This is a genomic window from Ignavibacteria bacterium, from assembly GCA_025612375.1.
Taxonomy (GTDB): Bacteria; Bacteroidota; Ignavibacteria; order Ignavibacteriales; family SURF-24; genus JAAXKN01.
Genome location: JAAXKN010000001.1, coordinates 1 through 115,343 on the forward strand (window position 1 = coordinate 1; position 115,343 = coordinate 115,343).

Consider the following 115,343-nt stretch of genomic DNA (forward strand, 5'->3'; position numbering starts at 1 on the left):
CGGATTTAACCAGTAAATAATGTTCTGGCAGGAGGAGGGCTTTAAGCCCTCCTCCTTCCCTTATAATTACATCTCAGACTCTCCCCCGTTCCAGGATCCCAAATTCCTTAACATGTAAGCCCTTCTTTCCTTTATAAACCTCTTTAGCTCAGTGACTTCCCCGTCAAGTGATATCCCCGCTTCGCCTAGATATGGATCTTCCATGTATGCCCCTTTTGTAAGGCGCGCCTTTAGGGGTGTCTTTACTTAAAACAAATTCATATTTCCTTTGTGAACTCTTTTGCCTTTTATCTGAATGTCCTTACCAGCCTTCCGTTACTTTTTACTGCCAGCATTCCTGTACTTTCATTAAGCTTAAAGCCTCCTACCAGTTCCTTAAGATCCGTCATCAGCTTATTTAAATCTTCTGCTGTATGTGCAATTTCCCTCGTACCGGCTGCACTCTGGTGTGTTACCGATGCAATGCTTTCAATGTTTTTACTGATCTCTTCTGCCGAAGCCGACTGCTCCTCGCTTGCCGCGGCAACCTGTGCTACGGTATCCGAGACTTTCTGGTTTATTTCAAGTATCCTGTTTAGTTCCATCGAAACCGCCTCTGTAAGCGCCATCCCTTCCTCTACGGCCTTGCTAGCTGTATTCATTGAGTTATCGGCTTCTTTAGCCTCACCCTGAATTTTCTTTATCGTGTCTGCAATCTCTTTTGTAGCCTTGGTTGTGCGTTCGGCAAGTTTCCTTACCTCGTCTGCCACGACAGCAAAGCCCCGGCCCTGCTCACCTGCACGGGCAGCCTCAATTGCGGCATTTAAGGCCAGAAGATTCGTCTGGTCTGCAATTTCATCTATTACCTGCGTAATTTCACCAATCTGTTCTGTCCTTTTTGCAAGCGAGGCTATTTTCTCTCCCGTCGACCTGGTGGATTCCACAATATTTTTCATTCCATCTTTTGTGTCTTTAATTTTTTTTGCCCCTTCTTCTGCGCTCCTGCTTGCAAGCATGGAGTTCTCTGAAGCCGTTTCCGCAAACTTTGTGCTTTCAAGAATAGTTCTTGTCATCTCTTCAATCGACAGCGTGATCTCTTTTGTCTTCTGGCTTTGGTCAGAAGCCCCGGCTGCCATCTGTTCGCTGCCCGTGGAGATCTGATCGGCCGCATTTGCAGTCTTCTTTACCGAATTTATAACCGACAATATCATCTTGCTTGTATTTGCAACTGCACTGTTAAACCCGCTGTAAAGCTTCCCAATCTCATCATCACGCTCAATGGGAAGATTAACCGTCAGGTCCCCTTCTGAAAACCTGTTCATTTCATTAAGAATCAGATCCACCTTCTCAGAAAGATAATTTTTCTGCTCCTTCAGCAGCTTGCTGTGCTCTTCTGCCTGCTGCATTGCCGTTTCTGCCCTCTTCTTTTCATTCATTAAAGAGTCCGTAGCCTCCCTTATATTCCCGATCATTGTGTCAATTGCCTTTGAGAGCTGGCCGAGCTCATCGGTCGAACGGATTTTTATTTTTGAGGTCAGATCGCCATGCCCTACCTTTTCTGCCGAATTTTTCAAGATTTTAATCTGCCTTATAAGATAGGTCCCGAGCAGAATGATCGCTCCCGTTCCGATTAAGAATATTATCAGGTTTGCCAGTGCCAGTATTATTTCCCTTTTTGAAAGTTCTTCATGCATCTGCTTAAGTGAATAAGCCATTACTATGGATCCAAGATTCCTGTCATTGTATTTTATAGGAACCTTTACCATCAGATAATCATCCGTGCTTTGTACCGGGGAGCCGGACAGGATCTTGCTTTTATCGATTTTCATGTTATTTGGATTGTGTGTCACGATGCTTGTGTTTGTCTCATCCATTATATCGATGTACTCAATATTTCTATCCCCTTTCGCCCAGTTGAAAGCGGTCTGCACGTCGTTAAAATTGCTTTCACTTAAGCCTGAGCCCACGGAAAAAGCAAGCATTTGCGCAAATGTACTCACATGATTTTTTGCAAAACCGATGCTGTCGGATTTCTGCGACCTGAAGCTGTAATAAAAGTTCACACCCGATAGGCTTAAAAGCAGGATGCTGAAAACAAGCATGAATTTTGCCTGAAGCGAATTCTTAATGAAATTTATATTCATAGCGATCTGTTACCTTATTTTAATTCTAGTAATTCCTTTGCTCTTTACTCTGCGGGTTTTTATTCTATTTTAGCAACCACCCTTACCGATCCGTTCACATTTTTCAGCTCAACAAAGCCAATTGCACCGGGTGTTGAGGCAACTCTGGAAACTATTTCATCGTCAGAGTACAATGCCTGGGGCGCACTTCCAGCCCCGGTAAGCTGAACTCTCATCCATGTTTTTTTCAGTTCCGCGTTGGATTTACCTATGTAACGGTAAAACTTTTCCTTTGCACTGTCCTCTGTCTTCAGGTCAAAGACGACAATTTTCTGCCCGTTATCCCATTTTTTTTCTGAAATGGAATATATGTCAAGAAGCTTCGCTTTATTAATACTGCCGACAGGTACGGATTTATTTACAATAACAGCTACCTGCGCGCTCATATCAGCTTTAATGCACAGGAATAAAACGGAAAGGAATAATAATTTTGCTTTCATCTCTATTTGCCCAATTTTATTTCATAATTCAATTAAAAGAATACGCTCGCGCCAATTAAGTAGTACTTGACGTTTACACCGCTCGATTTTATCTGCTGGAACTGCAGTTTTAAGAGTATTTCCTCGTTCGGCTTAAAGCCTCCTCCAAAACTGTAGCCCTTAATTGCTTCGCCTCCCATTGCAGTATTATCTTTGATGTAGTCAAACTTGGTATATGCATAAAGGCTTTCGTTTATATTGTAGGCAAGATTTGCATAGTAAAACGTCTTGTCAAAGTTGGAAGCCCCGGGCCTTAATCCCGGCCGCCCTTCTGCAGGAGCCATCGGCCCCGGGAGGGCTGCAGCACTGAGCTTTGCTTTCTGTTCATCTGTCAGCTGGTGCAGCACCCTTATGAACTCTGTTTCAAGGTTAAATCCGGCAAGCGAGTACGAAAGGTCAACTCCGAGCCTTGTCCTGTTGATGTTTCCTATTCCTGAGGCCATCTGATTGTGCTTGTCTTGAGTGGCCGAAAAGCCGAGTTTCAGGTTTGCATAATCCAAACCGATCCGCCCTCCGAAGAGCTTGAAAGTTGTGGTATCTGTTCCCGATGTTCCACCGCGCGATGAATCAGTTGCCGTATATGCATCCTCGCTGTTTCCGGCATACAATGAATAATTCAGCCTAAGGTCACTTCCTGCGGGTAACTCCCCGGATACTTCAATGTTTGCCCTCTGCGGAACAAAGTTGGAGGTAGACATGATTTCTTTTAAGGCTGTCTCATAGACCAGCGGCCTGAAAATATATGGAAGAATAATAGTCCTGTTCTTTATCGTATTTAAGTTGTTAAACGAGGGTATGAACATACCGCCTCTTATATTCAAAAGGTCGCTGTAGCTGTAGCGCAGCCAGGCTTCTTCAAGGTTAAAGGCGCCCCAGTTGCGCTCTGTGGAAAATGAATTTGTCAGCTCGAAGTTGACAAAGGCGCTGAAACTGTTGCTTATATCCTTTGAAAGGAAAAGGTTCATCTGCTGCTGCCAGAAAGTATTCTGATTTTTTGTCTGCTCAACACCCGACATCTGCTTCATCCTCATCTGCTGCTGGTAAAATGAGGTCTGAAAAAAACCGTAAAGTTTTAACCCGTAAATATCCGACTGGGCATGCGCAATGTTTGCCGCCGAAAACATGATTAAAATAACCGATAACACGTGCTTTATTTTCATTGTTTCTCCTGCCGTTTTAATAAATTACTTTGAATGAAAGCTGAATAAGTCAGTATCAACTTTGCACCTTTAGACATATAGAAATTCCTTTTATTCCATCGGTTAAAAATATTTTTACATTTTTTTTATTTTTCTTATTTCTGCAGAAGTATAACACCGGAATTATTTTTTCTTATTCAGACTTTCTTTCGCTATTTTAATTCCTGAAATTGTCCGACTTTTCCAGGCATCACAGGAAATAATATGAAGCACAGGCTTACTCTTTACTACGCTTTAACTATTGCCTTTTCATGGTCAATATTTATTGCGGTTGATGGATTTCTTATCCCCGGAGAGCACGATGCCGGTATTGCAAAGCTTATTGCCTTATATGGACACGCAGCGGCAATGCTTGGACCTTTACTGGCTGGAATCGTTACGCTTAAATATGGCGGGAAAAGCCTCTTAAATATGGACTGGAAGCCAAATAAATTCTACAGATATGGCCTTTATTTCTTTTTTTCAATATGGATTTTACCTGCCGCTTTATATCTGCAGTTCGATAAGGCCATGAGGCTCAATTTATCGCTTAACGGTTATGATTTAGTTTTTATTGTTTCTTATTTATTAGTCGGATGGATTGCGGGAATTGGCGAAGAATATGGATGGACCGGCTTCATTCTGACAGAACTCTCAGGGAAAATCGGGAAGTGCAGGGCCGTTTTTGTCTCCGGTATCCTAAGAGGACTGTGGCACCTGCCGTTACTTATAATCCCAATAAGCACAAAATTCTTTGCCGGCAAAATTTCACTAGTTCAGTTTCTTCTGCTTGGCATTATGTTCATTTTTCAGCTGTCTATTTCCAACATCTTTATGAGCGCTTTGTTTGGCAGTGTCTGGTATAAAACCAGGAGCATCCCGCTGGCCGGATGGCTCCATTTTCTATACGATTTTTTCAGGGATATGTCGCTCCTTTTCTTTACCGGTTTCTTTAATACTCCTGCATTCAGGTTTGGCTGGGCAATACCTTTTTATTTTGCCGCACATATAGCTTTTACACGGATTGCAAAAGAAGAAGGGTATTCAAATTACCTGGAAGTTTTTGTAAAACATGGCATGCGTGGTAAATTAAAGAACGGGTCTTAATGTTGCCCTTTTCTTGTATGCGGTAAAACCAGGTGTAAATTCATTTTAATTCCCTCAAAGGGAAAAAATAGTTGAATTTTCCCTATATTTTATTTAACGTAATGCAACATTAGTGTTCACTGGGCACTTAAATATCTATTTTACCATTAACACAGGATATTTTAATGGACACAGCATTACTGGCACGTATACAGTTCGCCTTCACTTTGGCATTCCATTATATATTCCCTCCCATGAGCATAGGACTTGGTCTTATTCTCGTAATTATGGAAGGGATGTACATAAAGACTAAAAACAAAATCTACGAGGAGGTAACCCAGTTCTGGGTTAAGATCTTTTCCCTTATGTTTGCAATGGGTGTCGCTACCGGAATTGTAATGGAATTTGAATTCGGCACCAACTGGGCCGCTTATTCCCGCTACGTTGGCGACGTCTTCGGAAGCGCCCTGGCCTCGGAGGGTATATTTGCATTTTTCCTCGAGTCGGGCTTCCTCGCAATACTCGTCTTCGGATGGGATAAGGTCTCCCCCAGGGTACATTTCTTCTCAACTATTATGGTCTCTTTGGGCTCAATGATGAGCGCCGTCTGGATCATTGTCGCCAACTCCTGGCAGCAGACACCCGCGGGATTTCATATTGTTGGACACGGACTTTTAGCCCGGGCCGAAATTACAGATTTCTGGCAGATGGTCTTTAACCCCTCCACACTTCAGAGGCTCTCCCATACACTCTCCGGAGCCTGGCAGGCGGGAGCATTCCTGGTTATAAGCGTAAGCGCATTTTACCTGCTTAAAAATAAATATACGGAGTTTGCAAAATTTTCTCTAAAAGTTGGCCTTGCGCTTGCCGTCTTTGCTTCCCTGTTCCAGCTCTTAACCGGCCACCAGAGCGCGGCACAGGTCAGTTCAACACAGCCCGCAAAGCTCGCGGCTTTCGAGGCGCATTTCGACTCGCTTGCTCCCGCAAGCATGCACCTCTTCGGAATTGTAGATGAGAAAAACCAGCAGGTGAAATACGGAATTTCAATACCTGGACTTTTAAGCTTTCTTGTCCACGGGGACCCCTCAAAGCCGGTTACAGGACTTAATGCATTTAAGAAGTCCGACCTGCCGCCCGTACAGTTCGTATTCCAGACATATCACTTAATGGTGGCTATAGGAATGACGCTCATTTTAATCAGCCTCCTTAGCCTGTTCTTCCTCTGGAAGAAAAAACTGTACATCAGCAAATGGTGGCTTAGAATACTTGTTGCCTCTGTCCTCCTCCCCCAGGCGGCTAACCAGTTGGGGTGGTTTTCTGCCGAGGTCGGGCGCCAGCCCTGGGTGGTCTACGGACTCTTAAGAACCACTGACGGGCTTTCTAAAGCCGTTCATTCAGGACAGATACTCTTCTCGCTTATACTTTTTACTTTTGTATATGCTCTTCTTTTTATCCTGTTTATTTATCTGCTCGACCGCAAGATCAAACACGGCCCTGCGCACCCGGGCGAGATGAAATCCGAGTACGATCGCCAGCAGGAAATTTTCACATAAAAACTCACGGAATAAAACTTACAGTATAAAACTTAAGGGTGTAAAACTTACGGAGAATTAAATGGATCTTAATATAATCTGGTTTCTTTTAATCGGCGCTTTGATTTCGGGCTATGCCGTACTGGACGGCTTTGACCTCGGAATTGGAGCCCTGCACCTGTTTACTAAAACAGACGAGGAGCGAAGAGTAATGCTCAATTCAATAGGACCTGTATGGGACGGCAATGAAGTCTGGCTCGTTACGAGCGGCGGGGCCCTCTTTGCGGCTTTCCCCGAGGTTTATGCTACCGTCTTCTCCGGCTTCTATACGGCTTTTATGCTCCTTCTCTTTGCCCTCATCTTCCGCGCCGTGGCAATTGAGTTCAGGAGTAAAGAACCGATGAGGTGGTGGCGCCAGATGTGGGACGTGGCTTTCAGTGCAGCCAGCATTTTCATTGCCTTGCTTATGGGCGTGGCACTTGGCAATATAGCCATTGGTATTCCGCTGGCCCCGACCAAGGAGTTTACAGGAACATTCTTTACACTCCTTAATCCTTTTGCTGTTTTGGTAGGCATTACAACTGTCGCCCTTTTTATGATGCACGGGGCAATCTATGGCGTAATGAAAACTGAAGGAACTATGCACGCCAAATTGCGCGGCTGGGTAAATAATACAATTATATTTTTCGTCATCTGCTACGTTGCTACCACCATGGCCACGCTTATTTATCTGCCTCATATGGCCGACCATTTTAAGGCTTACCCTTACCTTTTCCTGGTCGCAATACTGAATATGCTTGCAATTGCGAATATACCGAGGGAAATATTCCACGGAAGGGATTTTAACGCCTTCCTGTCCTCTTCGGCCAGCATACTGCTCCTTTTAATTCTCTTTGCAATCGGGATATTCCCCCATATGGTAATCTCCAACCCGGATCCGCAAAACAGCCTGGACATCTATAACGGGGCTTCATCCCAGAAAACACTCATGATTATGCTGATTGTTGCAATCATAGGGCTCCCCTTCGTCTTAGGCTATACCGCAAGCATACACTGGATTTTCAGGGGTAAGGTAAAGCTGAATCAGACCAGCTACTGATATATTTCAAAGGCTCCACGTCTTAAAGCGTGGAGCCCCGGAATTAAGCCCCCCAAAAATCGCTATTTTTCTCCCCTTTTAAAAAGATTAGCTGTACAATTTAATTTTTTCTCCTTATTATTAATCCGTCTTTTACCGCTGAATTGCAAACTAGGGGAGGATTGTTTTAATTGAAAGTGCTTATCGTTGATGATTCTGATATCATCAGAAAAGTAATGAAGACATTTTTCGAAGACTTCAACATTGAAGTCGTAACCTGCAGTAACGGTCTTCTTGGAATTAAAAATACGATCGAGGAAAAACCTGATTTTGTATTTCTGGATCTTAACATGCCCGGAATGAACGGCTACGATACGCTTAAGGTGGTTAAATCGATGGAACAGACAAAACATATCCCCGTTGTCGTCATTACCTCGCTTAATAACCAGAAAGATATAGACGACTTAATGACTATGGGAGCTTCAAAGGTTCTTTTTAAGCCGCTGAAGAAAAAAGAAATTGTTCAGGCATTTGAGGATATATGGGGTGAAAAGGTCCTTTCGGAAATGAAGGTAAAAAAACTCTTCGGCGAAAAAGAAGAAAAAGAGGCCGAAGAACTTTCAAAGAGGTCTGAAATTGAAATCAGGGTTGCTATGGTCAAGCTCTTCCTCAGAACAGCGGACCTGCGGAAAAATGATATACAAAACTTTCTGGAACTCGAGAACTACCTCCAGCTCAGACACATGGTGCATGAACTGCGCGGCATAGGAGGCACAATCGGATATCCCAGACTTACACTTTTAAGCGAACACGTTGAAAATATGCTCTCCAAGCCTGAGAATTCATACGTAAAAAGCGAGCTAAAGGAATTCTGCGGAAAGATCCTTGAACTCATCGACCAGATTAAAGAGGAAAACTAGCAGCTTTGGAGATTTGTTAAATTATTTGGGAGAGTTCACCAGTGGTCCTATACCCCCATTTGTGAACTCCCCCTTTTTATGATATTCTCACTTAATCAGTAGGAGCTTTTTAACCGCCGTAAATTCACCTGCCTCAAGCCTGTAGAAGTATACACCCGTCGGCATGCCGGATGCATCAAATTCCACGTGATAATTCCCTGCCGTCTTGTCCTGGTTTTCAAGTACTTTTACCTCGGTGCCCAGAACGTCATAAATTGCCAGCTTTACCCTCGTGTCCCTGGGTAAAAAGTAGCTTATTGTAGTTGTCGGGTTAAAAGGATTAGGATAGTTCTGCGACAGGCTGAACTGCTTAACCATCGATTTTTCTGCCGTTAATGCCGCAATGGAGGATGTGTATTGAATGTCTACAACCGAGGCCTGCGGAATCGTCAGCCTGCTTTTCCCGTTATTGTAATACATTGTAATGTCAGTCATTGCTGGCGCCCAGGCGCCGTTATTCCAGACCAGGTATTCTCCGTGTGTGGCATTGCCGTTAATGTCATAGGTGTAATTAAGCGTGTTGTAATTCATCCACGCTCCTTTGTCATTTAACTCCCAGAGACTCTTTAGAAGATTCCCTTTTGTATCGTAAGTATCAGTATTTCTGGCATAAGTTACCCATGAGGTGTCCCCCCAGAGCTCCCACGTATCTGTCAGCATTTTGCCCGTTGTATCATAGGTGTATTTGTCTCTCGAGTAGTTCACCCAGGCTCCGTTCTGCCATTCCTCGGAAAGGTAAGAATCCAGGTTATTCTTGCTGTCGTAGGTATATGTATAGCGGCTGGTGTTAACCCAGGCACCATTCTGCCATTCTTCCGAAAGGTATGTCAGCATGTTGTTGTTATTGTCATACGTCATCGTAATCCTTTCGACATTTACCCACGCGCCGTTCTGATACTGTTCCGCCAGATATGTCAGCATGTTATTATTTTTGTCGTACGTCATCGTATACCTGTCGTTATTCATCCAGGCGCCGTTCTCAAACTTTTCATAAAGGTATGTCAGCATGTTGCCGCTGTTGTCATATGTCATCGTAATACGGTCTACATCCACCCAGGCGCCGTTTGTCCATTCCTGGTAGAGGTCCGAAAGCCTGTTGCCGCTGTTGTCATAAGTATAAGTAAGCTTCCAGTAATTTTCCCAGGCATTATTCTTCCAGGCCTCTGAAAGCTGTGAAAGAGGGTTATTCATATTGTCGTATGTATAGGTAAATCTGTAGTATTTCACCCATGCTCCGTTGTCAAAAATCTCCCATAGTTCTGTTAGAGGCATATTCTTGCTGTTGTACGTGTATGTGTACCTGTCATAATTAAACCAGATTCCGTTTGCCTTAATTTTTATTATCGCCACAGCTACGTTACCGCTGTCATCATAGGTATATGTGGTCCTTAGGGAGTCGTCAACTGTTATCTCTTTCGGATGGTAGGTGGTATCCAGTTTACCTGCTTTCAGATTCTTGTCCCTCAGCCTCTGCACTATCCCTTCAGTCAGGTTATAAGGTAAAATCCTGTGTGTTGTCGGCTTTAGAACGAGTTTTGCGGTTTCTGTGCGGTGGGGCTTTACAACTTTACCGGGCACCCTTTCAGTAACGGTCTGCGGAACAACAATTCCGGCTAAAAAGAAGAAAAGAATTAAAGACTGAAAAAACTTTTTCATAATTAACCTCCTGTCATATTTTATTCATAGTCCTGTCCCTGTTTCTACTTGATATAAATCATTTTTTTTGCGGCAGCATAGTTTCCTGAATGAATGGAATAAAAGTAGATGCCGCTGGATAATCTTTTTAAGCTTTCGCCGTTAAATCTTATTGCGTATTCACCCTGATCCTTGTAGTCATTTAATAAAGTACTTACCTCCTTTCCATTGGTGTCGTATACCTTCAGAGTCACATGGCCCGCCTGCGGAAGACTGAAACGTATTACTGTCTCAGGATTAAATGGATTAGGATAATTCTGGAACAGCTCGAATTTTCCCGGAGCCGTATTGTTTTCTTTAGCCAGCCCTTTATTTCCTCCGGTGAATTCACCTGCAAATATCCCCCGGCCATGCGTCCCGGCTGCTATTTTGCCGTCTGATTTTCTTGATGTGATAAAATTAACTATTGTGTTTCCTATTTCATTCTCCCCTTCCTGAGTCCAGAAAGTGTTCTCTCCATCCATTTTCATGCTTGCAAAGACGCCGATGCTGGTTGCAACAAGATATACAGCCCCGTTATTTACAGGCAGAATGGAGGCACCCCTTAAGGAAGGTCCCGGAAGCCTGGCCTCACCGGCAAGGTTTCCTTCAACTGCCGAATAAGTCGCACCTCCGTTGGAAGAATAATAGAGGCCTATGATATTGTAATTAGACATTACCACCAGTATCTCATTTCCGTTATCAGGGTTGACACATATGTGATGTATATAAGATCCTGCGGGCGCCCCCGGAATGGGTATTTCCCTGGCGCCTGAAGTTGCCCCCTGTGAATTTTCAAGCTTGTAAACCTTCGGTTTTTCGTAATAGGAGAATGCCGCGCAGTAAATGGTACTGGAAGGGTTGTTCCTTGAAACTGCCAGTGCCGTAATCTTATACCTTTCCGGAATATGAAATGCCGTCATCTTCTCCCATCCCTGCATCGTCCCTGCTACATAATCCGGCAGGCTGCTTATCTGCCTGTTTCTCCAAATTACGTTTCCTGCAGGATAGTAAATTACATCTTCATTGCTGGGATCCACGCCAAAAGGATCAATAAAGAGCTGATTTTGTGCATCCATGGGGTAAATCAACGACCAGTAGCCTTCGTCTGGCTTTCCTTCTGCTGTATAGCGGTAGCGGATCAGGCGCCCTTCCTGCGAAGAAACAAAAGCGAACTTTTTCCCCAGATATGCCCAGCTGCCGTCGCCGGAGCTTTCATCTGTTGATTTAGAAGTAACATTCCCGTCAAACGTAAAATATGGCGAACCGTTATCCTGCGTTCCGCCTACTATTCTGTTGTCATTTGCCCGCTCGGAAATTGTAACCATATAAAACTGCGTAACGTTATAGCTGTTGTTCTTATTCTCCCAAGGGAAAAATTCCGCGTAGAGAATATTGGTTATATCTGAAGTGTAGCTGAGCCCTCCATCGTGGCCCACCCAGACTTTTTTGGGATCCGCAGGATCGAATGCAAATGCGTGTATGTCGGGATGTAGCCCCGGATAAAACATCCAGCCATTTGGTATCTGATGATACCCTCCGATCCAGTGTATCCTCCTGTTGTTAGGCTTTGATGCAAAGCCGTTCATCGTGCGGAAAAGACTTGTGGCCCCAATAATTACCAGGTTCTCATCATCAGGCTTTACTCCAAGCGTAAGATTGTAGCAGCCCTGAGTTAGTATTACCCCGTTATAATCCTTGTTGAAATCGGGCAGATTTCCTGACCTGTCTTCATTTGCCCCGGTCTTAAGATTCATCTTATAAAAACGCATGTCATCTTTTCCGTCAACCGTCTGCCCCGTGTCGGTGAGTATATAGATTATATCCGGGTTTGATGGAGCTGCTGCTATCACAGAGCGCCTGTGTGAGGAGGGAAATGTGGAAGGAGTAATTTTAACCCAGCTTGAGCCTTCATCAGTCGACTGATATACCCCCGGCTCATTCTTTGAAACACTTCCCAGAAACCCCGAAGAAATCACAGCAACAAGTACTCCCCCTGGTGTTTCAGCCACGTCACTGTATTCATGCTCTCGCGGCCCTCCCAGTATGCTGGAGAACGTAATTCCTCCATCTGTTGAACGCAAAAGTCCGAAGCCCGCAGTAGCTATAATAATGTTCCCTTTTTGAGTCACTATTATCTTTATGCAAAAATCAAAATAATTCCAGTCTGTAAAGTTATTGTCCCTCGTGGACTCCAGCACGAACCAGCTTTCGCCCTTGTCAGTCGATTTATATACCCCTGTGCCCGAAAACATTGCATAAGGCGCACAGGCCGAAGTAAAGGGATATTCTCCGCACACATAGTACCAGTTATTGGTATAGCCCGCACGCCTGTCCTGTGCTATTGAGGTAACGCTTAAGACCTGCTCGGCAGTACTTTTAATCTTCCACGAAGTACCGTTGTCGGTGGATTTCCACATACCGCCTGAAACTCCTCCGGCTAGAATTGTGTTCGGGTTTGTCACGTCTATTGCCAGCGCCCTGGTTCTTCCGCCTACATCGTTGGGCCCTGCCTCCTTCCAGTTAAATAACTGAGCCGTCTTACCAAGGCCGGCAGCATTTTTTTTCAGAACTTTTGCAAATTCCAGCTCCCTCTGCCTTATGGCTCCCGGTATCTGATTGGTTGCAGGATCTCTTAGCATCATGAAAAAATATTCAGCCCGCCCTTTTTTTTGTTCCACCGTTCCCTTTGGAGAGGAGGTTGATTTTACTTTTCCGGGCCGCGTCTTTTGGGAACGGTTTTGATTGTCATTTAACTCAGTGGAAAAAGTCAGTAAAAGAAACACGATCAGGACGCCTAAGGCTATGATCCTCTTTTTCGGCATTCTCACAATTCCACCTCCTCTTTGGCTAAATTGCTGGAAATAAAAGCGGAACATCTCCTGAAGAATCTGCTTTTTTTTGCTTTTTATGTGACTGATCTCTGGTTATTATAAGGAAAGGCGTATAAATAGCGGCAATTTGGATTTTGAGAAGTGAAAAGTGCAAAGAAGTCCTGCGACCTCTTGTGGTACGTCTCCGCCTCTAACCTCACATAAAATAAGTCAGACTTCAGAATGACTTCAATTCAGGTTTGAATAATTATATATTTTTCCCAAAATGAAGTCAAGGATAAAGGAAGTATAAACTAACCTTTATGTATGTGAGATTGCTTTCGGCATCTAAAGCGGCCTTTTTTTAAGTAAAAGCTTCATTAACTCTTTTTATCTTACCTGATGAGTATAAGCTTCTTAACGCCCGTAAAATCGCCTGCTTCCAGTTTGTAGAAATAAACACCGCTGGGCATACTTCCTGCATCAAACTCTGCGGTGTAGCTGCCCGCAGACTTGAAAGAATTTTCCAGTACTTTAATTTCCCTTCCCAGTATGTCATAGACCGATAACTTTACTTTGCTCTCATGCCCGATTGAGTAGCTTATCTGAGTTGCCGGATTGAAAGGATTAGGATAGTTCTGCAAAAGGCTGAACTCTCTAAAGTAAAGTTTTCCCCCTGCAATGCCTGCCAGAATGGAATTATACTGGACTTCGGCAACAGAGGCCCCTTCAAAGGTCATATTATCATGTTTTTTGTTGTAGTACATGATAAGACTGCCTTTTGAAAGCTTCCAGGCTGTATAATCCCACATTAAGTATTCACCATGCGTGGCATTGCCGCTGGCGTCATAAGCATAGTTATATGCGCTGAAGTTTACCCATATATCATTAAGCCGGTACTCCCAGAGGTCGGTTGTCATATTGCCCATGGGGTCATATGCGCGAGTATTCTTCCCGTAAAGGCTCCATGCATTATTTTCAAACTCTTCTGTAAGAGCCGAGAGCATATTGCCCCATTCGTCATAGCTGTATGTAATCTTCCAGGCTTCCAGCCAGCTGCCGTTTTTCCATTGCTGGCTTAATAAGGTTTCCAGCCTGCCGGAATTTTCATAAGTATAGGAATTTCTGTTTACGAATTCCCAGCTGCTGTTTTTCCATTCTGAGGATACATAGCTGATCACGTTACCTGCTGCATCATATTCGTAGGTGTACATGTTTACATTCTCCCAGCTGAAGTTCCTGTATTCCTGGATCAGATATGTAAGCATGCAGCTCTTGGCGTCATAGGTAAAAGTATAATAACTTATGTTAATCCAGTTTCCGTTTTTCCACCCCTCCGAAAGGTAAGAAAGCATATTGCTTTTAATGTCGTACGTATATGTATATCTGCTGTAGCCCATCCAGTTTCCATCAATCCATTCCTCAGAAACATAGGTAAGCATGTTCCCATTGCCGTCATAAGTGCATGACGTCCTGAAAGAATTTTCCCATGCATTGTTTTTCCACTGCTGAGAAAGAGATGTAAGCACGTTTCCTTTGTCGTCATAAGTATATGTCAGCTGTCTTTGGTTTTCCCAGGCTTCGTTTTTCCAGATTTCCCGGAGTTCCTGCTGAAGATTCCCAAAGCTGTCATAGCTGTATCTCTGCCTTTCAACAATTGCCCAGTGCCCGTAGGGCTTGCTTTCTGAAAGAAATGCAACCAGGCTGCCGCCTTCGCCATAGGTGTAAGTATGTCTTAGCGAGTCATCAATTACAACGAGTTTAGGCCTGTAGAAACTTGAATCCCTCTTTCCCGTTTTTAAGGCCCTATACTCCTGCGGCAGCTTTAGAGGATTAACTTCAGGCGGACTTACGGGTCTTATAGCCCCCGGGTCCTTTTTTTGACATTTCCCCCACTGCTCTATAAGGAGGCTTTGCATGCCTGCATAATGACTTTGTGCCATTACCGCTCCGGCAAAGGAGAATAAGAGTATCAGGCACTCCAAAAACCTTTTCATAATAAGCCTCCTTTAGGAAAATGGGATTTTTATTGGATAAGCAATCTGCTAAGGTGTTAGAGATGGGAGACCGTCTGTTGAAATTCACCCGCTTTAGGAAGAACGATTAAAAAGAGGTGCAATTGTAGTGATGCGGCTTTTCTTGTTGCTTCCGTGAGCCCTGCCCCAGGGTGGCACAGCTCCGCACGTAAACTCACACGAATCCGGAAAGTCTAGCCCTGGGAAATTCAGCCCTGGAAAATTTGGCGTTGAGATGATATAAATTATTTAACGTTTCTTAACAAGGGAAAGTAAGTAAGCGGATATATTGTGCAATAAGAGGTACAAAGATAGCCATAAGGGGCCTTTTGTATTCCCCGGGGACGGGCCCTGCTAGAAGAATGCCCTTATCTCGGCTCTTGCCGTATGGACTACCCTTCCTTTTCCCTGCTGGCGGCCGTCATAACCGATTGTTGACTGCAGGTTGCCCGTAAAACGGTAGTCCATATTAAAACGCCAGAAGTAATTCTTCCCTATGAAATTTCCTTTCGTCATCTCAAAGGGAATGTAGTTTGCAAGCGTATTTGCCAGAAGCTCATTTCTCTCAAACTCCAGTCGCATTCTGCCAGTCCCGGCAAAGGAAAGCGTGAGCCTTAAGACCTGGGAATTCTGATCTATAACTGTGGGGCTCTTCGGCAGATTGTCCTCTGTCCTCCCAAATGTAAGCTTGAAACCTGCCTCAAGCGTCTTTATCGGCCTGTACGAAAAATCGGTTGCTATGCTGTTGCCCGTAAGCATCCTCGAGCGGTTGAAGCTCCCCATGGAAATCAGGTTATCGCTCGTGTTTACAACATCCGTCTCATTGCTTACCTCCTCTATCAGCCTCATTCTCATTCTAAGGCTTCTTTCCCTGTTATAGCCCCTTTCCAAGCCCCCGCTGTACTGATAGAGATTCTTTGTCTGCATATACCTGAAACGGAAAGAAAGCTCACTGCTGTTTTCAAAGAGAAAGAAATCCTGCTGAAAGAGGTTGCTTCCGCGGATCGTAGTTGAATCGTTCAGAAAAGATGAAAAGTGAAGAAGATATATCTTCTTAAAGTCTGTTTCTGTAGAATTTTCCTCAATCCTTAGGAATGTCTCACTTGAAACCGGCCTAAGGAAAAACCCGGCAAGCGTGTTTTTATTTAACAGGCGGCCGAAGTTTAATTTCCACCTTGAGTTCAGTTTCAGATCCACTACTGGAAAAAGCTGGTCGGTCGGAAGAGTTGTTACAATATAATCCCCGTCATAGAGCGTAAGCTCAAACTCCCCCTCATCGGCAATCCCGTTCTGATTCAGGTCCCCAAGGTACTTGTAGCTTCCCGTACCCTGCGGCACCTTTACAAATACCCTCTGCAGCCTGGAAGCCCTTTGGGTTGAGCCTTCGTAGAACAGATCTCCCGAGAGGAACTCCTTCCAAAGGCTTAACCTGGTCTGTGAACGTACTAATATCGTCTGGTTGTCTGCAAAACCTCTTCCCTTGAAAAGCGGCGTATACTTCTTATCCCTTACTGCAAAGCTTATGGATGAGTTGAAATCCTTTGTACCCCGGTAACTAAGGTTATACGACTGCGTAAAGGATTTGGCTTGCCGCATTATCTGGCCGTCCAAAGGACTTAAGTCAACTCTGAACGAATACTGTGTCTGGAAGTTTAAGCCCCCGATGTTCATAAACTCCAGTGCCGGGCTTACTTCCGTGTAATTTGTACTTCCGAATAAAAGAGAATCGGCAGAGGCAGAATTGTCTTTCTTGTTTTCTGATGTAAATTCAATTGAAGGCTTTACCTTATTCCACAAAACCAGGTAAGAACTTGCTCTCTGCCTCAGCCACCTGCTTGTAGTAAGGAGATTGTTGGAACTGACGTAATCCAGCTGATACTCGGCATTGTACTTTTCCTTGTCACTCAGGCTGAAATTGCTTAAATAGCGGTCTGAACTAAGCACGTTCTCCCTTTTCAGGTGCCCGTATGTAAAATCAGCGTTCAGGTTGTTCCCATACTGGTACTTTAAGCCGGCTTCCCTCAGCTCTTCGTCCCTGTTATTTGCGGCTTCCGGTATGTCATAATTACGATTAAATTCCACCTCATTTATGCGGTCTAAAGTCGAAAAGTCCTTCTGTATAAACCTGTCTTTGTAGCTAAGGCCTGCCTTGCCCAGGTTTGTCCCAAAAATTTCAATATCCCTCGGCTTTGCCTGGAAGAAAATATTTCTGGCTGAACCAAAGTTGTTGCTGCTGTCAGCTGAAGAAAACCGGTTGTGGTTAAGAAGGCTTCCCGAGATTTCAAAGCTCAGGCTCACGTCTTTATATGGCAGATATTCAAGCACCATGTTTCCCGTCTGCCTTAATTCCGGCATAGGAAGAAATATAATCGGCATATACCCCCCGCGGCCGACCCCTACGAACCTGTATTTACCTAGGCTTTCCTTTTCATAGTCGCCCTTACCCTGCCCCGTATAGCTGAAGTTTACATTGTATCGCCCCAATCCCGGGTTAAAAACGTAATATGTGTAAGGCGACCCGTTAACGAGTGTGTCAACGCTGGAATATGTTCCTTTAATATTACCAAGTGAATCTGCCTGCGCCATCTGAACGCCTGACTTTGAAGCCTTTAGGCGGTCGCCTCCAGCAAGTTCAAGAATCCTCTTATCCGCATCTGAAATTGAAACGTCAATCGGGGCATCCTGGTTGTCCCCCTCCCTGAAGAACCCCAGGCTGAGGTTAAGTTTTTTATCCAGCTGGCTGGTTTGGAAGCTGCTTCCAAAGAAACTCCTGGCAAAACGCCTGTCGGAATACTCAAAATCAATTACAATGCGGCTTTCCGAAGTAATGAGCCTCTTGGGCGTAAATGTCACCTGCGCTGTCGAATAATCGATAGTATAATCGTTATTCTCCCCTCTTTTCATCGCCTCACCGTCAATATAAACCCTTTCACTCCCGGCTATTACCACAATATCCCTTTCATTGTTTGTGCCCGAGAGCTGGTAAGGCCCCTGCACCCCTTCACTTCCAATGAACTGGTTCGAGTTGAACCTCCCTTTTGAGTTTGCAACGGCAACAGTGCCTTTGTACTTCTCAAAATTTAGTTCCGACTTTAAGCCCTGAAGTTTCCTCGTAACAGCCCCGAATTCCCCAGTCCTGCTCTGGAAGTCATAGTCGCCGAAGGTACCCGTGGCATTAGGATGCCTGAGCTCAATGAATACCTTATCCAGTTCATCCAGCCTTTCTGTATTCCCCTCGGGCTGAATCGGAATGTTCTCATCCGACAAAGCTGCAACAATTTCAATGTTTTCTGAGAGTTTCCCCGACATCTGGAGCCTCAGGCCGCTGTTTAAGGTCATATCCCTGGTTGTACCAACGGTAAAACCTCTTACCAGTGTCCCGCTTTTCTGAAGATCCTTGCCGAAAATGGACTCCGGGCTGAAGGGCGCGTTTTCAGTCTTCAGTACCCTCAGCGTGTCACGTGAGTCTTTTTCAACCCTGGTCTCCAGAATCCTTCTTTTATACTCCTTCTGAAGCGCCGTCCTGTAGCTCCTGTATGTAATAATGAGTGTGTCAAGCACTGAAGCCTTAACTGAGTCGGACAAGATGACATAAGCCTTCGGATAAGAAACCTGGTACTCCCCGGGCCTTAAAATTTTCCCCTTAAACTTTACCTGCTCGCTGAAAGGAACAATACTTAACTGTGAAAGAGGATAAATATTCTTTAAGTTGACCTGAATTGTATCAGTAACAACATAAGTGGAATAATTTTCCTGCGCGAAAAGCTTACTGCCGCCATGACAGATTAAAATTAGTAGGAAAAAGAGATATTTAAGGATAAGCTTCAATAGTAAACTTGAATTTTTGATGCATAAATCTAAGGAGCCCTGATCCAAAAGTCAAAAGTGAAAGATTTACCCTAAAAGGCAAAAATCAGGCTGAATTCCCCATTTTTTGGATTTATGCATAACAGGACTATAGTTCAAGGCATATGCCTATCGAAGGGACAATGCCAAGTATCGGGTCGTTGGCTATCCGGTTTTCAGCTTTCTCCCACCGGATCATGCTCCGGGCTTTATGATTGTACAGGTTTTGTATGTCGAGGTAAGTCCTTAGTTTCCATCCGCCTAAATCCCATTTCCTGTCCAGCCTCACATCAAGGCTGTGCTGCTCCTCCATGCGCACGGTGTTATAAAGCGTAGCGTCCTGTTTCCCGTCGCTGCTGAACGGGGTGTAGGGCATGCCGCTTGCAAAGCGGAACTTAAGATCCACCTCCCATTTCTCGTCAAAGATGTATCCCAGTGCCATGTGTATAATCCAGGTCTGGTCGTAGCTTCCCAGGCGCTCAATGTTATCCAGCCCCTCGAAAGTGGCCTTGCTCCACGTGATGTTTAACGCCCCCCAGAAAGGGCTTTCTGAAAACCTTTTCTGAATTGAGAATTCCACCCCTTTAACCCATCCTTTTCCCAGGTTGACAAGGGAATCGAGCCCGAAGGATGCAAAGTTATCGTCAATCCCGGCAAAGCCTGCCCCGGTGTTAGACATCACCAGATACGGCCTCTCTACGCTTACAGGATAACCCTGGTAGGTTTTATAAAAGCCTTCAAGCGTCAGTTTCGTATCCTCAGACAAACTCTGGTCAATCCCTATTGTAAGCTGATCGCTCCTGAAACTCTTTAGCCTTTCGTTTGCGGGGTTAATTGAATTCCACAGGTCATTTGGCGTCTGACGGAAGACCCCGGCGCTGAAGTTCATGTTTGTTGATCTTGAAAGCGACAACTGTGTAAAAAACCTGGGAGAAAGTGTGTTGTCCTCCCTTCCTGAATCATAAAAGTCAGCCCTCAGACCTGCTCCAAGCTTCAGCTTGTTCCAGAAACGGTGGCTGTACTGGGCATATATCCCCCCTTTCATATATTCCTTCCGGATATCTATTCCTTCTGTTGCCAGCGTCTCATCGAAAGACGTTAAATAGTCTCTTAGCTTTACGTTTGCGTCAAAATTTACCAGCTTGGCCAGCGTCCCGAAGTCCAGCTCGTCTTCAGGCGAAAAGTTCAGCACAAAATCCCCTTTTATCGTATTTTCTTCCTCAGTGGACCTGTATTCAAATATATTGTTCGGAACGGTTTCATATCCAAAATGAATACTGCTGTAGCTGAGGTTAAAGTACCCTTTGCTGAAAATGCTCTTAAATGTTGCCGCACCTATGTAGTTGTTCTGATGGCTTCCCATTGCACGTGGATTTTCATCCCTCAGGTTTCCGGCTATGTTAAAAAACTTCACACGGTCAATTACACCGAAAAACAGGAATGAGAGCTGGCTGAAATTGTTAAGTTTTGTGTTTGTCTTTGCAAAAAAGTCGTAGTACTCAGGAGCAAAAGAAAAACCTGAGGCCCGGAAGATAAAGTCGAGGTAGCTCCTTCTGGCCGAAAGGATAAATGTGGATTTTTCATTTACCGGCCCCTCCATGCTGAGTGCGAACTGCGTTGCTGACAAAACCGCCTTTCCGCCAATTCTGTCGTTTCTTCCCTCCCGCAAGTTTACCTGTGTGACACTGGAGATCTTATCTCCGAAGGAAATCGGAAAGCCTCCCGAAGAAAATGAGGTTGAGCTTACAAAATCCATGTTTATAAAGCTCATCACTCCCCCCGAAAAGCCCTGGTTTCCAAAGTGATTGATGTTTGGCAGAATAATGCCGTCAACAGTATAAAGGTTCTCGGCCGGGCTGCCTCCCCTTACAACAAGGTCGTTTCTGTAGTTGTCTGCCTGCGCCACGCCGGGAAAAATTGCAAGGCTCCTTACAATGTCGTCAAAATTCCCGGAAATCCTTTTTACTTCCTCATTGTTGAATTTAACAGATCCCACAAACTCATTCATGTCTTTCTGGAAATATCTGGGCTTAATGGTTACACCGGGAATTTCTGCCAGCCTTTCGGTAAGGAAAAAGTTCTGCACCAGGTCTGAAGCCGTAAGGCTGAAATGTTCCCAGACTTGCGTCTTGTACCCCGCAGCAGTTATAATTACCCTGTAGCTCCCTTTCGGGATATTAATCAGCGCATACTCACCCTTGTCGCTGCTGTAGGCAATGTAGTTCTCGTTCAGTTCTATGGTGGCACCTGTAATGGGCTTTAATGTAACTGAATCGCGGATTATTCCCGAAAGACTACCCCTTTGCGCATAAGCTGATCCGCTGCTTAATAAAACCACTACAGACAAGATTGCTGGAAGAAAAACATATGAAAGTCTATATAGGACATCGTATCTCTTTGTATTCACGTTTACCCCTCTGTTTCATTGGCATCATTGAAAGAAAGCTGGTTTTAAGGAATGATTATACGGTCTTAATTATGGTCCCATATACTATTCATATATATAGTATAAAAAGAAAGGTAGGCATAAAAAAATGCCCTACCGGGTCTTGTGACCCAGATCAGGCATTATTAAATTTTTAAGATGTTTATTAGAAATGAGGGAATACGGGAGTTTCTTACTCGTACCTCAGAGCTTCAATAGGATCTAAGTTTGATGCTTTTATAGCAGGGTAAACCCCGAAGACGAGGCCTACGGCAGAGGTAACAATAAGCCCTACAGCAATCCAGAAGACGGGAACAACAACTGATGCCTTAAGAAGAACTGCAATTATATTACCCCCTATGAGCCCCAGAATTATGCCGGAGATTCCGCCTAAAAGACTTAAAACCGTTGCCTCTGCAAGGAACTGAAACCGGATAGTATTTTTCTGAGCCCCTATAGCCTTGCGTATACCGATCTCTCTTGTCCTTTCGGTCACGCTTACAAGCATAATGTTCATAATGCCTATTCCTGCTGCAACAAGTGCTATAAAGGCCACAACTCCGGCGCCGACCCTGAAATACTTCGTGATGTCATTAAACTGCGAGATCAGCTGGCTGTTTGTTACAATTTCAAAATCATTTTCTTCTCCCGGTGATACCTTGCGGATTGTCCTGAGCGCCCCGATCACCTGATCCATGGTAGCCTGGTAGCGCTTGTTGTCGGGAGCCTGTATATTAAACTCGGCCGATGACCTGTCGCCGTAATACTTCGTAAATACAGAAATCGGAATAATAAGGAAGTTATCCTGGCTTTGACCCAGCACGCTCCCTTTTTCCTTAAAGCGCCCTATCACCTCAAGCCTCATGTTATCCACAGTAACTTTCTGTCCTATGGGGTCAATCGACTTAAAGAGTTTCTTTACGATATCGTTACCGATAACGCATACGTTTCTGGCGTAAAGCATATCCTGCCTTGAAAAACCGCGCCCGTCGTCAATTACATAGCTCGAAGTCGTAAACTCGTCATTGTTAACGCCCACCATGTAAACATTAGGGTTTGTAGCCTCTTTGTTATACTTTACCATGCGGCTTCCCTGCCCTAGGGAAATTCCTACTGCAACCGGAAGATTGGTCATTTCTTTTAACTTCTCCCCCTGCTCTACCGTCAGGTCCTTCCTGTTGCGGTACTTCATCCAGGCGCCGTGCCCGGTCTGTATGGCAGGATACTTCTGCACTATGATATTGTTTGTCCCTATGTCGTTAAAGGCGTCTTCAAACGTCCCTTGAATGGCTGAAATTGCAGTCATAACAATTATGATCGAGAAAAGCCCTATGGCTATTCCAACCAGCGTCAGAATAGAACGGGTTTTGTTGCTCCTGAGAGAGTTTAACGCCATTATTATGCTTTCATATATCTGTACCAACTTTCCCCCTCATTATTCATATCTTAAAGCTTCAACAGGATTCATCTTGGAAGCCTTGTAGGCAGGCAGGAATCCCGATACTACTCCAACCAGTGCGGCAATGAAAAACGATATCAGCACAATGTTCAAAGGCATTGAGGTCGGAATAAACTGATTAATTATAAGGCTTACAGGAAAAGCCAGAATAATCCCTATGGCTCCTCCTATCATGCATATGATTGCGGCTTCGGCAAGGAACTGCAGAAGAATGGACCACGTCTTGGCCCCTATGGCTTTTCTTATACCTATCTCCTTGGTCCTTTCCTTGACTGAAACGAACATAATGTTCATAATTCCAATTGCACCGACAAAAAGCGACAAAGCCGTTATTACAAGCCCTGCAATTGCAACCGTACCGATTATCTTGTCGTACATCTGCGTAAAGGCTTCCTGCTGGTTGATTGCAAAGTCATCAGTTTTGTTGGAGGGGACTTTTCTTATTGCGCGCATAATATCCCGGATCTCTTCCTTAACTTCGGGCATTTTGTTTATGTCTTTAACCTTTACGTTAATCCTGAAGGAGTCCCTCCTGGGTCCGAAGGCTTTCTTGAAGACTCCGATCGGCATAATTACCTGCCCGTCCATGCTGAAGGAACCTAAAAATCCGCTTCCCTGCTTTTCCAGCACACCTATTACCCTTAAGGGGATTCCGTTTAGTTTTATCATTTTATTTATCGGATCTTCATTTGGGAACAGGTTGTCCACAATGTCCTGCCCAATAATGCAGACTTCGTGATTTGACTTCTCCTCAAAGTCTGTCATAAATCTTCCCGTAGCTGGAAAGGTTCCGGTGGTTTTTATGTAATCGGCCGTAGTGCCCCAGATGATAGTTGTTGTTGCGCTCTTTTCCTTGTATTTGGCCGTTGCCCCGAAGCTTCTCAGGTTTGGAACAACTACTTCAACCGAAGGAACCGATGCCAGCTGCGCCTTTAGCTTTTCGTACTGGTCCATTGTAATATCCCGCCTGTTTCTCTGCAGGTGCCAGTCCTCGCCGCTGAACCATTCGAATTTCTCCACAAAAAGGACGTCAGAGCCTATTGAAGCAATCGACTGTATAAAGGAATTCTTTAAGCCTGTAATTGCTGTGGACATAATTGTTACAGCGAAAATGCCTATTACAATTCCCAGAGTAGTCAAAATTGAGCGCATCTTGTTCGCTCTGATTGCTCTGAGGGAAATAATTACACCCTCTTTTACATCCACCAGAAAGTGCTTAAACATAAATAGATCTGCTTATTTTAATGTTAGTTGTAAATATCGGTCTTAAAATATAGTTTTGCCCTGAAAAAACAAAACTATTATGTTTCATGAAAAAGACAAGGTAAAGCACCGCTAAAAGTGCTTTACCTCTTTTTTGTGTGCATACTTAAATTACCAGGCAGCCATTATTCGTATCTCAGTGCCTCAATAGGGTCTAAATTTGCGGCTTTGTAGGCTGGATAAGTCCCAAATGTTATTCCGATGGCAAGACATACTATTACACCTGTCAGTACAGACATGATTGGAAAAGTCGGCGTCGCCTTTAAGAGGAGCCCGGCAAGGTTGCCTATCCCGACTCCGAACAGAATTCCTATTATGCCTCCGGAGACGGACAAGACAACAGCTTCAAATAAAAACTGTATCAGTATATTTTTCTTCTGCGCCCCGATGGCTTTTCTGACCCCGATCTCTCTCGTCCTTTCAGTCACGCTCACAAGCATAATATTCATAATGCCCACGCCTGCAGCAAGAAGCGCAATTGCGGCAATTACCATTGCCCCTATCTCGGCCCCCTGCTTAATGCCGTTAATAGTCTGCATTACGGTCTCGTTCGAGAATATTTCAAAATCGTTCTCTTCTCCTGCCCCTACCTTCCTTATCGTGCGCATGTAGCCTACTGCCGATTCAATCGTCTGGTCGTATGTATCCTTTCCGCGCGACATGACTGTAATGTTGATGCTGTTATTTGTCTTTCCGTAAAAACTCTGGTATGCCGTTATAGGCATTACAACAAAGTTGTCGCGGCTCTGTCCGAACATCTCACCCTGCGATTCATAAACCCCTATTACCTGGAGCTTCTTCCCGTCAACTCTTATATACTGCCCGATCGGATCGACAGACGTGAAAATCTTTTTTGCGACGTCTTTACCAACTACACAAACGCGGCTGTAGTGCTCAACGTCGGAGTTGTTTATTGCCCTTCCATCCTCAACAACCCACTTGTTGTTCGGCTGAGCCTCGGGTGTAATTCCGGAGATCTGTACGTTGGGATTTGTCTCAATACTTTCGTACTTAACTATCTTCCCGAAATTCCACTGCTCAGCTCCCACGTACTCAGCTATTGTCAGAAGATCCTTAAGTCTGTAATACTCCTCAAGCGTAAGATCCTTCCTGTTCCTGAATTTATCACGCGAACCCGGGCCACCTTCCTGCATGGCCGGAAACTTTTGTATCTGGAATGTATTCTGCCCCAGCATGGAAGTGCCTTCTTCAATGCTGTTCTGCAGCATTGCTATAACCGTGCTTATGGAAATTATGGAAAATATACCTACCACAATGCCGAGTATTGTTAGAAACGACCTTAACTTATTTACCTTTAAGGCATTGAATGCAACGAGAAATACTTCCTTGATCTTCATTATTCATACCTCAATGCTTCCACAGGATCCATCTTCGCGGCAGAATACGCGGGCGCGAAACCTGAAATTACCCCTGTAATTAGTGAAATACCTATTGCAAGAACGACTGCATCGGCCTGAAAGGAAGTAGGCAGAAACTGGTTTATTATTTTACTCAAAATAACGGCTCCTATAAGGCCTATCAGACCGCCTAAAAGGCAGAGCACTACGGCTTCAGTTATAAACTGCCCCAGTATCGTCCTTTTTTTGGCCCCTATTGCCTTACGGATACCAATTTCCTTGGTTCTTTCCTTTACAGAAACAAACATGATGTTCATAATTCCTATTGCGCCAACAAAAAGCGCAAGCCCCGTAATTATGAGCCCTACAATCTGTATTATACCAACCGTGCTGTCGTATATCTTGGTCAGGCCCTGCTGCTGATTAATTGAAAAGTCGTCTTCCTGGTGATATGCCAGGCCTCTTACCTTCCTCATTATCCCCTGGGCTTCCTCAACCGTCTTTTCTATCATCGCCGTATTTGCCACGCGGGCTACAATTGTCACGCTCCTGAAGTGCTCACTCTGAAAATACTTGAAAACGTTCCCGATCGGAAGGTACACCTGCTTATCCGGATTCATGCTTCCAAGCATGAAGCTCCCCTGCTCGGCAAGCACTCCAATTACTTTGAACTTCTGCCCTTTGATCTTTATTGTCTGATCAATGGCATCACCCCTGGGGAAAAGGATCTTCGCAACGTCACTTCCCAGAACCACAACGTTCCTGTTCCCGCGGCTTTCAACGTCGTTAAAGAACCTTCCCTGGCTGAAAGTAAAGTTCGTTGTACCCAGATAATCATTTGTGGTTCCGGTCAAAATGGTGGACTCGGTTGTAATTGCGCCGCTTTTCAGCGTTTGAGCCGTCCAGACCTGCGGCGCAATAGCTACGGGGAGCTTTGCCATTTCCTTGTACTTGGCAAAATCCTCCATCGTAATATTCCGCCTGTTCCTGGTCTTCCACCACTCCTCATCCTGGAACCACTTCCATTTATCGATATAAAGGTTATCTGAACCAAGAGCGCTGATGCCATTCTGGAATGATGTATCTATCCCCTTAATAGCAGTTGACATCAGGACAACCGAGGTTACACCAATAAAGATCCCTATTGCCGTCAAGGCAGAACGGATCTTATTGGCCTTAATTGCCCTGTATGAAATCGAAAGCCCCTCTTTTAGTTCGAACAAAAAATTCTTCATATCGCTTCTTTGCTTTCTTTTATTGGTTGACAGTAAATTTACGCCCGTTCGGTATGTACCTGTTCTTTACGGGCTCGTCACGTTCAATTAAACCGTCCTTGATCCTGATAATTCTTGCGGCATGCTCTGCAATGTATTCCTCATGCGTTACAAGAATAATTGTATTACCCTGCAGATAAATTTCATTGAACAAGGTCATGATGTCTTCACCTGTCTTTGAATCCAGGTTGCCCGTAGGCTCGTCGGCCAGTATGATTGCAGGCTTTGTCACCAGTGCGCGCGCAATAGCTACCCTCTGCCTTTGTCCGCCCGAGAGCTCGTTCGGCTTGTGGTGGATTCTGTCCTCAAGGCCCACATTGATGAGTGCCTCTTTTGCCCTTTCCTTTCTTTCCTGTGAGGGAACCCCGGCATAGATGAGCGGAAGTTCAACGTTATGAAGCGCATCGGACCTGGGAAGAAGGTTGAATGTCTGGAAGACAAAACCGATCTCCCTGTTTCTCACCTTTGCCAGGTCGTTGTCTGTCATCTGGCTTACGTTAACTCCCTTGAAATCATATATGCCGCTTGTCGGCGTATCCAGGCATCCCAGCATATTCATCAAAGTCGATTTGCCTGACCCCGAAGGGCCCATTATGGCTACATATTCATTCTTGTCTATCTTTATCGATATATCCCTTATAGCATGAACTTCTTCTGTACCAACCTGATATACTTTGCTGATATGTTCAATGTTTATTATATTCATTTTATATCCGATTCTTTAATTGCTTTATTTATTTAGCGCCTTTGCCTGCGCCTTCAACCCTTACGTTTGAATTCTCTGCCAGTTCGCGTGAAATGGCCCTGTATGAACCGCTTACAACCTTTTCATTGCCGGTAAGTCCGCTTATGATTTCAATGTAGTTGTCGTCGCTTATACCGGTCTTAACCTCTTTCATCTTGGCCTTGTTGTTTTCAATTACAAATACAACTTCCTTCGGCTTCTTGTCCTTGATCTTATCGTTCTTAACCTGGATGGGGCCGCTGTCTTCACCCTCTTTCTTCACTTCAGGAGCCTTGTTGCCCCTGGCTGTTACGCTCTGAATCGGAACGGAAAGTACATTATTCTTTGTTTCGGTTTCAATGTCTGAGTTGCAAGACATTCCGGGCCTGATGCTGTTGTCGGTATCGGTAAGCCTGATCTTTATTTCAAAGTTTACCACTTCCTGCTGCGTGCCTTCAGCCGTTGTCTTTGCGCTGTTGCCTATCTGTGAGACAACTCCCTTGAACTCTTTGTTTCCAAAGGCATCTATCTGAATCTTTGCAGTGTCGCCGAGCGAAACCAGCACCACGTCGTTTTCATCAACTTCAACCGTTGCTTCCATCTTCGAGAGGTCGGCAACCGTCATGATGTTTGTACCCTGGCTGAAGCCCGAACCAAGCACCCTTTCACCAAGCTCAACGTTGAGCTGGCTAATGGTGCCGTTCATCGGAGAATAAATAGTCGTCTTGTATAGGTTCTCCTGTGCTTCCTTGAGAGCTGCCTGGAACTGGGCTACAGATGACTTCTGTGAATCGAAATCGCTCTGTGCGCTCAGGAAATTTGACTTTGACTGCTCCAGCTCGGCGTCACTTGAAAGCTTCTTCCTGTAGAGCTCCTGAATTCTCTTATAATCAGCAGCTACCTTGTCTAAGACCGCCTTGCTCCTCTGCAGCCCGGCCTTTGCGCTTTCAAGCGTTGCGGCTGCCCTGTCGCGCGCTGCCATGTATGTATCAGGCTTTATTTTTATAAGCAGCTGACCTTTCCTTACAATGTCACCTTCCTTCACAGGAAGTTCAACAATCTCTCCGGTTACTTCGGGAGTTATTATTACCTGGTACTCAGGGTTAATTTTTCCTGTGGCAGATACCCTCTGTGTAATATTTCTTTTCTGTACAGATTCTGTCTGTACGGGAATGATCTGCTCTTTGTTACCGCTGAAGACGAGCAGTAAGACCAGGACAGTCACCATGAGCCCTATTCCGCTGAAAATATAAATTTTCTTCCTGGATTTCTTTTTGTTTCCGTTTGCCATTGAATTATCTCCCTTGCAATAAATTATTCAAATTTTTTATAATCTAATATACCCAAATAGTATTCCAGCTGTGATTTCAGCCTGTAGAAATCAAACCTGTTATTGATGTTCGTCTGCAGAGCAAGTGTATAGTTTGAGCTTGCAAGCAGAAGGTTGACAAATGTACCTGATCCTATGTTGTACTTTTCCTGTTCAATCTGGCGGTTCTGCTGTGCAGAAAGGACGTTCTTGGCGCTCACTTCCAGCCTTTTCTGTGCCGCCTGAAAATCCAGGTATGTTTTCTTCAGATCAATTTTTATCTGGCGCTCCAGCTCTGTTAATTCAATTTCCCTCGTCTTTGCCTGAACCTTCGAATACTCGACATTGTTTTCAGTGGCCCATCCGGAAAATATAGGAAGGCTTAAAGTCAGTCCAACCGAATACCCCCTGCTCTTAAAAAGCTCACTCATCGATCCGGCCGTTGATCCGAATGAATTATTGTTCGACAGCTGTGGATAATAATACCCTTTTGCTATTGTAATTCCGTTGTTTGCACTCTCTAATCTATATTGTGCGCTCTTATAATCCAGCCTATTATTTAGGGCATCTTCAACTGCAGCCCTGATGTTGCTGTACTGGTTTAAGAACTGCTCGCCTTCTAAAACCCTCGTAGTGTCGGTTTCAATCGGGTCAGATATGTTAATCTCCGACATCACATCCAGCCCTAAGTATGTCATAAGCTGGCTCTGATACGTATCCAGGTCATTTTTAGCCTGAATTAAAGCCAGTTCTGAATTTCCTACGTTTACCTGCTGGGCATAGACGTCAGCCAGCGTAACAGCACCAAGCTGGTTCCTTTCTGTAAAAATCTCAAGGTTTTTCTTGTTGTAAGCCAAATCATCTTCCCTGACCTTTAAGACCTGCTTTGCATTTAAGACCAGGTAATAGTCGGCAATTGTATTAAAAACGATATCCTGCTTTACCCTCTCCAAAGACAGGCGGGCAGCCTCAAGGTCGTTTTCTCTCTGCGAAATTGTGGCAAAGTTTGCCAGACCGTCAAACAAGGTCCACTGCGTCTGTGCCCCTGCCGTGTAGGCACGGCTTTCCTGGTTGCCCGACCTGAAAACCAGTGTACCTCCCTGAACAAATGTTCCCCCCGGACCCTCTGACCTGTCCCACCTCCAGCTTCCTGAGGCACCAAGGCTCGGCAAAAGCTGCCCATAGGCTGCCTTTAGGTTCGATTCGTTGGACTTCAGGCTTACAACATTTTTTGCTAATGTAGTATTCTTCTGCAGCGCTATTTTAACGGCATCATCCAAAGTTAAACTCTGCTGTGCCTTTGCATTAATGGAAAGAAGAAATATCATCAACAATGAGATATAAAAGCGCATTATTTACTCCTGTTATGTATCGGCGTGAAAAATAGTTAATCCCGAAAAAGTTTGCATTTTGAAGGATTTGAATCCCCCAAATGAAGCAATTAAACAAATTTTGCAATCTCGTATATTTGGACGAACTGAAAAGATGAAAAGTTACATAGGTCTATAAAAAAAATCGGGGCCGGCCCCTTAAAAGAATGGAAAGGATTCATTTGAACCCGTGAAGCCTCAAAAGGCTCAAAAAAACGGGAAATAGTTACTGTTTCAGGAACTCCTCTTTTATTTTCATGAGGTAATCATATGCTTCCTGGTAATTATTTCCTATCTTACCGTCAAGAATCGCGTCTTCAATGGCCTTCTTTAGCTCCCCTACTTTCTTTGAAGGCTTCAGGTTGCATATCTGCATTATTTCCTCGCCGCGGACAGGCGACTGGAAGGCTCTTAATCTGTCTTTTTCCCGAACATCCCGGACCTTATTCATTACTTTCTCATAGTTCGCAAGATACCTGGAGACTTTTTTTATGTTCTTGCTCGTAATGTCCGCGCGGCATAAGGTAATCAGATCCTCCAGGTCATCCCCGGCAGCCACAATAAGCCTCCTTATGGCGGAATCTGTCACTTCCTCGTCTACAAGCGCAATCGGCCTCAGGTGCAGCCTGATAAGCTTGGTTACATACTCAAGCTTTGTCAAAGGAAGCCTCATGCGGTGGAATATTTCCTCCATCATCCTGGCCCCTGCCTCCTCGTGCCCGTGGAATGTCCAGCCTGTGCCTTCAATAAACTTTTTCGTCTGCGGCTTTGCAACGTCGTGCAAAAGTGCGGCAAAACGGAGCCAGACGTTATCTGTCATCTCTGAAATATTATCTACTACCGTGCAGGTATGCAGAAAAACATCCTTGTGGTGGTAATCTTTCCTCTGGTCAACCCCGGCCAAATTGGCAATCTCAGGAAAAATTATCCTCATTATCCCAGTCTCGTAAAGAAGCTTTAAGCCTACCGAGGGCTTCGGGGACATCAGGATTTTCAGGAATTCATCCGTTATCCTCTCCTGCGAGATGATCTGAAGCCTCGAGGCCATTTCACCTGCTGCCTTGTAGGTCGTTTCATCAAGCTCAAAATTCAGTTGACTGGCAAACCTTACGGCCCGCATTATCCTTAAAGGATCATCGCTGAAGGTTACAAATGGGTCGAGTGGGGTTTTGATTACCCTCTTTTCTATATCCTTAAGCCCCTCAAATGTATCCAGCAGACTTCCGAAATCTTCACTGTTTAATGAAATGACAAGAGTATTTATGGTAAAATCCCTGCGCTTGATGTCGTCTTCAAAAGTCCCCTCTTCAACTACAGGCTTGCGGCTCATCCTGTTGTAGGATTCCCTCCGGGCTCCTACAAATTCCAGGTCCAGCTCCCCATACCTGAAGTGTGCCGTTCCAAAGTTCTTGTAAACCGCTATTTTACTTACTTTCAGCTCTTTTGCCAGGGCCGAAGCGTATTCGGTGCCGCTTCCAACGACAAGAAAATCTATTTCACTTCTAGGCCTTTGAAGCACCAGGTCACGTACATACCCGCCCACAATGTAAAGCTTAAAGCCCAGCTTGCCGGCAGCTTCTGAGGCTGTTTCAAATAAAGGGTTTTCCAGTAAATGAGACTTAAATTCCATAATAAAGGGTCAATCTTAAAAATATAAAGTTAACGAAAAAAAGCTTCCTTAAACAGCATCAATTTCAAAATTTACTGCCATTTTGCCTTTGAGAGTGTCATTTCTCCAAAATTAATGAACCAGTTCAACTTTTTCAGCCCCGGACGCAGCACCTCCTGGTAGTCATTATCGCCTTTGTAGCTTAATGCCATAACCATTAGCCTCCGGGCGTCCTGAAATTCCATGTTATTTAAGGCATAGCCTGAAAGCCTGAAGGCCGCATAGCTCGACTGGAAGCTCCCGACACTGATCCTGCCCGTCCACTGCCCCATAAAAGTGCTGTAATTTTCCTTAAGCCTTTCAGAAAGGTCACTTATAACGGGTATTGCTGAATAACTAATTGAGTCACTGTTCATCTTCTTTAATATAGTATACTTGTCAAAGTCGCTGCCTGAAAGATATCTTAAAGTCAGTGAGGTGTCCTTTAACAATTCAAGCCTAACCTGGCTTAAATAGTCATACTCCCTTGAGGCCTTCTGCCCCAAAAGCTTTAGGTACATGGCACGGGCTTCCTCAAAATTCTTATTTATTGCATATAAATCTGCCGCCATGAGCTCCAGGTTGTAGAAGTATGAGGTCTTATTGTACTTATCCAGATTCTCCTTTAGTACGTCCAGTGCCGCCTCTGGCTTATCCAGTTTCTTTAGGCTCATTACATATCCTAAAAGCGCCTGGTAGGATTCCGAATATTTAAGAAGCCTCCAGAAAAAATTCCCCGCCTCAGCATACCTGCCCGCGTTGTACATATCCCAGGCGCGCTCTATGTTTTCAGCCAGAAATCTTGCACAGACTTTCTTAAATATAGGCTTTCGCCCGTAATAATATTCCGCTTCCTCAGGGCTCCCTTTAGGGCTGTATAAGGAAATAAAAGCGTAGTACTCAGAAGTCAGGCTGCTTAATGGCCTGCGGTAAACCTCCTGGTAATCACCTCCCTTATAGATCTCCTTAAACTTATCTATTCCGTACTTATCTATGAGGAACCTGATAAAAGAGCCCGAGTATATGTACGAAAGCGAGGAGAGTTCACCGAAAAAATTAAGACCCTGAAACAGTCTTTCTATCGGAAACTTAAAGTTATTGTTATATGCAAGTGAAGCCATATAGTGAACCGTATGCCCGTCACTTTCGTCCTCAAGCGCTACAGCCAGCCCCTCAAGCAAAGATGGGTTAAATCCATAAGAGATCTTAAAGGGCGTAACACCAAATTCCGAAGAAATGCAGTGCACTATTTCATGCTGAAGTGTGCGTTCATAATTGCCGTAATTTATGTATAACTGGTAAAGCCACGGCTTTGCCACGTCGGCATTTGCACTGCCGAAGAGATCTTTTTTTTCTTCTGAATCATAGAACAAAAACGTTGTCACCTTCTTTGAAGGCTTTACCTTAAGAGCCTCTGATATCTCTTCAAAATAATATTCGTTGTGAAGAAGGATATTCTTGACGGCTTTAGCCTCAATTCTGGTGTCGTAATATATTTCAAAGTGCTCGGAGCTGGCGTGCCCGGATAGCTCACGGATAAGCCTGGACTTAGTAGTTGAATATCCCAAAGAGTCGCCGGAAAGGATAAATAACACCGCTGTAAGTAAAGTAACAGCATAGAACGCTGCCTTGCGGCCAGCCTTAATATCCTTTTTCCTTATAAGCCTTAGTGCCGCACAGGCTGCGGAGGCAAAATATAATATGTTCAGCAGTCTGTAGATTATGAGCTTAAAATCAATCTTTACCGCCTCGTCGTAAATTGTACCCGGGTAATACCCTATAATTGGATTATAAAAATATATCTGGGGATTAAAATAGATATATAAAACAGGCAGAAATAAAATTATAAGAAAAAGAGCCGTAAAAATGATATAGCTGTACTTTTTTGACACAGGATAACAGATTACCCCAAGTGAGCTCCCGACTGCTGAAGCCGGCATGGTAAAGACCAGGTAATAAAATACCCCCTGGATTAAAGAACAGTTTTTTGTAAAAAGCGCTGCAATTAGTCCCATTGCAAGAGGAAGTAGAAATATAAGAAGTATGCTTGGAAAGAGTTCCCTGAGGAAAATGGCCGCGTCTTTTTCAACGGCACCCTTCTTAAGAAGCGAGATTGCAAGTATGCCGCTAAATAAAGTAATGAGTATTCCGTTTATGGCGGAATACTCATACCCTAAAAGATTAGTAAGGGGCAGATTCAGAAGTACTATGTTGCCTATTAGCAGCAGTAAAAGTTCAAAAGTCAGTATTTTCTGTTTGAATATGGCTTTCATCAATTAAGGTTTAATATTCCGCCCCGGCAACCCTTTCTATACGGGCACCCATTGAGATCAGTTTTTCTTCAATTCTCTGATAGCCTCTGTCCAGGTGATAGATTCTGAGCACTTCGGTTTCTCCCTCAGCGGCAAGGCCCGCAAGAACCAATGAAGCGCTGGCCCTAAGGTCGGTCGACATTACCTTTGCACCCTTAAGCTTTTTCACACCTTTAATTACAACGCTGTTTTCCCTGATCTCAATATTTGCACCCAGACGGTTTAACTCCGGCACGTGCTTGAAGCGGTCAAGATATATTGAATCGGTAACCGTTGAAACCCCGTCGGCCAAAGCCATAAATGCTGTCCACTGCGCCTGCATGTCTGTTGGAAATCCCGGGTAAATGGAAGTTGCAACTTCAACAGGCTTTATATCATTCAAGTTTGTAGCATCAAGTTTAATGCATGATTTATCAACCGTGAGATTTGCCCCGGAATCTTCCAGCTTTACTAATACAGCATCCAGGTGACCAGGGGTAACGTTCTCAAGCTCCACTTTCCCGCGCGTAATTGCGCCTGCAATAAGAAGTGTACCGGCCTCAATCCTGTCCGGTATATTTGTTGTCTCAGCTGCCTTAAGCTCGTCAACGCCCTCAATTTCCATTACTGAAGTGTTGATGCCGTTTATCCTGGCACCCATCTTGACCAGGTATTCTGCCAGGACAGTAATTTCAGGTTCAATTGCCGCGTTCGTAATTATTGTGGTCCCTTTGGCCAGCGTTGCAGCCATCATAAGGTTTCCTGTAGCCCCAACGGAAGACACGTCAAAATGGATCCTGGCGCCTTTAAGCTTATCGGCCTTTGCAATAATATAGCCGCCGTCAAGCTCAATATCGGCTCCCATTTTCTTTAAGCCTTCAAGATGCAGATTTATAGGCCTCGGACCCCAGGCGCACCCTCCGGGAAGAGATACCTTGGCATACCCGAATCGCGATAAAAGTGGGCCTAAAACGTAAACCGATGCTCTCATTTTCTTTACGTGCTCATAAGGAGCTGTCTGGCTTGTAATGTTTGACGTATCGAATCTTAATGTAAAATCCTTAAACTCAGTCTCAACTCCCAGGTTGTTCAGAAGCTTGATCATCGTATAGACATCGTTGACTTCAGGAGTGTTATATAAAACATTCTCTCCTGCATTTAACAGAGCCGCGGGCATAATAGCCAGTGCCGCGTTCTTTGCTCCGCTTACTGCTACTTTCCCTTTTAAGGCTTTTCCACCTGTAATTACAAATTTATCCAATTTTCATCCTTTAGCTAAATAGTATCAAATATATTTAAAATTTTACAATGGTTCCATTTACGCCGACAGCATAGACCTTCTTGCCCGGAGTCAGTTTTATCCTGCTTAAAGAGGCAAATACATTCGTCCTGGCCTCCGACCAGTTTAAGCCCGAATCACTAGTAAGGAGAACTTTACCCTGGTTGCCTACAATGAAACCTATTTTTTCATCAATAAATTCAATTGCCGACAGTCCCGAATTAAGGCTCCCCTTAACCTTCCTCCAGTCCTGGCCTGAATTGTCCGTCATAAAGACTTCCCCGTTGCCGCCTGCGGCAAATCCTGTCCTGCTGTTTATAAACTTAACAGCCCTCAGATAGTTTGAGCTGAAGGAGGGCCTTTTCTCCCAGCTGAGTCCTTTGTCCATAGTTCTGAAACACTCCCCGTTCCAGCCTACAATAAAACCTGTCCTGGCATCCGGAAAATCTATGTCGAACAGTGTATTCTCTGACGGAATGTCCACTCTCACCCAGCTATCCCCTTCATCCGGAGTCCTGAGGACAGTGCCTCCTGCTCCCAGAATAAACCCGGTTGAGCTGCTAGTGAATTTTACCCTTAAAAGTACGTCCGTGGACCTGACATCTACCCTCTGCCAGCTCAGCCCCTGATCGCCTGACCTTAGGACTAAGCCCCCTTCACCGACGGCAAAGCCCACGCCTGAGCGCGTAAAGGCAACGTCAAAGAGGGTCCTGTCAATAGGCGTTTGAATTTTCTCCCAGCTCTGCCCGGAATTAACTGTCCTTAAAATAAGCCCCTTACTGCCGCAGCAAAAGCCCGTCGAATCGTTTGTAAAGAAAACTGAGTTAAGGTCATCCTTCAGGCTGCTGTTTAATAGGTTCCACCTGAAATATTTCAGCTTTTCCCCGCTATAGCCCGGAATCAGGGCCTGCTTTTCTTTACCCGCCAGAGCGGGAGCAAGTGGGTTCCGCCCGCTTTTCCAAAGCTCAAGCACCTGCGAAAAAGAAAAATAAATTATACCCAGAAACGAAACTACGATTAAAAATGAATAAAAAATAGCTTTAAACTTATACCCTTGTGAATTTCTCTTTTGCCGCAAGGAACCTTCCTGCCCCGTAAAAACAGGCATGTCACCTTCCAGAGCCTCAAGCTCAAACAAAAACTCCTGGCACGTGGAAAACCTTGCCTGAGGCTTTTTACTTAATGCTTTCTTGATTATGCTGTCGATCTTTGCCGGCAAGCCCGGCATTAATGCAAGCAGGTCCGGTGGATCTTTCTTCAGGTGCCCTTCGGTTATCTCCTGCTCGGTTTCAAAGTTAAAGGGCGGAGCCCCGGCTAGCATTTCAAACAAGGTAATGCCTATAGAGTAGATGTCGCTCTCAATATTGGCTTCTTCCCCTTTTATCTGCTCTGGACTCATGTAAAGAAGCGTGCCAACGTTTCTTCCCGGGCTGGTAAGCGTTTTATCAACTATGGACTTCGATATTCCGAAATCCATTATCTTGGAAACACCCTCTGAGTTAATAATTATATTTGAGGGCTTGATATCCCTGTGTACAAACTTTTTCGAATGCGCGTATGCTGCTGCTGAAAGGACCTGCTTAATAATCGGTAAAGCCTCGCTTAAATCCAGCCTTTGCCTTTTTTCAATCAGATGCTCAAGCGTCTCCCCTTCAACGTATTCCATTACAATTCCAAGGAGGCCTTCCTCTTCAAGATATCCGAAAACAGGAACAATGTTCTGGTGTAAAAGCTTGGCCTGGTTCTTAGCCTCTTTTTCAAACCTTTCCTTGAAACGGGCATTCTTTACAACCTGCGGCTTTAAGATCTTGATGGCAACGTACCTGTCCAGCCTGGTGTCTAAGGCTTTATAGACAATACCCATGCCGCCCTGGCCCAGCTGTGAGATAATCTTATAATTATTTATTACTTTGCCGATCATTTTTGACTTAAAAATAAATGGAAATTTACAGGAAGTGTCAGATAATGCCGATTTTTTTCAGCTAAAAGTAAAAATATAATTATGCAAATACAACTTCATGAGCCGAATAAAAACCTATTTCCCGGTCTTTTTACCCTTTAAAGGCTTATCCGTATCCTCATCAAACTCCAGGTGGAACTTGTGCAGGAACCTGTGGAAAACAGGAGCAAAAAGAACACCTACAATTACAAGGAAAACAATGCCGGAGAACAATGCATAAGCCGAAGCAAAAAGTTTGCCTGCCCTTGTACTGATTGGGTTTACAGGACCCATGCCGCCCAGGATCATCGAAGAATTCAGAATTGCATCTACCCAGCCCAGCCCCTCAATGTAGTGGTAGCCCGCAATTCCAGCAAAAAGCGAAAGCACAACAATGCCTGAGGCCACCCAGAAGTGGTTCAGCATTCTTAAGAGGAACTCGGCTTTGGGAAGAAGAGGCTCGTGGCGTTTTTCATACATAAGGCTCCTCCATTATTTCACTTACAATACGGGTATGGCTATGAAAAATCCACCCCTTTTTCCCGGCTCTTCCTCTCCCAGAAGTAATCTATTCCATACCTTCCGCTGCCGTAGAGGAAAATTGTAATTGCTATTGTTAGCAGCGTCAGTGGGAACTCAACTCCTGCGGGAGCAAAAAAACCGTTTGGCAGGTGTACCCTGAATATTGCAACCAGCATTATTACTGCAATTCCTGCCGAAGCAACCCTTGTTATAAGGCCGAGCAGAACCAGTATGCCGAAAATGAATTCACCAAATGCATCCATATATGCAAGAACAGGCGGGATCCCCATGCCTGTAAACATCCCTATCGTTACACTAAGCCCCTTTCCACCAAAGGCACCAAAGACCTTCTGTGCCCCGTGGGCAATAAAGACAACTCCCAGAATAATTCTCAGTAAAAGAATTACAACAGAAGCATTTACCCATGGCCCGAACAGCAGTTTCTTCATAGTACTCCTCTCTTGGTTTGCGTCTGAATATAGTATAGTAAAATGATTTGTCAGTTTCTAAGAAATTCCGCACAAAAAATTTGAAAAGGACGCAAAAAGCAATATTTTAGTGTAATTGATTTTATATCTGTGTATCTTTATATTTTTGATGAATCTTTCGAATTAATTGGAGGTAAAATGAAAATAGCAGTCTGCGTAAGTCACGTTCCGGATACTGCTACAAAAATTGTTATCGGTTCTGACAGTAAGACAATTGATCCTAACGGCGTTACCTACATAATCAATCCTTATGACGAGTTTGCAGTAGAAGAAGCCCTGAAGACAAAGGAAAAGCTGGGTGGTGAGGTTGTCGTCATTAGTCTGGGGAAAGAAGCAAATAAAGAAACTATCAGGAAGGCCCTTGCCATGGGAGCTGACCAGGGAGTTTTACTGAAGGATGACCTTCAGAGGGACCCTGTTGCAGTGGCAAAGGCACTCTCAGAGGAAATTAAGGCACAGGGAGCCGAACTCGTGTTTTTCGGCAAACAATCTGTTGATTATGACAACTCAATAACAGGACAGCTTACGGCTGAAATGCTCGGATATAATTGCGTATCGGTAGTTGTTGATCTGAAAATTGAGGGCAGTAAAATTATTGCCGAAAGAGAAATTGAAGGCGGTCGTGAAGTCGTTGAAACCAGCCTCCCTGCTGTAATTACAGCCCAGAAAGGCTTAAATGAACCAAGATATGCTTCACTTAAAGGCATAATGGCGGCCAAGAAAAAAGTAATCGAAGAAAAACCCGCTCAACAGTCCGGGAAAACTCTTGAGATCTTAAAGATGAAAAAGCCGGCAATGAAACAGCCCGGCAGAATTATCGGCACCGATAAGACTGCAGTTGCCGAACTGGTCCGTTTACTTAAAGAAGAAGCAAAAGTCATTTAAAAGGGAATTGAATTATGGCAAATAAAATCATAACATTTTTAGAGCAAAGGAATGGCATCCTTAAGAAGTCTTCTCTGGAGACTGCTAAAGAAGCCGTAAAATTGGCTTCTGCGCTTAATTATGAAGTTGAAGCCGTGGCAATCGGAAATAACGTTGAAGATCTTGAAAGCGTCGGCAAATACGGTATAGGTAAGGTTACTTTCTTCAAAAGTGAGAGTCTTGCAAATTATTCCTCATCTGCATACGCCGCTCTGGTTTCAGATTACGCAAAAACAACAGATGCAGACATTTTACTTTTCTCAAATACTGCAATGGGTAAAGATCTTGCACCTCTTGTCTGTGTAAAACTTGCAGCCGGAATACTGATGGACTGCGTGAGCCTGGAGGTTTCATCCGGTGAAATTACTGCTACACGCCCGGTCTTTGCCGGCAAGGCACTCGTTGAGGCAAAAATAACTTCACAGAAGAAAATCTTTACTCTCCGCCCGAACGTTTTTAATATCGGTGAATTGGCTGACAATAAGGCTGAAGTCACGGCTAAAAACGTCGAAAACCCTGATCTCAGAACAAAAGTAGTGGAAGTAAAGAAGTCCGAGGGCAAGCTCGACGTAGCCGAGGCTGAAATTATAGTCTCAGGCGGCCGCGGCCTCAAGGCTCCGGAAAACTTCCACCTGGTCGAGGAACTGGCAGACACCCTTGGCGCCGCAGTCGGAGCCTCACGTGCCGTGGTCGATGCAGGCTGGAGACCTCATAGCGAACAGGTCGGGCAGACGGGGAAGACCGTTTCTCCTAACCTTTATATCGCAGTCGGTATCTCCGGTGCAATCCAGCACCTGGCAGGAATGTCATCCTCCAAATATATCGTCGCTATAAACAAGGATAAGGACGCTCCCATCTTCGGAGTGGCCGACTACGGCATAGCAGGTGATATTTTTGAAGTTCTGCCGGCACTGACAGAAGAGATAAAAAAAATTAAAGGTTAAAAGTCCCCTGGCCCTTTTTTCCCCATAATCCCTTTTTACGGATTTGTGGAATTGAAAAAAAAGCATATTTTATAATAAGGCTCATTAACCTTAAAAGAGGTAGTAATTGAATAAAGTTCAGGTGGAAATACTTGGTTTATCATCCACTCCTTCGGCGGGTGGTGCGTATGCAATCCTTCTAAAGGAAGTCTATGGCGTAAGAAGACTCCCGATTATTATCGGGGCTTTCGAAGCCCAGGCAATTGCACTCGAGATTGAAGGCATCAAGCCCCCGCGCCCCCTTACACATGACCTTCTCAAGAATGTCATAGATAACCTGGGTGCGGCTGTGCAGGAAATCCTTATCGATGAACTGAGGGATAATACTTTCTTTGCTAAAATAGTCCTTGAAGTGTCTTCCCTGACAAACGACGTCGACTCGAGGCCCAGTGACGCTATTGCACTTGCCGTAAGAACACAATCCCCTATTTATGTTAATGAGGAGGTTATGAAGGCGGCTGCTTTTATTCCTTCGGGAGAAGAAGAAGCCGCTGAAAATATGGAGGAGAATATGCCGGACGAGGAACCCACTGAAAAAGCCGCTCCTTCGGGATCGAGGGAATCCAAACTGGCTTCACTTCAGAACCAGCTGCGAGAGGCCCTTGAAAAAGAAGATTATGAAAGGGCGGCCAGAATAAGAGATGAAATTAAAAAGATGACAGATCAGAACTAAAAAAAGCCGGTTAAAAATTTAACCGGCTTTTTTTATTATACTTTATGAACACATCAAAATTTATTTTACCACGTCAAATTTATTTTACAGCCTGAAGTGTCTGCTCTGAGACTATCTTCTCCGTATCGAGCGCTATTACAAGCTCTTCATTTGTAGGTATCTTATAAATCTTAACCCTGCTGTCGCTTTCCGAAATAAGCACTTCTCCATCAGGCCTGCTGTTGTTTATGTTTTGATCCAGCTTTATGCCCAGATAGTCCATATTTTCACACACGGCCGCACGAACCACTTCGGAATTTTCTCCAATTCCGCCCGTAAAAACGAGAGCATCCACGCCGCCCAGTGCAGCTATATAGGATCCTATATATTTCTTGATGCGGTATGTAAACACGTCAAAAGCATACTTTGCCTTCTTGTTGCCTTCCTTGACGGCAGCTTCAATCTCCCTCATGTCGCTGCTTTCGCCGCTGATGCCGATGAGGCCAGAGTGCTTGTTTAAGAGAGTATTGGCTTCAGAAAGCGAGAGGCCTTCTTTTCCCATTACATAGAGAATAAGTGAGGGATCCATGTCGCCTCCCCTTGTTCCCATTAAAAGCCCTTCAAGAGGGGTAAAACCCATTGAGGTATCTATTGAACGCCCCTTGTCAACAGCGGCAATACTGCACCCGTTGCCCAGGTGTGCCGTTATAATCTTCAGCTCTTCAACCGGGCGCCCGAACATAGCTGCGGCCCTGTTTGAAACAAAAAGGTGAGAGGTTCCGTGGAAACCGTAACGCCTTATCTTGTACTTCTTGTAAAGCTCGTATGGAATACCATAAAGGTAAGCATGAGGCGGCATCTGGCTGTGGAATGCCGTATCGAAAACACCAACCTGCGGAGTTCCCGGCATCTGCTTTAAGACTGCCTCAATGCCTTTAATGTTAGGCGGATTGTGAAGCGGCGCAAGCTCAATATTGTCCTTAAGCGCCTGCATAACTTCCTCTGTAATTAAAACTGAACCTGAGAAAGTCTCGCCGCCGTGAACAACCCTGTGGCCTACGGCATCAATTTCACTCTTATCTTTGATCACGCCGTGGTTCTTGCTTAATAAAACCGCAATAACATATTCAATTGCAATTGAGTGATCGAGGATTTCACCTACAATCTTTATTTTTTCTTTTCCGATAGGTGCATGCGTTAAAATAGCACCGCTCATGCCTATTCTTTCAACCAGGCCTTTTGCAAGGACAAGCTTCTCTTCCGTATCAAAGAACTGGTACTTGATTGAGGAGCTGCCGCTGTTTAATACTAATACTTTCATCTATTTATTTAATCTCCTGTTGTTTGCCGTCAGTGTTGTATTTATAAAAACCTTCTCCCGTCTTGCGCCCCAGCTTCTTTTCGCGCACGAGCTTGCGCAGTATCGGGCATGCCCTGTAGCGCGGCTCACCCAGCGTCTTCCAGAGTGTTTCCATCCAGGCTAAAACCTCGTCAAGCCCCATGGCGTCTGCCATTTCAAGAGGACCCATCGGGAAATTGTATCCCATCTTCATTGCCGTATCAATACCCTCGGCCGTAGCAACACCTTCCATTAGTATGTACATTGCTTCATTAAGAAGGGGCACAATGGCTCTTGTAGTTACAAAGCCCGGATATTCATAAACTTCAACAGCGGTTTTGCCTATCCTCTTTGCAAATTCCTTTACCCTTTCAAGCGTGTTTTCTGAGGTGTCAAAAGCCTTTACCAGCTCAACTAAGGGAATCTTAGGTACAGGATTGAGGAAGTGCATTCCAACAATCTTATCCGTTCTTTTTGTTACTTCTGCAATTTTAGTCAGGCTGAGTGTGGAGGTGTTTGAAACAAGAATTGTGCTCGGGTGTGCAATTGAATCGATCTGTCTGAAAATCCCTTTCTTCAGCTCCAGATCTTCATCCACGGCCTCAATTACAAGGTCGCAGTCCGCAATGTCATTAATGTCAACTGTCCATTTAATGCGGCTGAGGATTGACTTCTTCTCGCTTTTTGTCATCGCCCAGCGCCCGATTTCCCTGTCCATGGCTTCCGACAGGTTCTGCTTTGCGCAGTTAAGATGCTCTTCATCTTTTTCCACGATCAGAACATCTACCCCTGAGGAGGAAACAGTCTGTGCAATTCCCTGCCCCATAACGCCCGCTCCGATTATAGCCACTAAATCAATTCTTTCTTTTTCTTCCTTCTGCGGAGCTACACCGAGGAGATCTTCTAGTTTTAATTTTTCTTCGTCCATAATTGGTTCTTACCTATATATATTTTTTAAACTTTTGCCAGTGTGTTTTATGTCTGAATTGAAATGTATGTTACCCGGCAGATGCTAAAAAAGAGCAATTTTTGTTCCAGAAAATACTCCCTAAATCAGCTCATATTCAATATATTTATTTATCCTTTATTATAAATAATAATCAATGGGCGTTAAAATGAGAACAAGAGCTTAATCTCCCTCTTTATTAAAACCACAGGAAACCTGAAGAAATTCCTTAAAAAGGGAGTAATTTTTGTTTATTCAAAGGATTAATTTTCTTATAATAGTGTCAAAAAAGAGAGCTTCTGTTTTAGCTTCAACAAGTCTTTTTTTCCTTTACGTTAGTCGCAAATTAAATTCTGTATACAATGACCCCTGAAGAAATTCTGCTGAAATACTTTGGACACGGGACTTTCCGCACAGGACAGCGCGAGATAATCACATCCATACTGGAGGGAGAAAACGTTCTTGCCATCCTCCCGACCGGAGGCGGTAAGTCAATCTGCTTTCAAGTCCCTGCGCTTATGAGCCCGAGGCTTTCAATCGTTATATCCCCTCTTATTGCCCTGATGAAAGACCAGGTCGACCAGCTGAACAGTACAGAAACCGTTGCTGCATTTATTAACAGCACGGTCGGATACCTTGAAACAGAAGAAATTTTCCGCGGCATTGTAGAAGGTAAAATAAAACTTTTATACCTGGCCCCGGAAAAACTGGAGGCGGGACAGTTTGCAGATAAGATAAGGTCGCTTAATGCGGAATACCTTTTTGTCGATGAAGCCCACTGCATTTCTGAATGGGGCCATAACTTCCGCCCCGGCTTCAGGAAAATAAAGAGCTTTGCCGAATATACAGGCATCAAAAAAATCGCGGCCTTCACGGCTACTGCAACGCCTGAAGTTGTTGAGGATATTGCACTGCAGCTCGGGATGAAAAATCCCAGAGTCTTCATCAAGGGCTTTGAAAGAGAAAACCTTTCCTTAAGCGTAGTTAAAACGACGAAGAAAAAAATCGAATGCTTTAATCTTGTCTCCTCCTATGGCACACCGGCAATTATCTATGCCGCTTCAAGAAAAAAATGCGAACAGATCACGGATTTCCTTAACCTTTATAACCTTAATGCCGCCTGCTACCACGCGGGACTTGCAGCGGAAAGAAGAAAACATATCCAGGAGGAATTCCTCTCCGGCAAAATTGACATTATTGTTGCCACAAACGCATTCGGCATGGGTATAGATAAAAAAGATATACGGCTCGTCATTCACTACAACATGCCGGGTACAATTGAAAGTTACTACCAGGAGATCGGACGCGCTGGACGCGACGGCAAAGACTCGCATGCCGTCATGCTCTTCGATGAAAACGACAGGCAAATACACGAATATTTTATCCGGAACTCATACCCCGATAAGGATCTTATTACGGGCGTGTATAATGCTTTATGCGACTTTGGCAGAATTGCCCTCGGGACAAAGTCGGATAAGCCCATACCTGTTAATGAAACCTATATTGCAGGCTATATTAAAAAAGACATTTCTAAGACTCTCCTTAGTTCAGTCCTTAATTCCCTGGAGATGGCGGGCTACATAAAACCGGTCTCTTCCTTCGGACAGAAGTATATGGCGCAGTTTACCTGCGACGTTGAAACGCTGAAGGAATATACAAAGTCTGTTTCAAACAACACTTTAAGAGATATAATAGTTATCCTCCTGAAGAAATACGGCACAGGAATTATTAACTCCCCTACTCCGATATCACCCGAGGAACTGGCGGCAAACTACGGCATTTCACCTGAATACGTCTATCAGACTCTTGAACTCTTAGACAGCCTGGGCATAATGGACCTCATCAGGCCAACATCTGATAACAGGGTGGCGCTTACAAAAACCAGGGTCAGGGATGAATACCTTTTCCTGGAATACGACAAAATAATGCGTAACTGCAATAACGCCCGGAAGAAGCTTGATGAGATGGTAAGCTACGCATATTCTGATAAGTGCCGGATGAAATTTATTGTTAATTATTTCGGACAGAATGACGATAACTTCAGCTGCGGCAAGTGTGACAACTGCACTGGAAACACCGAAGTGCCCTCTTCCCTTTCGGATTACCTCTCGGAGCTGATACTCCGCGCGGCTTCCGAAAGTTGCGATGGTATTTCAGAGGCAAAACTTATTGCCCTTCTGCAGGGAAAATCTTCTGCGGCCCAGATGGGCTCATCCCCCCTTTTCGGAAGCTGCTCCAAATACTCATCAACAGAACTTAAGAGCGTTATTGAATCGCTTTATGCAGAGTCCTTGCTTGAACATGAAGGCTCCTACAGGAAAAAAATCCTTATCTCGAAGAAAGGACTGGAATTCCTGGATGAAAGGGACTTCTCCCCTATTCTTCAAAATGTGGAGGAACCGCGCGATGCTGAAGACAGCCTGGAGCTTTTCAATAGTCTGCGCGAGGTCAGAAGCCAGGCTTCCCGGAAGTTCCAGCAGGCAGACGAACTCATATGCCCCGACGCGGTCCTAAGAGAGCTTGCAAAGCTTAAGCCTTCATCCTACAGTGCAATTCTGGGAGTAAAGGGTTTTAACCAGCGCATGTTTAACAAAATAGGGCAGAATTTTCTTGAGGTCATTCAGGAATTTATTAAGAGCAGGCCTGAGGGTAAAAAAGAGGACAGTCAAAGACAGGTGCCGCAGGTCTTAAGTGAAACCTATGCGCTTCTTAAAGAGCGCTACCCTCTTTCAGACATAGCATCCTTAAGAAAGCTTAATGAGACCGTTATATCGATGCAGATTGAAACAATCCTTGAGATGTTTCCGGATCTGGACATATCATACCTTTTCCAGGGAAATGATTACGCCATTATAACAGATGAAATCGGTAAAGGCTATATGGATCTGAAGGACCTGAAAAGCCGCCTTCCTGAAAATATTGGATTCCCCCTTATCAGAATTGCCGCCGCAAAAATGAAAAATAAGAAACGGCGCTAAACCTTGTTATTCTTTCTTATTGCGGCAAGACGGGCATTTACCTTGTCAAAAAAGTCCTTCCAGCGTTCGGGCTTTTCAGAGTAGTAATTAAGTGTGGCTTTATATTCTTCTAATGAGATGTCATATTTGGCAAATACCTTCTGCCTTTCAGACTTAACCACGTTAATGTCGCCGCTGCTTTTTTCAGATGCAATCAGCAGATCCACATAAAATGCGGCAAACTTTTCGTCGTCTTTGATTACTTTCCTGTCGGAGCATGAACTAAGAGCAAAGACAAACAGTATTATCCCGAGATATTTTAAGGATTTCAATTTTAATTCTCTTGCTTTAACTTCTCTTGCTGGCTTCAAATAAGATCTTCTTCTCACGCTCTGTCAGATTCTGATATCCGCTCTGGCTTATCTTGTCGAGTATTCGGTCTATCTCTTCCTGTGTAATCGGATTTTCTTCTTTTTTGTTTATTTCATAATAATCTGCGTCAACAACTTTTTCATCGTTGTTAATAAAAGGCCTCCTCCGGAACTGTGCCTGCCGGGGTGAATAAGGCTTCTTATACGACGAAAAGATGTTCCTCAGGCTGAAGCCGCTCCTGGAATCAAGCAGTATGAATGCAAAACCCACTACGGCGCCGCCTATATGAGCCAGGTGCGCTACGAGAGACATATCTCCTGCCGAGAGGAATTCAAGCACAACAAGAAAAGCAATCAGGTACTTTGCCTTTACTGGAATGAGGAAGTAAATGAAGATATACCTGTCTGGAAACATCATTGCAAAGGCTATCATCACGCCGTAAATTGCGCCTGAGGCGCCGATTGTTGGAGCCATCATATCTGCAATCACAGGTGAGAGCAGAAGGTGCGCAAGGCCGCCGCCTATTCCGCAGACCAGGTAAAAAATGAGAAATTTCTTTGATCCCCACAAGTTTTCAATTTCCATTCCGAACATCCAGAGCGCAAACATATTAAAGAAGATATGAGAAAAACTTCCGTGGAGGAACTGGTAAGTTATGAGCTGCCAGATAAAAAACCCGTGCCCTAAGGGCATGAGGGCGAAATACTGGTTTATCTTGTCACTGGCTATAACACCGTCGACGCTTACGCTCGAGAGAATTAAATTTGTAACCAGAAACACCACGACGTTAATGATCAAAAGATTTTTGATCACCGGTGGAAAAAAGCTGAAACCGCCGAAACCGGTCGGCCTGTAATAATCACGCTCGGAATACATTAAACTTCCTTTTTTCTTTTACCTTCTTTAAATTAAAACATATTACAGAAAAAAATAATTCATTTCAAATTCTGATACACTCTGAAGCTCTCATGGGTTTCAGGAGAATCCTAAAAAAAATACGGGAACGCGCACGTAAATGCGCGCCCCTTCAATTTATCCGTAAGCAAAAGCCAGTTGAGGCTATTTTGCTTCATTTAATGCTGCAACTCCGGGAAGAGTCTTTCCTTCCAGAAATTCCAGTGATGCTCCGCCGCCGGTCGAGACGTGCGAAACCTTCTCTTCAAGCCCGGCTTTCTTAATTGCAGCTGCCGAGTCTCCGCCGCCTATAATGGTTGTTGCACCCTTTCCTGTGGCCTCAACAAGCGCCTCTGCAATTGCATTTGTGCCTTTTGCAAAATTGTCAAATTCAAAAACTCCCATTGGGCCGTTCCAGATGACAGTCTTGCTCTTTAAGACCTCGGCCTTAAAAAGTTCAATTGTCTTTGGACCTATATCCATTCCCATCTTCTCCGCAGGAATATTCTTGATGTCCACAACTTCTGAGGGTGAATCGTTGCTGAAATCATCTGCAACCACTACGTCGACCGGAAGCAGGAAGTTGACCTTTGAGTTCTTTGCCTTTTCAAGTATTTCCTTGGCCAGACCAATCTTCTCTTCTTCAAGAAGCGATTTGCCTATTTCATAACCCATGGCCTTATAGAAAGTGTAAGCCATGCCGCCCCCAATGATCAGTGTGTCGACCTTCGGGAAAAGGTTCTGTATAACGTCAATCTTGCCCGATATCTTTGCGCCGCCTAAGATTGCGCAGTACGGCCTTTCAGGTTCTGAGATTGCCTTGCCCAGGTAATCAAGCTCTTTCTGCATCAGGTATCCTGAGGCATTAACCTTAATATACTTTGTCACTCCTTCTGTAGAAGCGTGTGCGCGGTGAGCGCTTCCAAAGGCGTCGTTAATGTAAACTTCGCCAAGCTCTGAAAGCTGCTTTGCAAATTCAGGATTGTTTTTCTCTTCTTCTGCGTGAAATCTTAAATTCTCAAGCAGAACCACGTCGCCGTCCTTCATTGAATTAACAAGGCTCTTTACCTCTTCACCAACACAGTCGGGAGCCATTTTAACTTCTTTTCCGAGCAGTTCGGAAAGTCTTTTTGCCGCCGGCTTAAGGCTGTATTTGGGGTTTGGTTGACCCTTGGGCCTTCCCAGGTGGCTCATTAAAATAACCTTTCCCCCCTCGTTTATTATCTTCTTTATAGTAGGTAAAGATGAGGTTATTCTGATATCATCGGTTATATTCAGATTTTCATCCAAAGGCACGTTGAAATCCACTCTTACCAGGACTTTTTTGCCTTTGAGATCCACCTGGTCAATTGACAATTTGTTCATTTATCCTCCGCTTAAAAATAATTTATGAAAAAATAAGTAAAAGAGCTACATTTCATACTTCCCCCATGCTGAAGCCTTTTTACTTTTTGCGATCATTCAGGCTGATAAAAATTGCCTGGAAAGATCAGAATGTATAAATATAAAAAAAGACGCAGCCTATTTTAATAGGGAAACTGCGTCTTTAAAAAAGATAGTATCTATCTTAAAAGATTACTTGCTAATCTTGAAAAGAAGATCTACTACTCTGCAGGAATATCCCCATTCGTTGTCATACCAGCCTACAACCTTAACCATTTTACCCATGGTCATTGTTGAGAGGGCGTCGAATATGCATGAATGAGAATTGTGAATGATGTCGGCTGAAACTATAGGATCTTCTGTGTATTCAAGAACACCCTTCATTGCGCCTTCAGCAGCTTTCTTCATTGCAGCGTTGATTTCATCAACTGTAGCTTCTTTCTTCAGTTCTGCAACGAAATCTGTGATTGATCCGTCAGGTGTAGGAACTCTGAGTGAAAATCCATCAAGCTTTCCCTTCAGTTCAGGAATAACTTTTCCAACCGTCTTTGCAGCGCCTGTAGTTGTAGGAATAATTGAAACAGCTGCGCTTCTTGCTCTTCTTAAATCCTTGTGGGGAAGGTCAAGAACTCTCTGGTCGTTTGTATAAGAGTGAACTGTAGTCATAAAACCTTTTTCAACACCAAAGGTATCATTAAGAACCTTAACCATCGGAGCCAGGCAGTTTGTTGTGCAGGATGCATTTGAAACAACCTGTTCGTTGCCTGTCAGTACGTTGTCATTAACGCCCAAGACTACTGTAGCATCTATTTCGCCCTTTGAAGGAACGGTAAGGATTACCTTCTTTGCTCCTGCTGTGATGTGTGCCATGCACTGCTCTTTTGAAGCAAAAACACCTGTCGACTCGATTACTACGTCAACGCCTTTCCAGTTAAGCTTTGAAGGATCCTTCTCTGCTGTAATCTTTATTTTATCCCCATTAACAATCAGATCATTTCCGTCAACTTCAACGGTACCGTTAAACTTGCCGTGTACTGAATCATACTTAAGCAGGTGTGCTAAAGTCTTTGCATCAGTCAGATCATTGATACCAACAAAATCAACGTTGCCCAATTCCAAACATCTTCTGAATACAAGTCTTCCGATTCGGCCAAAACCATTGATACCAACTTTTACTGCCATTTTATTTCCTCCATTTCAGTTTTTTTTAATTGTGGTAATAATATACTTATTTATCCCTTTATATTCAATTTTAAGTTATGAATTTTACACGGTTATTGTACCAAAACTACACATTAAATGCAACATCCGTCACAATAAAATGTGCCACAACCCGGGAAAACTAAAACTCTTCCGTAAAATCAATCAGTTAATATAAGTAATAACTAATTAAAAATAATAACAAAAAAATAGTAATTTATTAAAAAATTGTTATATTAGCATAAAATGAGTTCCCAAAATATTACTGGCTTTCCGTCAGAGAATAGGTAAGAATCAACATAATTTAAAAGAGGGGTTAATTATGTCTTCTTTATCGGAATTTCTGTTGAACGTTCCTATCTTTACCGACCTGGAGCACGAGGCTCTGGAGATGATTGCCAACGTTGGCAAGCACAAGTTCTATGAAAAGGATAGTATCATTTTGATGGAAGAAGAGGCAGGCAGTGCACTCTTTGTTATTATCAGCGGGAAGGTTAAGGTCTCCAGAACAAGCAACGACGGCCGTGAAGTTATTCTGACCATACTTGGCGAAAGCGACTTCTTCGGCGAAATGGCTATTCTAGACGGCCTGAAACGTTCGGCTAGCGTTATTGCCATTGAGGACTCGGAACTCTTTATTGTGCAGAGAAACGATTTCCTTAATCTCTTGAGGATTCATCCTGAGGTCTCAATTTCACTTCTGCAGGAACTGACAAGCCGCCTCAGAAGCGCCGATATGAAAATTAAATCCCTCTCACTCAAGGATGCCGAAGGCAAGGTGGCCTCCGTAATTCTTCAGATTGCCGATGAGATCGGGAAAATTCGCCAGGGCATCGTGGAAATTGAAAGACTCCCCCTGCAGCAGGACCTTGCTAATATGGCCGGGACTTCAAGAGAAACAATTTCAAGAACCATCCATTCATTTGCAAAAAAAGGACTCGTTGAACTGGATGGCTCACGGCTTAGAATATTAAATTACGACAAGTTTAAGGAGAATTTCGGCTGAGAACTTTTTTCGGCCGGGAAAAGATTAGATTGATGAGCTCTAAAATAGATTTACATTTGCATACTACCTGTTCAGATGGTGTCTGTTCCCCGCTGGAAATAGTTTATAAGGCTAAGAAAGCTGGACTAGATGTTATTAGCATTACAGATCACGATAATCTTGCCGGCATTGAAGCAGCCGCGGAATTCGGAAAACAGATGGACGTGGAGGTTATCCCGGGAGTGGAAATCTCAACGGATATTGAAGATAAGGAAGTCCACCTTCTGGGCTACTTTATTGACATATATCACGATGAATTCCAGAAATACCTCAGCTTCTTCCGCCAGGAACGCTATAACCGCGCTCTCAGGATCGTTAAGAAGCTGAACCGCCAGGGCGTCTTTATTTCAATCGAAAGCGTGCTGCAGAAGGCTAAAAACGGAGCCGTGGGAAGACCTCACATAGCTCAGACCTTAATTGAAGCAGGCTATGTTAATAACTTCTATGAGGCTTTCGACAAGTATATCGGCAACCAGTGCCCTGCCTTTGAAAGAAAGATCCACCTTTCACCGCAAAGCGCTCTGAAACTGATCAGCGACGCCGGGGGACTTTCATTTATTGCTCATCCGGGCTACGTCAGCGAAAAAATTCTGCTGAGCCTCATTAACGCGGGAATTGACGGAATAGAAGTAGTCCACCCGTCTCATAACCAGAACCAGGTAAAGTACTACCGCGGGATCGTAAATGAATACTGCCTCCTGGCCTCAGGGGGAAGTGACTACCATGGCGGAAAACGCGAGGACGAACAGAACCTCGGGAAATTCTACATTACGCGCAACAACCTGGACGCCATGAAGAAAATGCTCGTTAAAAACAGCGCATGAAAATCAGCAACTGAAAACTAGCGGCTGAAAATCATCGCCCGGGACTTTTAAGAAAGCAATATTAAGCTTATATTTCAACCATTAATTGAACTAATTCAGGAATGTCCAAAAATGCCAAGAGTAATTGAAGGTAAACTTTCAGCAAAGGATTATAAGTTTGCATTGGTAGTAAGCAGGTTCAACGATTTCATCAGCCAGAAGCTCCTTGAAGGCGCACTGGATTGCCTCAACAGACACCACGCTGAGGACGACAACATAGATATTGTTAAGGTGCCGGGATCTTTTGAAATCCCCCTTGCCGCTTCCCGTCTTGCAGACTCACAGAAGTATAACGCCATAATCTGCCTCGGAGCAGTAATCCGCGGGGCAACACCCCACTTTGATTACGTCGCTTCTGAGGTTTCAAAGGGTATCGCACAGACTTCACTTAAGTCAGGCGTGCCCATAGCATTCGGAGTCCTTACTACAGACACAATTGAACAGGCTATCGAACGCGCCGGAACAAAATCGGGAAACAAGGGCTGGGATGCAGCTCTTACGGCAATTGAAATGGCTGACCTCATGAATAACTTCCAGGCTGAAAAGTAAACCATTTTTCCTAAATACCTTTTTTAAGGGATGTGCCCTTGGCATGTCCCTTTTTTATTTCCCGGCAGTCTTAAATTCCTTCCCGTCAAAATAGAGCTGCGAATACCCGCGGGGATTCCTGAAATAAACCCCTGCAATTGACTGCGGCACGTTGTTTTCACCCAGGAAAGTTTTTATCCTTATTCTTACCCCTTCAGGCTCAGCATCGATTGCCTCATTATGAATAGCAGCCCTCGATTCTCCCCCGTAAGGCAGAAAGCGCCCGTTATTTATGTGGAATACAAGTGAAGTGTCCGTTTTTTCCACGAGCTTTATGCTGCTCTCAAAACCGCTCATTTCACTCCTCAGTGGCGTAATAACGGCAGCATTTTTGTCCTTCAGACCCCATTGAACCGATTCCTGTATTCCAAGCTTCATCATCGGAATTCTTGTCAGCTTGTCAGGTGTGGCCCAAACGTAGACCGTATCGGTTTTTATTTCATCCTTTACACCGCTCAGGCTCATTAGAGCATGGTCCATCCTTTTCCCTACACTCCCCCACCTGAGCATGAGACTGAAGTCATATACCGATGAGGAAAGTATAACGAGAAGGAATAATACAAGTGAAGCCTTCTTTGAGAAAGAACCGGCCTTTATATTCTCCCCCGCGGCAGATGCTGCCCAGACGAGCCCAATCGACGCTGTAAAAACATACCAGCGCATAAGCGTCGGCAGCCCGGGCAGAATAAATACAGTAAACCACGCTAAGGATGTAATAAGAATCCAAATCAAATGCCTGTCAGTTCTTAGGGGCTTCCTGTATATGAAAAGTATATAGAAAATAATTAAGAAAACCAGGGCACCCAGCACCAGAAGAACCCTTGAAGTGGAGGCCAGAAGTTCCAGCGACTCCGGAGAAAAAAAGCTGAGAGGTATGTATATAATAAAATTTTGTACCCACCTGAAAATGCCTGAATGGGCAAAATGGTTTGAACTGAAGGGTGTTCCCCCGATAAAGTACCACCTGTAAAGAAGAATGCACGCAATAATGACAATGCCTGCTAAGGTGTCCCTGAGGGCAGTAACGGTTTTTCTTTTCTTTAAGTCTCTTCCCGCAATGAGTGCAATTACCGGAATGAGGACGCCCGCAAATGCCGACTCCTTAATGAGTGCCGAAAGAAGGAGCAGTACATAAAAAAGAATTACATTCCTTCTGCCAGAACTTTCTTTCCCCAGAACATCTGCATAAGTGCAGAATGCCGCAAGAAGCATAATTGTAACAAGTGATTCTCCCTGGTCTGCAATCCACGCGGCCTGATATTCATGTGAAGGAAGTACGGCAAACAGTATTGCGCCAAGGGCAGAGTAGGTTTTGGATAGTCCCGCCTTCTCCCCCGCCTTTGCAACGAAGAGGCAGCATAAGGCATATAAAAGTAGGCTCGCAACTCTGAATACCATGGGATGAAAGCCCGCCGTAAGCAGTATCAATGGATGCAGCACATTGCCCAGAGGCCTCCAGTAAAAGTTCGAAACGTCAGGCATGTAGAATGGCCTTAAAATTGAGATCCACCCCTTCCCTGCGTGGTAGCCGAGAATCTGGTAATCGTCGTTAATAAAGGGAATAAAGACCGCGGGCAGCCAGGCAATTACAGCAGAAAGAAAAACTGCATAGTAAGGATATTTCCTGACAATTTTTTTTATCTGTTCAGGCATTTAAGCACAGCAAATTGTTCAAAAATGAATTATAATATTGGCTTCAGGCATCCTTTTGGAAAGCCAGGCAGTAATCTACTTAAAGAAAAATCTTTATTCAAATGTCTTCCAGCATTCCGGGAAGTAATTTTGCTTAATAGCGGTATTTTTTTGATCCTTATCAATATACTTCAATTTGTACTTCCCGATTTTGTTAAAAGTATTATATTTGTAATTTAATTTAGTTCTTATTGGCAAAGACTATAACTGAATATTTAATCTTTCTTGAAATACACAGGAAAACTACATGAAGCCCAGAACAATTCTTACAGCCGTTACACTGCTGCTCTTAAGCTGGTCCTTATACCCGCAGCAGATAGGAACATGGAGAAACTATTCCAACATGCAGAACGTAAATGCTGCACAGGCATCTAATGATGGAATGTGGGCGGCTACTTCAGGCGGTGCATTCTTCTATAGCTTCAGCGACAGCTCTTACCTGAAACTCACTAAAGTAGAAGGCCTAAGCAGCAATTCGCTTATGTCGCTTGCAATAGACAAAAATGGCATGATCTGGTTAGGCGGCGAATCGGGAACAATTGACGTTTATGACAATGCTAAGAGGGCTTTTGTAAAGAATATACTCGATATATCCTCTCTGGACAGGGGACAAAAGAAAATAAACTACTTTTTTGTCACAGGCGACTCGATGTATGTAGCAACGGATTTCGGCGTTTCACTAATGAAAACCGGTGATTTTACTTTCCAGGATTCGTACCTTAAGCTCGGAAGCTTTCCTTCAGATACAAAGGTTAATTCAATTTTCCACAAAGGACTCCTTTACGCTGCTACTGAAAACGGCGTGGCAATGCAGAAGCCCGGGACTTCTAACCTCTCGGCTCCTGAATCCTGGATTAACTTTACGGTTGCACAGGGGCTCCCTTCCAACTCAGTGACAAGAATTGTGAGCTTCAGGGATTCAATTATTGCCGCAACAGCCGGGGGGCTGGCTTTTCTAAATGGAGACTCCTGGACGAGCATTCTGCCTCAGATTGGGGCATCTTCAGTAGTGGACCTTCTGGTCAAAGGCGACTCACTTATGATTGCAACGCCCCTTACAATAAGCATTTATTATAACGGCACGATTTCCACAGCAGCACAGGTGCCCGCAAATGCAGCTTTTACCGGCATCATATCAGCTAATTCGCACGGGCTTTTTGCTAAAACCACACGGGGACTCATGAGCATTTCCTCAGGAGCTCTTTACTTCCCCGAAGGCCCTGCCTCAAACCTCTTTAACGGATTGTCTGTCGACAGGAGCGGCAGCCTTTGGTCTGGCAGCGGTACGGGAAAAGGCGCAGCAGGTTTTTACACATTTAATGGCCAGACCTGGACAAATTATTCAGGCAGCAGCCTGCCGGCCCCGGCAAGTTCTCCAACATTTTTTAAGACATATATCGCGCCCGATAATACACCTTATGTGATGGGCTGGGGTGAAGGATTCTTCAGGTACAAGGACGGACATTTTCAGCTTTTTAACAACTCTAACTCCCCTCTTGTCGGAACACCTGAAAACCCCGCCTATGTGGTTATTCAGGGGCTTTCAACCGACTCTAAGGGCAACCTTTGGGTGCTCACATATAAATCGGGCAACAAAATTCCATTATACGTCCTTAAGACTGACAGCACCTGGGGCACAGTTACAAGCTCCCTTTTCACTAATAAAGTAATGCTGGGGTTCGACCTTGTGGTTGACCAGTACGATACCAAGTTTTTCCTCCTTAACGGGGAGCTGACTTCTTCAGCAGCCAGCGCTTTGTACTTCTATAACGGCGAGAGTCCGCTCTACGCGGACGATAGTTATAACGATAAGGGATTTGGATATATTTCAAGCACCAACAGCGCCCTTAATTCTAGCAGCATTAACGCCCTGGCGCTCGACCGCAGGGGTGAACTCTGGGTGGCTACAAGCAGCGGAATTTTTGTAATACCCGATACACGCGACCCGTTTGCAAATATCAGTACTGTCGAGCCTCTGCGCTCACGCGTGGTTAACTGTATTGCCGTTGACGCGCTCAACCAGAAGTGGGTTGGTACTCCGCAGGGAGTCTTTGTGGTCTCTTCAGACGGAACAAAGCTCATAAATAATTACACCGCATCAAACAGCCCCCTGCCAAGCGATATTGTAAAAAGCATTGCAATAGATAACAATACTGGCACGGTCTACATGGGAACTGACTATGGCCTGACTTCTGTTACTACTACAGCCGTTAAACCACAGGAGAGCTTCACAGGAATGTTCGTCTATCCAAATCCTGTGGTCATTCAAAACGGATCTCCCGTTAAAATAACAATTGAAGGCCTGGTAAGGGATTCGGATATTAAAATTCTTTCTATATCAGGCAAGGTGTTGAACACTTTCACCTCCCCCGGAGCAGGAGTTGCGGTCTGGGACGGCAAAGACCTGGAAGGCAATTACGTTCCAAGCGGCATATATATAATTGTTGCTTACGATAAAGACGGAACAAACGTTTCTTCGGCCAAGGTGGCCATACTCAGAAAATAAAACGGGTTCAGACAAAAACAGGCTTTTGAGGCTTTAATTCAGCTATATTAACTAAGAAAAGTAGAAATGATCGATCTATTAAATTTATCTGTACAGTTCTCGGGTGAATATCTTTTTAAGGATGTAAATCTAAAAATAAATTCTTCAGACAAAATTGCACTCGTCGGTGCTAACGGCGCGGGCAAGACTACGCTGTTCAGGATAATTTCAGGCATGCAGCAGCCTGAATCAGGCAAAGTCCTGATGCAGAAAGGAATAAGCCTGGGCTACCTGCCGCAGGAAATAGTTATACACTCCGGAAAACCTCTTTTTGAGGAGGTTAAAACCTCCCTAAGGCAGATTAATTCCCTGGGGGTTGAAGAGCACGAAATTACACTCAGGCTCGAGGACTCCTCACTGCCCGAAGAGGAAAGGGATCAGCTTATCCATAAACTTGGCGAAATCCACCACCGCATGGAGGAAGTCGGCTATTACGGCATTAATTCCGAAATAGAGAAAGTTTTAATCGGTCTCGGCTTCGAAGAAAAGGATTTCATAAAGCAGACAAACGCCTTCTCCGGAGGCTGGCAGATGCGTATTGCACTTGCAAAGCTCCTTTTATCAAACCATGAGATACTTCTCCTTGACGAGCCTACAAACCACCTGGACCTTGATTCACTCGAGTGGCTCATAAGCTTCCTTAAGGGCTATAAAGGCGCCCTGCTGGTCATTTCACACGATAAGCACTTTGTAAATGAGGTTACAACCAAAACCCTAGAGATATTCCTCAACAAAATATCTTTCTTTAACGGCAACTTTGACGCTTACCTGAAATTTAAGGACGAAAGGGATTCCCAGTTGGAGGCCCGGTACATACTTCAGCAGAAAAAAATTAAGGAAACTGAAAAGTTCATTGAACGCTTCAGGTATAAGGCTACTAAAGCAAAACAAGTCCAAAGCAGGATTAAACAGCTCGAAAAAGTTGAACAGATAGACATGCCGGAGTTTGAGGAGGAGATCAATATCCGCTTCCCCGATCCGCCTCAAAGCGGTGTTGTTCCCCTTGAGCTTGTGAAGATCAATAAATCGTTCGAAGACAACCATGTGCTTCAGAATATAGATTTCAGGCTCGACCGCGGCGATAAGATTGCATTTGTCGGCCCTAACGGCGCCGGTAAAACCACCTTGTCAAAAATAATCTCGGGCAGGATCCCTTCCGACAGCGGAGAGAGAATTATAGGGCATAATACAATTATTTCCTACTACGCACAGGACGTGGCAGACAGCCTGGAGCCCTCTTTCGATATACTGCAGACCGTGGAAGGCATCGGTGAGAATAAAACAATAGGACAGCTTCGTTCCATACTGGGATCTTTTCTTTTTACAGGCGATGACGTTTTTAAGAAGGTCCAGGTGCTCTCAGGCGGCGAGAAAAGCCGCGTTGCACTGGCAAAGATACTTTTAACCAAGGCTAACCTGATCGTGCTCGATGAGCCTACGAACCACCTCGATATTTCTTCCAAACAGGTGCTCCAGAAGGCTTTAATCGACTTTAAGGGTACGCTCATTCTTGTCTCACACGACGTGGACTTCTTAAAGCCTGTTGTTAACAAGGTGTGCGAGATCCGCAACCACTCAGCAAAAATTTATTACGGCGGCATTGACTACTACCTGGAAAAGAAAAATGAAGCTGCCGCGGCCGAAAAACCTGCTGCAAAGCAGAACGAGCAGAATAACACAGGAAGCAGGAAAGACCAGAAGCGCCTGGAGGCAGAATTAAGGCAGAAGAAGTATGCCGCAACAAAAGACATAGTAAAAGAAATATCGGCACTGGAAGTTAAAATAGAGGCTCTGGAAGAAAAGAGAAAACAGCTCGAAAGTGACCTGGCGGATCCTTCCGTTTACAGCAATTCGCAGATGGCAAAAGAAAAAACCTCGGATTATAACAGTACAAAAGAAGGTCTTGAAAAGTGCTTTGAAAAGTGGACAGAATTGACAGAGAAGCTTGAAGAGATTGAAAACTCGTTTTCCTGAATTCCATAAATAAAATAAAAAGTAAGGGCAGTAAGAAGAGATTTTAATACAAAGTATCAATTGCATTTAAAACACGTCCTACTGCCGCCGTCTTTTTGGCCGCAGGCCAAAACTCTTCACTTTTTAATTTTTAATTGTCCCCATTTCCTGCGCCAGCGCTATGCCGCCGAAGAGGGCCGCGTCATCACCAAGCTTAGTTGCTATAATCTTAACTCCCCTGCCTGCATCGCTCAGGACTGTCTTATTAAAGGATTCCTTAATTATCGGAACCATAAACTTTGCAAGCGACTCAATTACGCCACCACCTAAGACTATCATATCCAGGTTCAGAAGGTTTGTAACGTTGGCAAGCGCCGTCCCAAGGACGTTTGAAGCCTTTGTTAATTCCTTAATTACAATCGGATCATTTTTCTTAACTGCCAGAGCTAAACCCTTACTTTTTATGGGCTTATTCTTTGGAAGTATCTGAAGAAGTTTGCTGTTCTTTTTAGTCTTAAGCTCTTTTCTTATATCCCTTACAATTGCGGTCCTGCTTGCAATTGCCTCCAGGCATCCTTTGTTGCCGCAGCCGCATTTGGGTCCGTTTTTCTCGACTATCATATGCCCTATTTCCCCGGCAAAGAAGTCGCTTCCACGGTAAAGCTTATTGTCAAATACCAGTGCGCCGCCTACTCCGGTACCCACAAATACAACAAGAACATTCTTCCCTTTTCCCTTCAGCTCAAAATTCTTAATTCCCAGGGCTGCAAGGTTAACGTCATTTTCAATCAGTATAGGAATATCTATCTGTTTTGCAAGTTCCTGCTTCATATTGTAGTTTATAATATTCAGGTTGGGGGCAACCCCTATCTTCCCCGTAAAAGGATTTACCGAACCCGGAACGCCCAGGCTTACGGCTTTTATATCCTTAGGTTCCATGCCTCCCTGCACTATTACGCTGTTTATTGCCTCTGCAAGCCCGCCAATGAGCCCGCGTTTCCCATTCTCCAGCTGGGTTGCCACTTTTGTCTTTGCAAGAATTTCGCCATCCATGCTCATTAAAGCGGCCAGGATTTTTGTTCCCCCGAAATCGACGCTTACAATATATTCTCTTTCCAAGTGGTTCCTCTTTAAAAATATGCCGGGTTCCGGAGAATATGTTTTTGCTGCACCTCCTAAAACCCGGCCGGATTCAAAATCAAATATACAATTAGATTACTTCTACCAAAGCACTGGTAATAGTGTTCTTGTCTGGATCAAGTAAAAACACCCTGTAAATCCCCTTCTCGCTGAACTCGATGTCCCTGAAGTAAATATAAGTCATATCGCTGTCTGTATCAAATTCATAATCCTTGTAGTATTCGAACTTCCCCTCACGCGGATTATACTTGTCAGCCTGGACAAATACTTTTGTGAAATAAATTGCTTTCTGGAGTTTTGCCATAACTGTGATTTTCCCGGTAGTAAACCTGTCGGAACAGTCAACTTCCTTGCCGTCATATTTAACACAGAAGTAGAGCATATCGCAGCTCTGAGCCTTAAGCGTATTATTGAAAGAAAGGATAATAAAACCCAGCATGAATATTGTAAAAAACTTTTTCATGTACTCCCCCATCGGTTGGTTTATTAATAATTATGGTTATATTTGACGGATGAATATAGTTTAAATTGTTTTTTTTAGCAACCGTTTTTTTGTAAAATATTGCCTCATGTCAAACTTAAACTGAAGTAAGGGAAAGTCTTTTAATACATGGATAAAATCAGACCACTGAAGCAGTTCGGCCAGAACTACCTTAAGGACAGGAATATTCTTCTTAAAATTGTTAACGAGATCTCCCCAAAGGAGGAGGATGCCTTAATTGAAATAGGCCCCGGTATGGGAATGCTGACTCAGGAACTCTATAGCCGCACTAGAAATATGACTGCCGTTGAAATAGACAGGCGTGTCATTGAGGAGCTGAAAACTGAATTCCCGACTCTCAGGTTAATAAACGGGGATTTCCTTAAAATTGACCTTAAGGAAATCTATAATGAAAAGCAGAAGCCGCTTAGAATTGCTGGAAATATTCCTTATAATATAACCTCACCCATTATCTTTAAGCTGATTGAAAACATCACTCTGGTTGAGGATGCCGTCTTTATGGTGCAGTACGAGGTTGCAAGGCGCCTTTCAGCCATTCAGGGCTCTGAAGACTACGGAATTCTGGCCGTTATACTGAAATATTTTGCCGATGTTGAACTGTGCTTTAAGGTATCGCCTAACGTTTTTTACCCCAAACCCAAGGTGTTTTCGGCCGTAGTGCACATAAGATTTAACAATACTAGGACTGATGAGCCCTTCAATAAGCTGTTCAGAAGTATTGTAAAAGCCTCCTTCGGCAACCGAAGAAAAACCTTAAAGAATTCCTTAAATAATAGTATATTTAGCGGGATAAATTTTGAAGGGTCCGGAATAGACCTCTCCAAAAGAGCCGAACAGCTCAAAGTGGAGGATTTTATTCAGCTTACGGACTTTGTAAAAGGAAAACAACAATAATATTGGTCTATGCATCAGAATTCAGATACAGTGAAAAATTTTGAAAACAAATCCGCAGCTTTAGGGAAAGCTTCCACTGAAAACGCCCGTGAAGGTGCTTTTTACCACCTGCTTTTGAGATTAAACGCAACGGATCTGGTTGTAATTGCCTTCTACCTGTTTCTTACCGCCCTTAATCTTATTTATTATGCAAGAATTCACGAGTGGCCGTTCCTTATTCTGATTAACTTTGCCGTCATTTCATTTGTCGTTTCTGTAGCCATTCTGGATGACTCGGGAAGAAGGAAATTCTGGTCGCAGGTTCATTACTGGTATCTGGCGCCTCTGATCCTTCTGACATTCAAAGAGCTTTATCTTATGATTCAGCCGATCAGGGGGCACGACTACGATTATATCCTGATAAATATAGACCGCTTTATCTTTGGCGGGGATCCGACGAAGTTCCTTTTGAAGATTGCCAATCCGTTTTTAACCGAGATACTTCAGATAGCCTACGGATCGTTCTATCTTCTGCCCATAATCCTGGGCGTCAATCTGATGATGCAGAAAAGACTTACGGCACTCGACTTCAGCGTTTTTTCAGTCGTCTACGGCTTCTTTTTGTCGTATTACGGATACTTCCTCCTGCCGGCCATAGGACCCCGTTTTACTCTTCACGACTTTAACAACCTGAATAATGAGCTTCCGGGACTTTTTCTTACAAACTTCCTGCGTGAGGTTGTAAACACCGGAGAGTCAATTCCTGCGGGCACACCTAACCCGGCTTCAATTGTGCAGAGGGACGTGTTTCCAAGCGGGCACACCGAAATGACGCTAATTGTCATGTACCTGTCGTATAAGTTTAAGGTAAAAAGCCGCTATTTTCTTATTCCCATAGGGACGCTTTTAATAATAGCCACGGTTTATTTGCGCTATCATTACGTAATTGACCTCATCGGAGGGGCTGTATTCATGATATTTACTATGTGGAGCGGAAAGAAAATTTACAACTACTGGCAGAACTTCAAGGGCAAAACTGACTTTGAATACAGCAAATTCTAGGTTACCGGTCTGCCTTCTGGATCGTTTCAACGATGAGAGGAAAATACCTGTCCAATGAGCAGTTTACGTCCTCTCTTAAATAGCAGTAGCCGTTTTCCTCTTGCGTACGGCATTCAGAACATACCTCCCTGCGGAGGACGTTTACATAGTCCTGAATGTCGCTGCTGTCAATCGAATGCACAATTTCAACTATCTGCGGAAGATAAGCCTCAAGGGCGCAGACTTCGTCTTGTGTCAGGCTGCATTTACCCAGGTCGTTTGAATCGGCGCATATTGAACATATATTCTGCCGGATGGCTTTAAGATACTTATCCATGTGACGGCTCCTTTTATTAAGTAAGAAATTACAAATTATGAACCCTACTTTCAATACTATTTAGGAACTATGAATAAAAAAACTCAGGTAAAAAACATGTTCGATTCCATCGCTTACAGGTATGATCTTCTGAATCATCTCTTAAGCGCAGGGGTCGATGTATACTGGAGAAAGCGCTCGCTTAAGATGACGGGAATAACAAAAGATGCAGTTCTTCTGGACGTGGCCTGCGGCACAGGCGACTTTGCCATTACGGCAAGGAAGATGGGCGTACAGAAAATCTTCGGGGCCGACCTGTCATTCCAGATGCTGAAATTCTTCAACGCCAAAACCAGCTGGAGCCTGGGAAACACGATGGAGATGGTGGCTGAAATGCCCCCCATTAAAGATGAGGCAATTACAAATATTACGGTTGGCTTCGGGGTCAGGAATTTCTACGACATACAGAAGGCATTCGACTCATTCCACCGCATATTAAAGCCCGGGGGAAAAGCTACAATTCTGGAGTTCAGACTCCCATCAAACCCTTTAATTAAAGCAGTTTACCAGTTTTACTTCAGGCGGATTCTACCTATGATTGGAGGGCTTATTTCGAAGGACAAGGCTGCCTACACCTACCTGCCGGAGTCGGTCCAGGAGTTCGATAAAAATGTAAATTTACCGGAGCTCTTTAAGAACTCCGGCTTCAGAAAAGTTGAAAAACACTCTCTTACCTTCGGCATTGTGCAGATAGTAATAGCTGCAAAATAGCTATTTGATGTCGTACGAAGTCAGGTTCTGCGAAACAGTTTTCGTGGTGTCGGCAAAATTGATTCCGCCCCCGCTGAGCGCCCCGAGAATTGTTCCGTTGCCCTGGAACCTGACAACCCCTATATCCTTAACAAACCAGGCATCGGCATTGAAAGTCCTTTTTGAAGGATTAAGCGGATTATTAAGGTCAGGGATTGTAAGTATAAAATCGTACCTGATCTTCTCGGCATCGAGTGTCTTCTGCCCGGTGGAAAGGTTAAGCGTCAGGCTCTCACTCCCCTGGTAATTTGCCGTAAGGTCGATTATGTTTAGCGTTATTAGCGATCCGTATTTGACATTCATCCTGAAAGCTGACCACGGAAGGCTCTTATCGAGCGGATAGTTAAAAGCGCGGAGCTCGTTATCGATTTGCAGTGTAAGCTGCGACTTTATGGAGTCGGGGAAGAATTTACTAAGACCTGTCGTATCGATATAAAAGTACACTCCGACGTCAGAACGCCTGAAGTACATTGTGCTTTTGACAGAATCCGGGCCTATTTTGACAGAGCTTACCTGTGAAATATACTCTGTTCCATTAATTGTCTTCGTGCCCGTAAAAACGGAAGTCCTGGTGCTTAATGCCCCGCCTGCCCCTGTAGTATCGACGCTGTATACGAATCTGGAGCCCACGCCTCCCGGGTAGTAGTTTTTGGCAGTTGTCACGCCCTCGGGAGCCGTAGGTTCAGTAGAACTTTTCTTGCACGAATAAAAAAGAAAGCCTGTTGCAAAAACCAAAAGGACCAGATACCTAAGTTTCATATTTTCCATCCCTTCTCATTATATCTTTCAGTAAATTAAACGCCTTTGCACGGTGACTTATTTTATTTTTCTCATCAAGACTTATTTCCGCCATAGTTTTGTCGTATCCTTCGGGCAGGAACAACGGGTCGTAGCCGAAGCCATGCTCCCCTCTGGGTTCACCTATAATTCTGCCGGGGATTTCGCCGAAAGCCTTTAGATATGTGCATCCGTCGTAAAAGACAGCGCAGCAGATGAAGCTTGCCGGGTGGGGTTCGGGCAAATTTAGGAGCTCCCGGAGGAGCTTTTTATTATTGTCAAAGTCGGTGGCATTTTCTCCTGCATAGCGTGCGGAATAGACCCCCGGGGCGCCATGGAGTTGATCGACCGAGAGGCCGGAATCGTCAGCAAAAACGGGCTTTCTGAAAAGGTCGTAGATTGTAACGGCTTTAATTCTTGCATTTTCCTCGAATGTCAGGCCGTCTTCAACAATTTCAGGAATCACGGTTAACTCTTTTAATGATATAACCTTATGACTTGTGTCCTGAAAGATTGCTTTAACTTCCTTTAGTTTGCCTTTATTGCCTGTCGCGAAAATTATTTCCATAGTGCATTCTGTATTGGTGAAAAATAGAAGAACAATTAAATGAAACTGCTTAAAAGAAAAATGCCGTTCATACAATAAATATTATACAAACGGCACAACTACTTAAATGTTAAAATTTTGCTCGTTCAGGGTTATTTGGATTCTTCCTTCGGCTCAACTGCGAGGAGTTCATCCAGGATTTCCATGGCGTATCTGAGGTGAGGGATGACGATAGAGCCTCCGATGATAAGTCCTATATTAAAGGCCTCATAGATCTCCTGGCGTGTGGCGCCTTCTGAGACGCAGCGGTCGACGTGGTAGAAAATGCAGTCGTTGCATCTTAAGACCATTGAGCCGACGAGGCCCATAAGTTCCTTCATTTTAGCCGGCAGTGCGCCGTCTATGTAGGCTTTATTATCGAGAGCGAAGAATTTATTAAAGTCCCTGAAGCCCGAGTTCAGGATTTTCTCATTCATATCGGTGCGGTACTTGCGGGTTTCCGAGATAGATTTTTTCATAATTAACCTTCGTAATTTTAATAATTTATGACTGAAAAATATGTAAGGAGGAAGTAAGATCAAAATTCATAAAATGTACTTTTTGAGAGGTCGATAAAAAATCCACAAAAAGGGGTAAGAAAGGGAAAAAAATATTTTATTATTTGGCAAGTTATGCTTATATTAGTAATTCAAAATGATGAAATTCAGCTACACACGGAGAGATGGGTGAGTGGCTGAAACCAACGGTTTGCTAAACCGTCGTAGGGGGTAAACCTCTACCCCGGGTTCGAATCCCGGTCTCTCCGCATAATGATAAAAGGCTCAAAATGGTGTGATTTTGAGCCTTTTTCGTATCTTCCCTGCTCTGAAAACTACCCAAAACTACTATGTACTACTCACGATATGCCACTTTTTTGCCAAATCTTTGCCAAATCAGTTAACGATAAAATCTTTTTCTTGGCTTAATGCTTTTGAATGAGAAAAGACTTTCATAGAAAGGTTGAGCCGAATTACTTATTGAATTCTCATAGAAATCTACTGTAATAGCTCATAGAAAAGAATGAGGAAGCTGATTCTTAAAAATAAATTGAAGGTAATTTTTGAATCTCATAATGCATGTGGTCTGGCCTGTTGTGAGCATAAATTTCTGTTTCTGTGATGCTTGAATGTCCTAATAGTTCTTTAATTGATTCAATTGGAGCATTATTCTGGATCAAATGAGTTGCAAACGTATGACGGAATTTGTGCAAGAACGCTCTAGATTTTATTCCAGCATCCCTAGCAACTCTTTTACAAATTTCCAAAGCTCTCCTTTCCCTCATCTTACATCCATCCGAAGAGCAAAACGGATATATTTCAGAAATCTTATTCTCATTCAATGATTTTAATAAATTTAGTAATTCGTCATTTATTGGAATTGCTCTTTCAGAATTATAGGTTTTTGTCTTAAAACCATCTTTGGGTCTGACATATATTAATCTTCTTTGGAAGTCAATATCATTCCAAGTCAAATTAGCTAACTCACCAAACCGCATCCCTGTCAAGAATAAGCATAGGAAAGCATTTTTATATGCTGGCGGCATTGACTGCGAAAAGAATCTTTTTAACTCTTCAAGAGTATAATACTCAGGTTTCTTTGCCTCATTCTTAAGATTTTTCAAATGCTGTACCGGGCTTTTTGGAATATGGTCTTTAGATACTTCATCTTTGAAAAATGCCTTAATCGTCTGAATATGGAAATTAACTGTTTTGGGTTGAGGTTTTATTATTTTATCCGTATTTCCTTTGGGATCTATTTTTTCCCTGATCAACTCTTGATAGAACAAAGTACCATGATCCGGTGTAAATTCATCTAAGAAAAGAATATTACACGCTTCAATGAAGTATTGAAACTGCTTAATGGCAAAACGATATTTCTTTACTGAAGTCGGCCTTAAGTTTTGTTTAGAAATCTCAAAATCACTTAATGCTTTCTCAAATGAATATCTTGCTTTTCGAAGGCTTAACCCTGCTAGTTTTTTTTCGTATTTTATTTTTGTTACTTTTGCTTTTAATGCTTCTGCATCAGCTCTCTTTTCAAAAGTTCGGCGAATTCTCTTCCCGAATTCATCCGTAATATAGAGGTAATATTTTCCATCAGTTCTCTTTTTAATCAATTTTATACTCCTTTTGTGATGATTCTGGCTAATTCTAAAATGGAGATCATTTTCTTATCGCCATAGTTGATTGATGATATTTTGTTATGTCGAACTTGCCGCCTGACAAATTCATAACTCAAGTTCAATATTTCCGCACAGTCTTTAATTGTAAAATTAAATTTTCCATTATGCTCTTTTAACAATAAAGATAAAGCTGAATCCGTATTGGTCTTTTGATCAATTGGAGTGTCAGAATATTGTTGCATTTTGCTTTGAACTGGTTCCCTGTTCATTACTCCCTTCGGAGTTGAAAGGTTCTTAAAATCAATGATCTGTCCCATTTTGCATCCCATAAAAATGTTATTCCTACTTACATATACCGACATGAATTCCGATTTGGATACTATTTTTTGAAGATTTTAAATATTTTTATGAGAAGCTAAAAAGGGCTTTTTTCTATGTTATGTAAAAAGGATTATAGAACTCAGAACTAATTCATAGCAATATTTTCAAAACAGCTGAATACTTTATCCTTCTTATTCCTTAGGTCCAGCAAATCATCATATATAATTAGAGTATCCACTGACCTGTGCCTAGTAAACTTTCTTACTGTATTCACATCCCCAAGCTGTTCTAAAAGTGCGGTACAATAATGATGCCTAAAACCATGAATTGTCCTGTCAATATCAAGTTCCCTAAAAAGACTTTTGACTTCCCTAAAAAGAGATGTGTGGCTAAGCTGTCCAGTACCTTTCCTATTGCTGAAGCTCGTAAACAGAAAGCCATTTTTAATATTTGCAAATTCAATATACTTGCCGATTGCTTTCGCTGTGGCAGGATGAATAAATATATTTTCTTTATCTTGATACCCCTTGCCTTGAATCTGGATAACTCCTTGTCTTAAATCTATATCTTCGATTGTTAATCTTAGAATTTCTATTTGACGTAAGCCTTGAAATATAAGCAACGCAAGCAATGCCTTTAGTCTATAGGTTTTCTTTGTAGCTGGCAAATCATTGAGCTTTCCAGTAATTCTTCGAATCTCTTCTTCTGTAAGGCCAAACTTCTTATGTTTTTTTAAATCTTTGAAACCTTTTACATTGGCAGTGTAGTCGATAGGAATTTTTCCTAACCTTGATAACTCTCTTAGAAATATTTTGCCCACTACAAAGAATTTATTCTTTGTGGATACTTTTAAATCAATTCTCTTTTCGAGCTCTCGTTTATAATCCAGCAGAGAATTCCTATGAAGTCCCTGACTTGAAATAAATTTAATAAAGCTTTCAATTCTATAAGAATAATCTTTCCGAGACGTACTTGAAATATCAATTGAACCAAATACATAGTTAGCTATTTGCTTCAGCTCAGGTATCTGTTCTCTTTGAATTATCTTATTATCGACTGGAAGTTGAGTATTCATTTTATTCCTCAATAATTATTTTTGTTTTATTCAGTTAAAAGAAATTTATCATAAATATCATTTTTCGTAATACTGACAGAAATATCTTCCTCCCAAAGATCAATGAAGTGACCGAAATATTTTTTATCAAATAGATTAGGGAACCAAAAAATGCATGACATGCAATCTTCGCTGTCATAAAATTTTGCGACGTCCGAGTTTACATTTAGATAATTAATAAACTCCAGATATTCATTTCGACTTGCCTTAGAATATTTAGTCGTTCTGAAATTACATTGGAATATGAGGCCAGCTGAATACTCACCAAGAAGGAAAGAACTTTTCTCTGGGTGTGTAATAAGAAATATCCCGGCCTTACTTTTGATGGAATAGCCCAAGAAACGCAGATATTCTATGAAAGGATCAATTCTGCCGCTTTCATTTTTGCCTTCCTTTCTGATTTTCCGCTTCTTATTAATTTCATTTTCAATGAAAGAGCCGAACATGAAGCCAACTCGGAACACATCAATTATCTTTTTGAACTTCAAAAAGAATATACTCGAATCGCTCGTTTGGAAGTCATCACTTACTGAATAGTCGATGTCGGGATATTTCTCTGGAAGGAGATTGTAAATGAAATTAACGAACAAATCTCTTTCTTTGACTTTGTTCTTATTATTTAGTTTAAGCTGAAATTCTAGATCTGTCATATTTGCTCCTTTATTTGGTTTCTATGACTATAATAAATAATTATTTCATAGAATCCCCGGAGCAACATTTTTTTTAAGAATTTCGAACGATTTGTGAAAATATTTTTTTAGCGATAAATTATTTCGATTACTTTGAAGACTGTTATTTGGAATTGCATAAATTATTCTCTTATATCGTATATTATTGATATACTGGTTAAATAACCACCCATCTTCTTATTTTAACCACATTTATCTTAAATTATAGTTGATTTTTATTGGTATTAATAATTAAATGAACCCATATTAGAAAATGTGCTTTACTTTAATATTTTGCCTCTTATCAGCATAAAATCCTTTAATCCCATTTTTAATTCATCCCGATATATTCTTCTATAAGTTTTCAAATACTTTGCCCTTTTATAACTGGGATTTGAATTAGTTATCCTTAAAAGATTATTAATAGTCCCCATATTTTGTCTATAGATATTTAGCACCTTTTCTCGTCTTTCTTCTTTATTTCTTTCATTAACCGTTTTAATTTCGTCCGTTTCCTCATACAGGTTCTCGAAGTTTCTTAATCTCATAAATTCTCTCAATTGCTTTGATATTGGATTTGCGTCGGAGTTGAGAACATCTTTAAGAGTAATCACTGATTTCTGAATATTAAGATACTTACGAATATGCTTGAATTTATTTAAACTGATCTCTATTCTTAGAATATTTTTGAATTGTTCTTTATGCTTTTTGGAAAGAAAGCTATATTTATTTTCCTCTGACATAATCTCATTGTATTTATCATAGAACAGAATTCTTCTCCTATTATTCTTTTTCGTTCTTGTACAAAGTGTCAGGCCAGATAATTTATTGCTTTCTTTTCCCGGATATGCATGAATTTTATTTCTATGATTGGCAATAGCCAGTCTATATAGGCTTTTAATATATTTGTGAATCTCAGCATTCATTCTCAAATTGCAAGTAACATGACAAGAAATCACTTGGGCTTCTTCAAGGAAATCCTCTTGACTTATTCTTATTATGCCTGTCTTGTTTATCTTTTCTATGACTTTATGGAAATTATTTTTATTTATCATTTCCATGTAATCTTCCCCAAGAATCTTTGATGATATTTTCATAGTCACATTATTTTTCAATTTATTTTTCGGTTCATTTCCTTGTAATCCTTTTTTATATACTATTTTCATATAATTTAGCCCCGGATAAGGATTTGAAGAATTCTCCCCGTAATATTCTTCCCATTCTTCTATTTCCCCCAGTTTATTTCTTGTTTTCCTTTTTTTGAAAACTGAGCTATTATAGTCTTCAATTAAGAGTGAATTGTATTTTAGCTTGAGCATATCACACCTTAGAAATTTTCTTTGCATAATTAGATTCCTGATTTTTTCCAAAAAGTTACATTGTTAAGGTAATAGTGAGTTTTAACTTCATAGAAGTCATAGAATATATCATATTTCTACTTCCTAATAGTAAATACCGACTTAAATCTGGAAATGGATTCTTCTTAAATATATTTTTTTATAGAATGATTTATTACTTGAGATAGGATTTGGGATATTGCCTTTATTCGGCATTTTAGCATAGATTGGGTGGGAAAGTTGGCTTGACTGAAGAAAGTGTCTTGAAGAGGCTCCAATGAAGAAATATGGAGCCTCTATGTGTTACACTGAAAGGAACATTTAGTGAGTATTTCGACCATTATTTTATTGAATCCATAGAACCTAAATTCCATTTTTCAGGATTCTTTCTATGATAGTTGTTTTCTATAGATTTTATCCTTCGACACCTTCAGCATGAATTTCATAATCATCTAACATGCTTATAAAAATATCTGTATCTCTTCTGAATATTGCTCTATAGATTTCATTTGTTACAAATCGGAAGTTTATTTTTTCTATTTTATCTTTAGTTAAGGTGTAGGTTGCTATGATTAATTTTTTCTTTCCCATATCATTTCCATAATTATCAGTTGTCGACCTGAATATCACGAAATACATTTTGATTTTCTGAACTTGAGGAAATACATAATACAATTTTTCAGCGGACAAAAAGAATGTGGGCATAGTTTGAAATAAAGTTGCCGTTTCTGGTGAATTATAGAAAAGAATACCATTGCCCAAAGTTCTCATATCATTTAACACCATAGTAACATGCAAAATACCGGATTCATCTATCAAGCCGCCATAAACTTTCGAGTCATTTGCATCTTTACCAAGTAAGCGAATTACTTTTTTTGCTTCTTTAGTAATATCTTTTTTCAATGTTGTTTCGGCTGAGACTTTAGATTTGTTTGATAAATTCAATGATGTGTCTGATTGTCCGCTTGAACCTCCTATCTGTATTTCCGCTTTTTTGTGGGGCCATAAAAGAGTTATTATTTGCCAGATAAAAAAGAGCATTATAACAATTAAAACAAGGTTATATACTTTAGAAAGATTTTTAAGGCGAGGAATAAAGCCAAGGAACTTTTTAAATACTCCCATTGTAAATTCTCCTTAAATATTTTGTTCGATTTCTGAATAAGCTATATGATTTTATTTGAGCATGTTTTTAATTCATTTAACTTTATTTATTATCCAAAAATTAGGAACACAAATATTAATAGAAATAATATTGCTATTGAACCAAGTACAAAAGTACAACCGATATTAAGGGTCTGTAGAAAACAACCTTCTTTGGCAACAACTTTAATTTTTTCAGTGCTTGGTCTGCCATCTAAATATTCTCCTCAGTGCTTACATTTTATGGCATTTACATTAATTTCTTCAGCGCAAATCGGACAGGTTTTATAAGGTTCCAATTATTTCTCCTCCGCTGAAAAGTATTTTTTATATTTCTTATAAGAGGTCTTATTTCTCTTCAGTTAGAAACAATATGAATTTTAATCTCTAAACTTCTCTATTACAATATCTACAAATTCTTGCCTTTGCTTTTATTGTCTCTGCGCAATACGGACATATTTTTGTATCCTCTCTATCATCAAGATTAGCCTCATTCATTGGATTAGCAAATGCAAAAGCTTGTTTATGATAGTCAGCCACTTTCTTACTTTCCATTGCATCTACAATTGAATCCCTCACCGCTATAGGATTTACCACATCATAATAAATTGTACTTCCTTTTTTTGCCGCTGTCTGAATTTCAATATCTCCAAAATTGAATATTTTTCCTATAAATGGTTGTCTGTAAGTAATATTATTGATTTTTTCCAACGGGCTTTCTTTTGAATAAAAAGAAAACACACCATATTCTTCTATTACTCTCTGGTTTGTAACAACCCACATATAATATTTCCAAGAATAGAATTTATAGATTCCGTAAATAATTGTTCCCGAACATAGAATTATATAAAACAAACCACCATTGCTTTTTCCAAATAATAAAGAGATAGAGATTATAAGTATAATGGAAGCTATTATAAAAGGAAGGATTAATACTTTCCAATGCTTTTGGGTTGTAAATATTATTTCCTCATTTTCTTTTAATTCAGTTCTCATAATACGCCTCAAAGGTTTGTTGATGTAAATTATTAATGTAACCAGTATTTTTCAATCTGAAGTAGGAGTTCATATTTTATAGACACTTAGAAATATTTCTTGATTTCTTTACATTATTAGTTCAGATATTTGGAAATGCTAAACAGCACATTTGTCATAGGTAGTCGATGATTTGAACTGAATTATTCGAGGTCAGTAATGTTTGATAGTCAAAGAAGAAAAAATATTTTCATTTTTCATTGCGCTATCTTCATATCAATTAAATGAATTCCATATAATAGTTTTACATGGTCCGCCGACTTTTGAAAGCTTTGACATCCTCTTTTGATAGAAGAAACCATTCACCATTTTTTCTCTTTTCAACGAATCTTCTATGCCAGTATTTTTCAATTCCAAAAGTATCATCTGTTTCTATTTTATGAATTAATTTAGGTTCTTCAGGCAACTTCAATCCTATTTCTTTTTTTCTTCTCTCCACATCGCAGCTTAGTCCAACCTTATAATATTTCCCCGATTTCATCATATAAATAAATCCGTAGTTATATTTTTCATCCGTTTTCACAATCTTATTTTGTGGTGCTATTATTTTATATTCTTTTCGGCATATGGTCTGAATATCAGACAATTCTTTTTTCCCTTTACAATATATCAGTAGCCTTTCCATTAATTCACTTTTTCGCCCAAATCTCTTATAAAACAACTGATAATATGGAAAGCTTTTTTGATATTTATAATATTTCATCTTTATTTCTGCATCTGTTGGATACTTACCAATTTCCCTAATAAACTCTATAAGCTTACTTAGAAGTTCTTCATCGGTATATTTTTCTACTTTCATTGTATTTGGCTTTATTCCAGCTTCTTTTACAGCATCACTCCATTTTAGCCAATACTTATTTATCATATATTCCGTAATATCATATTGCTTGCAGAATGTTTTTACGCCTACATCTAATTTCCCTTTTGAATTAGCAACATTTTTAATTGCTTTCAATATCTCTTTTTTTGTCATATAATTCCCCAATAAAAAAGGTGCAGACCTCATCTCATTCAGCTTCGTGGTACTGGCATACCATACACCAAAATGATAGAAGCTGCACCCAAGTATGGGTGCAACCCTTCTATCTTGTTCTGGTGTTTGTGAAAATTGCCAGTTTTCGAAGCGAACAAGTAGATTGATTACAAATTTTATTTTCTAATACTAATTATAGTATTTTTGAGAATTCCCCTTCAATAGACTCTAAATAATAGTTAAACGATATAGATCAAATTCATGAATGAAAAATATATTATAATTATGATATTTTAAAGTCTAATATTTGTAAAACACAATAACTATTCAAATTCTATTATTACCATTCATTCTTTTCATATAGTAAGTAAGATAAGGGTGGCAATATGTCCTTTTTCAGATTAGAATATCCAGAGGATGTTAATTGGTTTATGCCACATTTACGCCAACGGCTTAGAATTGTTTTGTTTTTGAACTGATTCCAAAGTTTTTCTGAATTCTCGCAGAATCCCGGTCTCTCCGCCATCAAACAATTTAAGCCTGAAGTCAGAAGATTTCAGGCTTTTTTGTGCCTGCAAATTAAAGTAATGAAGAGCAAATCTCTTATGGAATTCCGATTTGGGACTAAATATCTGTAATCACCCATTTTATGCCGGATTCAATTTTAGACATAATATCTTCCGGCATGTCTCCGATTTTATTACTTATCCGTTCTTCCTTATCAATAGCCCTGATCTGCCCACAATGAACAATACTATCCTTAGTCAAGCCACCCTGATCTTTAGGAACAAAAACATGCATCTTACTGGTCTTGCCAAATGCATCGGTAATGGGACAGATAACAACTACAGCCGCGTTCTTATTAACAATATCGTTAGATACAACTACCGCCGGACGGAATTTTTGCATTTCTCTGCCCCTGACCGGCTCCAAATCTACGTAGTATATTTCACCTCTTTTAATTTCCATTATATCTTCGCCTCGGCAGATTTCCAATCCTTAGCCATCTGCTTGTCATTTTCATAATAAAACTTACAAGCTTCAATGACTTCCTGCTCTGTTTTCTTTTCCTCCATTTTTTTCATGTATTCATCCAGAGCTGCACGAACCATCTGGCTGAGATTGATATTTAACTCCCTGGCCATTGACTCAGCTTTTTCAATCATATCAGCCGGCAAAAGAAAGTTCTTTCTTAAATTTCCAGTTGCTGCATTTTTCATAATTCACTTCCTATTCTCGATTCAATTATAACAGAGCTAACCGTATTTTCTCAGAGACCCCATGATATACAATTAAGTACATATGGAATATATGTATAATACATACACCCATAAAGTACACCCGAATGTATACAAAGTCAAGAGAGAAATCAGGTGATAATAGGAACTTCCTTTTCCCAAGGGAAACGCATTTGAGGAAGAGTTAAAGATTTTTACAAAATTTTCCGAAAACGCTTCTCGTCACCATATATATATATGTATAAGGAAATAGCTTTTTGCCAACTTCTGAGGAATTCATGAAAAAGGGCATCTGTTCAATTCTTCTTTTTACCATTATGCTTACACTGACATCCTGCTATTCAGAACGTTTTGTTAATTCTCAGAATAATCTTAATGAAGTTAAGGACAGCGACATTATTGTCTCTGTTGAGACAAATGACGGCAGGTTAATAATGAATGAGCGTCCAAACGCAGTATATAAATCCGATAAGGGTCTTTATGTCGTGGATACAACGGGTACAAAGGTTCTCCCTTATAAGGATGTGAAATCAGTTAAAATAAAGGAAGTAAGTTACTTTAAGACAGCTTCTCTGGTAGCAGGAGCGAGTCTGATTGGAAATATTGTTTTATTCGTTACCAGCTTTCATGGATTTCAATAATTCACATGAGAAATAAATTAAATTATCCATCTGTCCCGGATTTAAGTTCTAAAACCCTTTACTTTGCAAGAAGGATGTTTCTGGTTTATACGAAATTTGGTTAAATTCACATGGGCGTAGTTTTGGATATAGGTAACATTTGCCCGCAGGCACTGCGTTCACAATATCTGCAATAGTCTTTACTTTTTAGGAATACATTTGATGAAAAGGCTCTACTTCATAATTTTTATACTTGGAATTACATCAACTATATTTTCCCAGAACTTTAATCCGGTTAAATGCAGGGCTTTAAATCGTGACTGGAAAACCATTATCGACACAACATGGGGAGAGGGAAATCCAACTGCGGTTAAACTGGCAGTGTTTGATTCCGTTTGGAACACAATAGACCGCCAGTATGCCTGCTTTCAGAACCTTGATATTGACTGGAAAGCGCTAAAAGATAAGTACAGACCTGAAATAGAAAGTGGAGTAAGCAGGGGCAGATTTGCGGCTATCATGAATTATCTTGGATTAAGTCTTCAGGAAACACACACAAATTTTTCAGATCCGGGAGTAAATTATAGATATGTATTAGATGCTCCTCCTGGAGCCCCCATCCTTTATACAGGCTTTTGGGGACGAGATTCCCGTTTCGGGGCCGGACTCACACCCCTTGCTGACAGTTCACTGCTGGTATATCAGGCTGTTGAGAATCATCCGCTTGGCTTGATACCAGGAGATATTGTTCTGGGCTATGACGGCGTACCCTGGAAAATACTTTATAAGGAACTGCATAAGCTTGAAATACCCATTAATATGTCAAGCCAATGGGGATCAAACAATGAGGCATTCACGCACCTATGGCTTTCAGGAGCAGGACAGAACTGGCACTTGTTCGATACAATTGATATAAAGAAATTCAGAACAGGCGAAATTGTCCACATCCCTACAAATCTTTTGGTAAATAAGAAATTCAATATTACTTATTCCGAACAGTTGCCTGTTCCCGGAGTACCATGGATAGATAAAAGCAATAATTGGTCTGTTGCCTGGGGCATGGTGGAAGGGACAAAAGTAGGATATATCTACGTTTGGAATTGGTTTAGTGGAATTTCAGTGAAATTTCATAACGCACTGGATTCGCTGATAAATGTCAATAAGGCTGAAGGTCTTATTCTGGACTTCAGAGCAAATTATGGCGGGTATGTAAGGGAAAGTGACTGGGGACTAAGCCTTCTTTTTAAGAATTCTGCTCCTACTTTATCTTTAGTTACCAGAAGTAACCCGTATGATCATTTTCAAATGAAGAATACATCTAATTACATTTTTTCAGATGATTCAACTGCTTATTTTGATAAGCCGATTGCCGTACTGACTGGACCAATGTCAATAAGCGCTTCTGATTTTATTGTAAAAAGACTGCAGTACCATCCCAAAGTAAGGGTATTCGGGAAGTCCACATCTTCAGCATTTGCATCCGCCTCAAGAATTATGATTTCTAATATCGAATTGGATTTTGCCGAATATAACGGTATGGATATTAGTAATCCCGGGGAATATCTGACGCATAATAAACAGAAAGTGGATGATGATGTTTGGTTTACTCCGGAGGACGTAAACAAAGGAGAAGATTCAGTAGTTAAAGAAGCTTTGAAATGGATAAATGATAATGTACTTTCTATACATCCTGAAAACACATCTGTAGTAACAGAATTCAATCTTAAACAAAATTATCCAAATCCTTTCAACCCGGCAACAACCATAAGCTATTCAATCCCAAAAGGGGCATTTGTTGACCTGAAAGTATTTGACATGCTGGGACGTGAAGTATCAACACTTGTAAGTAAAGAACAAAGTGCAGGAGAGTATAAGGTTCAGTTTGACGCATCCTCCCTGCCCAGCGGAGTGTACATATACACTTTGCAGGCAGGCCAGTTCAAAGATTCCAGGAAACTACTAATCCTTAAGTAATTTTGAGCTCATCTATTCAATACTGTATATTTTATGGCGAAAAGTTTTCTCCCGGTCTCTCCGCAAAAAAGAAGAAAGCCCAAAACCCCACAGCTTTGGGCTTTTTTGTATCCTCACTTAAATAGCAGTAATTTCTTTGAATCGGTGAACTGTCCTGCCCTGATCGTGTAAATGTATATTCCGCTGGGAAGATTGGATGCATCATAATGAACAGTATAAGTCCCTGCTTCTTTGTATCCGTTAACCAGTACAGCCGCCTCATTGCCAAGTATGTCGTAAACCCTTAGACTTACAAACTGGCTCTTTGGTAATAAAAATGTAATGTTTGTACCTGGATTAAAAGGATTGGGATAATTCTGCTCTAAGGAATACTTGTCAGGCCCCGGGTTTTTACCTGTTTCAACTCCGGATGTGCCCAATAGATTTAACGGCATGCTGAATACTCCCCCGCCTTCAGTTCCTGCAAAGAGGTCAGATTCGCTTGCTGCCAGAGATTTAACACTAGTATTTGTAAGGCCCGTATTGACCTTACTCCAGTTCGCCCCGTTATTTGCCGATTGGAATACCCCTCCGGGAGTCCCGGCAAAAAGATTAGAACCGCTAACTGCAATAGTGTAAATATCGTTATATGGTAATCCAGTGCTGCGCTGAGTCCAGCTTTCGCCATTGTCAGTTGACACGAATACTCCGCCATTTGTTCCGGCAAACATATTATTCCCGCTTACAGCCAGGGAATAAAAACTATAACCGCCGGACGGCCCGTTGGTATGTATCCACTGTACCCGGATCTGAGCAACCAGACATAAAATAAATGTTAAACTTAAGAGCAGTCGTTTCATATGGCTGTATACAGAAATTTATGATAATTAGTAAGTAAGTTTTTCCATTATATCAGGCACCGGATGCCTGATGCGTTAAAAATATTCCTGTATAGCCTCTAAACGATACAACATGCAATTAAACCGGCAGGTATAATAACCAGGCATAAAGCTATTCTGTCAAGTGGATTTGACACATTTTACTTTTAAGAATGCTTGCAGTTAAGGCCTGTTCGGTTTTATTCTAAATAAAAACTTAAGTTAACAAGAACCTGTTCACACAGCCATCAAAGATAAAAGAAAACCGGGAAATAACATAGAAGCAATTTCTAAGCCTACGGTCTTAAAAAAGATTAAGTAAATAACAGGAAATTATACCGCCCGGACACAAGGATTATCCCGGTCCCGCCACAAAAAAAACACAAAATCACACGGCTTTGGGCTTTTCTGTGCCCTTTCGTTAATGCAAGCCCCCATTTCTCTGGCCTGCCATGAGATTAATTATCAAAGATTTGATATATTATCAAATTTCTGAATATTAATTTTATTCTATCCGCCAAAATTTAATTTTTCAGGCTGTTTATTCCGGCCCGATCTTTGAACAACGTCCATTTAACCCAACTACTTCAATCAGCTATTCCATTCCTGAACAGTTTCTGGTAGAATTAAAAGTTTATGATCTGTTAAGCCGTCAGATTTCAACTCTGATAAATAAAGAGCAGAGTGCAGGTGAGTATAAGTTTCAGTTTGACGGCTCTTCGCTGCTCACAGGGATGTATGTATATTCCATACAGGCCGGGGAGTTCAGAGTCTCAAAGATACCCATCCTGATTAAGCAGCTATAGGATAAGCTAAAATATAATTGATGGCGGGAGTTCTTTAGGATAATTAGATAGCATTAGAAGAAAAGGCCGGTCAATTACGACCGGCCTTTTTCATTAAGGTCTTTTCCTGGCAGTTAATTACTCCCCTATTGCAAAGGGAAGTTTATGATTTTATTTTCTAACGGCAGAAAATATGCACTCTGTCCAGTTCCATAGTACAATTTATTTCGTATTTCCTGAATGCTTGTTTCGTTCTGAATATGCCCTGCCTGTACATACCAGGCCAGGACTACGTTAATAGGTCCATTTTGATTGGATAAAGGTAACTCTGAAAGCTTTTCTTTTGAAATCTTGAATTGATAATTTTTGCTTAATTTATCCTTAAGAAAAACTAAGCTGTCCAGGAAAAAGGTAGGAACAATTATCTCGGTATTTGATTTTATCTTAAGGGAATCTCCATAAAAGACAAATGTATGCATATATACCATCGCTGCATTGACTTCCATACTATCGCCCCCATATGTTACCTTAGGCCATCCGTATAGATTCCTGTCAAAGTCAAGCTTCAGCTGGAAAGTATAGAACTGTGTACTGTCTGCGCTGTCTTTCTGAATTTCCCATGTGCCTTTGTAAAAACGTTCGAAATTTTGAGGCGGTGTTTCTGAAGCAACTGAAGAAGATGTGGGATTTGAGGATTTTTGGCAGCCCAAAATCATTGAGCAAACAATAACTATAAGAAACAATTTGTTTTGCATAGTGTGCACCAGGAATTTTATTTATAAAGGTGGATTAATGAGCAAGCAAAAACACAGATTCTTAAACTAAGAGCTCAAAGTATTATAAAACGAATAAATTTCTATTAAATAATAAGAAATGTTTGTTCAACAACCAACGTTCCAGGGAGGAAAAATGGATATGTTCTTTATTTTTCCCCTTTCCCGTCCTTGCAAATTTCTACATAATGTGGCCCATTCTGTAATAAATTCTTAATTTTCTATTTTGTTCAGGAAAATTTTCCGAAAACGCTCTTCGTCACCATATAATACATATAGAAAAATTATTGGGAACTTACTGGTTTGGGAAAACATGGAGAAATATATATGAAACGTTTTCACACAGTTTTTCTTTTTCTGGTGCTTTTAAGCAGCATCCGGTTTGCACAAAACAGGAACGTCGCAGTTGTACTAAAAATGGGCCCATCCAGCTATGAGTTTGATGGTTTTAACGAATCCAGCAGTTGGCGCAGTGCCCTGCAGACCTCGGCAGGGGTAGAATTCCCCATAAGCAGCAACTTCTCTCTACAAACCCAGCTATATTACTCACAGCACGAAGTAGAGGCCACTGGTATTTATATGAATCTTGTACAGAAGGATCCCAAAATCAGGCTTGTTGATTTTCTGTGCAGCCTAAAGTGGAATATCGGCTATTTTTACCTTATTGGAGGCTACGGCCTATCGCTCCAGAATACGGATGAAATGGGCGTTTACGTAAAAGGGGTCTATACGAAGCTGGATTCCAAAGATAATAAGATTTTTAAGGCGTACCTCCTGGGCATGGGGGCGGACGTAAATGTCTGGGAAAATCTGAATTTAATTGCTGAAGCCAATCTGCATATAAGAGATGAATATGGCGGTAATCTGCTTATGGGAGTTAAATATTTTATTTACTGATAAATCATGTGGATCTATTCTGGTAGCAAAATACTCAGAACATTTTCAGGACACCGGCATAGAGAAAAAGCATAAATCAGCCTAAGTTAAATATGTTTTGTGGCGGGGAACTTTCTCCCGGTCTCTCCGCAAAAAATGGAAGCTCAAAACCACACGATTTGGGGCTTTTTTTTGTGACTGCACATAAATGCAAGATTCTCTTCTCCCCTCCTTTCACTCATTGGAATGTTAATAGAGCCGACACATATATTCCAGAATATTTGATTTAGATAAATTTCTGTGGTAATTTAAAGCAAGAATTGGATAAAAGATTATGCCGGAAATTTGCAGATTTTATGGCATTATAATATTCATGAACTACAATGACCACAATCCTCCTCATTTTCACGCAAGGTATCAGGAGCAGGAAATAATTGTGGAAATACAGACAGGAAACATTGAAGGTAAAATGTCCCAAAGAGCTCTTACAATGATTTTCGAGTGGACAGACAAATACAGAAATGAGCTTCTTGAAAATTGGGAGCTGACAAAGCAAAGAAAATCATTGAAAAATATTCCTCCACTTCACTAAAGGATGATTATGTTTTTACATATTGAGCATTTTGAATTTAAGGGCGGTTACAGTCTAAAAGTCAGGTTCAATAATGGAATTGAAAAGGATGTAGATCTTTCGAATGAACTCTACGGAGAAGTATTTGAGCCCCTTAAAGATGAATCTTATTTCAGAAAAGCATTTCTCAACAGGGATACCAACACAATCGAATGGCCTAATGGTGCAGATTTTGCTCCCGAATTTCTCTTTGAAATAGGGAAAGAGGTAAGAAGATCCGCCTAAAACCCACCCCGCCCCCATTTGCCTTGCCTGCCATGAGATTGATTATCAGAAATCTGATATATCATCAAATTTCTGACAATTAAATTTCATTCCACCTGCCGGATTCTTGTTTTTTAGGCAGCTTATTCCGGCCCGATCTTTGAACAGCATTTACAAAAGATTAATTCAATAGGAAATTAAGGAAGTCAATTAGCTTAAATTTTCAGGAGGACTCCCAATGCTCAGGTTAAACTTAGTTCTGGCAGTTCTTTTTATTTCATCTATTGTTTCAGCTCAGACATGGGTAAAACTTAACCCCAATTTCCCAAAACCGGATACGGTAGGTCGGATAGCCCAGATTATATTCACAAGTAAGAACATTGGTTGGCTATACACAACGTATGACAATACCCCTCATATTGATTTTGTAAAAGTACTATATAAAACGACTGATGGCGGTCATAACTGGGAGACTACGAAGAAAGAGATTACCAACAGGTATTCAACCTTTACAATGTTTTCGCTTGACCCTAACCATTTAATTACAGTAGATGTGAACTTCTTTGACAGCACCTTTACTTCACTTCGAACATTAGATGGCGGGGAAAGCTGGGACTCGACACTTTTGGCTCCTCAGAAACACTATTATTCGGGAGGGGATAATATTTACTTCTTCGACAAAGACAACGGGATCTTTTTCAACGACAATAGGTGGTTTACAAGGGATGGAGGCCGTTCCTGGGAAAAGGGAGAAGATAACTTTTATTTGCCATACGTAAGTGGTGTCGATTTTGTAGATCGCAACCTGGGTTGGATTGTCTGCAGTTATTCCAACTATGCTACTGACAGCGGAGCCATTCTTGTGACTGCTGATGGAGGTAAAACATGGCAATACCAGGATTCTTTAGCTATGATACTGTATGGAGTCGATTTTATCACTCCCGATAAAGGATTTGCCGTGGGTACAAACTGGGACCACTCTACGGGATTCATATATTCAACAATTGATGGTGGTAAAACCTGGCAGCACGAGCAGTTTAAGGATTTTGGAGCATTCACGGACATTAAATTTTTGAATGACACCGCCGGGTGGATTACCTGCGCCGATCCCAGAAAGCTAAATACCGGAAAGATCTTAAGAACGACAGATGGCGGGAAGTCGTGGGAGATACAAGCTAGCGGCATCAGTTCACAGTTAAAGAAAATTATGATCAGGGATAATACAGGTTTTATTTTTGGTGACGATTACAATTTAATGACTCATACACTTCTCCGGGCAGATCTTTGTAAGATTACAGGGGTAAAGGATGGTCAAACGGAACTCCCGTCTGACTTTTGCCTTTCCCAGAATTATCCTAACCCATTCAACCCCACTACTACAATCAACTATTCAATTCCCAAAGCTTCATTCGTTGAGATGAAGGTTTTTGACATGCTTGGACGCCAAGTTCAGACGCTCGTAAATAAAGAACAAATTGCAGGAGATTATTATATAAAGTTTAACGGCTCTTCCCTGCCGAGCGGAATGTATGTGTATTCAATTCACGCCGGAGAGTTAAGAGCTTCAAAGAAACTCATCCTGATTAAATAGCATCAGGCAATATTATAGTCAAAGCACTTCTTGCAATTGGCTCAAATCTTATTGTTTTGGGCGATCTTTGATGGCCTGATCTTTGATTTATGTTCATATAAAAGTATAAGGACTTTAATTTTATAAGGATTTAATACCATGCGCCCGATTCTTCTTAACCTCCCTCAGGCCGGCAGAAGAGGAAGTGCCGGTGGAACTATGGGAGTTTCCTCCGGAGCATCCAGCTCAACTAACTCCCCGTTTTCGAGCCTGAGCGGGAACTTGATTCCCTGCACTGAATGACGCGAGGCGCACAGATTAATGAAGAATATTTCACTGGAAAGATAAATTTTCTTATTGTACTCTATTGTCTCCGCCGCATTGTTTGCAGCGGGCCTGGAAACAGAGAAAAGGAAGTTGCAGTCGCGTGCAAGAGCTATGCTTTCGCTTAAGTTTACAGCCGAGTCATCTTTTTCCCTTACGGCCGTGCGGTTAAGCTGTGTGAGGGCTATAATGCAGACGTTAAGTTCAGCGGCAAGGCTTTTCAGCATTCTTGACAGGTAGGCTACTTCCTCTTCCCTTGAACGCAAAATCCGGGAAACATTAATGAGGTTTACATAGTCTATAAATACGCACTTTACACCGCAGCTTATGACCCAGCTCCTCATTCTGGACTTCACCTCTTCATCGTTCATGGATCCTGTATGGATATAAATTGATGCATCTTTTAACACTTCAGGAGCCTCCCTGAGTCTTTCCATCTCGGTTTTTGTAAGCATCTGCGGCTGCCTCAGGTGCCCGAAGGGTATGTGCAGTTTTGCGCTCAGGATCTTTTGTATAAACTCATCTTCTGTTACTTCCAGGCTCATGTAGCCCACTTTGTACCCTGAATTCAGTGCCAGGTCGCACGCCATCTCAAGTGCCAGGGTGGTTTTACCCACCTTCCATGCGCCCGCAATTACCATCAGGTTCTGCAGCTTGAGCCCGTTTGTGGCTATGTTGAAGTGATGGAGCTTCCTGAACCTTAAAGAATTATTCTCCAGCGGCGCTAGGGTTTCTTCCTCAAGGCGGCTTAAATATCCCGGCACGATTTCTGCGAGTGTCATATCGGTGTAAAAGTTGTCCCTGAGGCTAACAAGCTCTTCGAGGCGGCCGGTCAGGTTCTGAGCCTCATCAAGGCCTTTTCCTGTTTCAATGGCCCTGCCCACTAAGGCCGGCGTAATGCTGCTCAGTTCAAGTGCGATATGGCAATCCATGAGCTCCTGGCACTGGAATATGAGCGCAGGCTCGTCCGGTATGAAGTCTGTTTTCAGATAATCATTTATCACGATTCCGTTCTGCCTGAACGAGGCTTCAAGCATTGCATCCGTCAGGCTGCCCGCATTATAGAGCTCTTTTATGAGGCTGTATACTACCCTTTCATTGCCGCTGAAACATCGTAAAGGAAGCCTCTGCAAAACTATGTAAGTCAGTGCAGGATCATAAATAATACAGCTAAGGACGAAGACTTCAAGCTGCTTTTTTTTAGATTTGAGGCATGTCTTATCCATGAGATTTACTCCTTTTGATGTTAAATGATTTGGTAATTCTCAGTAGAGCCGAACGGTTCATTGTAGTTATTCGGGTATGATCTATTGACGCCGCTGTAAGATGATCTCATTTCTCTTAAGAGCCAGTTCCTTATAAAGCTTTCGTAATCGCGCCTGGGAGCCTTTTGGTTCCTTATATATTCGTCCATGTTATAGAAGTGAGCGCGTAATCCATCCTCGGAAAACCTGAGGGAAAGTTTCTCAGTAAGCTTTTCTTTCAGTGCGCAGGTTACATAAAAGTTGTCCCCCCTGTAAAATATTGTTTCCTTTTCCAGAGGCAGAAATTCAGCGGAATACCGCCTGGGGCTGCCTGAAATTTTGTCCCCTGATTTTTCCTCTTTTAGACTGCCTGCCTCTGAAGAAGATGCTTCCGGGTCTTCTTTTTTCTTTAATCTATATTCATTTATATTTCCTTTGTTTCCCAATTGAGGACTCTGGGCGTTTCCCAGTTGAACACTCTGATGTGTCCCAAATGGGGACTGTTTCCCTTTTGGGGACTCTTTTTCCATGGGAACGATGGAATCCTTTTCAGCGACTTTTGCCTGAGGCTTTCCGCGCGACTTATACTTATGGAATCTTATCCATGTCCTATAGTCCTTATTTACAGACAGCACCCTTCCTTTATGGCCGGCTGCGGCCTCCTCCAGGACAAAGATTATATTGGCTTCAATAAGCTTTTCAAGCGCCTGTGCGGCCCTTGGGAATGTTGAACCTATATCCCTGGCAATAAACCTCACGGCCAGTTCATGCGAGTCCCTATGGTAACCCAGTGTATGCCTCATAACTGATAAAAGCACCCTTAACTGCAGGCCGGAAATCTCAAGCCTGTAACTTTCCTCGAACATGCACGTGCATACCTGTAAAAAAGGCTCTTTCGTCCTCTGTTCCATGGCTAGTCCTTTCCCTTAATATTAACCAAAGACTCTTTGCGCCTGCGCATTGTGAAATAACGCGTAAGGCGCTTTATATGACGGGTAAGCAAAAGAGGGTACCTCAAGCCGCTTCCGGGCACACCGGGCGGAAAATTACGGCAGGTGAACTCGTGGTGCCTGTTAATGATCAGATACAACTCATGGAGATACTTAAGAACCGGCAGAAAAGAATCCCGGGGTATTTTCTCCCGCAGCAGTTCAGAAACTGCATAAGGGTTTATGTTCTCCGACTTATATACCAGAACTGAAACTGCCTCTGCGACAGTCCTGTTCAAAGGAGCCTGAAAATCCCTTTTATAAAGAGCAAGCAGGCAATTCAGCATTGCCTCATTGGGGGTTTCGGGACTGAAGAAGACGCAGAGCAGTTTTTTCTCAGCATTCATGACCATTCCTCCGGCAATTTGTATAATCCAGACTAAAGGTGCGGGAACACTAATGCTAAATGTCATTCCCGGGCTGAGGGGTCCAGCCCCGGATAATACTTCCAGCGCTGCAGGATCCGAAAAAGAGAACAGATTTCAGTAGATTTGATGCAAATGGGGATTCCCTTAATAATGTACAACTATTATAATATACATAATAGTTTCCTAAATGCAAGTTTTACTAGTCACAATCCGGCCGCATTTTTACATTTTTTGCACATTTACGCCATAAATTGCGCTAATTTTACAAAAGGTAAGATTTTATTATTGCAGTTAAGTATACTTTAAGCCTGTTTTTAAAGGATAATTTCGCAGATATATAAGGCAAGCATCCCGCTTCAGAAAGGAACTTTTCAGCAGGATCTTATAAATATTACTCTTTTACCCTGCTGTTCCTTCACTATGAATTTACATTTCCCGAGTACTCTTCTGGAAGCATAATTGTCCTCCATTGTCTGTGCAGTTACCATTTTAACGCCGCTCTGTTTTAAGGCCCACTCAGTAATTGCAGATGCCATTTCGGTGGCAATTGATCTTCCCTGGAATTCGTCCAGAACTGAATAACCGATCTCCACCATTCCATTTTTATCCGGCGCCCCCTTAAAGCCAACGGAGCCTACAAGCACATTTTCTGCAGACTCCCCTTTCTCAAGCAATGCGTACCAGAAGTACCAGCATTCATCTCCCGGATTCTTATCGAGCTGTTCAATAAACCAGGGGATTGCATCTATAAGTGTTTCAGGCGGCCAGCTCTCAGGAATATATGCATTCAGCAAAGAAGACAGCCTCGTCCTGTCCCCCGCTTCGGCCCTAAGCATCTCTCCTGTTGCCGGGATAAGTATAAGTCTTGGTGTTTTAATCATCCCACTCCTGCTCTTCTTCTGAAAAATGGGCTTAAACTATTCCGGAAAATTATTTTAATTTTGCGTGGAATGCCAGCGTTTTCTGAATCATTTAATATTTCCCATTATATGTTGCGCTGGCATGAAAGGCTCAACTGCTTAAATATTTCATTCACAGTTGATACTCTTTGTGATTGAAGTATTTGACCAATTTACACGCACATCTGCCTTTATGGCATCATGAGGCTTGCGTTTTTCAAGTACTTAGTGCATTTTAAAATCCACAAATAATATCTAATTACGAATACAAAGTTTAATCATGAAAAATATTTTCAGCTACATCGTTCTTTTTTTTGTATTATTCCAGCATTCCGCTTATAGCCAAAATATTGACATTACAAAATGGGTAAATTGGAATAAGTACGCAGCTTCTAATGATAATTTAGATCTCCCTGCTGCCGGGGAAAAGCGGGTAGTTTTTTTAGGTAATTCAATAACTGAATCCTGGGCTATTATAGACAGCAGCTTTTTTAAGGTAAACGGTTATCTCGACAGAGGTATAAGCGGGCAAACTTCTTCGCAGATGCTTATCCGTTTCAGACAGGACGTAATTGACCTGAAACCGGCCCTGGTTGTTATTCTGGCGGGCACAAATGACATTGCAGAAAACGCAGGCCCTATTGCATTAAAGTATGTCTTCGGAAATATTGTTTCTATGGTCCAGCTGGCCCAGGCAAATAACATAAAAATAATTCTCTCGTCGGTCTTACCGGTTTATCAATTTCCATGGCGCAAAGAATTGCAACCGGCAGAAGATATAATAAAGCTGAACTCAATGATTAAGTCTTATTGCAATGAAAATAACATTCCTTATGTGGATTATTATCCACTGCTGGTTGATGAAAGCAAGGGACTGGATGCTAAATATTCGAAAGACGGTGTGCACCCGAACTATGACGGTTATAAAATAATGGAGGATCTGGTACTGGGAGCCATAAAGAAGGTGCTTGAGTAAAAGTAAACATTCTGCCCGGCACTATTGAAAAACGAGTTGCGCAGGGACCCCGGGGGGAAAACAGGATTAAGACTACCAAAGGATGATTCAATCATTCAATAAATTCTTCTCATTTTCAATTATTCACGGAGAAACAATGAAACTCAAGGCTTTTATTCTGACGGCAGTTCTTTTATCATCAGGCTTTAATTTCGCGCAGGAATGCTATGTAAGGCTCCATGCCGGATATGGAATCGGGATCTCAACCCAAACTGATTACGACTACTTTTCTAATGAAACTGCCCCAAACGTCTCCAATTATTCCTATAAGACAAAGGATTATTCTTTCGGCCAGGGAGCCTATTTCAGTGCCGGATTCGGATACTTTGCAAATCAGAATATTGGCCTTGACCTGGAACTCCAGTACCTGGACGGTTCAAGCTATCCTTTACATAGAGAATATAACTTTCTGGATGGCCAAAAACTTGTTTATGATTATAAGAACTATGGCACTGCCTTTATGATCAATCCCTCTATGGTACTGAGGACACAATTGAAGAGTTTCAAACCATATCTGAAGCTAGGTCCCGTTTTCAGTTTTGGAACTATAAACAGCAACGTATCAGGTATTAATATAAACAGTGAAAATTACAGAAGTGCTTTTTCAAATGAGACGCAGTACAGCGGAGGTTCAATGCTGGGACTGAATGCCGCCGTCGGCACTTCATACGAAGTTTATAGCAGTATCGACCTTTTTGTTGAAATCAGCAGCAAAAATTTGTCTTACGCCCCCAAGGAAGCGGAAATGAAAAAATATCAGGTAAATGGAATAGATTATCTGACGAAATTATCTGTCTCATCAAAGAAAATGAATTTTGTGGAGAATTGGGACTCAAGTGCATCACAGGATCCAAACAGCCCCGCACAACAGCGTAAGCAATATTTCCCTTTCAGCAGTCTTGCTTTCTCTGTGGGTGTTTCATTTACCCTATAATGCTGATTTCTCTCTATACCTGTAACATGTTTGATAATCAGGAATAACTTTATGAAAACGCTTTGCATCTCAATTCTGATCTCTGTATTGTCTCTTTCATCAATTTCATCTGCCCAGACCTTTCAGGCCGGCCTTAGACTTAACAGCGAACAGATGAATACAGGTCCCGAAAAATTCATAAGATCCAGCCCCATCTTTTCTTCTTTTTACGTTACCGGTACAGCCTTTATGGAGATGGACATTGCCTTTGAGGCCCGGCTGGGCTATAACTGGGAGGACCGCTATAACGGCATTGAGGCAGGAATATTTTCAAAGTACTACTATAAAGACCTCTATGCCATTGGCGGAGTAGCTTATCACCACGTAAATGATAAGGAGTTTTCTGACGGCATTCACGGGAACTACTTCACGCAGAAAGCGGACCTCTTTATGCCTGCCCTGGGATTAGGGTTTAACCCCGGAAGGCATTTCGCGCTTGAACTGATGCTTCAGCACGGGTTAAATCAAAAGATCGGGTACCGTATAAATCAGGCTATTGTAATTAACGACCATTATCACCCTTTATCAGAAGTGTTCCCGGACGTAAACCTGAAATGGATTTTGAAATTCGGAATGAGTTATTGTTTCAGCCTTTGAGATTCAGCATGTATAGCTTCTTTTTGTGATCTATAGCACAATGTGGAGCTGTTTTCAAATCAGCCCCGTTTTTGAAGTAATTTCAAGGTTTTTTAATCCGGTAAGGAGTTCCTTTGATTAAAAAAAGCCCCGTGGAAGGCCTGGCCGGGCCCTTCCCAGGGCTTCACATTTTAAGACAGCCCGTTAAATCTTCGCTTTGTACTTGCGGTTCTTCGGTCAAATTATTTGTTTATATTTGGGTGCAAATAAATATAACCTTCCACCAGGCTAACAAGAACTCTGCGGCCGCATGGATAATTATACTGAAAGTCATGGTAATGACTGGAACTATTTAGAAAGGGTTGTAATGATGAAATAATAAATATGAGAGGACGTTATGAAAAAGCTATGTTTATTTGTTCTGATCCTTGCCTCTTCCTATTCCTTCTGCCAGGATACAAACTGGGTGACATACAACACTAAAAACTCAAAGCTGCCCTCGGATAAGATCAACTCCGTGGCAGTTGATTCTTTTGGCGTTAAATGGGTCTCGGCCGACAAAGGCCTCGTTAAAATTGCCGGGAAGGACTGGACGCTCTACGACAAATCAAATTCTGCCGTAACATGCCTCTACCCGGGCAAAATTACAATCGAGGGTAAGGATACTATCTGGCTATCCACATTCTGCGCGGGACTTATAAGGTTCGACGGCAAAAACTGGAAAGTTTATAACAGCTCCAACTCTCCCCTGCCGGGGGATAAATGGGTAACCGACGTTGCAATAGATCCCCACGGGAATAAATGGATTGGAACCGGCACCGGCGGGGCGGCCAAGTTTGACGGCAAAAACTGGACTGTCTATAACACTTCAAACTCCAAGATCCCCAGCAATCACGTAAACTGTGTTGCCTACCACAGCATGATGGGCCTTACGGTCTTCGGCACGGACAGCGGCGTTGCAATGTATGACGGGACCAACTGGATGATCAACAATAAGGACAACTCCCCCCTGCCGGGCAATGATGTTCAGACGATAACTATCGACAAAAAAGGAGTCCTCTGGGTGGGCACCAAGGGACAGGGATTTGTAGCCCATGCAGGCACAACGTGCGATATTTATAATATTTATAACTCGGGACTGAAAAGTAACTTTGTAAGTATAATTTTCATAGACAAAAATGATCAGAAGTGGATTGGGACAGAAACCGGAGGCCTGCATAAATTCCTTGCCCCCGACTGGAGCGTCTACGACACTTCCAATTCAGGCATCGCAAGCGATTCCATTACGGCAATTACTGCTGATACAAGCGGGGCTATATGGGTCGGAACAATTAACAAGGGTCTTTCAGTTTATTATCCGCCTCTGTCGGATGTAGAAGACGGCCCGGGCACGGGAAGCATCCGTTCATATTCACTTTCGCAGAATTATCCCAATCCTTTTAACCCTTCGACCAGGATCACTTACGCAATTCCGCAGGAAGAATTTGTTAGCCTTAAAATTTACAATGTTCTGGGAAGCGAAGTGGCCACCATGGTAAATGAAGTTAAAAGGGCCGGCAGTCATTCGGTGGAGTTTAACGCATCGAAGCTTCCGAGCGGAGTGTACATTTACACAATAAAGGCAGGAAAGTTCATGGATTCCAGGAAGCTATTGCTCCTGAAATAGTCCTTTAATGCATTTTTATTAGTGTACCGCGAGATTATTTACCCCGGAGGCAGCCTGTTAAAACTGTTTCCGGGGTTTTCCATTTTAAATGGGCATATTTCCCGGCCAGAAAAATCAAAAAATTCTTGCACACATGAATAATATGCGGTATTTTTCGATATTAAAATATCGATATATAAATATCAATAAAATACGAGCATGTTTTAATGGATTCCTTCCCGGAAAATGCCGAAAGGCCTGACACTATAATCAGAATGCCGACCGTACGCCGCCTGCCCAGGTATTTAAGGCTGTTAAACCAGCTTAAATCAGAGGGCAGAGAATTTGTTTCCTCAGACAGAATTGCGCAGGAGCTGGATCTTAAACCAATTGTGGTGCGCAAGGATCTGGGTTTTACAGGCATTTGCGGCAAGCCCCGCATAGGCTACAGCGTTGAGCATTTAATTATTTCAATTGAGAATGTCATTACTTTCAAGGGGAAAGACATAGCATTTTTAGCCGGGGTTGGAAATCTGGGTTCAGCGCTATTGGGTTACAATGGTTTTGGGAAGTATGGATTAAACATTGCAGCCGCATTCGATCCTGATAAAGAAAAAGTAAATAAGACAGTCCACGATAAAAATATCTATCCGCTTGAAATGCTTCCGGAACTGGCCTCACGCCTGCATCCGCATATAGGAATACTGTGCGTACCTGAAGAATCGGCACAGGAAGTAACGGATATAATGGTCTCCTGCGGAATTAAGGGGATCTGGAATTTCTCAAGCAAGGAACTAAAAGTCCCCTCTGATGTAGTTCTTCAGAATGAAGATCTGGCAGCAGGGCTTGCAGTTTTGTCCATTTCAATTGACAGGAAATCAAAGGCTCCGGTGAAATAATATGGCAATTGACACAGAAAAGAAAAAAGTATGCATATGCATGGGAAGTTCCTGTTTTGCACGGGGAAATGATAAGAACCTTGGGATAATTGAAGAATGCATTTCGAATTACAGGCTGCAGGAGAAAGTTGAGCTTTCCGGCAGCAGGTGCGAGGGAAGGTGCTGTAAAGGGCCCAACATTCTAATAGATGGAGTTATTCACAACCAGGTTGAATCGGGCTGCCTGCTTGACCTTTTGGATCAGATGTTAAAGAAAGGATACTCAGATAATAATCAGTAACATTAAAATTTCATGCTTTTTCAGATTTGGATGAATAATCTTAAGCAAGCAGGAGACAAGGTATGGATCACAGCCATCCTATATACACCGAAATTGTAGAGTGCCAGGACTGTTATAAATGCGTGCGGGGCTGCCTTTCGAAGGCGATCCGCGTTCAGGACGGGCACGCCAGCATAATAAAAGAACTGTGCACAGCCTGCGGACATTGTGTGGCAATATGTCCGGCCAAGGCAAAGAAGGTAAGAAATGACGTAAAGCGGGCAGAGAATCTTCTGCAGAGAAAAGCCAAAGTTATTGCCTCAGTTGCACCTTCCTGGGCCGCAGAATTTCCGGATATGGATTCATCAGTCCTGATCAGCGCCATAAAGGCGCTCGGCTTCTACGGCGTCAGTGAAACCGCTCTGGGTGCACAGGAAGTCTCGGCACGCCTGATTGATGATCTTAACGCATCAAAAGCCGCATTATCTATTTCATCGGCATGCCCGGCTGTAGTGGAGTACATAAGTAAGTACATGCCGGCTTACAAAAAAAACGTTACCGCAATTACATCTCCCCTTCTTGCCCATACGAGGATTTTAAGGAAAGAATACGGCAATGATATCGGCATAGTATTCTTCGGACCGTGCACGGCAAAAAAGCTTGAGGCCGACCGCAATAAGGATATGCTGGATCTGGCGCTGACGTTTCATGAACTGAAGGAATGGCTTTCAGCAAAAGAAATTAAACTGCCGGCTAGCCCTGAAAACTCCGGCGAGAGTTTTATTCCCTGGCCTGCCCATGAAGGAAGCGTTTACCCGATTGAAGGAGGAATGAATGAAACTCTTACGGGCTGGCTTGACAGAAATAAAACAGAAACCTTTTCCGTAAGCGGGCTGGACGGGTTAAGATATTACCTTGAGAATTTTGAGAGCAGCAGCCTGGATAAAAATATATTCCTGGAAGCACTTGCCTGCAAGGGGGGCTGTATCAACGGGCCGTGCAGATCGGAGGCAAGCACAGGGTTAAATGACAGGCTGCAGGTCAGAAAGAGGGTAATTTATCCTGAGAAAAACCAAAAGAGGACCCCCTGCGTCAGTACGGATCTTCCCCTGCCCTACTTGCTGCCTGCAAAACAGGATTCATCTTCAAAAAGTGAACTCACTCTGGCGCTGGCTAAAATCGGCAAGACTTCCCCTTCCGACGAGCTGAATTGCGGAGGCTGCGGCTACGATACGTGCCGGCTCTTTGCAGAGGCTTTGATCAACAAAAAGGCTGAGACAGCCATGTGTGCCTCTTTCATGAAAAAGCAGGCACAGAAAAAGGCAAATGCGCTTTTAAGGTGCATGCCCTCGGCTGCAGTCATAATAGATTCCGGTTTAAGGGTAATTGAATGCAACAGGCATTTTGCCGAAATGTTCGGCGAGGAGACTCTGCAGATATACAAGGTGCTTTCAACATTAAACGGTGTATACATTGAGAAGATACTGCCGTTTGCAAATTTATTTAAGACCGCACTCAGGACGGGAGATGACATTTCAAGAGAGAACTTCAAGTCGGATGGCAAGCTTCTCAACATCAGCATATTCACCATTGAGCCGCAGCAGACCGTAGGCGCAATAATACAGGATGCAACGAGCATAGAGGCAAAGCGTGAGGCCATTGCAAGTAAGGCAAATGAAGTGCTCAGAAAAAATCTGAATACTGTTCAGGGCATTGCCAAGCTTCTGGGTGAACACATGGCTGATACCGAAATTATTTTAAGATCCATTGCCAAAGGCTTTACGAATGACGAAGCGCAGCCGGTACTAATAAAGCAGCAGGGGTCTCAGGAGAAATGAAAGACCAGCAGATGTTTGTAGATATCGATTATGCCCAGGAAAAGAAGTCCGGTGAAGAGATCTGCGGCGATTCATTTGCCGTAAAGCAGTTCCGGGAGGGGCACAGGCGCATTGCTGTACTTTCAGACGGGCTTGGAAGCGGTGTAAAAGCCAATATTTTGTCGTGCATGACCGCGGAAATGGCAATTCGTTTTATTGCAAATGAAATGGATATTATTGAATCCATAAAGATTATTATGGACGTGCTGCCGGTGTGCGAGGTGCGCAAGATCAGTTACTCGACCCTGACAGTTGTTGATACGCAGCTCTACGGTGAGACCAGAATAATTGAGATGGGTAACCCGCAGTTTATTCACCTTCGGGGAGACAAAATTATTCCCTCTGAATTCAAACTCTATACTGCTGCCGGCTGGCAGAACAGGACCATACGAATTTCGGAGGTGAATGTGGAGCCGGAAGACAGGATAATAATTTTCTCTGACGGAGTAACTCAGGCAGGACTTGGCAGCAGGAATATTCCAATGGGATGGCGTGAAAAAGGATGCAGGGACTTCATTGTTTCTCTGGTTTCAAAAAATCCTTTTATTTCCGCCGCAAGGCTTTCCGAAGAGATAATCCTTAAGGCAAGGCATTGCGAGCCCGATGCGCAGGCACATGACGACATGACCTGTTCTGTTCTTTATTACCGCCGTCCCAGAAAGACTATTGTAATGACCGGTCCCCCTTTCCACCCTGAAAAGGATTCAGACTACGCACAGAAGCTAATTCAGTATAACGGGAAAAAAGTAATCTGCGGGGGCACTACTGCAAATATTATTTCAAGGGAGTTAAATCTGCCCGTAGAAACTTCCATAAAAAGACAGGGGGATCTGCCCGCAGCCTCCAAGATGTCCGGTATCGATCTTGTAACGGAAGGCATCCTTACGCTTACAAGAACATACCAGCTCTTAAAGGACAGGGACAACTGGCAGGATGAGACCGCGGCGGCTGATCTGGTAAAACTGTTAAAGGAAAGCGACATAATCGACTTTTACGTCGGGACTCGCATCAATGAGGCGCATCAGGACCCCTCGCTTCCAAGGGAGCTTGAGATCCGAAGGAACATAATAAAAAAGATTAAGGCCATACTGGAAGAAGAGTACGTAAAGGAGATCCACCTGTTCTATATTTAACTGCAATCTTAATGCCCATTTGGGGCTTATTTCCTGGAAAGGTCCCTAATGCAAAGTTTTTCTCAGGGCGCGGGAACATAATATGTTCATAATGCGTCTAAAGATGTAAAGTTTCTCTTAATTTGTTTATTTATATGCAGGCCGGAAGCTGCACAATCCGGCCTTTTTTTATGTTTCCCTATTTTTATTGTCCCCCGCCCGGGTGGGGCGCGCAGGAATGTAATTCAGTCCATTTTTGTAATATATTGAGGAATCCATGAAACTCAGACCTGTTCTCCCGTTTATTATGCTCATTTTATTCTATTCCCTGGGTAATGCCCAGACAACTCATGAAACATACAAGGTTACCGGCGCAATTGCCGACAGCGCGACCAGCAAGGGACTTGCAGGCGTTAATGTTGTCATCTTGTCGCGCGCGGACAATAAAAACCTGGGCGGCGGCACCACGGACGCAAAGGGAAACTTTTCAGTTGATAACATTAAAAAAAGAAACGTCAGGGTTAAATTTTCGATGATAGGTTACCAGACGAAGACGCTGGATTCAGTGGATCTGGAAGCGACCCCGCGCGTTGGGCTTTTTAAGCTGAGATCAACCGTAATACAGATGCCTGAAATTGTAGTACAGACCGTAAGACCTATGGTTGAATACAAGGTGGACAGGCAGGTTATAAATATGGACCGGGTGCCCGGAAGCAGCGGGTCTGTAACTGATGCCTTGAAGAATTCCGGTACAGTGGAAGTGAACCCTTCAAACAACAATATCACGGTAAGGGGCCAGTCTGTAAAGCTTCAGATGGACGGACGCCCGTTTGAGATGCCCGCGGATATGCTTTCGCAGATGCCGGCTTCAATGATCGAGCAGGTGGAGGTTATTCTTGCACCCGGCGCCAAGGAAAGCGCTGAGGGAGGAGCATACATTCTGAACCTCGTTTCAAAGAAAAATGACATGGATAACTATAACGGTTCGGTTAACGTCAGCTCATCTACAAATAAAATGAATTTCGGCGGGCTTAACATGAACTACAAAGAAGGCAAGCTCAACATTTTCACCTCATTTTTCGGGGGCTTCGGCGAACAGAGCTTTATAAGTGAAACAAACAAGTTTAATTACGACAGCAAAAGCCTCTATCATGAATATGGCAGAAGCGATAACACTATGCCGGGCAACATGGTCAATTTCAAGCTCGGGGCAGACTACGACCTGGATGCCAACAACTCATTTACTTTCTACGGAGCCTACAGCAGAACAAAGTTCGACGGCGACAACAAGAGCGGCAATACGGTCTGGAATCAAAACAATATAGCCCAGTATACCTACAGCAACAACAGCAAATCGGGCAACAAGTGGGCAAACCTTTCATTCTACGGATTCTACAAGAAGAAATTTGCCGACAAGGGGCACGAGATAACCTTTGATGCCATGTATACCGATATGGATATGCCTTCAACATCGGACCTCAGCATAGGCTACAGCTACCGCCCATCTACCCCCTATCAGCAGAAGAGCAGCACGGGCGTTAATGCAAAGACGTTTATTTTTAAGGCAGACTATACCAGGCCCATTGAAACCGCAAAGCTCGAGTCGGGCTACAGCTATACATACAGAACGAGAGATAACGATTACAGCGTTCGGGATTTTTCATATCTCGCAAATGCATGGCAGGACAGCATGAGTCTGAGCAACCTTTTCAGGTACAGAGAGGATATTCATGCAGCATATGCAACTTATTCACAGAAGTTCGGGCGCTTTGACCTTAAAGCTGGAATCAGGGCCGAGAACCTGCATACACAGGGTGACCAGCTGACTTCGGGCGAGGACTTTTCGGGAAATTTCTTCAATCTTTTCCCGAATTTTAACCTTGGTTATAAACTGAACGATATGTTTATGATCACATTTAACACTTTCAGGAGGGTTACTTATCCGCAGGTGTACTACATTAATCCTTTCAAGCAGTACATGGGTCCAAACAGCTACAGGATGGGCAACCCGGGGCTGAAGCCTTTTTTCCTGAACTCATACAGCCTGAGCCTGTCGCAGTTCATAAACGTTTACTATGTATTCTCCAACGGCAATTTCACCCGCTTTACAGGAAATGTTGACGACAGCGTTTCGGTTTACAGCTTTATCAACCTGGGAAAAAGCAAATTGTACGGAGTTGAGCTTACGCTTCCCTACTACAATTCGCCTCAGATGCCGGTACATCTGCCCGACTTTATATCGATGATGAATGTGGTCTGGGGATTTACTTACCGCGAGCAGGAAGGACAGTACCTGAGCGAAAACCTTACTTACGCCGACAGGCGCATGTGGCTGAGGGCAAACCTTGCCCTGAACCTCTGGTACGACGTAAGCATGAGTACATTTTTTATGTACAGTCCCAGGACGAAAAACGCCAGAATGACATCAAACGCCACAAAGAATCTTTCTATTTCATTCAGCAAGTCGTTCCTGGACAACAAGCTGAAGGTAAACTTAAGCTTTTCAGACCTGCTAAGGGCGATGAGGTTTGATAATGAAACATTCGGAAGCAACTTCTATTCTTTTGAGAAATTCACGATCAACAACAGCAGGAGCGTGAGCCTGGGGCTGACCTGGATGTTCAACGATTACAAACCCCACCGCGAGCGCAATATTGATGATGGACGTGACAAGGCCGAAGGAGGAATGTTCTAGTCGTTCTACGTTCAACAGAAAGAAATAAAGTTCGAGGTTATTAAGACAAAAGCCTGAAGTCTTTTTAGATTTCAGGCTTTTTGTTTAAAACATCGGTTGATGACATTTTCGCTTAAGTCCGCCAGAACAGTTTTCTTTTGGTAAAGTATCCTGCTGTCAGGGCAACAAGAAGAGTAAATATAAGGCCCTTCAGAAATCCCAACCATGGATTGATCAGCATATAATTAAGCAATGTACCCAGTGTTGTGAGTGCCAAGACAGGCATTATGAAATTGCTCCCGGCTATGTATGCTATCATGGGGTTTTGGCCGCTGCTGATTAAAAGGCTGAAATATTTTTTCTTTTTCATACAGTCTATGAATACGGATAGCGCAATATAGCAGAAAATGGCAAGTCCCGTAGTAACAAAATAATAACTTAAAGTCGATTTATCTTTTTTTATGCCCCCTTCGAAGGCCTCAAAGAAAAGCCCGAGCAGAAGCCAGTAAACTCCCCAGTTGAAAAGTGACCGGTAAAGCCTGCCGGTTGCATTTTCAGCTTTCCTTAAAAGGAGATAGCCCAGGAAACAAATTACTGCATCTGCAAGGAGAGTAAAAACAAGAGCCCGTGTAAAAAGCCCGTAAAGTGTGATTGTTATACAAATAAATAAAAGTGCAGATGCAAGAGAATACCTGCTTTTTGCCTCACTTGAAAGGGCTGCATTTTTCTCTCCTGAATTCATCCATTTCAGTATCATGTCCCCCGCTATGGTACCTGGGAGCACAATGAAAAGATACTGCAGATAATATAATTTGTAAAGCCAGGAGGCAGGAGTTGCATACCAGAGGAGCAGGTTCCAGCTCCCTTCAACATTCTGCGTAAGCCTGATTGCCAGGTAAAACGCCAGAATCCCCAATCTCAGCAATACATTTTCCCTTGTAAAAAGCCACACAACTGCACCAAAGAATGCTACGTTTGCAAGCACAAGGATTATGATATCGCTCCTGTTTGGAGAAAATCCGCTTCCGTTAGCATATCTCAGTACAGAAAGCAGAACTGCAGCGCCTCCGTACCCGGCCATTCTGATTAAAATTTTATAAGCCGGTTTCATTGCAGAAGGCAGCCTTAGGAGCATTGGGAATAAAAGTATAAAACCCAGGATGCCCGTAAGCCAGGTTAATGCGCCGGGTTCAGACATAAGCGAGTAGGGTTTTATGTGCTGAATGTATATTGCAAAAGCCGCAAGGAGCAGACCCCTTCCCAGCGACTGGAGGGCCAGCTTCCATTCAGGAACTCCCACACTTATTTTTTTGGATAATGCAAGGGGAATTGCGGCGCCCATTGCAAAAAGGAAAAAAGGGAATACCAGATCGACCCAGGTAATTCCGGGAAGATTGGGGTTAAAGATGTGGTCCGGCGGAGGCACCTGTGCATGATACATCCAGGCAGGCAGCGCTGCTATTCCGCTGAAAGGGATGCTTCCGGATAAAATCATGGCAAGAATTGCAAGCCCTCTTAGTGCATCGAGCGCGTCGGCGCGAAGAGGAGCGGTTTTCTCATTTGATTTTATCTCGGGTCCCAATGTCTGCACTTCGGTTAAAGTCACGTTTTCCACAAAAAATCTTCCTTAATTATTGCAACAAAGCAAAATGAAATTGTTATTTGATCAGGGACATTTTACGGCTGTATGTATACTGCCCTGCTTTCAGCCTGTAGACATACATTCCGGAGGGCAGCCTGCTACCATCAAAGCTTACAGAATACCGGCCTGCCGGCTTATATTCCCTTACAAGAGTCAGTACTTCTCTTCCCAGCAGGTCGAACACTTTCAGCTCAACCATAGATTCCTTTGGTATTTGGAATGTAATCATGGTTGTAGGGTTAAAAGGGTTCGGATAATTCTGTAAAAGCTTATATTCTTTCATCTGAGCGGCACTTAAATCCAAACCTGACATCCCAAGCTTCTTTCTAAGAAGAGCTGAAAATTTCTCGGGCGTAACAACTTCAATGTTATTTCCTGTAGTAGGATCAGACTTTAAGATATTTACAAGCTGAAGAAGTCTTCCCACAGAAATATCTGCGTTTTCAGGATCTGTACGGCCAACAAAATCATCCTGCCTCAGTCTCTGGTATCCCGCAAGCATAAAGCAAGGTTTAGTTTTTGTTTTAAGCGCATTCAGTATCCTGGAGGCTGCAGCGCCAAGGCTGCTTACGTCACCGTAAAATGTACCATCATCAGAATGATTAAAAAGCAATCCCCCGAAATTCAAATATGGGGTTTGTGTTGAGAGCTTTGGGTCGAAGACAAATGTAAGGCCGGCATTAATGGCCCTTTCATATTCGCCAAGCCTGTAGAAATCGAAGCTGTTATCCAGCATTTTGCCGCGGTATGAATATGTGTATGCCCCGTTTGCATAATGCTTGTATGCGTAAACGTTATTAACATTAAACTTGTTCATTAGAAAAGCCGCAGAATCCACCGCGGTTTTCCAGACTTCCTGCGGGAACAGGTCCGGATAAGCATATCCCATCGGGGATGTGACGCTGATGAATCCGTCATTTGCCGTGGCTGTTTCAGAATAATAGGAGGCAACAAACGGGCATTCATTCATCAGTTCAAGGTTCCATCCCCATCCAACCGGCACCTTTCCCCTGTCGGAAGAGAGCCAGGCACCCGACTGGAAGCCGAAGTTCCAGTTTCCGGCATCCCCCTCGGTTCCGATAAAGAGAAGGTAATATTTGTCCGAAAGCCTGAGTGTATCCGGATTTACAAGGGAGGCTCTTTTGTATTCCGTTTGGGCTACACGAAAAGAGGAATGCCAGGACATATTGGACAATAAGGTCTCATGAAAGCTCGCGCCGAAGAATGCGAACCACTGTATTACGGGTTCCGGGGTCATCCAGCCGTAGATATGGAATACTGTCTGAGGGTTCTTTGAATGCAAATATGTCAGTATCTGCTCCAGAATCTCAGCCCTTCTGTCGGGCAGAGTTTCAAATTTAGCGCTGTAGGGATCGGTACCCGCCAGGTTAACCTGAAACATTTTTTTCTGGATTGTATAATCCGTTATTTCGCGTATATAAAGTTTTGAAGGATTGCACCTGGGCAGAAGGTTTTTAATACCCCAGGAAACAATGTTAAGATACTTCTGTTCCTCGGAAAGGATAGAACTGTTCCATGGATTAATTGTGTTCTCCAGCCTGCCCGTCACATAAATATCAGGATCATTATCAAATGAGTCCTTTACAAGGACAGTGTCATTAAGCCCGAGGTTAAAGGCCAAAGCCTGGGTCTGTGTAACAGGCAGCCTGTCAGTCAACCCTCCAAGCAGTGCCGCGTACTCCCCCTGCCACTGAAGGTTCTGGTACTGGAAGTTTGAGTAATACCGGTTCGCATCGTAGCTGATTCCCCCTTTAATAAAAGGGCGGAACCGGTCTATCAGTGCAGAAACGGACTTCAGTGTGTCAAAAGTGACATTCCCTCTTGTCCTGTAAATTTCAGCCCAATTTTCATCTGTTCCGGAGTAGTTCCAGGTTTCATAGACATTTAGGAGATAAAGTCTGGAAGAATCGCGGTTAACTATGCCGGCCAGGGTCTTTGCAATCAGTTTTTCCCATGCCTGTGCGCGGCTTCCGTCATAAAGGACTGCCTTATAGGGATATATGTGTGAACTAAAAAGGAAAAGAAATATAAAAATGGCTTTTTTCATCTTTAGAAGTATTGTGCATAAATGGTGAGACCGGTTATTTTGCAAGGAGCATCTTTTTTGTCTGGCTGAAATTTCCGGCAGTAAGGCGGTAAAAATAAACACCGCTGGAAAGACTGCCGGCGTTAAATTCAAGCTGGTGTGTGCCTGCAGGTAAATTTTCAGAAATCAGCGTTGTCACCTCTCTTCCAAGCATGTCAAAGACTTTCAGCGATACGTTGCTGTCTGACGGTATGCTGTAACGTATCGTTGTGGAAGGATTAAACGGGTTCGGATAGTTGTTTTCAAGCCTGTAGTTATCAAGGACGGCTTTCCTTCCGGTCTTTTCTTCATCCTTTACGGAAGTTATAACAACATCCGGGGACAATTTCCTGTTGATCATTATCATTACCGCATCTGCAAGAATATATTTACCGTTTTTAACGCCGCTGTTATCAAGTTTTACGGCCTTATGCAATCCTTTCTTCAGGAATACATCCTTCAGTTTATACCACCCTTTGTTTTGGCCCAGGGACTGATTCACAACAACTTCAGAGGAATCATTTTCGGAATAAACTTTATAAGAGGCCTTATCCGAAAGCATGAGATTCGGTTCCACGTAGGCATAAACGCCGAACCATCCGTCATAAGGAACATTAATGTTATAGTTAAAAGATGCATAATTTGTATCGTTAGAAAGGTAGACGTTCGGTTTATAGCCTATTGCGCTGCTTACTTCTTTTTTCCAGATGCCCTGCCTGAGAGTAAGTGAATCTTCATCCTCATTAACAATTATTGCCTTTGGGCGCCAGACTTTTCCGTTTCTGTAAGGAAGCAATGCGGGACTTGAATAAACAGTAGTCTTAAGTGTATCGCCATTCTTCTTATTCAGGTTTGCAATGCCTTCATAAAAGAAATATGTCTCCCCCATTATTCCCCTGGCACGGTTTTCTTTTACGCAGTTTACAATGTCTCCCGGAGTAATGACATAAGATCCAACCTTTGCAAGAACTCCGGAGAATGAAATATTCTTCTTTTCGGCTGAAATATCCTGCATTGTACGGTTTAGTATCCACTGATATTCCGAAAAGCTTCTTGCAGGAGGATTCGGATAAATCTGCGGAATAAAGTTATCCACTATGCCGTTATTGATCCAAGATGGTGAATCCTGCAGGTGGTCATTGTATCCCCAGTAGTAAGGGCTTGGTGCCGAAGAGAGTATAAGATTGCTGCTCCTGGTTTTCACGGAATCCCTCAGCCTTGAAAGGAACTGTGTCAGCTTGTCTGCGCGCCATTTTTTCCAGCCGCTGTCGTCATAGTTCAATGGAGGGGTAGAACCATTATGTTCTGCCTTATAGATTGAAACTGTCACGGAATCGTATCCCCCTTCAACTGGCAGAGCCGGGAGCCTGTCGTCACCCTGAATTCCATCAAGGTCATAGTTGTCCAGCATTTCAGAACAGAGAGAAATTATAAAATTCTGTACTTCAGGATTAATTCCGGACATCCAGACAAATCCCGTGTTAGGAGAGCTGCCGTCGGTTAAGATATTCCCGTTACTGAATCTGGATGCCCAGTATGGGAATTTGCTTATTATTGCGTCGCTGATTGAACCTGCGGCATAAGAGCTGGCAAAACCGTATTCCATCCATGGTATCACTTCAATACCGTTCCTGTGGGCTTCAATGACGAGTCTTTTTAATGGGTCCCTCCCGCTGCATTTGGGAGAAATGGATCTGTTAAACATCTTTGACATTACCTGGCTCGGATAAAGAGTGTAGCCGTTATTCCACATAACAGGAAACACCACATTTATGCCGATGGAGGCCAGATAATCCATCGCTTTTGCAATTGTTGCATCGTCATAAGTAAGGACGTCGCTGTCCACATTTGTAATCCAGACGCCCCTTAATTCCTCGTGCAGCGCCTGAGCATTGCTGCTATTAAAAGCGGCTGCCGCAAAAAAAGCCATAAACAGAATCAGTATTGTTTTTTTCGCCATAAAACTTCCCGCTGAAATCTCCTTTGAATTGAAAAAAGGAAGGAAGACCTGTCTTCCTTCCTAAATAACGACTTTCCTTCTGAAGAAGAAACTTCAGAATCATTTACTTAAGAAGAACCATTTTATTTGTTTTGACATATTTTTCTGTCTTTAAAGTATAGAAATATATGCCGTTTGACAAGTTCATTGCATTGAATTCAACTGTATGTTTTCCTGCCTGCACAAAGCCGTTGACGAGCAGAGCGACTTCCTGTCCCAGACTGTTTGTAACGAAAATCTTTACGTTCATATCCTGCGGAAGCGAATAGCTGATCCTGGTTGCAGGATTAAAAGGATTGGGATAATTCTGATCCAGTTTGAAATCTGCCGGAGCGACACTGGCTTTCTTCACGTCAGAAGTCCCGTTGTTGAACTGGAAGACGCATCTCTGCCATGCATCAATTACATAAGCGGTATTGTCATCAGAGGTAAATGCCACGTCGGCAGGTCCCGTCATCGGAGCACCGTTTGGGTCGGGCTGAGCCTTACTGCCTGAGGAAGGGAGCTCATCTACCTGAGTGGCATTGGCAGAAACTATGCCTGTTTCCACCTGAAAACCTTTTACCCATCTCCTGGTAGAATCTATACCTGCAACCCAGAGTGTTCCCTTATTGTCGCAGGTGATGCCATAAGGAATTGAGCTGTTGAAACTCAAGTAGTTGTCGAGATCAACGACCCTTAAGGCAGTATAGTTCTGGTGGTTGGAGCTGACGGCTGCCTTATCGTACTGTGTTCCGCCCGTCCAGGAAGCAATTCCGCCATTCAGCTCACCAACAGCCTGTGAATTCCTTGAGGTATAGAAAGGTGTTTTGGGATCGAAGTAGTCACCATTTGGAATAACGGCACAGTCCCTGATTACGTCGAAACCTGCTGTTGAGGGGCCGCCAGGCTCTGCATTCTGATTATCGGGAGAAATATAGGCAGCAAAGCCAGCCAGCTTGGATTTTGTAGAAAAGTTGAATGCGCGAATGCCTTTTGTATAATCTGTGCCGGCAAAAACAATTGAATCTTTAGTTGCCGCAGCGCCCAGAACGAAAGTGCCCCATCCGGAAAGGTACGGGCTATAGCCATAGCGGGTTCCCTTGGATGTATCGCCGTCCAGGTAGTAGTAAGAACACGACTGTCCTCCCGGAGAGACAAAGTTATTTATCTTTCCTGAGACCAGGATATTATTTTTTATATGCGTAATTCCTACCAGCATTTTAATATTTACCGTATCGCCTATTGCGGTATAATCGATCATCCTGGTCATAACTGTGTCTTTAGAATCCTTCAGGAAATAGATTGCATCGTGTGCATTCAGGTTGGTAGACCTAGAAGAGATCACATAAAGCCTGCCATTGTCATCAACCGTGCACAAGAAAGGCTGAACAATAGAGCTGTCAGCCGCGGGGAAAGAAATTCTTTTTGTATATTTCCACTGTGCGGAAGTATTATTTGCATAAAGCCCGAGCAATAGAACTGCAAAAAGAACGGTACGCATTTTTTTCATTTTTACTCCATTTATATTTGGTTATTTACTTGCCACTCTTGAACCGGACAAAGGTGAGGCATGAACTCAGTTCCCGGCCCTCTCAGGGTTCCTGTAATACTTTCTGAATAAGTCAGGGTACTTCTTCAATCCTTCAAAAAAGAAAAACACCTCACCTTCGACTCCCCTTTTCCTGTTTTCTGTAATTACCGATTTAAGGTAGTCTTCAGTTGCATAATAGCTGCCAAGTTTCAGAAGCACTCCCGGATAGAATTTCACAAGGTCCTTTTTGCTTATCTGAGATTTTACCACCTCATCGAGCGCCCTGACGTACTCACCGATTTCAAAGCGGTAGAGCTGCGGGCATACCATATCGACCATTCCCTGCCTGAGCCATTCGGGCCAATCCTGCAGGTATTCTTCTTTTGACCAGGGGAATATGCTTGGCGACATGGAAACGATCACGCTTTGTTTAATGTCCTTCACGCTTCTGTAAATTCTTTGCATAAATTCATTGAGCTTGCCGGCGCGCCAGTCTATCCACTGAGGGTTTCTGAAATCCTTCGGGGGAAGTGCTCCCTGGTGTTCCTGCCTGTAGAGTTGGACAGTATAGTTATCGTAACCCGCTTCGACCGGCATGGCGGGCAGCCTGTCATCTCCCTGTATGCCGTCAATGTCATAGTTCTTTACGACTTCACGGATAATGGAAAGAAGGAAATCCTGCACTTCAGGGTTAATGCCGTTCATCCATTCAAAGCCGTTTTTCTCAACGAGCTCACCCTTATTATTTAAGGCTTTCCACTCCGGCTTAAGTTTAAGAATTCTTCCGCCGTCAAGTTTATAAGAGCTTGAAAGTCCGAATTCGAACCAGGCAATAACAGAGATATTTTTCTTATGCGCCTCTTCTATTAGCTCTCTAAGTGGATCTCTCCCTGCCAGAGATGGGTCAATTTCTTCGCCAAACATTTCTTTCATCACATTGCTGGGATAAAGAGTCATTGCCTTATTCCAGACCACAACAAAAATGGTATTTATTCCTATGCTGTCGCATAAATCGATAGCTTCTGCGATGTTTGCCCTTGAATGCAGGACATCGCTGTCGACATTTGTAAGCCAGGCTCCTTTCACCGCAGGATAATCCGCCTGTGCAGCGGCCGTTATAGGAAGAAGAAATATCAAGGCAGCAAGAGCCGGAAGCAATAAATTTTTGATTGTCATAATTTTATTCTAATCCCCGCTTTCAGGTCAAACATCTGAAATGTGCTTATGTTTTCCATACCGAGTTCCAGTGAAGGATACAGTTCACCGACAATATTCTTGTAGGCTGCGCTAAATGATATAGCAACGGGATAAAAGGGAGTTATTATCACTTCCAGTCCCGCGTTAAAGCCTCCGCTCCAGTCAGACTGGCTGACAGCCAGGGCGTTTTTCACTGAGTAATAGACGGTTTTTGTACCGCCGGTGCCAGATGGCACGCCGGCTGAAAGCGAATCAAGGCCTTCCCTGTGGAATATCCATCTGTAGAACCCAAAGCCTGCATCGACGTTTGTCTCAAGAAGTCCCGTCCGGAAAAGGTTATATTTTGTATCAAGGCCAAGGCCTGCTATTTCAAGCCTGATCTTAAGCTGTTTCATTGGAAAAGTTACTTCCCGGTCGGCTCCATCAATTGTAACCGTGCGCTTAAGGCTGAGCCTGTCGGGATTAATTTTGTCGAACTTCAGGTATTCTGCCTTGCCAAGCCACGTCCATTTATTACTTGTCTGAAGCCCCATGTAAAAAGCTCCGCCATTAGTGGGCTTGAATCTCTCACTGAGTGTGCCAACAGGTTTATAGTAAGCCCCCTCAGCTCCCAAAATCAGGTGCCGGTCCTGCGCAAAAGTTGGCTTCAGTAAAAAGCATAAGGCCAGCACTAAAGGAAGGATCAAATTTGATGTTTTCATTTCTTTATAAAAAAATTATTAAATCAGTATTTAAGGGTAACGCCAAGCTTTGCCGATAAGACGTCTTTCATGGGAAAGTTATCGTATCCGTATTTGCCTTTTGTCCGGAAAACATAGGCGTATTTTGCGCCCAGGCTGAGACTAAGGAGATCATTAACGGAGTAGACGGCGTCGAGCCCTGCCATTGCAGCATACGGATTACCGGATACATTTTCGGACATATTGCGGTATGAATATCCATAGACATAATTATCCATCCCGGCAAATACCTTTTTCCAGGATTCTTCAACATAGAGCCTCTTTGAATAGAATAACACGCCGGCGCCAACAAAAGGCCTGACTGAAAGGTTATCGGAGATCACATATTCATAGCTGCCGGTAATGAATACCGGGAAGAGATCCATTTTCTGAACCGGGTTAAATCCGGCGCTGTAGCTTGAATCTTTAAGGACAGACTGAACCCACTGTGTCGATTTTGAAAAGTTCGGGTCATTTATGTCTCCGAAGTACCTTTTCCAGTACTTCCAGTTCCATTCGGCAAACATGGCGTACATATTCTGCTCTACTGAAAATACGCTATAGCCACCGGTAAGAGAGATGCAGAATTTTCCATAGGCATTAAAGCGGACTTCAATGTCACCCCCGAATCCGTTTATGCTTTTAATCTGCAGGTCATTTCTTTTTGACAGCGTGTTTGAAAGACCTGCCGAAAAGCTGACCGAGTTGACCTGTCCCATAACAGCGGAACTGAAAAATAATGCTGCAGTTACAAGGAAAAGAAGTTTTGTTTTCATAGCATACCAAGTTGAAAAGTTAATCTAATTACATTGCCCAGCCTGCCGTAATCGGAAGCCGAGAAGTCCAGATCCACCGGATAATCCATCGGCAGAGCCAGTCCGAATCCATAGCTGAATTTTTCCTCGTCATAAAAGAATTTATAGCCGGCCCTGAGTGTAAGAATATTCATCAGTTTTATTTCAGTACCAACGTTTACCCTCTCGTCGGCATCGGTCGGGTGCACAGCCTCGGCAATGAGGGTCACTTTGTTTTTATCCGACTGGTAGACCTCGGCAGCAGCGCCGATCCTGAACATGGCAGGCATCTTGAAATCGCTGTTCTTGAATTTTGAATTTGTTCCGAAGTTTGTTATGGATGCACCAAGCCTCAGAGAGGACAGTCCGGTAAGGTAAAGGAAGCCGCCATCCATCAGGACGTTTGATGAGGAATAAACATCGATCTTTTCATTGACATATTTTGCCGTTACGCCGAAAGAGAATTTGTCCGTAAGCTGTTTTGCGTATGTAAGTCCCAGTGCCATTGATTTTGCGCTAAAGAATCCCGTTTGTTCAAATACCCTCTGGCCTGAGAGCCTGACCGTGCGGGGCATGGAGCCATAGTCGAGCGCAACGGCGCTGAATCCGAAGGCGCCCATTGCCGAAGAGAATGCATAGCTGGTTGCGTAGTGCTTTATATCTGCAAACCACGGGGAATAGCTAAGTGAAAGTGAATGGCTCTGCTGCTGGAAGCCCAGGGCTCCAGGGTTTGAAAATACTGCAGATGAGTTCATATCTGAAAGGCTTATGGATGACTCACCTAGTGCGGCATTTCTGGCCGTAACAGGAATCTCCAGAAATGTATAGCCTGCAGTTCCGGTCTTCTTAAAGTCCTGCGGGAACATCTGAGCAGACAGTAAGAGCAAAAGTAATATTGTTAATTTTTTCATCATGAGTTTCAATGAATATTCAGACTTTTAATTAAATTGTTTCTCTATCTGACAATTGCCAGTTTGCCGGTTTTACTACCCAGCGAAGATTCAATATGGTAAACATAGATACCGCTTGTAACAAACTGTCCGTAATCAGTAGCCTGGTTCCACGATGCAATTGCACCCTGGCCCTCATCCACTTTGATAGTTTTTATGAGGTCTCCCCTGACGGAATAAATTCTTATAGTGCACGGGTTAGGAATATTTACAAACTGTATCAGGTCTGCATCTCCGGGCTGAGAAGAGCCTTCTCCGATCACGAAAGGATTCGGAACAACGAGCACATTGTCCAGGGTCTTTGGTGGTGCAAGTGTAGCCACAAAGGGGTACAGTGACCTGTTTGCATAAATGGAAGATTCAAGAGGCGGGACCTGGCTTGAGTGTGTGCCGGGATAAATTGCCGCCGGATTGATATTCCATGAAGTTCTGCCGCTGTCGAATGCAGTCAGCGCATAATAGTATCTGGTTCCAATTTCAACGGTTGAGTCGACAAAAGTATAATTGCCTGCTGAATAATATCCATCCTTACGCCTTGAGATTTCGGCAATTTTTTTCCAGGGACCAATAGGAAGGTATTCCGAGCGGTAGAGGCGGTAGCCCTGAAGATCCAGTACTCCGTCATCCGGGTCAGGCAAGTTTTCACATGAATCCGTCCATGTAATCTCGTTAGCCACAAAATTATCTTTTCCCTTAAAGAAGTTAACCTTAAAGGATGGGGCCATTGGCGGATTCGGGTGCCTGAGGCCGTTATTGTAAGTAAACTGTGCTTTATCTGCAGTGGGTTCAAAGTTATCAATGCGGCCCTTTGCAAGCATGGTTATTGCATCGCTTTTATACATATCCGGGCCGGTGCACTTGCTGTAGTCAATCCCGTCAACCATTTCAGCAATTGCAATTACGATCGAGTCTCCGGGGGCAATATCCCAGGGACCGAGAGACATCATAGTCCATAGCCTTCTGCTTCCCATCAAGGGATCGAAGCTTGAAGTAACTGAGCTGAATGCGTTTGCAGGGTCTTTGAGCACGGAGTAGTAGTCTTCCAGGACCCCGCTTTTCCCCGTAAGCGGTCCCCCAAGGTCAATACTGTTATCAACTGCCGACCAGGCAATTTTATTTATTTTAGTCGGCAAATGGTTAATGCTGTTAGGGGTACAGTAAAGCAGTTTTATGCCGGCAAAACCAGGTGCAAGCCATTCACCAGATGGTTCAATTTCGCCGGTTGCAGGATTTTTCAGTTTCTGTCCCCTTGTAGCGGCAAAGGCATAGCTCATTGCTCTCGGATTATCCTTTGAATACGGATCCTCCTTGTAGTCGCCTGCCCAGCCATAGACCATATTCCGTGAGTTATCGGTCCTGAATTTTGTGTTTCTTGCTCCGGAAGAAAGGTCAGGATAGAAGATTCTCCAGGACTTCGAATTACAGTTAATAGCATAATTAAACATCGCATAGAAGCCGTGGAGGGTATCAACGATCTTTCTTTCTTCCTTATACTCTTTGAGCTCATTTGAAATATTCTTTATTACGTATTCATATATGATATAATTCTCATCGCTCATCGAGCCGTTCCACTGGTGTGCAGTTCTTCTTACTCTTAAAGGGAGCTGCCTTTGGGGTTCATACTGGCTTGGGAAATTGGGGTTATACTGCCATATGGTTTCAATGGTCTCTTCCCCGCCCGATTTTCTTTTCTGCATACCCCAGTTATCGGAGTACTTCTTGTGTTTACTGACCCTGTACTTTGAAGTAATTTCGTTTGATATGCTGGATGAATAAATGGACCAGTCCTCGCAGGCAAGGACACTATCCTTATTGTTTTTACAGCCTATATAAAGCCCGCCGGTTGCCATGTATGAAGCCGTGCCGTCAATGTCTTCCTTGATTTTGGAAGCATCGAAGCCTGGCCAGTCCCAGCTTATGCCGGTCTGCGCCCAGTTATTGAAGGAGCCCGGGCCCGATTTTCCGAAGAATAGGCTGTGCCAGAGTTTTCCCCGTGTAAATGTCAAAAGAGGGGCATCAATATCCCCCTGCCCGTATACGTTAACGGCCGAGGAGAGAAGGGTTACAAAGAGAAATAATTTAACTGATAAAGAGTTTTTTTTCATAACTGTTTTTTTTATGATGATAAACTTAAATTCCTACGCCGAGTGTAAAGAAGATCTGCCTTGGCACATTTCTGTAAGCGCGGTAAGGGCTAAACAGATAGGTGCTTTCCCTGGGATAATCGGGGTTGTCGGCCGTTACGCCATAGAGGATCCATGCATTCCTGTCACTTTCATTATCAGGAGGAGTAAGCCACCTGTTATTAAGGAGGTTCATAATACGCAGGCCGAGTATCAGTTTTGTGGAACCCCAAAGTATAGTCTTGTTGAAATTAAAATCGAAGTTAGATTCAAGGGGATACCTTCTGTTATTGTAGACATCCTTCAGATCGCTGCTTGTCCTGTATGTAAACGGGAGCCCCGACTGTGCAGTATATGTCAGGCTGTATGTGGTATTTTCAAAAGGATAGACGTTAAGAATTCTAAATCCCTCACCTTCCCTAAAGAAATACTGGAACAGGCCGCGGAAACTGTGTGTACGGTCCCAGGAAGCGAGCATTTCCATAGAAGTAATTCTTGTCTCTGAGCCTGCTGCATTTTCAGGATATAGTATCGGGGAGCCATAGGTACCGCTTGTCGTCTGTGAAAGGCTGTAGCTGAGCCTGTAGCTGAAGTTAGAGGTTGTGACACTTTCAAGAGTTATATCTATACCGATTGTTGAACCGAACTGGTTATTGGTAGAAGAATTATAGTAGAACAGCTGCAAATTATCGTCTGTAAAGCCGATGGAATTTCTGGCATTACCAGTAAAGCTTGCAACTTCCTGAGTGCCGATCTGCTTAACCCTGTCGTTGTAATAGATTGCAACGTCAAGCCTGTTGTCTTCGTCGATCAGCTGCTGGAGCCCGAACTCGTAGTTGATTGTTTTCTTGGGTTCGAGATTTGGGTTTCCCCTGGTGTTCCAGCCGTAGAATGTTGAAGTACCGAGAGCCTGTGAAAAAACAGGCATTGATGCAAAGTGCCCATACTGAAGGCGGAAGGCTGTATTCTCGCCTACAGGGAAAGACAGGCCGAGCCTGGGAAGAAACATGTACTTTGTTTTTGAGCGTTCTGTTTCGATGCTGCCCAGACTTCCAGGGCCCTGAGTTCCCTGATAAAAGACGTTAAAGACGTCTTTAGGCACGGCGGTCTGGAAATTGTACATTTCTGCTCTTAGGCCGAAGTTTGCCACCATCCCCTCATATTCCATCTTGTCCTGAAAGTAAAGGGCAGCATTGACAGGAAAAGCGGTGTAGTGTTCGGCTACGCCCTGCTGGGTAAGGAAAGCATTGGCCTTAAAATTATACGTCACGCCAGTATTGGCAAGGTCCCAGTAGTTAAATCTCACACCAGCCTTAAGGTAGTTGCTTTTAGTAAGCTGGTTTGAATAGTCGGAGCTAAAGCTGACCTGCTCGGACCTGTTATCCTGGAAAAAGTCGGTAGCAATATTTTCATAGTACGTAAATCTCGAATCCCACCAAGGGCCCCTTGTAAGAAGCAAACCCGTAGTATCATTAGAGCCGTCAAGCCTGTCTTTTTCATCATTCCAGGTATAAAGGTATTTATATGGCAGTTCATACTTTTCGTACTGGTGAGTAACCTGAGTTTCGACAAATGAGTTATTATCCAGAGTATAAACCCAGTTAAAGCTCTGCGAGGTTGTAAGTTCAGTTCTTACAGGATCGCGTGAAGCGAAGTATTTATAGGACGGTGATATGCCGGCCCATCTGATGTCATCGGAACCTGAGAACAGTCCCCCGACGTATTTCTGGAAGCCGGAGGTAAACTTAAACTTATGATTTTTAATTATCTGTGAAGTAAGTGTAAGAATATAATTTTGTGCCACCTGGTCTTTTTCCGTTGAAGGAATTCTTGTAGGGTTGCTCTTATATTCCCCCGAGAAGAAGAATTTCAGGAGGTCGGGATTTTTGCCCAATGGGCCGCCGAAGCCCAGCATATATCTTTTATATGAATGAGTCCTGTAGTCATAGACGCCAAGCGGATTTGCCTCATCGGGAGTATGGAGTTTAGTCCAGAGGTCATAGGCCCACTCGATTTCCCTGTTTGCAAGTGAATCCCACCTGGCAAGTTCACTCTGTGAAGCGTTTTTTGAAGTAAACACCTTATTATAAAGTTCGGAATATCTTGAATTCATTCCCAGGAATGTAAAGATATTGGAAGTTGGAGAAATCTTTGCGTTTTCCTTTTCGACATTCATCCAGTAGTTGAGGTTACCCCAGGTCTGCCATTCAGGGCTGCTTTTATCGTAAATATAATCGCCCCAGTGGTATTGCCCGGCGGGTCTGTATTCAACCCTGAATTCGCCGGAGAACTTCGGGGCGCCTTCCTTCATTACTACCTTAACTATGCCTGCCTGGGCGTTGCCGTATTCAGCCGAGAATCCTCCCGAGATAAGCTGCATCTGCTGGACGCCGATAGGGTTAACGTCATATTTCCAGGAGTTGTTAGCCTTGGTACCGCCTCCCCAGCCTGGGACAGAAGTATTAGAATTCCCCTGTTCGACGCCATTAACCTGGAAGCTGACTTCATTAGTGCCAGAGCCTCTTACCTGGTAGTCGCCCTGAGCATTTTTCTGGAAGCTGGCCGAAAGGTCAATTATTCCCCTTAAGCCCTCAACAGGAGAAGCCTTGATCTGCTCGTCGTCCATGGTAGCTGAAGTTGATGTCTGGTCCTTAATGATCTTTGGTCTTTCAGCCAGAATTGTTACAGTCTGTGTCTGAATGGAAGCATCCTTGAGGCGGAAAGTAACTTCAGTAGTGCGGTCGATAAAGACTTCCACACCCGTTTGGGTTATTGTTCCATATCCTATCATACTGGCAGTAACAGAATACTTTGCCGGGTTTAAGTTAATGACATTAAACCTTCCCTCCACGTCTGAAGTGGCACCCATTTTTGTATCCACGATACGGATATTAACGCCCACGAGGGGTTCATTTGTCCTGTCGTCTACTATCCTGCCTGAAATCTTGCCCTTGCCTCCCTGTGCAAATAACACCTGAGAGGTAATTAGCAGCAGGTAAAATGCTCTTTTTATTTTTTGGAATGAGAACACGCTATTCCCCGTCACTGATTAGTTAATATTTTATTTTAAGCGTTGCCTTATGGTTCAGCTGCTAAGAATCAAGCCGTTTCAGCAGGAATCTCTTCTGCTGTCTGCGGGGCATCTTCTTTTTCTTCATAAGATAATCCCTTAAACCAGCTGAAATACAATGCAACAGTAAGAGCCGAAAACAACGCAAGCAGAAGCAGGAAGTTTTCCCAGTTTTTCATAATCAGCATCATGCCGGCCATAAAGAATGAAATCTGCCATGGTACAGCAATGAAAGTTGAGATAATGTCTCTTCTGTTTTCACGTTTAATTTCTTTTAGTTTACCGGCCGTTTTTTTTGCTGACACCGGCTTCCAGAAGCCGAAAGGGCGCGTCACGCTATAGAATTCTTCAAGCACTTTCATGTCTGTAGGCTTTGTAAGTAATGCTCCCATTATGCAGCCGGCGAAAGATGCCCCGGCAGGAATAATAAAGCTTAAATACTCAGCCACCCCAGGCATATACAGTTTTACAAAGACCGCAGTAATCATACCGCAGAAGGTGCCGGCAGCAAACCCATATCCGTTAAACCGCCACCAGAACCATCTGAAGACCAGTGGGACTGCAAGCCCCGATCCCAGGCCAAGGCTCAGCCAGCCCCATATTTCATTAATGCTTGAGATATTGTAGCTGAAGGCGACTCCTGCAGCGACTATTAAAACCGAGGCCAGTCTGCTCTGTAAGACGAGTTCTTTTTCAGAAGCTTTGGGCTTCAGATAGCCCTGGAAAATATCCTTCACCCAGTAAGCCGCGCCGGCATTGATAATTGCAGTAAAGGTTGACATTGCAGCGGCAAGGAACCCGGTAATTATAAGTCCCTTAATGCCTGCGGGAACGTAATTCTTTATTACCACGGGGACAACAAGTTCGGGATCGGCAATGATGTGGCCGGTTATACCGTGATATATGCCCAGCATTGCAAATGCCGCAACCAGAGGCCACCTGAAAGCAAGGAGAAATATCCAGAAAAGTGAAAGGAGTCCTGCTTCCCTGTCGTTTTTGGCGGCAAAGTATCTTTGTGTTATATAGCCGCCCGAGCCTCCGCTGCCTTCAAGAGCAGTCTTGATAATGTATAATAGGATGGTTATGCCCAGGAGGTTGAAAATGGAGTAATCGCCCGAAAGATTCATTTTGAACGGCGGCATTAAGCTGCTCCATTCTTTGAATGTAGTTCTGACCTGCTGAAACTCTCCTTTTCCCATCGGGATGGATACTGAAAATTCGGCTGGAAGTGTTACTGTCCTAAAGGCAATAAAACATATTGCAATTACAGCCCCGAGAATCAGGAATCCCTGGAAAACATCCGTCCACACCACACCATAAAGCCCGCTTGTAACGGTATAAACAGTAGTAATAACGATAAGAATTATTGTACCTGTACTTTCATCCAATCCGAAGAATTCGCCGAAGAATTTTCCGCCTCCTACAGCAAAGTAACTGATTGCACCGATTGCAAAAACAATGTTTGCCGAAGCGCTGAGAATTCTTGCTAAGTCCCCTTCTTTCCCCTTTCCGAATCTGAACTGCATCCATTCTGCAACGGTCATCACTTTTGCCCTGCGGTTCCATTTCCCCATAAATACCATAAAGAAAGCCATGATGAGAA

General features: G+C 43.0%; 94 protein-coding genes and 1 tRNA gene (1 of these 95 running past the window's edge). 33 read left to right on the plus strand and 62 right to left on the minus strand.

Translation table 11 applies throughout. From position 1 onward, the window contains the following. Positions 1-66 precede the first annotated feature (66 nt). The 4 genes from HF312_00005 to HF312_00020 form a co-directional block, all read right to left on the minus strand. Positions 67-204, minus strand: a complete 138-nt coding sequence (locus HF312_00005; GenBank protein MCU7518564.1) for a hypothetical protein — start codon at positions 202-204, stop codon at positions 67-69. Between the two features lie 83 nt (positions 205-287). After that, positions 288-2,123, minus strand: coding sequence for a HAMP domain-containing protein (locus tag HF312_00010; GenBank protein MCU7518565.1), 1,836 nt, complete (start codon positions 2,121-2,123; stop codon positions 288-290). 59 nt (positions 2,124-2,182) lie between these two features. Next, positions 2,183-2,602, minus strand: a complete 420-nt coding sequence (locus HF312_00015) for a hypothetical protein (protein ID MCU7518566.1) — start codon at positions 2,600-2,602, stop codon at positions 2,183-2,185. A gap of 32 nt (positions 2,603-2,634) precedes the next feature. Continuing rightward, positions 2,635-3,801 (minus strand): hypothetical protein, encoded by a 1,167-nt coding sequence (locus HF312_00020; protein MCU7518567.1) that lies wholly within the window; start codon positions 3,799-3,801, stop codon positions 2,635-2,637. Between the two features lie 243 nt (positions 3,802-4,044). Between HF312_00020 and HF312_00025 the strand changes: the two genes are divergently transcribed. The 4 genes from HF312_00025 to HF312_00040 all read left to right on the plus strand — a co-directional run bounded on the left by HF312_00025 (position 4,045) and on the right by HF312_00040 (position 8,435). Further along, a complete protein-coding gene (locus HF312_00025; GenBank protein ID MCU7518568.1) occupies positions 4,045-4,926 on the plus strand; it encodes a CPBP family intramembrane metalloprotease in 882 nt (293 codons plus the stop codon). A 164-nt stretch (positions 4,927-5,090) separates the two neighbouring features. Then, positions 5,091-6,458, plus strand: a complete 1,368-nt coding sequence (locus HF312_00030) for a cytochrome ubiquinol oxidase subunit I (GenBank protein MCU7518569.1) — start codon at positions 5,091-5,093, stop codon at positions 6,456-6,458. A gap of 61 nt (positions 6,459-6,519) precedes the next feature. Continuing rightward, positions 6,520-7,536 carry a cytochrome d ubiquinol oxidase subunit II gene (cydB, locus tag HF312_00035; GenBank protein MCU7518570.1) on the plus strand — a complete coding sequence of 339 codons (1,017 nt, stop codon included), beginning with the start codon at positions 6,520-6,522 and terminating at the stop codon, positions 7,534-7,536. A gap of 170 nt (positions 7,537-7,706) precedes the next feature. After that, positions 7,707-8,435, plus strand: coding sequence for a response regulator (locus HF312_00040; GenBank protein ID MCU7518571.1), 729 nt, complete (start codon positions 7,707-7,709; stop codon positions 8,433-8,435). 87 nt (positions 8,436-8,522) lie between these two features. Here HF312_00040 and HF312_00045 read toward each other — a convergent pair whose 3' ends face one another. The 18 genes from HF312_00045 to HF312_00130 form a co-directional block, all read right to left on the minus strand. Then, positions 8,523-10,130, minus strand: a complete 1,608-nt coding sequence (locus tag HF312_00045; protein MCU7518572.1) for a T9SS type A sorting domain-containing protein — start codon at positions 10,128-10,130, stop codon at positions 8,523-8,525. A gap of 44 nt (positions 10,131-10,174) precedes the next feature. Beyond that, the gene (locus HF312_00050) at positions 10,175-12,973 is read right to left on the minus strand and encodes a T9SS type A sorting domain-containing protein (GenBank protein ID MCU7518573.1); all 2,799 of its coding nucleotides are present in this window, start codon (positions 12,971-12,973) and stop codon (positions 10,175-10,177) included. 383 nt (positions 12,974-13,356) lie between these two features. Next, positions 13,357-14,958, minus strand: a complete 1,602-nt coding sequence (locus tag HF312_00055; GenBank protein MCU7518574.1) for a T9SS type A sorting domain-containing protein — start codon at positions 14,956-14,958, stop codon at positions 13,357-13,359. Positions 14,959-15,330: 372 nt separating this feature from the next. Further along, positions 15,331-18,795: a DUF2460 domain-containing protein gene (locus tag HF312_00060; protein ID MCU7518575.1), complete on the minus strand. Its 3,465-nt coding sequence runs from the start codon at positions 18,793-18,795 to the stop codon at positions 15,331-15,333. Positions 18,796-18,931: 136 nt separating this feature from the next. Then, a complete protein-coding gene (locus HF312_00065; GenBank protein ID MCU7518576.1) occupies positions 18,932-21,229 on the minus strand; it encodes a TonB-dependent receptor in 2,298 nt (765 codons plus the stop codon). A 211-nt stretch (positions 21,230-21,440) separates the two neighbouring features. Next, on the minus strand, positions 21,441-22,670 hold the full coding sequence (locus HF312_00070) for an FtsX-like permease family protein (GenBank protein MCU7518577.1): 1,230 nt from the start codon (positions 22,668-22,670) through the stop codon (positions 21,441-21,443). Positions 22,671-22,682: 12 nt separating this feature from the next. Next, positions 22,683-23,930 (minus strand): FtsX-like permease family protein, encoded by a 1,248-nt coding sequence (locus tag HF312_00075; protein ID MCU7518578.1) that lies wholly within the window; start codon positions 23,928-23,930, stop codon positions 22,683-22,685. Between the two features lie 164 nt (positions 23,931-24,094). Further along, the gene (locus HF312_00080; protein MCU7518579.1) at positions 24,095-25,327 is read right to left on the minus strand and encodes an FtsX-like permease family protein; all 1,233 of its coding nucleotides are present in this window, start codon (positions 25,325-25,327) and stop codon (positions 24,095-24,097) included. Beyond that, on the minus strand, positions 25,327-26,562 hold the full coding sequence (locus HF312_00085; GenBank protein MCU7518580.1) for an FtsX-like permease family protein: 1,236 nt from the start codon (positions 26,560-26,562) through the stop codon (positions 25,327-25,329). The genes HF312_00080 and HF312_00085 overlap by 1 nt, the downstream gene beginning before the upstream one ends. Before the next feature lie 19 nt (positions 26,563-26,581). Further along, the gene (locus tag HF312_00090) at positions 26,582-27,307 is read right to left on the minus strand and encodes an ABC transporter ATP-binding protein (GenBank protein MCU7518581.1); all 726 of its coding nucleotides are present in this window, start codon (positions 27,305-27,307) and stop codon (positions 26,582-26,584) included. Positions 27,308-27,335: 28 nt separating this feature from the next. Then, on the minus strand, positions 27,336-28,616 hold the full coding sequence (locus HF312_00095; protein MCU7518582.1) for an efflux RND transporter periplasmic adaptor subunit: 1,281 nt from the start codon (positions 28,614-28,616) through the stop codon (positions 27,336-27,338). A 23-nt stretch (positions 28,617-28,639) separates the two neighbouring features. Then, entirely contained in the window at positions 28,640-29,986 is a 1,347-nt protein-coding gene (locus tag HF312_00100; GenBank protein MCU7518583.1) for a TolC family protein, read from the minus strand. Between the two features lie 244 nt (positions 29,987-30,230). Further along, positions 30,231-31,634, minus strand: a complete 1,404-nt coding sequence (locus HF312_00105; GenBank protein MCU7518584.1) for an HD domain-containing protein — start codon at positions 31,632-31,634, stop codon at positions 30,231-30,233. A gap of 71 nt (positions 31,635-31,705) precedes the next feature. Continuing rightward, positions 31,706-33,925: a hypothetical protein gene (locus tag HF312_00110; protein ID MCU7518585.1), complete on the minus strand. Its 2,220-nt coding sequence runs from the start codon at positions 33,923-33,925 to the stop codon at positions 31,706-31,708. Positions 33,926-33,935: 10 nt separating this feature from the next. Next, a complete protein-coding gene (gene murA / locus HF312_00115; GenBank protein MCU7518586.1) occupies positions 33,936-35,204 on the minus strand; it encodes a UDP-N-acetylglucosamine 1-carboxyvinyltransferase in 1,269 nt (422 codons plus the stop codon). Positions 35,205-35,238: 34 nt separating this feature from the next. Then, a complete protein-coding gene (locus HF312_00120; GenBank protein ID MCU7518587.1) occupies positions 35,239-37,143 on the minus strand; it encodes a protein kinase in 1,905 nt (634 codons plus the stop codon). Positions 37,144-37,257: 114 nt separating this feature from the next. Continuing rightward, complete coding sequence (locus HF312_00125; GenBank protein MCU7518588.1) at positions 37,258-37,641, minus strand: hypothetical protein; 384 nt, start codon at positions 37,639-37,641, stop codon at positions 37,258-37,260. 38 nt (positions 37,642-37,679) lie between these two features. Next, positions 37,680-38,132, minus strand: coding sequence for a DoxX family protein (locus HF312_00130; GenBank protein ID MCU7518589.1), 453 nt, complete (start codon positions 38,130-38,132; stop codon positions 37,680-37,682). A gap of 177 nt (positions 38,133-38,309) precedes the next feature. On the opposite strand from HF312_00130, the gene HF312_00135 reads away from it, so the two are divergent. From HF312_00135 to HF312_00145, 3 genes are all read left to right on the plus strand, one after another. Then, complete coding sequence (locus HF312_00135; protein MCU7518590.1) at positions 38,310-39,056, plus strand: electron transfer flavoprotein subunit beta/FixA family protein; 747 nt, start codon at positions 38,310-38,312, stop codon at positions 39,054-39,056. 14 nt (positions 39,057-39,070) lie between these two features. Then, positions 39,071-40,039 (plus strand): electron transfer flavoprotein subunit alpha/FixB family protein, encoded by a 969-nt coding sequence (locus tag HF312_00140; protein ID MCU7518591.1) that lies wholly within the window; start codon positions 39,071-39,073, stop codon positions 40,037-40,039. A gap of 106 nt (positions 40,040-40,145) precedes the next feature. Next, positions 40,146-40,751, plus strand: coding sequence for a bifunctional nuclease family protein (locus tag HF312_00145; protein MCU7518592.1), 606 nt, complete (start codon positions 40,146-40,148; stop codon positions 40,749-40,751). 79 nt (positions 40,752-40,830) lie between these two features. Here the strand turns inward: HF312_00145 and HF312_00150 are convergent, their stop codons facing one another. Next, positions 40,831-42,051 (minus strand): acetate kinase, encoded by a 1,221-nt coding sequence (locus HF312_00150; protein MCU7518593.1) that lies wholly within the window; start codon positions 42,049-42,051, stop codon positions 40,831-40,833. Between the two features lie 4 nt (positions 42,052-42,055). After that, on the minus strand, positions 42,056-42,997 hold the full coding sequence (locus HF312_00155) for an NAD(P)-binding domain-containing protein (protein MCU7518594.1): 942 nt from the start codon (positions 42,995-42,997) through the stop codon (positions 42,056-42,058). A 380-nt stretch (positions 42,998-43,377) separates the two neighbouring features. On the opposite strand from HF312_00155, the gene HF312_00160 reads away from it, so the two are divergent. Further along, on the plus strand, positions 43,378-45,993 hold the full coding sequence (locus HF312_00160; protein MCU7518595.1) for a RecQ family ATP-dependent DNA helicase: 2,616 nt from the start codon (positions 43,378-43,380) through the stop codon (positions 45,991-45,993). Here HF312_00160 and HF312_00165 read toward each other — a convergent pair. The 4 genes from HF312_00165 to gap all read right to left on the minus strand — a co-directional run bounded on the left by HF312_00165 (position 45,990) and on the right by gap (position 49,803). Continuing rightward, positions 45,990-46,304, minus strand: coding sequence for a DUF4296 domain-containing protein (locus HF312_00165; GenBank protein MCU7518596.1), 315 nt, complete (start codon positions 46,302-46,304; stop codon positions 45,990-45,992). The genes HF312_00160 and HF312_00165 overlap by 4 nt on opposite strands. 16 nt (positions 46,305-46,320) lie before the next feature. Continuing rightward, a complete protein-coding gene (locus HF312_00170) occupies positions 46,321-47,220 on the minus strand; it encodes a rhomboid family intramembrane serine protease (GenBank protein MCU7518597.1) in 900 nt (299 codons plus the stop codon). A 183-nt stretch (positions 47,221-47,403) separates the two neighbouring features. Beyond that, positions 47,404-48,603, minus strand: coding sequence for a phosphoglycerate kinase (locus HF312_00175; protein MCU7518598.1), 1,200 nt, complete (start codon positions 48,601-48,603; stop codon positions 47,404-47,406). Positions 48,604-48,813: 210 nt separating this feature from the next. Next, a complete protein-coding gene (gene gap, locus HF312_00180) occupies positions 48,814-49,803 on the minus strand; it encodes a type I glyceraldehyde-3-phosphate dehydrogenase (GenBank protein ID MCU7518599.1) in 990 nt (329 codons plus the stop codon). A 340-nt stretch (positions 49,804-50,143) separates the two neighbouring features. Between gap and HF312_00185 the strand changes: the two genes are divergently transcribed. From HF312_00185 to HF312_00195, 3 genes are all read left to right on the plus strand, one after another. Then, positions 50,144-50,827, plus strand: coding sequence for a Crp/Fnr family transcriptional regulator (locus HF312_00185; GenBank protein MCU7518600.1), 684 nt, complete (start codon positions 50,144-50,146; stop codon positions 50,825-50,827). A 32-nt stretch (positions 50,828-50,859) separates the two neighbouring features. Continuing rightward, the gene (locus HF312_00190; protein ID MCU7518601.1) at positions 50,860-51,690 is read left to right on the plus strand and encodes a PHP domain-containing protein; all 831 of its coding nucleotides are present in this window, start codon (positions 50,860-50,862) and stop codon (positions 51,688-51,690) included. A gap of 111 nt (positions 51,691-51,801) precedes the next feature. Then, a complete protein-coding gene (locus HF312_00195; protein ID MCU7518602.1) occupies positions 51,802-52,278 on the plus strand; it encodes a 6,7-dimethyl-8-ribityllumazine synthase in 477 nt (158 codons plus the stop codon). A gap of 54 nt (positions 52,279-52,332) precedes the next feature. Here the strand turns inward: HF312_00195 and HF312_00200 are convergent, their stop codons facing one another. After that, on the minus strand, positions 52,333-53,970 hold the full coding sequence (locus HF312_00200) for a hypothetical protein (GenBank protein MCU7518603.1): 1,638 nt from the start codon (positions 53,968-53,970) through the stop codon (positions 52,333-52,335). Between the two features lie 286 nt (positions 53,971-54,256). Here HF312_00200 and HF312_00205 point away from each other — a divergent pair, with 286 nt between their 5' ends. Then, positions 54,257-56,515, plus strand: coding sequence for a hypothetical protein (locus HF312_00205; GenBank protein ID MCU7518604.1), 2,259 nt, complete (start codon positions 54,257-54,259; stop codon positions 56,513-56,515). A gap of 66 nt (positions 56,516-56,581) precedes the next feature. Next, positions 56,582-58,528 carry an ABC-F family ATP-binding cassette domain-containing protein gene (locus tag HF312_00210; GenBank protein ID MCU7518605.1) on the plus strand — a complete coding sequence of 649 codons (1,947 nt, stop codon included), beginning with the start codon at positions 56,582-56,584 and terminating at the stop codon, positions 58,526-58,528. A 123-nt stretch (positions 58,529-58,651) separates the two neighbouring features. Here the strand turns inward: HF312_00210 and HF312_00215 are convergent, their stop codons facing one another. Beyond that, positions 58,652-59,626, minus strand: a complete 975-nt coding sequence (locus tag HF312_00215; protein MCU7518606.1) for an ROK family protein — start codon at positions 59,624-59,626, stop codon at positions 58,652-58,654. Positions 59,627-59,717: 91 nt separating this feature from the next. Beyond that, on the minus strand, positions 59,718-60,110 hold the full coding sequence (locus tag HF312_00220; protein ID MCU7518607.1) for a hypothetical protein: 393 nt from the start codon (positions 60,108-60,110) through the stop codon (positions 59,718-59,720). A gap of 147 nt (positions 60,111-60,257) precedes the next feature. On the opposite strand from HF312_00220, the gene rsmA reads away from it, so the two are divergent. Beyond that, positions 60,258-61,043 (plus strand): ribosomal RNA small subunit methyltransferase A, encoded by a 786-nt coding sequence (gene rsmA / locus HF312_00225; protein MCU7518608.1) that lies wholly within the window; start codon positions 60,258-60,260, stop codon positions 61,041-61,043. A 30-nt stretch (positions 61,044-61,073) separates the two neighbouring features. After that, entirely contained in the window at positions 61,074-62,084 is a 1,011-nt protein-coding gene (locus tag HF312_00230) for a phosphatase PAP2 family protein (protein MCU7518609.1), read from the plus strand. Position 62,085: 1 nt separating this feature from the next. Here the strand turns inward: HF312_00230 and HF312_00235 are convergent, their stop codons facing one another. Beyond that, positions 62,086-62,400 (minus strand): hypothetical protein, encoded by a 315-nt coding sequence (locus tag HF312_00235; protein ID MCU7518610.1) that lies wholly within the window; start codon positions 62,398-62,400, stop codon positions 62,086-62,088. Between the two features lie 69 nt (positions 62,401-62,469). Here HF312_00235 and ubiE point away from each other — a divergent pair, with 69 nt between their 5' ends. Then, a complete protein-coding gene (gene ubiE, locus HF312_00240) occupies positions 62,470-63,150 on the plus strand; it encodes a bifunctional demethylmenaquinone methyltransferase/2-methoxy-6-polyprenyl-1,4-benzoquinol methylase UbiE (GenBank protein ID MCU7518611.1) in 681 nt (226 codons plus the stop codon). Here ubiE and HF312_00245 read toward each other — a convergent pair whose 3' ends face one another. From HF312_00245 to HF312_00255, 3 genes are all read right to left on the minus strand, one after another. Continuing rightward, the gene (locus HF312_00245; GenBank protein MCU7518612.1) at positions 63,151-63,948 is read right to left on the minus strand and encodes a hypothetical protein; all 798 of its coding nucleotides are present in this window, start codon (positions 63,946-63,948) and stop codon (positions 63,151-63,153) included. Beyond that, positions 63,938-64,534, minus strand: coding sequence for an RdgB/HAM1 family non-canonical purine NTP pyrophosphatase (rdgB, locus tag HF312_00250; protein ID MCU7518613.1), 597 nt, complete (start codon positions 64,532-64,534; stop codon positions 63,938-63,940). Before rdgB ends, HF312_00245 begins: the two co-directional genes overlap by 11 nt. A 131-nt stretch (positions 64,535-64,665) precedes the next feature. Next, positions 64,666-65,031 (minus strand): carboxymuconolactone decarboxylase family protein, encoded by a 366-nt coding sequence (locus HF312_00255; protein MCU7518614.1) that lies wholly within the window; start codon positions 65,029-65,031, stop codon positions 64,666-64,668. Between the two features lie 197 nt (positions 65,032-65,228). Between HF312_00255 and HF312_00260 the strand changes: the two genes are divergently transcribed. Next, positions 65,229-65,318: transfer RNA gene (locus HF312_00260), tRNA-Ser, on the plus strand. 270 nt (positions 65,319-65,588) lie between these two features. Here the strand turns inward: HF312_00260 and HF312_00265 are convergent. The 10 genes from HF312_00265 to HF312_00310 all read right to left on the minus strand — a co-directional run bounded on the left by HF312_00265 (position 65,589) and on the right by HF312_00310 (position 74,485). Beyond that, complete coding sequence (locus tag HF312_00265; protein MCU7518615.1) at positions 65,589-66,668, minus strand: tyrosine-type recombinase/integrase; 1,080 nt, start codon at positions 66,666-66,668, stop codon at positions 65,589-65,591. Positions 66,669-66,670: 2 nt separating this feature from the next. Further along, positions 66,671-66,991 carry a helix-turn-helix domain-containing protein gene (locus tag HF312_00270; protein ID MCU7518616.1) on the minus strand — a complete coding sequence of 107 codons (321 nt, stop codon included), beginning with the start codon at positions 66,989-66,991 and terminating at the stop codon, positions 66,671-66,673. Between the two features lie 149 nt (positions 66,992-67,140). Next, positions 67,141-68,070, minus strand: coding sequence for a tyrosine-type recombinase/integrase (locus tag HF312_00275; protein ID MCU7518617.1), 930 nt, complete (start codon positions 68,068-68,070; stop codon positions 67,141-67,143). A 26-nt stretch (positions 68,071-68,096) separates the two neighbouring features. After that, the gene (locus HF312_00280) at positions 68,097-68,759 is read right to left on the minus strand and encodes a hypothetical protein (protein ID MCU7518618.1); all 663 of its coding nucleotides are present in this window, start codon (positions 68,757-68,759) and stop codon (positions 68,097-68,099) included. Between the two features lie 299 nt (positions 68,760-69,058). Next, positions 69,059-70,096: a hypothetical protein gene (locus tag HF312_00285; protein ID MCU7518619.1), complete on the minus strand. Its 1,038-nt coding sequence runs from the start codon at positions 70,094-70,096 to the stop codon at positions 69,059-69,061. A gap of 432 nt (positions 70,097-70,528) precedes the next feature. Next, positions 70,529-71,239, minus strand: coding sequence for a hypothetical protein (locus tag HF312_00290; protein ID MCU7518620.1), 711 nt, complete (start codon positions 71,237-71,239; stop codon positions 70,529-70,531). Between the two features lie 405 nt (positions 71,240-71,644). Then, entirely contained in the window at positions 71,645-72,253 is a 609-nt protein-coding gene (locus HF312_00295) for a PH domain-containing protein (protein ID MCU7518621.1), read from the minus strand. Positions 72,254-72,536: 283 nt separating this feature from the next. Next, entirely contained in the window at positions 72,537-73,265 is a 729-nt protein-coding gene (locus HF312_00300) for a GIY-YIG nuclease family protein (GenBank protein MCU7518622.1), read from the minus strand. A gap of 624 nt (positions 73,266-73,889) precedes the next feature. Further along, complete coding sequence (locus HF312_00305) at positions 73,890-74,234, minus strand: type II toxin-antitoxin system PemK/MazF family toxin (GenBank protein MCU7518623.1); 345 nt, start codon at positions 74,232-74,234, stop codon at positions 73,890-73,892. Continuing rightward, positions 74,234-74,485 (minus strand): type II toxin-antitoxin system CcdA family antitoxin, encoded by a 252-nt coding sequence (locus HF312_00310; GenBank protein MCU7518624.1) that lies wholly within the window; start codon positions 74,483-74,485, stop codon positions 74,234-74,236. Before HF312_00310 ends, HF312_00305 begins: the two co-directional genes overlap by 1 nt. Before the next feature lie 296 nt (positions 74,486-74,781). On the opposite strand from HF312_00310, the gene HF312_00315 reads away from it, so the two are divergent. Further along, on the plus strand, positions 74,782-75,144 hold the full coding sequence (locus HF312_00315) for a hypothetical protein (protein MCU7518625.1): 363 nt from the start codon (positions 74,782-74,784) through the stop codon (positions 75,142-75,144). A gap of 201 nt (positions 75,145-75,345) precedes the next feature. Then, on the plus strand, positions 75,346-77,097 hold the full coding sequence (locus HF312_00320; GenBank protein MCU7518626.1) for a T9SS type A sorting domain-containing protein: 1,752 nt from the start codon (positions 75,346-75,348) through the stop codon (positions 77,095-77,097). Between the two features lie 113 nt (positions 77,098-77,210). On the opposite strand, the gene HF312_00325 is transcribed toward HF312_00320, so the two are convergent. Continuing rightward, positions 77,211-77,936: a T9SS type A sorting domain-containing protein gene (locus tag HF312_00325; protein MCU7518627.1), complete on the minus strand. Its 726-nt coding sequence runs from the start codon at positions 77,934-77,936 to the stop codon at positions 77,211-77,213. 530 nt (positions 77,937-78,466) lie between these two features. Here HF312_00325 and HF312_00330 point away from each other — a divergent pair. Beyond that, positions 78,467-78,760: a T9SS type A sorting domain-containing protein gene (locus HF312_00330; GenBank protein MCU7518628.1), complete on the plus strand. Its 294-nt coding sequence runs from the start codon at positions 78,467-78,469 to the stop codon at positions 78,758-78,760. A gap of 125 nt (positions 78,761-78,885) precedes the next feature. Here HF312_00330 and HF312_00335 read toward each other — a convergent pair whose 3' ends face one another. Continuing rightward, positions 78,886-79,494 carry a hypothetical protein gene (locus tag HF312_00335; protein ID MCU7518629.1) on the minus strand — a complete coding sequence of 203 codons (609 nt, stop codon included), beginning with the start codon at positions 79,492-79,494 and terminating at the stop codon, positions 78,886-78,888. A gap of 345 nt (positions 79,495-79,839) precedes the next feature. Here HF312_00335 and HF312_00340 point away from each other — a divergent pair, with 345 nt between their 5' ends. From HF312_00340 to HF312_00355, 4 genes are all read left to right on the plus strand, one after another. Next, the gene (locus HF312_00340) at positions 79,840-80,409 is read left to right on the plus strand and encodes a porin family protein (protein ID MCU7518630.1); all 570 of its coding nucleotides are present in this window, start codon (positions 79,840-79,842) and stop codon (positions 80,407-80,409) included. Between the two features lie 313 nt (positions 80,410-80,722). Next, a complete protein-coding gene (locus tag HF312_00345; GenBank protein MCU7518631.1) occupies positions 80,723-80,980 on the plus strand; it encodes a DUF4160 domain-containing protein in 258 nt (85 codons plus the stop codon). A gap of 9 nt (positions 80,981-80,989) precedes the next feature. Continuing rightward, positions 80,990-81,244 (plus strand): DUF2442 domain-containing protein, encoded by a 255-nt coding sequence (locus HF312_00350; GenBank protein ID MCU7518632.1) that lies wholly within the window; start codon positions 80,990-80,992, stop codon positions 81,242-81,244. Positions 81,245-81,461: 217 nt separating this feature from the next. Next, entirely contained in the window at positions 81,462-82,814 is a 1,353-nt protein-coding gene (locus tag HF312_00355; GenBank protein ID MCU7518633.1) for a T9SS type A sorting domain-containing protein, read from the plus strand. Positions 82,815-82,978: 164 nt separating this feature from the next. Here the strand turns inward: HF312_00355 and HF312_00360 are convergent, their stop codons facing one another. The 4 genes from HF312_00360 to HF312_00375 form a co-directional block, all read right to left on the minus strand. Then, positions 82,979-84,343, minus strand: a complete 1,365-nt coding sequence (locus HF312_00360; GenBank protein ID MCU7518634.1) for an AAA family ATPase — start codon at positions 84,341-84,343, stop codon at positions 82,979-82,981. A gap of 20 nt (positions 84,344-84,363) precedes the next feature. Next, complete coding sequence (locus HF312_00365; protein MCU7518635.1) at positions 84,364-85,272, minus strand: replication protein; 909 nt, start codon at positions 85,270-85,272, stop codon at positions 84,364-84,366. A 2-nt stretch (positions 85,273-85,274) separates the two neighbouring features. Further along, positions 85,275-85,697 carry a hypothetical protein gene (locus HF312_00370; GenBank protein MCU7518636.1) on the minus strand — a complete coding sequence of 141 codons (423 nt, stop codon included), beginning with the start codon at positions 85,695-85,697 and terminating at the stop codon, positions 85,275-85,277. A 392-nt stretch (positions 85,698-86,089) separates the two neighbouring features. Continuing rightward, the gene (locus HF312_00375) at positions 86,090-86,599 is read right to left on the minus strand and encodes a GNAT family N-acetyltransferase (protein MCU7518637.1); all 510 of its coding nucleotides are present in this window, start codon (positions 86,597-86,599) and stop codon (positions 86,090-86,092) included. A gap of 298 nt (positions 86,600-86,897) precedes the next feature. Between HF312_00375 and HF312_00380 the strand changes: the two genes are divergently transcribed. The 9 genes from HF312_00380 (at position 86,898) to HF312_00420 (ending at position 97,668) form a co-directional block, all read left to right on the plus strand. Beyond that, positions 86,898-87,593, plus strand: a complete 696-nt coding sequence (locus HF312_00380) for an acylhydrolase (protein ID MCU7518638.1) — start codon at positions 86,898-86,900, stop codon at positions 87,591-87,593. Between the two features lie 136 nt (positions 87,594-87,729). Beyond that, positions 87,730-88,566 carry a hypothetical protein gene (locus HF312_00385; GenBank protein ID MCU7518639.1) on the plus strand — a complete coding sequence of 279 codons (837 nt, stop codon included), beginning with the start codon at positions 87,730-87,732 and terminating at the stop codon, positions 88,564-88,566. A gap of 51 nt (positions 88,567-88,617) precedes the next feature. Next, entirely contained in the window at positions 88,618-89,202 is a 585-nt protein-coding gene (locus HF312_00390; protein MCU7518640.1) for a hypothetical protein, read from the plus strand. A 376-nt stretch (positions 89,203-89,578) separates the two neighbouring features. Continuing rightward, positions 89,579-90,847 carry a T9SS type A sorting domain-containing protein gene (locus tag HF312_00395; protein MCU7518641.1) on the plus strand — a complete coding sequence of 423 codons (1,269 nt, stop codon included), beginning with the start codon at positions 89,579-89,581 and terminating at the stop codon, positions 90,845-90,847. Between the two features lie 206 nt (positions 90,848-91,053). Further along, the gene (locus HF312_00400) at positions 91,054-91,725 is read left to right on the plus strand and encodes a redox-sensing transcriptional repressor Rex (GenBank protein ID MCU7518642.1); all 672 of its coding nucleotides are present in this window, start codon (positions 91,054-91,056) and stop codon (positions 91,723-91,725) included. Between the two features lies 1 nt (position 91,726). Continuing rightward, positions 91,727-92,005: a (2Fe-2S) ferredoxin domain-containing protein gene (locus tag HF312_00405; protein ID MCU7518643.1), complete on the plus strand. Its 279-nt coding sequence runs from the start codon at positions 91,727-91,729 to the stop codon at positions 92,003-92,005. Between the two features lie 62 nt (positions 92,006-92,067). Beyond that, on the plus strand, positions 92,068-93,822 hold the full coding sequence (locus tag HF312_00410) for a PAS domain-containing protein (protein MCU7518644.1): 1,755 nt from the start codon (positions 92,068-92,070) through the stop codon (positions 93,820-93,822). Further along, positions 93,819-94,994, plus strand: a complete 1,176-nt coding sequence (locus tag HF312_00415; GenBank protein MCU7518645.1) for a SpoIIE family protein phosphatase — start codon at positions 93,819-93,821, stop codon at positions 94,992-94,994. Before HF312_00410 ends, HF312_00415 begins: the two co-directional genes overlap by 4 nt. Positions 94,995-95,250: 256 nt before the next feature. Beyond that, positions 95,251-97,668: a TonB-dependent receptor gene (locus HF312_00420; protein MCU7518646.1), complete on the plus strand. Its 2,418-nt coding sequence runs from the start codon at positions 95,251-95,253 to the stop codon at positions 97,666-97,668. A gap of 112 nt (positions 97,669-97,780) precedes the next feature. Here the strand turns inward: HF312_00420 and HF312_00425 are convergent, their stop codons facing one another. From HF312_00425 to HF312_00475, 11 genes are all read right to left on the minus strand, one after another. After that, positions 97,781-99,262, minus strand: coding sequence for a DUF5009 domain-containing protein (locus HF312_00425; protein ID MCU7518647.1), 1,482 nt, complete (start codon positions 99,260-99,262; stop codon positions 97,781-97,783). 43 nt (positions 99,263-99,305) lie between these two features. Continuing rightward, on the minus strand, positions 99,306-101,357 hold the full coding sequence (locus HF312_00430; protein MCU7518648.1) for a T9SS type A sorting domain-containing protein: 2,052 nt from the start codon (positions 101,355-101,357) through the stop codon (positions 99,306-99,308). 34 nt (positions 101,358-101,391) lie between these two features. Continuing rightward, positions 101,392-103,305, minus strand: a complete 1,914-nt coding sequence (locus HF312_00435) for a family 10 glycosylhydrolase (GenBank protein MCU7518649.1) — start codon at positions 103,303-103,305, stop codon at positions 101,392-101,394. Positions 103,306-103,438: 133 nt separating this feature from the next. After that, the gene (locus HF312_00440) at positions 103,439-104,866 is read right to left on the minus strand and encodes a T9SS type A sorting domain-containing protein (protein ID MCU7518650.1); all 1,428 of its coding nucleotides are present in this window, start codon (positions 104,864-104,866) and stop codon (positions 103,439-103,441) included. A 66-nt stretch (positions 104,867-104,932) separates the two neighbouring features. Further along, on the minus strand, positions 104,933-106,063 hold the full coding sequence (locus tag HF312_00445; GenBank protein ID MCU7518651.1) for a family 10 glycosylhydrolase: 1,131 nt from the start codon (positions 106,061-106,063) through the stop codon (positions 104,933-104,935). Beyond that, on the minus strand, positions 106,060-106,785 hold the full coding sequence (locus HF312_00450) for a hypothetical protein (GenBank protein MCU7518652.1): 726 nt from the start codon (positions 106,783-106,785) through the stop codon (positions 106,060-106,062). The genes HF312_00445 and HF312_00450 overlap by 4 nt, the downstream gene beginning before the upstream one ends. Positions 106,786-106,808: 23 nt before the next feature. Continuing rightward, positions 106,809-107,579 (minus strand): hypothetical protein, encoded by a 771-nt coding sequence (locus tag HF312_00455; protein ID MCU7518653.1) that lies wholly within the window; start codon positions 107,577-107,579, stop codon positions 106,809-106,811. Further along, positions 107,576-108,508 (minus strand): PorV/PorQ family protein, encoded by a 933-nt coding sequence (locus tag HF312_00460; protein ID MCU7518654.1) that lies wholly within the window; start codon positions 108,506-108,508, stop codon positions 107,576-107,578. The genes HF312_00455 and HF312_00460 overlap by 4 nt, the downstream gene beginning before the upstream one ends. Positions 108,509-108,552: 44 nt before the next feature. Beyond that, positions 108,553-110,652: a hypothetical protein gene (locus tag HF312_00465; protein ID MCU7518655.1), complete on the minus strand. Its 2,100-nt coding sequence runs from the start codon at positions 110,650-110,652 to the stop codon at positions 108,553-108,555. 25 nt (positions 110,653-110,677) lie between these two features. After that, the gene (locus HF312_00470) at positions 110,678-113,701 is read right to left on the minus strand and encodes a TonB-dependent receptor (protein ID MCU7518656.1); all 3,024 of its coding nucleotides are present in this window, start codon (positions 113,699-113,701) and stop codon (positions 110,678-110,680) included. Between the two features lie 68 nt (positions 113,702-113,769). Further along, positions 113,770-115,343: the 3' portion of a sodium:solute symporter gene (locus HF312_00475; protein MCU7518657.1), read on the minus strand. Its footprint extends 250 nt past the window's final position; 1,574 of the gene's 1,824 nt are visible here — the last part of the coding sequence; its start codon lies beyond the right edge, outside the window; it ends in the stop codon at positions 113,770-113,772.

Bases quoted from the DNA above. Each gene is read 5' to 3' on its own strand.
- HF312_00005 (MCU7518564.1), bottom strand. From the start codon at position 204: ATGGAAGATCCATATCTAGGCGAAGCGGGGATATCACTTGACGGGGAA.
- HF312_00010 (MCU7518565.1), bottom strand. From the start codon at position 2,123: ATGAATATAAATTTCATTAAGAATTCGCTTCAGGCAAAATTCATGCTT.
- HF312_00015 (MCU7518566.1), bottom strand. From the start codon at position 2,602: ATGAAAGCAAAATTATTATTCCTTTCCGTTTTATTCCTGTGCATTAAA.
- HF312_00020 (MCU7518567.1), bottom strand. From the start codon at position 3,801: ATGAAAATAAAGCACGTGTTATCGGTTATTTTAATCATGTTTTCGGCG.
- HF312_00025 (MCU7518568.1), top strand. From the start codon at position 4,045: ATGAAGCACAGGCTTACTCTTTACTACGCTTTAACTATTGCCTTTTCA.
- HF312_00030 (MCU7518569.1), top strand. From the start codon at position 5,091: ATGGACACAGCATTACTGGCACGTATACAGTTCGCCTTCACTTTGGCA.
- cydB (MCU7518570.1), top strand. From the start codon at position 6,520: ATGGATCTTAATATAATCTGGTTTCTTTTAATCGGCGCTTTGATTTCG.
- HF312_00045 (MCU7518572.1), bottom strand. From the start codon at position 10,130: ATGAAAAAGTTTTTTCAGTCTTTAATTCTTTTCTTCTTTTTAGCCGGA.
- HF312_00050 (MCU7518573.1), bottom strand. From the start codon at position 12,973: ATGCCGAAAAAGAGGATCATAGCCTTAGGCGTCCTGATCGTGTTTCTT.
- HF312_00055 (MCU7518574.1), bottom strand. From the start codon at position 14,958: ATGAAAAGGTTTTTGGAGTGCCTGATACTCTTATTCTCCTTTGCCGGA.
- HF312_00075 (MCU7518578.1), bottom strand. From the start codon at position 23,930: ATGTTTAAGCACTTTCTGGTGGATGTAAAAGAGGGTGTAATTATTTCC.
- HF312_00080 (MCU7518579.1), bottom strand. From the start codon at position 25,327: ATGAAGATCAAGGAAGTATTTCTCGTTGCATTCAATGCCTTAAAGGTA.
- HF312_00085 (MCU7518580.1), bottom strand. From the start codon at position 26,562: ATGAAGAATTTTTTGTTCGAACTAAAAGAGGGGCTTTCGATTTCATAC.
- HF312_00090 (MCU7518581.1), bottom strand. From the start codon at position 27,307: ATGAATATAATAAACATTGAACATATCAGCAAAGTATATCAGGTTGGT.
- HF312_00095 (MCU7518582.1), bottom strand. From the start codon at position 28,616: ATGGCAAACGGAAACAAAAAGAAATCCAGGAAGAAAATTTATATTTTC.
- HF312_00100 (MCU7518583.1), bottom strand. From the start codon at position 29,986: ATGCGCTTTTATATCTCATTGTTGATGATATTTCTTCTTTCCATTAAT.
- HF312_00105 (MCU7518584.1), bottom strand. From the start codon at position 31,634: ATGGAATTTAAGTCTCATTTACTGGAAAACCCTTTATTTGAAACAGCC.
- HF312_00110 (MCU7518585.1), bottom strand. From the start codon at position 33,925: ATGAAAGCCATATTCAAACAGAAAATACTGACTTTTGAACTTTTACTG.
- HF312_00120 (MCU7518587.1), bottom strand. From the start codon at position 37,143: ATGATCGGCAAAGTAATAAATAATTATAAGATTATCTCACAGCTGGGC.
- HF312_00125 (MCU7518588.1), bottom strand. From the start codon at position 37,641: ATGTATGAAAAACGCCACGAGCCTCTTCTTCCCAAAGCCGAGTTCCTC.
- HF312_00130 (MCU7518589.1), bottom strand. From the start codon at position 38,132: ATGAAGAAACTGCTGTTCGGGCCATGGGTAAATGCTTCTGTTGTAATT.
- HF312_00135 (MCU7518590.1), top strand. From the start codon at position 38,310: ATGAAAATAGCAGTCTGCGTAAGTCACGTTCCGGATACTGCTACAAAA.
- HF312_00140 (MCU7518591.1), top strand. From the start codon at position 39,071: ATGGCAAATAAAATCATAACATTTTTAGAGCAAAGGAATGGCATCCTT.
- HF312_00150 (MCU7518593.1), bottom strand. From the start codon at position 42,051: ATGAAAGTATTAGTATTAAACAGCGGCAGCTCCTCAATCAAGTACCAG.
- HF312_00155 (MCU7518594.1), bottom strand. From the start codon at position 42,997: ATGGACGAAGAAAAATTAAAACTAGAAGATCTCCTCGGTGTAGCTCCG.
- HF312_00160 (MCU7518595.1), top strand. From the start codon at position 43,378: ATGACCCCTGAAGAAATTCTGCTGAAATACTTTGGACACGGGACTTTC.
- HF312_00170 (MCU7518597.1), bottom strand. From the start codon at position 47,220: ATGTATTCCGAGCGTGATTATTACAGGCCGACCGGTTTCGGCGGTTTC.
- HF312_00175 (MCU7518598.1), bottom strand. From the start codon at position 48,603: ATGAACAAATTGTCAATTGACCAGGTGGATCTCAAAGGCAAAAAAGTC.
- gap (MCU7518599.1), bottom strand. From the start codon at position 49,803: ATGGCAGTAAAAGTTGGTATCAATGGTTTTGGCCGAATCGGAAGACTT.
- HF312_00185 (MCU7518600.1), top strand. From the start codon at position 50,144: ATGTCTTCTTTATCGGAATTTCTGTTGAACGTTCCTATCTTTACCGAC.
- HF312_00190 (MCU7518601.1), top strand. From the start codon at position 50,860: ATGAGCTCTAAAATAGATTTACATTTGCATACTACCTGTTCAGATGGT.
- HF312_00195 (MCU7518602.1), top strand. From the start codon at position 51,802: ATGCCAAGAGTAATTGAAGGTAAACTTTCAGCAAAGGATTATAAGTTT.
- HF312_00200 (MCU7518603.1), bottom strand. From the start codon at position 53,970: ATGCCTGAACAGATAAAAAAAATTGTCAGGAAATATCCTTACTATGCA.
- HF312_00205 (MCU7518604.1), top strand. From the start codon at position 54,257: ATGAAGCCCAGAACAATTCTTACAGCCGTTACACTGCTGCTCTTAAGC.
- HF312_00210 (MCU7518605.1), top strand. From the start codon at position 56,582: ATGATCGATCTATTAAATTTATCTGTACAGTTCTCGGGTGAATATCTT.
- HF312_00220 (MCU7518607.1), bottom strand. From the start codon at position 60,110: ATGAAAAAGTTTTTTACAATATTCATGCTGGGTTTTATTATCCTTTCT.
- rsmA (MCU7518608.1), top strand. From the start codon at position 60,258: ATGGATAAAATCAGACCACTGAAGCAGTTCGGCCAGAACTACCTTAAG.
- HF312_00235 (MCU7518610.1), bottom strand. From the start codon at position 62,400: ATGGATAAGTATCTTAAAGCCATCCGGCAGAATATATGTTCAATATGC.
- ubiE (MCU7518611.1), top strand. From the start codon at position 62,470: ATGAATAAAAAAACTCAGGTAAAAAACATGTTCGATTCCATCGCTTAC.
- HF312_00245 (MCU7518612.1), bottom strand. From the start codon at position 63,948: ATGAAACTTAGGTATCTGGTCCTTTTGGTTTTTGCAACAGGCTTTCTT.
- rdgB (MCU7518613.1), bottom strand. From the start codon at position 64,534: ATGGAAATAATTTTCGCGACAGGCAATAAAGGCAAACTAAAGGAAGTT.
- HF312_00255 (MCU7518614.1), bottom strand. From the start codon at position 65,031: ATGAAAAAATCTATCTCGGAAACCCGCAAGTACCGCACCGATATGAAT.
- HF312_00270 (MCU7518616.1), bottom strand. From the start codon at position 66,991: ATGGGACAGATCATTGATTTTAAGAACCTTTCAACTCCGAAGGGAGTA.
- HF312_00275 (MCU7518617.1), bottom strand. From the start codon at position 68,070: ATGAATACTCAACTTCCAGTCGATAATAAGATAATTCAAAGAGAACAG.
- HF312_00280 (MCU7518618.1), bottom strand. From the start codon at position 68,759: ATGACAGATCTAGAATTTCAGCTTAAACTAAATAATAAGAACAAAGTC.
- HF312_00285 (MCU7518619.1), bottom strand. From the start codon at position 70,096: ATGCTCAAGCTAAAATACAATTCACTCTTAATTGAAGACTATAATAGC.
- HF312_00290 (MCU7518620.1), bottom strand. From the start codon at position 71,239: ATGGGAGTATTTAAAAAGTTCCTTGGCTTTATTCCTCGCCTTAAAAAT.
- HF312_00295 (MCU7518621.1), bottom strand. From the start codon at position 72,253: ATGAGAACTGAATTAAAAGAAAATGAGGAAATAATATTTACAACCCAA.
- HF312_00300 (MCU7518622.1), bottom strand. From the start codon at position 73,265: ATGACAAAAAAAGAGATATTGAAAGCAATTAAAAATGTTGCTAATTCA.
- HF312_00305 (MCU7518623.1), bottom strand. From the start codon at position 74,234: ATGGAAATTAAAAGAGGTGAAATATACTACGTAGATTTGGAGCCGGTC.
- HF312_00310 (MCU7518624.1), bottom strand. From the start codon at position 74,485: ATGAAAAATGCAGCAACTGGAAATTTAAGAAAGAACTTTCTTTTGCCG.
- HF312_00315 (MCU7518625.1), top strand. From the start codon at position 74,782: ATGAAAAAGGGCATCTGTTCAATTCTTCTTTTTACCATTATGCTTACA.
- HF312_00320 (MCU7518626.1), top strand. From the start codon at position 75,346: ATGAAAAGGCTCTACTTCATAATTTTTATACTTGGAATTACATCAACT.
- HF312_00325 (MCU7518627.1), bottom strand. From the start codon at position 77,936: ATGAAACGACTGCTCTTAAGTTTAACATTTATTTTATGTCTGGTTGCT.
- HF312_00335 (MCU7518629.1), bottom strand. From the start codon at position 79,494: ATGCAAAACAAATTGTTTCTTATAGTTATTGTTTGCTCAATGATTTTG.
- HF312_00340 (MCU7518630.1), top strand. From the start codon at position 79,840: ATGAAACGTTTTCACACAGTTTTTCTTTTTCTGGTGCTTTTAAGCAGC.
- HF312_00345 (MCU7518631.1), top strand. From the start codon at position 80,723: ATGCCGGAAATTTGCAGATTTTATGGCATTATAATATTCATGAACTAC.
- HF312_00350 (MCU7518632.1), top strand. From the start codon at position 80,990: ATGTTTTTACATATTGAGCATTTTGAATTTAAGGGCGGTTACAGTCTA.
- HF312_00355 (MCU7518633.1), top strand. From the start codon at position 81,462: ATGCTCAGGTTAAACTTAGTTCTGGCAGTTCTTTTTATTTCATCTATT.
- HF312_00360 (MCU7518634.1), bottom strand. From the start codon at position 84,343: ATGGATAAGACATGCCTCAAATCTAAAAAAAAGCAGCTTGAAGTCTTC.
- HF312_00365 (MCU7518635.1), bottom strand. From the start codon at position 85,272: ATGGAACAGAGGACGAAAGAGCCTTTTTTACAGGTATGCACGTGCATG.
- HF312_00370 (MCU7518636.1), bottom strand. From the start codon at position 85,697: ATGAATGCTGAGAAAAAACTGCTCTGCGTCTTCTTCAGTCCCGAAACC.
- HF312_00375 (MCU7518637.1), bottom strand. From the start codon at position 86,599: ATGATTAAAACACCAAGACTTATACTTATCCCGGCAACAGGAGAGATG.
- HF312_00380 (MCU7518638.1), top strand. From the start codon at position 86,898: ATGAAAAATATTTTCAGCTACATCGTTCTTTTTTTTGTATTATTCCAG.
- HF312_00385 (MCU7518639.1), top strand. From the start codon at position 87,730: ATGAAACTCAAGGCTTTTATTCTGACGGCAGTTCTTTTATCATCAGGC.
- HF312_00390 (MCU7518640.1), top strand. From the start codon at position 88,618: ATGAAAACGCTTTGCATCTCAATTCTGATCTCTGTATTGTCTCTTTCA.
- HF312_00395 (MCU7518641.1), top strand. From the start codon at position 89,579: ATGAAAAAGCTATGTTTATTTGTTCTGATCCTTGCCTCTTCCTATTCC.
- HF312_00400 (MCU7518642.1), top strand. From the start codon at position 91,054: ATGGATTCCTTCCCGGAAAATGCCGAAAGGCCTGACACTATAATCAGA.
- HF312_00405 (MCU7518643.1), top strand. From the start codon at position 91,727: ATGGCAATTGACACAGAAAAGAAAAAAGTATGCATATGCATGGGAAGT.
- HF312_00410 (MCU7518644.1), top strand. From the start codon at position 92,068: ATGGATCACAGCCATCCTATATACACCGAAATTGTAGAGTGCCAGGAC.
- HF312_00415 (MCU7518645.1), top strand. From the start codon at position 93,819: ATGAAAGACCAGCAGATGTTTGTAGATATCGATTATGCCCAGGAAAAG.
- HF312_00420 (MCU7518646.1), top strand. From the start codon at position 95,251: ATGAAACTCAGACCTGTTCTCCCGTTTATTATGCTCATTTTATTCTAT.
- HF312_00430 (MCU7518648.1), bottom strand. From the start codon at position 101,357: ATGAAAAAAGCCATTTTTATATTTCTTTTCCTTTTTAGTTCACACATA.
- HF312_00435 (MCU7518649.1), bottom strand. From the start codon at position 103,305: ATGGCTTTTTTTGCGGCAGCCGCTTTTAATAGCAGCAATGCTCAGGCG.
- HF312_00440 (MCU7518650.1), bottom strand. From the start codon at position 104,866: ATGAAAAAAATGCGTACCGTTCTTTTTGCAGTTCTATTGCTCGGGCTT.
- HF312_00445 (MCU7518651.1), bottom strand. From the start codon at position 106,063: ATGACAATCAAAAATTTATTGCTTCCGGCTCTTGCTGCCTTGATATTT.
- HF312_00450 (MCU7518652.1), bottom strand. From the start codon at position 106,785: ATGAAAACATCAAATTTGATCCTTCCTTTAGTGCTGGCCTTATGCTTT.
- HF312_00455 (MCU7518653.1), bottom strand. From the start codon at position 107,579: ATGAAAACAAAACTTCTTTTCCTTGTAACTGCAGCATTATTTTTCAGT.
- HF312_00460 (MCU7518654.1), bottom strand. From the start codon at position 108,508: ATGAAAAAATTAACAATATTACTTTTGCTCTTACTGTCTGCTCAGATG.
- HF312_00465 (MCU7518655.1), bottom strand. From the start codon at position 110,652: ATGAAAAAAAACTCTTTATCAGTTAAATTATTTCTCTTTGTAACCCTT.